The organism is Microbacterium sp. LjRoot205, assembly GCF_056175745.1.
On record NZ_JBGFFH010000001.1, the window covers coordinates 843508 to 955793 of the forward strand.

Genomic DNA, 112286 nt, shown 5'->3' on the forward strand with positions numbered 1-112286 from the left:
GCCGAGGGCGAGTACTCGATGTACTCCTCGGGCCTCGAGGACGTCACCTACCTCCGCGGAGTGCAGGTCGCGGATGCCGACGGCAAGGTCTCGTTCACGTCGATCTTCCCCGGATGCTACTCGGGCCGCTGGCCGCACATCCACTTCGAGGTCTATCCGGATGTCAACTCGATCACGGACTCGGCCAACGCCATCGCCACCTCCCAACTGGCGCTGCCGGAAGACGTCTGCGCCACCGTCTACGCCGACTCGCGGTACCCGGGGTCCTCGCAGAACCTCGCGCAGACGAGCCTCTCCTCCGACAACGTCTTCGGCGACGACTCCGGGGCCCTTCAACTGGCCACGGTCACCGGTGACGCCGGCAGCGGGTACTCCGCGTCGCTCGTGGTGGGCGTCGACACGACCACGACGCCGAGCGCGGGCTCCGCCCCGTCGGGCGGCGAGGGCGGCCCAGGCGGCGGTGGTGAGCCGCCGTCCGACTGATCACGAACCACGCACCTCATACGAGAAAGAAGGAAGACATGCTTCAGAACCTCACAGGGTGGCACGCCCTGATCATCCTCGCGATCGTCGTCCTCATCTTCGGCGCCGCGAAGCTCCCCGCCCTCGCCAGGAGCGTCGGCCAGTCCATGCGCATCCTCAAGTCGGAGGTCGCAGAGACCTCGAGTGACGCGCGGGCGGATCCGGCATCGGGCGTCGGTGACCCTGCGGATGCTCGCGATTCCGCCGACGTCGTCAGGCCTGCCCTGCGGGCCGCGGAGTAGAACGTGTCCGCGCTCGTCGCTGACGCCGTCGAGGCGAGCACGTCGTCCGCTCCGACCGGGATGCCGCTGTCGTCGCACCTGCGGGAGGCGCGCACGCGCTCGTACCGCGCGGCGGCAGCGCTCCTGGTCGGGGTGGCCGCCGGATATGTCCTGTCAGACCAGATCCTCGAGGTGGTGCGGGCACCCATCACTGCGCTCGCCGCGTCGCGCGATGCGAGCCTGAACTACGACAGCATCACCGGGGCGTTCGACCTCAAGCTCAAGATCGCACTCTTCGCGGGTGTGGCTCTGTCGAGTCCCGTGTGGATGTACGAGCTCTTCGCGTTCCTCGCCCCGGGCCTCACCACGAAGGAGAAGAGGTACACGTTCGGGTTCCTCGGAGCATCCGTCCCCCTGTTCGCCGGCGGCTGCCTGACGGGTCTCCTCCTGTTCCCTCACATGGTCGAACTGCTGGCGAGCTTCGCCTCGGCCGAGGACAGCACCCTGCTGCAGGCGTCGTACTACGTCGACTTCATCCTCAAGATCGTGCTCGCCACGGGCATCGCCTTCGTGCTTCCGGTGTTCCTCGTGATGCTCAATCTGCTGGGCGTCGTCTCGTCCGGCGCGATCGCGAGGAGCTGGCGCATCGTCGTCGTCGCCATCGTCCTGTTCAGCGCGGTCGTGACCCCGGCGGCCGATGTGCTGTCGATGTTCCTGATCGCCGTTCCCATGACCGCGCTGTTCCTGGTGGCGTTGCTCATCGCCTGGCTGCATGACCGCAGAGCGCGCCGCAGCGCGGCTGCGATGACCGCCGGCGCGACGGAGGGATGACGATGTTCGGACTCACGATCGAGAAGCTGTTCCTCGTCGCGCTGATCGCGGCGGTGATCATCGGTCCTCGACGGCTGCCCGAGTACGCGCGCCGTCTCGGGGCACTCGTCCGCCGTGTCACCCTGCTCGCAGGCGACGCGGCGCGGCGAGCCGAGCAGGAGTCCGGTGTGGCGAGCATCCGCCAGGACTGGACGGCGTTGGATCCTCGGCAGTACGACCCTCGGCGAATCATCCGCGACGCGTGGGCGGCGGGGGAGAGCGCGGAGCCGAGGGAGCAGGTGCCGATCGTCACGGAGAACACTGTCACGGAGAACGCTGTGACGGAGGACTCGGCGTCGGCGGATGCGGCCGATGACGCACGGCCCGAGCCCGAGGGGGCCTGGATCATGGCGGGGTCGTCGGGCCACCCGCGGCGTGTGTGGGTCCCGGCCGAAAGCTGAATCGAGCGTCGGCGACGCCGACCTGCTAGACTGATGGAGCACCGTGTGTTCTGGCCCTATCTAGGCCGTCCACGGAGCCACTGATCAGGGCCATTACGGACCACGTGCATCGATGCGCGCGGCATCCGCCCTTGATCTCACATCTTGCGGGTCGCGATATCGCGTGCCCGTCACACAGCAATGAGTATGACCATGAGCATGACCACTTTTCCTCCTTCTGACCCGTTGACCTGGAAACAGGCCGACGCAGACGTGCACGTCGCGACCCGATCAGGCGAATTCGCCGGTTTCATCGAGTTCGACGGCACCACACACCTCGCCCGTGATCAGCGCGGGACCGAGCTCGGCGCCTTCGATTCTCTCGACGACGCGCGCGAGGCACTCGAGGGCGCGTGCGCCCCGAAACGCCGCGCACGCACCTTCTCGTTCGCGCTCCCACGCGCGCTGAGAAGACGCCCTCGGCGAGCCCGCGCCTGACCGTTTCATTCACAGGACCTGTGAATCGTCAAGGGGTGCCGATGTATTCCCCACGGCGCATGTGCGGGGGGTTAGGTTGAGTTAAGCGTTGGGCGATCTGCCTTGGGCTTATCACAGCTCAAGGGCTCCAATCGACGGGAGAGCAACATCTCCATTTCACAGGTCGAAAAGACCGCGGCCACGCTCGGACCGGTACGCCAGACGTATTCCGGAAACGCAGACATCCCCCCGATGACGCACGCTTACAAGCAGGTGTCGCAGGTCGTCCGGGAGACGGGGCTTCTCCGGCGCGCCGGATGGTTCTACATCTTCGTCGCCGCCGGCCTCGCCGTCGCCCTCGGAGGACTCATCACCGGCTTCATCCTGCTCGGCGACAGCTGGTTCCAGCTGCTGATCGCCGCTGGCCTCGGCCTCGTCCTCACCCAGGTGGCGTTCCTCGCCCATGAGGCGGCGCACCGCCAGATCCTCACCTCGGGCCCGGCGAACTTCCGCCTCGCTCGCATCCTGGCCGCCGGCGTCGTCGGCATCAGCTACTCGTGGTGGGACTCCAAGCACACCAAGCACCACGGAAACCCGAACCAGGTCGGAAAGGACCCCGACATCGAGGTCGACACGATCTCGTTCCTCGAGACGGATGCGGCGCAGTCGCGCGGCATCGTCCGCCTGATCACGCGCAAGCAGGGATGGCTGTTCTTCCCGCTGCTGACGCTCGAGGGGCTCAACCTCCACTATCTCGGCGTCAAGCACCTGGTGACCAGCAAGAAGGCCAAGGGCCGTTGGATCGAGCTGGGGCTGATCGCCCTCCGGTTCGCGATCGTTCTGATCCCGGTCTTCCTGATGCTCCCGCTCGGCATGGCATTCGCCTTCATGGGCGTGCAGCTCGCCGTCTTCGGCGTCTACATGGGGGCGTCGTTCGCCCCGAACCACAAGGGCATGCCGATCATCGACCCGAACGCCCGCCTCGACTTCTTCTCGAAGCAGGTGCGCACCTCGCGCAACATCCGCGGCGGATGGTGGGCCACCTGGCTCATGGGCGGTCTCAACTATCAGGTGGAGCACCACCTGTTCCCGAACATGCCGCGTCCGCACCTCTCGAAGGCCCGCGAGATCGTCCGCGACTACTGCGTCTCGAACGACGTGCCCTACACCGAGACGAGCCTTCTGCGCTCGTACGCGATCGTCATCGAGTACCTCAACCGGGTCGGCCTCGCCGCCGGTGCTGATCCCTTCGACTGCCCCGCAGCCACGCAGTTCGTCCGCGCGTAGACAGTCCGCATCGCTGATTCGAACGGCCCTCATCCCTCGGGATGGGGGCCGTTCGCGTTCTCCGTCGTCGTCTAGATCAGGCCGAGTTCGAGCGCCCGCGTCACGGCACGCGTGCGGTCGGAGACCTCGAGCTTCTCGAAGACGTGGATCAGGTGAGTCTTCACCGTGGCCTCGCCGATGAACAGCTCTCGAGCGATCTCCGGGTTGCTGCGACCCGCCGCGACGAGGCGGAGCACTTCGCGTTCCCGCGGGCTCAGCTGAGGTCTGCCCGGTCGGTCGCCCCGCATGCGCGTGACGAGCGTGGCGGCGATCGTCGGGGCGAGGACCGTATGGCCGTCAGCGACGGCGCGGATCCCCGCGACGATCTCCTCCTGCGGGGCGGCCTTGAGGAGGTAACCGCTCGCCCCCGCCTCGATCGCACCGAGGATGTCGTCGTCGGTCTCGTACGTCGTCAGCACGAGAACGCGCACCTCGGGCAGCTCTGCAGCGATGCGCGACGTCGCCTCGATGCCGGAGGTCCCGGGCATCCGGAGATCCATCAGCACGACATCCGGGCGCAGACGAGCGGCCAGGTCGACCGCCTCCGCGCCGTTCGCCGCCTGCCCGACGACTTCGAGCCCCGGATCAAGGGCGATGAGTCCCACGATGCCGGACCGCACGATCGGATGGTCGTCGGCGACGATGACCCGGATCATGGCGTCGTCTCCTTCTCGGCCTCGGCCTCGGTCTCGGCCTCGGTCGTGGACTCGGCCACGGTCGCGGCCTCGGCGTGCAGCGGGATGCGCACGGTCAGGTCTGTGCCGGCCTGCGTTCCGTCTGCGACGGTCAACGTGCCGCCGACGAGGGAGACCCGCTCCCGCATCCCCGCAAGACCGAATCCGCGGTCATCGTCGATCGAGACTCCTCCGAGTCCGCGGCCGTCATCGCGGATGCGGAGCTCCGCGGAATCGGTGATCGCGAGGGTGACCCGAGTGGATGCGGCGCCGGAGTGCTTGCGCACGTTCACGAGGCCCTCTTGCGCGCAACGCAGCAGGACGACCTGCACGTCTCGCGCCAGCACAGCATCCGATGCCGACACATCCACGCGCATGCCGGTCTCCCTCGCGAAGCGGGCGCCGAGGCGGCGGAGCGCGTCTCCGAGCGAGCCGGCGGACGGCGCGGGCGAGGTCACGGCCACGAGAGCCCTGGCTTCGACGAGCGCCTCTCGTGCTGCGCTCTCGATCAGCTCGATCGCCGCGGGCGAGCCGTCGAGGCGCGCGCGCTCTGCGAGCATGACGATGCTCGCGAGGCTCTGGGCGATCGTGTCATGGACGTCGCGAGCGAGACGAGCGCGCTCCTCGATCGCGCCGGCTTCGCGGCTCGCCGTCTCGAGGCCCGCCTGTGCGTCGGTCAGATCCGCCAGGAGATTCTGGCGCTCGACGCCCCACTCGGCGATGCGCGTGATCCAGAGGCCGAGAGCGAGGCTGAACGCGGTCGACAGACCGGACGAGAGGAAACCGGTGCTGAGCGCATCGGCGGTGAAGTCGCCCCAGTAGCCGTAGGCGAGACCGAGCACGACGCCGTTGCCCACCGTGACCAGCACGGCCTGCAGGGTCGATCGTGACGTCATCCAGATGAGCGGCAGCACCAGGGTCTGCAGCAGCAGCATGTTCGGCTCGATCGCCACGCCCACCGCGAGAAGCGAGATCATCGCGACCTGCAGCAGTGCCGAGACAGCGGGCGCAGGATCCTCGACGCCCTCATGAATCCCGACATAGGCGCGGGCGCCGAACGCGTATACGAGGAAGACCCCGACGGTGATGGCGACGAGCACCCAGCGTGACCCGGGGAAGTTCTGCGGGAGGGTGAGGGAGAGGCCGGCCACCGCGAGCAGCAGCGCGGTCGCGGCGATGTCCCACCCCAGGCGCTCTCGGCGGATCACGCGGCTCATGCGCACCACTCTTCCACTGTTCGGCACGGCCCGACGCACAGCCCGACGCACGGCCCGACGCCGCGACGACGTCGAACCGTGTGCCGGGGCGACAGCGATGTCGGTGTCATCCGCTCTGTCGGATCCAGCGGAAGGTCGCGCGGCTGAGGATGAAGCCTGCGATGAGCCAGATCGCCAGCATGATCGCGACGAGACCGAGGTTCCATTCGCCTCCCGGTTCTGCGACTCTGAACGAGTCGGGCAGGATCGCCGCGCGCATCCCCTGAGCGATCCACTTGAGCGGGAACACGGCGGCGACGTTCTGCAGCCACTCGGGCAGGGCTGAGAAGGCGATGTAGACGCCCGAGATGAACTGCAGCAGCAGCACGACCGGGATCACCACGGCCGACGCGGTCTTGCCCGAACGGGGGAGCGCCGACAGAGCGATGCCGAGCAGCGTGCACGAGAGCAGACCGAGCACGAACACCCAGGCGAACAGGCCCCACGACTCTGCATCCGCGGGCAGCTGCACCTTGTAGAGCACGACCGCGACGGTGAGGAGCAGCGCCATCTGCAGGATCGCGGTCACGAACACCTCGCCGATCTTGCCGATGAAATACGTCGCGGGCGAGATCGGGGTGCTTCCGAGGCGCTTCAGCGTGCCGTCGCTCTTCTCGACTGCGATCTCGATCGACAGGCCCTGCACTCCCGAGAGGAAGATGCCGCCCGCGATGAGTCCGGGGAGGTAGTACGTAGCCATGCTCACCTTGTCAGCGCCCTCGCCGACGTCGCCGGTGAAGATGGTCGCGAAGATCAGATACATCACGGTGGGGAACAGGAACGTGAAGAAGACCTGATCTCCCGCACGGAAGTACTGTCGCAGCTCGAAGCCGATGCGACGCACGCCGAGTCGGATCGTGCGGGGGAGGCCGAAGCGCGTCGGTGCGGTCATGGTGCTCATGCCGGCTCCTTCAGGTCGGTGAGGCTGTCGTCTGCCGTGGGGTCCGCGGCGGATGCGGCATCGTGCTCTCGGATCAGGCCGAGGTAGATGTCCTCGAGGGTCGGGCGGACGACCTCCAGGGCGTCGGGTTCGCCGATCGTCGTCTGCAGCCCCGAGACGAACGCTCCAGGAGTCGGGGTGCGCTGCTCATGACGCGTGCCCGTCGCATCCCGCCAGCGCACCAGCGGTGTGCGTGCGTCCGGGCCGCCGATCTCGTCGATCGGCCCGATCGCGGCGATCCGCCCCCCTGTGATGACCGCGGCGCGGTCGCCGAGCTGAGCCGCTTCGTCGAGGTAATGGGTGGTCAGCAGGATGGTGGTTCCCTCCGCCTTGAGCGAGCGGATGAGATCCCAGAACTGGCGGCGCGCCTCTGGATCGAAACCCGTGGTCGGTTCGTCGAGGAATAGCATCTCGGGTCGACCGATGATCCCCAGTGCGACGTCGAGGCGGCGCTGCTGTCCGCCGGAGAGCTTCCCTGCGCGGGAGCGCTGCTTCTGCTCGAGGCCCACCGCGGCGATCACCTCGTCGATGTCGCGAGGGTGGGGGTAGTACCCGGCGAACTCGGTGAGCAGCTCACGGACGGTGAAGTTGCCCGCTTCGCCGGTGGATTGCAGCACGATGCCCAGGCGTGCCTTCCAGTCCAGCCCGCCGCGCTGCGGGTCGACGCCCAGCACACGCACCTCGCCGGACGTGCGGTGTCGATATCCCTCGAGGATCTCGATGGTCGTCGACTTTCCTGCACCGTTCGGGCCGAGCAGCGCGAACGTCTCGCCCCGGCCGATGTCGAAGCTGATGCCGTCGACGGCGGCGAACCCGCCATAGTCCTTGCGGAGGTCCCGCACCTCGATCACGCTGTCTGTCATGTTCCCAGCGTGCCCGCGGAAGAGCGCGAGCGGTAGCCGTGAAGCGACGGACTCGGGCATCCACCGATCGGTTGATGCCCGCTGAGGACGGAACAGGGGCGTGAGCGGAATGTCCGCTCACGCCCCTGTTCGTCAGGAGATCGAGGTCAGCGTGAGGCCTTCTCATCGGTCTCGACGACCTCGATGGTGATCTTTCCGTCGATGGTCTCGGCGTCGTCATCGAGGAGCTCATCGTCGAGGGCCTCGTCCCCGCGGAACTCCTCGACGGGCTCGACAATGTCGTCCTGGTCGTCTTCGAGGATCTCGGCATCGAGGGTGTCGACGTCGAGCACGTCGTCGTCAGCGTCGGCCGCCGGGGCGACGGCGTCCTCCTTCTGCTGGTCGCTGAAGATCCCCTCCGGGCGGATCAGCTCGCGCACCTCGGCCATGAAGCTGGCGAGCTGCTGCTGCTGCCAGCGCAGCTGGCGCGCCTGGTCTTCGGCATCCCGCAGCACTGCGGAGGTGTGACTCGTCACAGAGTCGACGATCTTCTGCGACTTCACACGCGCACGGTCGAGCGTGTCGCGGGCGCGCACCTGGGCATCCGCTTCGATGGTCTGCGCCTGCGAGCGCATCAGCCGCTCGTAGTCGTCGGCCTTCGCGGAGATGCGCTGTGCATGATCGAGCGACGCGGCGACCTGCTCGTTGGCATCGTTCGTGATGCGCTCGGCGTGGGCGACGGCCTGGTTGTGCAGCACGAGGAACTCCTGCTGGGCGTCGTCCTGGCGTCGGGTGAGCGTCTCCTCGAACTCGAGCACGCGCGCGTTCATCTCGCGCACCTCGCGCTCGGCCTCGGCACGCAGCTGGGTCGTCTCGCGAGTGACGAGCGAGCGAAGCGCCGCAGCGCCCTTCTCGGCCTCGGTGCGGATCGCCGTGGCTTCCTGCGTCGCCTGGTGCACCCGCTCGGCGGCGTGCGCGGCCTCGCGCTCGAGAGTCGCCTGGTGCGCGGTGTACTCGGTGTCGATCTTCAGGCGCACCTGGTCGGCATCGTGCTGAGCGTGGGCGATGATGCGGGTGACATCGGCATCCGCCTCGGCACGCTGCGTGGTGACCTCTTCGCGAGCTGCGGCCATCAGGCGGTCCGCCTGCACCGCGGCGTTCTGGATGAGCACGTTCGCCTGCTCTTCGGCGACACGGAGGATGGCCTCGAACTGCTCGCGCGACGGCGCCTCCTGGCCGTCCGCCCGCGGGGTGTCGACGAGCTCGTTGGTCAGGGTGGCGACCTGCTGCTCGGTCTCCGCGGCCTTCGCCTTGGTGGCGAGAAGCTCGGCCTCGAGTTCTTCGCGGGCGATGCGCTCTTCTTCACGGAGCGCCTCGACGGCGTCTTCGTGGCGCGCCTCGGTGGCGGCGAGGTCTGCCTTCGCCTGCTGCAGCTGATTGCGCAGCGCGCTCAGAGCCGAGTCGACCTCGGCCTTGTCGTAGCCGCGGAACGACGCTGTGAAGCCGGACTGCTCACGGGGCGTCTCTTCAATCAGCTTGTCGAAGAAGTCGGGAGTCCGGTCGTTATTGGGGGATTCACTCATTGGTCGGCCTTTCCGGCGCAGGTCACAGAGGGACTGAGGGCTGTGATGAGAAATGGTGCCGTCGCGAGGCCGGCTGTGGTGGGGCCGGTGCGTCATCAGCAATACCACAGCCTAGTTGCGGCGGCTGTGAGATGCACCCGGTGTTCCGGTACGCGACGTGCGGTCGGTCTAGACCGGCATCCATGTTCCCGTCGCCTCGTCGCGCCGGTGCTGGGTCGGCCGTCCCGGGGAGACATCGATGCCCCTCGCGTGCGCGGCCGCGGAGACGCCGGAGCGCAGGTCTGCCCAGAACTCCGAGGTGTTCGGCACGCCCAGGTGCTCGCGGACCCTCTCGACCTCCAGCCGGGTTCCGCGCTCATCGTCGACGAGCCGCACGATCGCGTCGTCGGGCTCGATGAATCGGATGCCGTAGCCCCCGCCCCCGAGCCGGGTGAACTTGCGCGGCTGCTGCAGCACGACACCGTCGACGACCTCGCGTGCTGTGGCTTCCGGCGCATGCAGCACCAGGGTCGTGTCCAGTTCGTCGAGGATCCCGGTGAGGCGGGTCGTCGCGTAGCGCCGCCCTTCTCTTCCTCCCGCCGCGTCGGTCGAGCGGCGCACCCAGCGGGGGAGGAAGATCGCCAGCACGAGGATCGCGGCGATCACCGCGACGTAGATGAGCGCGTTGTCCACGCATACAACCTACGGGAGGCGGATACGCCGACACCCTTGGAGTAATTTAGCTACAGTGCTAGATTCACAATATGAGGATCATTCGCGACGTACGGGCGCAGCTGCGCCGGCGACTTCTGATCAGCTACCGGGTGGACCCTGACGTCGCTGTCTCGCTGCTGCCTGCGGGGTTCCGCCCTCGAATCGTCGACGGCTCTGCGGTCGCCGGCGTGTGCGTGCTGGGTCTGGAATCGATCCGCCCGGGCTGGTCGAGCGGTCGATGGGGTCTCCGCTCCGAGAACGCCGCTCATCGGATCGCCGTCGAGTGGGACGGCCCCGACGGCGTCGAGCAGGGGGTCTTCATCTTCGAACGCCACAGTTCGGCATGGCATCCGGTGCTGTTCGGTGGACGACTGTTCCCCGGGGTGCATCGGAGGGCGCGATTCCGGATCGAGGAATCCGGCGATCGTTACGCGCTCGCGATGGAGGCGGCCGGGCACAGCCTCGACGCCGATGTCGAAGTGGGCGGCGAGTGGTCGAGTGCGCTGTTCGCGTCTGTCGACGAGGCCTCCGACTTCTACCGCTCCGGGCGCATCGGGTGGTCACTGGCGCGCGACCGACGCACCGTCGAACCGGTCGCGCTCACGTCCGATTCGTGGAAGGTCGAAGGTGCCCGTCTGCACCACCTTCGGTCGTCGTTCTTCGAGGCGCTTCCCGCCGGGGCTGCGGTCTTCGACAGCGTCGTCGTGATGCGCGATCTCCCGCTGACCCTCTCCGGCGTCGGCGGCCGGCGGGATGCTGCGGTGCTCACCCCAGCAGGAACATGATGAGGATCAGCACGGGCAGGCAGCCGAGCGTGGTGAGGAACACGGTGTCACGCGAGATGGTCTCGCCGATGTCGTATCGCTGCGAGTAGTTGAAGACGTTCTGGGCGGTCGGAAGCGCCGCGAGGATGACGACGATCAGCACCTCGGCCGAAGAGAGTCCGAAGACGAACTCCGCCACGACCCAGGCGATCAGAGGCATCGCGATGAGCTTGAGCGATGTGGCGACGATGATGTCTCGGCGGTGTCCGGGGGCTCCGAGGACGCGCTGGCCGTGCAGCGAGATGCCGTAGCTGATCAGCAGCACCGGCACGGCAGCATCGGCGATCAGCTGCGCGGGCTCCATGACGATGGGCGGAACAGTGATGCCCAGCACCGAGACGAGGGTTCCGAGGAGCGAGGCGATGATGATCGGGTTGGTCGCCGTGCGCACGAGGGTCTTGCGCAGCGAGACCCGGTCGCTCGTGACGGCATCGAGGATCGTCAGCGAGACCGGCGTGAAGACCAGCAGCTGCATGAGCACGACCGGCGCGGGGTAGGCGGCGCTGCCGAGCAGGTACAGAGACAGTGGGATGCCGATGTTGTTCGAGTTGACCTGCCCGGCCGACAGGGCGCCGATCAGCGTCTCTCCAACGGGGCGCTTCCACCAGAGTCGCGCCACCAGCGTGTAGATCGCGATGATCGCGACGGCCGCTATCGCCGAGACGGGGAGCAGCGAGGAGAAGAGCATCTTCGCATCGGCATGGGCGAGCACGGTGAAGAGCAGGAACGGCGACAGCACGAAGAAGATCAGGCGGCCGAGCACATGCCGGGCGTGCGGGCCGAGCAGATCGATCCGCCCGAGCAGGTACCCGAGGGCGATCGCCACCCCCACGACCGCGAATCCGGTGAACGTCTCGAGCATGGTTCGAGCGTATCCAGCCCGGACTCCCCCGTCGTCACCGGCGGCTCGGGCAGGGTGTCTCGGCATAGCAGTTCGAGCGTCTCGGCGTCAATGGTTGAGCCCCGATCAGCGTCAGTGCCCGTCTCGCCAATACGCTGGCAATACGACGAGCCGCAGTCTGCTGCTCTCCGTCGGTCGAACCAGACGTGCCCTCGAGTCTCTCGGTCTTGAGCGCCCACTGGGGGGTGGGTGCGCTTGCGGACCTTCTCATCGACTGATCCGGTCCCCCCGTTCGGGCGCGGGGGACCGGAACCAACTCCTCGGAGTGGATCCGCTACTTCAGGCGGAGCATCCTCTGCACGGCCTTGACGCCGGCGTTCGCGCTGCGAGCGCGCATCGCGGACTCGAGCTCCTCGAGAGACTCCCGCGTGTTCACTCGCGGCTCTCCGAGGTAGAGATCGCGGAACACGAGATACCAGAAGTCGCTCAGCATCAGTCGATAGAGATCGTTCAGCGCACGGTCGGTCAGGAATTCGAAGAGCTCGACATGGGCCTCGATCCAGCCCTTGCCGGACTCGACCGACTCGATCGCCTCGCCGATCAGCTCGCACGCGATGGCGAGGTCCGCCTCGGACAGCGCGAGTGCAGCCTCGCGGATGATCTCGCCGCCCTGAGACGCGGCGAACTCGCGGGTGATGCGTGAGCGTTCGTCGGTGATGTCGGTGACCATCGAATAGCGATTCGCGTGGACTTCCATCAGCCCGGCTCGCGCGAGTCGCTGCACTGCCTCTCGCACCGGGGTGCGGGTGACGCCGAGGTCGTCGGCGATCGCCTTGTCGCTCAGTTTCGCGCCCGGAGCATAAGTGCCGTCGGCGATCGACGTCGCCAGTCGACGGAAGAGCTCCTCAGCTCCGAGGTTCCGCTGCGCCCCAGGCACAACCGGCAGGTCAGGTCCCATATCGATATATTACTTCGCATACGTCGGGTGGGATATCGACCGCGAGAGACGACCTGCGTGTCTACTGTGCTGCAGCCGCACTCATGGACTGCATCCATGCGGTCGTCACTCTCGTGTGAACGAGGCCTCGCGGCTGACGCGCCGGTTGTGGAGGGTCAGCACGACGAGCGCTGCGACGGGACCGGCCAGAACCACCATGATCGTCCAGTGCCATCCCGCGGTGCTCACGAGCGCGGCGCCGAGCACGATGAGTCCGGCGCCCACGGCCCGCAGTGCGATCGAGCGCTCAGGCGTCGTCCGAGGCTTGCCGCCGAACGGAACTCGCGTGGTCGCGTTGGCTCGAAGAGTCATCCCGAGAGCGGTGTGGAAGATCGCGATCCCGACGACAGCGGCAGCGATTCCGAAGACGAACATGTCATCGACGGTATCAAGTGCGCTGTCCGGCGTTCAGATCGCCTCCGCCCGTGAAAAGCGGAAACCCCCGCCATGTAGAAGCTAGGCGAGGGTTCCTAAGGTGACTGTAATGATCACCCTGTGGCTCCGACGGGCGTCGATCCCGTGACCTCACGATTTTCAGTCGTGCGCTCTACCAACTGAGCTACAGAGCCGTGCGACGGGCTAGACCTGTCGCATCTAGACGAAAGGGCCCTTCTCGAAGAGAAAGGCCCGTCGCTTAGAGCGACCCTGACGGGACTTGAACCCGCGACCTCCGCCGTGACAGGGCGGCACGCTAACCAACTGCGCTACAGGGCCATACTTGTTTTCAATTATACCGGAAGGAGTGACCCCAACGGGATTCGAACCCGTGCTACCGCCGTGAAAGGGCGGCGTCCTAGGCCGCTAAACGATGGGGCCGAAGTCTGTCCCGGAGGACTTCCTTGCCGACGCTCAAGCATAAGGGAAGATCTGAGCAAAACGCGAATCGAGGGCGAGCCTGCTGTACCCCGGGCGTGTTCGGGAGGACGATGGACCCGTATCGCTGTGTCCTCTCGCGCTGTCCGCCTCCTGGTGCGGATGTGAAAGAAGTTGTTAGTGTGGCATTTGTGAAACCGGCGGAAGGGGCCGAGTGAACGACAAGGACTCGACGACGAATGCTGCTGCGGCGGCATCCGACGACTGCGGCTGCGCGCCGACGCCCGCGGAGAGCCGTGCGTTCTGGAAGGACCGCTCGGTCACCCGTCGCGGCGCCCTCACTCTCGGCGCGCTCAGCGTCGTCGCCCTCAGCGCCTTCGGCGTCTCCAACGGCGTGACCGCCGCGTACGCGGCGACGTATCCCAGCTGGGACGACGTCCAGAACGCGATGAACAACGAGGCCGCGAAGGCAGGCGAGGTCACGCGCATCGAGGGGCTCATCCAGTCGCTCAAGCAGCGGGTGGCAGACGCGCAGGCGAAGGCCGTCCTCGCCGGCGAGGAGTACAACGCCGCACAGCTGGCGTACTTCGACGCCATCGCCGTCGCAGATGAGCTCCAGTCGAAGGCCGACGAGCAGGCGCTCGTCGCCGACGACGCGACCAAGAAGGCCGCCCAGCTCGCCGCTCAGCTCTATCGCAACGGGGGCGATGACACCGCCCTCGAACTCTTCTTCGCCGGCTCGGCCGACAACGCCGACCAGCTGCTCTCTCGTCTCGGGACGATGGACAAGGTCTACCAGTACAACCAGACGGTGCACGACAACGCGGTCGCCGCACGCAACTCGGCCCAGGCGCTCACCGATCAGGCCGTCGTCGCCCGCACCGAGCGCGACCGTCTGCAGCAGATCGCCGAGCAGAAGATGATCGAGGCCCAGGCCGCAGCCGACGCCGCCCAGGCGGCGCTCGACGAGCAGTCGGCCAACCTCGCGACGATGCAGGCGCAGCTCGCCGCCCTGAAGGACGCCACGGCGACGACCGTGGCCGGCTACCAGGAGGGCGTGCGCGTCGCGGAGGAAGAACGCAAGCGTCGCGAAGCGGCCGAGGCCGCTGCTGCCGCCGCAGGCAATGGCGGCGGTGGCGGTGGCGGCGGAGGAGTCGGCGGGTCACCCGGATCGGGAGGCTGGGTCCGACCGCACGGCGGCCACCGCAGCGCGGGGTTCGGCCCTCGTCCCAAGCCCTGCGCGGCATGCTCCGGCTACCACTACGGCGTCGACCTCGCGAACGGCTGCGGAGCGGCGATCTACGCGGCGCAGTCCGGCACCGTCGACTACGCCGGCCCCCGGGGCAACTACGGCAACTACATCCGCATCCAGCACGGCGGCGGAGTCTCCTCCGGCTATGCGCACATCAGGGACGGTGGATTCGCGGTCCGCAGCGGCACCTGGGTGAACTCCGGTCAGGTCATCGCCTACGCCGGCAACACCGGAGCATCCGTCGGCTGCCACCTGCACTTCGAGGTCTACATCAACGGCGCGTACACCAACCCCATCACCTTCCTCGCGGATCGCGGCGTCTCGGTCTGAGTTCCGCGTCCACGACGAGGAAGACCCCCGACCGCTGTGCGGATCCGGGGGTCTTCCTCGTTGCAGCGAGGGGTCAGTGACCCTGCTCGCCGAAGCGGACGATCGCCTCGTCGAGGATGCGCTGCGCCTCTGCGGCGTCGCCCCACGCGTCGACCTTGACCCACTTGTTGGGCTCGAGGTCCTTATAGTGCTCGAAGAAGTGCTCGATCTCCTTCTTGGTGAACTCGGCGACGTCGCCGATGTCCTGGATGTGTGCCCAGCGGGGGTCCTTCGACAGCACGGCGACGAGCTTGTCGTCTCCGCCGGCCTCGTCGCTCATCTTGAGCACGGCGACGGGGCGCACCTCGACGACGACGCCGGGGTAGATCGCGTGGTCGAGAAGCACGAGCACGTCGAGCGGGTCGCCGTCCTCTCCGAGGGTGTTGTCGAAGTAGCCGTAGTCGGCGGGGTACCCGAAGGTCGTGTAGAGCACGCGGTCGAGGTGCACTCGTCCGGTCTCGTGGTCGACCTCGTACTTCACGCGGCTGCCGCGCGGGATCTCGATGACGGCGTCGTGTGCGCCCATGCGTGTGCTCCTCAGAAATGACGGTTGGATGCCGCGCACTAGCCTACCCGCGGCCGGTGGATGGCCTGGGCGCCTGCCGGGACGCCCGGCTCAGCAGCGTCGTCACGACCCCTGTCAGCAGCAGCACGAGGAGCCCGGCGTAGCCGAGCGACGGCACGAACACCGCGATCGCGAGGGCGATCAGGAACAGGATGATCGCGGCGAGGTCGCCGATCACGCCCGCTCGCAGAACCTCGACGGGCGTCGTCGTGAAGTCGGGATGACGCAGCAGATAGAGCCACCCCGCCAGGGTCGTGATCTGCGTGAGGATCAGCGTGCCGATGTAGACCACCGGCTGCAGAGAGTCGGTCTCCATCTGTCCGATCATCGCGGTCGGCACGGGCAGCCAGACGATCGTCGCCATCCAGGCGATGTTGATCCAGAGCAGCGGGCCCGTGACCCACTCGACGTCGCGGTACTGCCGATGGTGGCCCATCCAGAACGTCGCGATGAGGACGAAGCTCAGCCCGAAGCTCAGCAGCTGACCCGAATGCTCGACGAAGAACTCGGCCGTGCTGAGCGTGCCGGAGGCGGCCTCGGACACGGATTCCATGAGCGGAAGGATCAGCAGAGTCATCGCGATCGCGACGACGGCATCGACGAACGCCTTGAACCGCTCTGTCCTGAACCGCACTGCCCTGAAACGCACTGGGTGATCCGTCACGGCGCCAGGTTAGGACGCAGAGCCCGCAGAGCGCGAGACCTGCGCGGCGATCCATCCTCGTGATCTACCGTTGGTCTGTGCCGTCGCTATCACCCGCCATCGCCGAGATCCGCCTCGCCGTGCGCACCGCGCTCGCCGATCTGCCCGCGGGATCGACCGTCGTCGTCGCTCTCTCCGGGGGAGCGGACTCGCTCGCGCTCGCCGCGGCGACCGCGTTCGAAGCCCCCAAGCTCGGACTCCAAGCGGGGAGTCTCACGGTTGACCACGGTCTTCAGGACGGATCGGATGCTGTCGCCGCACGCGCCGCGCGAACGGCGGCGGCGCTGGGGCTCGACGCTCTCATCGTCCGGGTCGAGGTGGGCGAGGACGGCGGTCCGGAGGCCGCGGCCCGCGACGCGCGGTATCGGGTGCTGAAGGACGCTGCCGCGGATGCCGGCGCTTCAGCCGTGCTGCTCGGACACACGCTCGACGACCAGGCCGAGACGGTGCTGCTCGGTCTCGCTCGCGGATCCGGGGCGGCGAGCCTGCAGGGGATGGCGCCGGTGCGCGAAGACGACGACGGGCTGCGCTGGGTGCGGCCGTTGCTCGCGGTGCGGCGCGAGACCACACGAGCGTGCTGCACGGCATCCGACCTCGAGGTCTGGGACGACCCGCACAACGCAGACCAGCGATTCGCGCGGGTGCGTGTGCGCGACCGCGTGCTGCCGGTGCTCGAAGCGGAACTCGGCCCCGGCATCGCCGAGGCTCTGGCGCGCACGGCCGAACAGCTGCGGGAAGACGCCGAGGCGTTCGACGAGATGATCCACGAGACGATCGAGGACATCGTCGAGCATGCCGAGGCAGGGATCTCGGTCAGCGTCGCCGCTCTCGCCGCCAATCCGGCGGCTCTGCGCAATCGGATCATCCGACTGGTGGTCGACAGCGAGTTCGGGGTGAGCCTGACGCGCCTGCAGACTCTCGAGGTCGCGCGGCTCGCCACGGACTGGGCGGGTCAGGGACCCATCGACCTGCCGTCGTGCTCGGCGGCCCGGGTGGGCGGACGCATCGTCTTCACTGCGCGCTGAGTCGCAGCATCCCGCGACCCGCAGCGACGAGAGAACCCCTGCGGTCCCGTCCTCGGGGGCCGCAGGGGTTCTGGTCAGGCGGGGGCCGCTGCTACTTCTTGCCACCGAGCAGGCCCCCGAGCAGGTCTCCGATGCCGCCGCCACCCGAGGACTTTCCGCCGCCGAGGATGCCGCCGAGCAGGTCGCCGATGCCGCCGCCGCCCGACGAGCTGCCGCCGCCGAGGATCCCGCCGATCACATCGCCGATGCCGCCGCCACCCGACTGCGTCTCTGCAGCGTCGGGCTTCGCGGACTTGTCCTTCGTGGCGTTGGCGATCAGGCCCATCACGATCGGGGCGAGGATCGGGAGGAGCTTGCCGAAGTCGATGCCGGCGGTCTCCTTCGACTCCGTCAGCTTCTCGGTGACCTGCTTCTCGTCGTCGCCGAGGATGTGCGCGACGATCTTGCCACCATCGGCCTGATCGATGTCGTCGACCTTCGCCGCCCCGGCCTTGCCCTGGTGGCGCTTCAGAGCGTTCTCGATCGCCGCAGAGCCCTCCGCGGTGGACGCATTCTTGGCGAGGCCGCCGAGCAGCACCGCGCCGCCCTGTTCGACTGCCTCTTTGGCGACGTCGGGGGAGACTCCGAGCTTCGCGGCGATGTCGTCGATCGGGACCTGCGTGAGGATGTCGTCGAGTGCCATGTGTGAATCCTTCCGTCTGCGGGCCCACGCCCGTTCAAGCGTCACAGTAGTGCGGATGCCGAGCCTGTACCCGGAATTCTGGTGGAGGATCTGCGGATCCTGTGCGGGACCATGCCGGTGCGTCACCTAAAATCAATCCATGCGCGCCGCGGAGATCCAGGACGACCTTGCTCAGATCCTCGTCACAGAGGAGGAGATCATCGCCAAGCTCGATGAGCTCGCGACTCGGGTCGCGGCCGACTACGAGGGCAAGGAGATCATCCTCGTCGGCGTGCTCAAGGGCGCGGTCATGGTCATGGCCGACTTCGCACGTGCCCTCCCCTTCCACGCCCCGATGGACTGGATGGCGGTCTCGAGCTACGGCGCGAGCACCAAGTCGAGCGGCGTGGTGCAGATCCGCAAGGACCTCGACACCGACCTGAACGGCAAGCACGTGCTGATCGTCGAGGACATCATCGACTCGGGCCTCACCCTCAGCTGGCTGCTCGAGAACTTCGAGTCGCGCGGTGCGGAGTCGATCGAAGTGCTCGCACTGCTGCGCAAGCCGGAGGCCGCGAAGGTCGTCATCGACTGCAAGTACGTCGGCTTCGACATCCCCACCGACTTCGTCGTCGGCTACGGCCTCGACTACGACGAGCGTTACCGCAACCTGCGCGATGTCGCGGTGCTCGCTCCCCACGTCTACAGCTGATCGGCCGCTCGGGGCGCATCGCTACGCCGTGGGTGAACGCACAGCGGCCACCTAGGGCCCGCGCGATACGCTGATCCGACCATGGATGTCAAGAAGCTCACTCGGAATCCGCTGATCTACGTCGCTCTGATCGGTCTGCTGCTGTTCGGCGGCTTCCTGCTGATCTCGAACCTCGGCGCGCCGAAGCAGATCACGACCCAGGAGGGTCTGGAGCTGCTCTCCGGCAAGACGGTCACCGAGGTCGTGAACACCGACGGAGACCAGCGCGTCGACATGACCCTGTCGAAGGCGTTCGAGGGCTCGGAGAACGTTCAGTTCTACTACGTCGAGGCGCGCGCCGAAGAGGTCGTCTCGGCTATCAACGCCGCCGAACCGAAGGACGGCTTCAACGACGCCGTGCCGCGCGCGACGTGGTTCGACGGCATCCTCTCCCTTCTTCTTCCCCTCGTGCTGCTCGGCCTGCTGTTCTGGTGGCTGCTCTCGTCGATGCAGGGCGGCGGCAGCAAGGTCATGCAGTTCGGCAAGTCCAAGGCGAAGCTCGTCAACAAGGAGACGCCGACGGTCACCTTCGCCGACGTCGCCGGTGCAGACGAGGCGATCGAGGAGCTCCACGAGATCAAGGAGTTCCTCCAGGACCCGGCCAAGTTCCAGGCCATCGGCGCCCGCATCCCGAAGGGCGTGCTGCTGTACGGCCCTCCAGGAACCGGAAAGACGCTGCTCGCCCGCGCCGTCGCCGGAGAGGCCGGAGCCCCGTTCTACTCGATCTCGGGTTCTGACTTCGTCGAGATGTTCGTCGGTGTCGGCGCCTCCCGCGTCCGTGACCTGTTCAACCAGGCCAAGGAGAACGCGCCGGCGATCATCTTCATCGATGAGATCGACGCCGTCGGTCGCCACCGCGGCGCCGGCATGGGCGGCGGAAACGACGAGCGCGAGCAGACGCTCAACCAGATGCTCGTCGAGATGGACGGCTTCGACCCGAACGCGAACGTCATCGTGATCGCGGCGACCAACCGCCCCGACATCCTCGACCCGGCTCTCCTGCGCCCCGGCCGCTTCGACCGCCAGATCGGCGTCGACGCCCCCGACCTGCGCGGGCGTCAGAAGATCCTCGAGGTGCACAGCAAGGGCAAGCCGCTGTCGAAGAGCGTCGACCTCGAAGTCGTCGCCCGCAAGACCCCCGGCTTCACCGGAGCGGATCTCGCGAACGTCCTCAACGAGGCCGCACTGCTGACCGCTCGCTCGAACGCGCAGCTGGTCGACAATCGCGCCCTCGATGAGGCCATCGACCGCGTGATCGCCGGCCCCCAGCGTCGCACCCGCGTGATGAAGGACAAGGAGAAGCTCATCACCGCGTACCACGAGGGCGGTCACGCTCTCGCTGCGGCGGCGATGAACTACACCGACCCCGTCACGAAGATCACGATCCTGCCCCGAGGCAAGGCTCTCGGCTACACGATGGTGCTGCCGCTCGACGACAAGTACTCCATCACCCGCAACGAGCTGCAGGACCAGCTGACCTACGCCATGGGCGGTCGCGTCGCCGAGGAGATCGTGTTCCACGACCCGACCACCGGCGCCTCGAACGACATCGAGAAGGCGACGTCGATCGCTCGCAAGATGGTGCTCGAGTACGGCATGACCACCCAGGTCGGACCGGTCAAGCTCGGCAGCGAGGGCGGCGAGCCCTTCGCCGGTCGCGACATGGGCAGGGGACGCGAGTACTCCGAGAGGGTCGCCGAGCGGGTGGACGCAGAGGTGCGCGCGCTCATCGAGCAGGCTCACAACGAGGCCTACGAGGTCATCAGCGCCAACCGGGACATCCTCGATCGCCTCGCTCTGTCGCTGCTCGAGGAGGAGACCCTCGATCACAACCAGATCGCGGAGATCTTCACCGAGGTGAAGAAGCTCCCCGAGCGTCCGCTGTGGCTCTCGAGCGAGGACCGCCCCGTCTCGGAGCGGCCTCCGATCGAGGTCCCGAAGAAGGACGTCTCGCTGGTGGCTTCGGTCGAAGCGCCCACTTCGGCTCCCCGCACGCAGCCCGGATCGGCGGGAGCCGGCCAGGCTCGACCCGCGACGGCCTGACCCGTGTCTGTCGACCGCGCGCGTGTCGAACGGCTCACCAGGGAACTGCTCGAGGCGATCGGCGAAGACCCTGATCGTCCGGGACTGAAGCAGACACCGACCCGCTTGGGCGATCTCTATGCGGAGTTCTTCGCGGGCGTGGGAGAGGACCCGGCGGCTCCGCTCGCGCACACGATCAGCGTCGCTCGGGGTCCTGCTCCCGACACCCTCCCGTCGGGTGCCGTGCTGCTGAGAGACATCCGCTTCCGGTCGGTGTGCGAGCACCACCTGCTGCCGTTCGCCGGGCGTGCGCACATCGCCTATCTGCCGGGGGAGCAGGTCGTCGGACTCGGAGCGCTCGTGCGCGTGGTCGAGATCCTCGCCGGTCGCCCTCAGGTGCAGGAGCGCCTGGGCGAGCAGATCGCCGACACGATCGCCGAGCATCTCGACACCCGTGGCGTGCTCGTGGTGCTCGACGCGAGCCACGGCTGCGTGACCATGCGCGGTGGACGACAGCCGGAGGCCTCGACGCTCACGATCGCCGCCAGGGGCGAGTACACCGAGCCGATCGCACGGGCCGAGCTCGTCGCGCTGATCGGGGCGTCGGGCTCGGGGATGGCGCACGGATGACAGGCATCTGGGGCATCGTCAACGTCACGCCCGACTCGTTCAGCGACGGCGGCCGCTATCTCGACGTCGATCGGGCAGTCGAGCACGGCCTGCGGCTGCGGGCCGACGGAGCCACCGTGCTCGACGTCGGCGGCGAGTCGACCAGGCCCGGCGCCGAGCGGGTGGGAGTCGAGGTCGAGCAGGAGCGCGTGCTTCCGGTCATCGAGCGCCTCGTCGCGGCCGGAGCGCCCGTGAGCATCGACACCATCAACGCCTCCACCGCCGCGGCAGCCGTGCGTGCGGGGGCACGGATCGTCAACGATGTCTCCGGCGGACTGGCCGACCCCGAGATGCTCGCGGCGGTCGCAGAATCCGGCGCCGACTACGCGATCGGTCACTGGCGCGGCTTCCCATCCGACATGTATGCGCACGCCGAGTACCGTCGTGCCGCCCGCGAGGTCGCGGGGGAGCTGCACGAGCGCATGGGCGAGGCCGCGGCATCCGGCATCGCGCCGTCGCGACTGATCGTCGATCCGGGCATCGGGTTCTCGAAGAAGGGCGGCCAGAACTGGGGCGTGCTGCGCGGTCTCGACGAGATCGTCGCCCTCGGACCCCGCGTGCTCGTCGGCACCTCTCGGAAGAGGTTCCTCGCGGAGAGCATCGCCGCAGACCCGGCGACCGTCTCCGAAGCGCGACGGGACCTCGCGACGGCCGTCACGAGCGCGCTCGCCGCTCGCGCCGGAGTCTGGGCCGTCAGGGTGCACGATGTCGGCGCCACTCGCGATGCCCTGGCCATCGTGCATGCCTGGGAGGGGTAGACCATGGATGTCCTCGACGAGATCGTCCTGACAGGACTCACCGTGTTCGGTCGGCACGGCGTCTACGACCACGAGCGCGAGAACGGCCAGGAGTTCACGATCGACCTTCGCCTCAAGATGCCCCTGAACGACGCGGCGGCATCGGACGATGTGGCCGACACCGTGCACTACGGAGAGCTCGCAGAGAAGGTCGCCGAGGTCGTCGCGGGCGAGCCGGTGAACCTCATCGAGACGCTCGCGGAGCGCATCGCCGCCGTCGCGCTCACCGACCCTCGGGTGCACTCGGTCACCGTCACCGTGCACAAGCCGCACGCCCCGATCCCGCTCACGTTCTCCGATGTCGCCGTCACGGTGCACCGGGCGCGGCAGCGATCCGCCGAGGAGGCATCGCGATGAGTCGCAACCTGGCCAACCCGCCGAGCCTGCCTGGCCCCCGACCCGGGCGGGAGGAGGCCGTGGCCGTCGTCGCCTTCGGCGCGAACCTCGGCGATCGCGAAGACACGATCCGCGCCGCAGCCGAGCGCATCGCGCGGCTGCCGCTGGTCAGAGACGTGCGTCTGTCGTCGCTGTTCGAGACGGTGGCGCTGCGGCTCGACGGGCCTGATCCGGATGCCCCCGGATACGCGAACGCGGTCGCGCTGGTGACCACGCGCCTCGCCCCGTCGATCCTGCTCGGCATGCTGCACGCGATCGAGGACGAGCACGGACGTGAGCGCCATGAGCGCTGGGGCGATCGAACCCTCGACCTCGACCTGATCGCATACGGCGACGAGTCGGCCGACGGCGATGGTCTGCAGCTGCCGCACCCTCGTGCCTTCGAGCGGCTGTTCGTGCTCGAACCGTGGCTCGAGCTCGACAGTGACGCCGTGCTGCCAGGCAGAGGTCGCGTGGCCGAGCTCGTCGCCGGGCTGCGTCGCCGGGAGCGCTCATGAAGCGCACCTCGCTCGGACTCCTCGCGGTCCTCGCAGTGCTCGCCACGGCCGGGGGCTTCGTCCTCGACCACATGCTGACGGCGATGGGCCGCACGACCTTCACGCCGTCACTGCTCCTGCCCGTCTTGCTGCTGCTCATCGCGGGGGCCTCGCTGGGGGTCGCCTGGCCGGTGCGTGCGAGCGTTCGCAACGGCATCCGCATCGATCCGTTCCGCGCGACCCGTGCGGTGACGCTCGCCCGCGCATCGAGCCTGGTCGGGGCGATCATGGCCGGGTTCGGTGCGGGGCTGCTGGCGTTCCTTCTCTCCAGGCCGATCGATCCCCCGGTAGGGTCGACTGTGGCGATGGTGGCACTGATCGGAAGCGCGATCGTGCTCGCGGTCGTCGCGCTCATCGCCGAACAGTTCTGCACCCTGCCGAAGGATCCTGATGACTCAGAACCCAGAGATCGAGCCGGGGACCCCGGCACCGCTTAGTTCGACGGAGGTCACCGATCTCGCTGCCCTCGACCAGGGCACCTACTCGCAGCTGCGCACCGTGCGCAACGAGGCGAGGCTGGAGCTCGACGGAACCTGGCATCAGATCTCGCCGCGCTACGTGGTCTCGCAGGTCCTTCAGAATCTGATCTTCGTCGCGTTCGTGCTGGCGGCCGCCCTCGTGCTGGCGCTGGTGCTCGACCAGACCTGGGTGTGGATCCCGGCAGGCGTCATCGTGCTCATCACCCTGATCACGCTGGTGATCCTCCCCCGGCAGGCCAAGGCGATCGGGTACATGCTCCGCGACGACGACATCGTCTTCCGCAAGGGCATCCTCTGGCAGCGCATGATCGCGGTGCCGTACGGCCGCATGCAGCTCGTCGACATCACGCAGGGGCCCCTCGACCGGGCCTTCGGCGTCTCGCAGCTCAAGATGGTCACCGCCGCCGCGACGACAGGCGTGCAGATCCCCGGACTCGCCCAGGCTGCTGCCGAGGCGCTGCGCGACACCCTGATCGCCGTCGCCGAGACCCGCCGGACGGGCCTGTGAGCGATCAGTCCTTCCCATCGCCCCCGGCACCGGCCGAATCCCCGGAGCGGGACGCGACCCTCGCCGACGGCGAGTGGCACCGGATGCACCCGCTCACCCCGCTCTTCAAGGGCGGGCTGGCGCTCATCATCATCGCGGGTATCGCGATCGCCAACCTGCGTGATCGGCTCATCGCCTGGTTCGTCGAGTTCTTCACTCCCGATGAGGTGCATTACGACGACTACTCGGGCGGGGATCCCGTCGACTGGGTCTTCGAGAACAACCTGCTCATCGTGGTGCTGCTCAGCGTGCTGGCGCTCGTCGCCGTGCTCGTGCTCGTCTTCTGGTTCGTGTGGCGGTTCCAGCAGTTCCGGATCACCGGCGATCATGTCGAGGTGCGCAAGGGCATCGTCTTCCGCTCGCACCGGCGCGCACCGCTCGATCGGGTTCAGGGCGTCAACCTCACCCGCCCGTTCCCCGCGCGCATCATCGGACTCGCGAAGCTCGAGGTCGTCGGGGCGGGCACAGACTCCAACGTCGAGCTCGAGTACCTCGCGACGCCGCGCGCAGAGGCGGTGCGGACCGACATCCTGCGTCTCGCCTCGGGTGCGCGCGCCGCGCGACTCACGGCCGCGGATGCCGCGGCCGGACCACGGTCGTCCGCTGCCGGCTCCCCGCAGGAGACGCCCGGCTCGGCGCGAGCACAGCTCGTCGGCTCGATGAACGCCGGGGTCAACGATCTCATCAGCGGCGTCGACCTCGCTGATGTCGAACCCGAGAGCGTCGTCAAGATCCCCACGGGGCGCCTGGTCGGATCCCAGCTCGTCTCGAGTCTGCTCTGGGTCGTCTTCTTCGGAGTGATCTTCGGGGTGACCGTCGGAGGCATCGCGATCGGCTCCCTGATCGACGGCGATCCGATCGGCGGGTTCCTCGGCCTCGGCATCACGCTGGGCATCGGGATCCCCATGATCATCGCGATCGTCGGAATCACCTGGGCGCAGATCTCGAAGTCGCTGCGCTATTCGATCGCTCCGACGCCCGATGGCGTGCGGATCACCTACGGTCTGCTGACGACCGTGACCGAGACGCTGCCGCCGGGGCGCATCTTCGCCGTGGAGGTCACGCAGTCGCTGCTGTGGCGTCCGTTCGGCTGGTGGACCATCAGGATCAACCGCATGAGCGGCAAGAGCGCCGCGCAGCAGTCGTCGGGCTCCGCACAGCAGTTCAACGTCGTGCTTCCTGTCGGCAAGCGCGCCGATGTCGAACGGGTGCTCGCCCTGATCCTCCCGGATGCTCCGGTCGCCGACATCCCGCTCGTCTGGGAGCACGGCATCCTCGGTCCGGTCGAGGGCGATCCCTATCGGACGATGCCGCGGCGCGCATGGTGGCGCCGACCGGTGTCGTGGAAGCGGCACGGCTTCGCGCTGACCGAGTTCGGACTGCTGCTCAGGCGCGGAGTCGTCTGGCGCAAGCTGGCCATCTTCCCGCTGGCACGACTGCAGGGCGTGTCGCTCTCTCAGGGACCGATCGATCGCGCGCAGCGTGTCTCAGGTGCGCAGGTGCACTCCGTGCAGGGCCTCATCACGGGGTATCTGTCGGGTCTCGAGCGCGACGACGCTCTGTATCTCCTCGATGGCGTGAGCTCGGCAGCGGTCGCCGCCGCAGCGCGCGATCACACCCATCGATGGGGTGAGTACGTGACGGATGCCGAGGGGGCGCAGGTTCCCGGGTACCCGGGCGCCGGGGCGGACACCGCGGCTCCCGATCTCGCGGCTCCCGTTCCTCCGCCTCCCGCGCCGCCTGCTGCTCCGGTCGGTTCTCCGACCGGGCCTCCGGCACCTCCTGCGGCTCCGGCGCCTCCGGCACCTCCTGCGGCTCCGCAGGCGCCTCTTGCTCGGCCGGCCGTGGCTCCGGCACCGCCCGCGCCGCCGGTCTCGCCGCCTCCTGCGTCACCGGTCTCGCCGCCTCCTGCGCCGCCCGTCTCTCCGGCACCTCCGGCGCCGCCGGCTCCGAACGGTGAGTGATCCGCTGCGCCGTGACGGGCGCCTCGGGGTCGGCATCATCGGGGCCGGGCGCGTGGGGCCCGTCATCGGTGCGGCTCTCGCCGGAGCGGGACACGCGATCACGGGAATCACCAGCGGCTCGGACGATGACCGGGCATCAGCAGTGCTGCCGGACGTGCCGATCCTCGATGCTCTCGAGGTCGTGCGTCGCAGCGAGCTCGTCGTGGTGGCCGTGCCGCATGACCAGCTGCCCGCTCTGATCACCGGCATCGCCGAGGTCGGAGGATGGCAGCTCGGCCAGCTCGTGCTGCACACCGACCCCGGTCACGGCATCGAGGTGCTGCGGCCTGCTGCCGCGAGCGGAGCCATCCCGCTCGCTGTGCATCCGGCGATCGCCTTCACGGGCACCTCGGTCGATCTGCGGCAGCTGCAGGCGAGCTATGCGGCGGTCACCGCTCCCGCCGCAGTGCTGCCCATCGCGCAGGCCCTGGCCGTCGAGATGGGGTGCGAGCCGGTGGTGATATCGGAGGCGGATCGTGAGGCCTATGCCGACGCGATCCAGACCGTCACCGAGTTCTCGCGCTCGATCATCGCGCAGTCCACCTCGCGCCTCGGCGAACTCGGCATCGAGAACCCGGGCGGCTATCTCTCTGCACTCGTGCAGTCGACCGTCGAGCGGGCGCTCCGAGACGCGTCCGGCCCGCAGCCGCTCCTCTGAGGTCAGCGACCGCCCGAGAAGCCGCCGCCCCCGCCGCCGCCCGAGAAGCCGCCGCCGAACGATCCGCCTGCGCTCGACGAGCTGCTGGCGCTCGGCGCCGAGTACGTCGCGGAAGCCTGCGAAGAGGCGGCGAATGCGATGAGCTGGCCGTGGACGAACGGCGTGCTGGGGTCGCCGATCCACGTCGCCCCGCGCTGCTCGAAGGCGTACACCTGCTCGAGCAGGGCTCCCCATTCGTTCTCCATGCCGAACAGCATCGCGTAGGGGAGCAGGCGCTCGTAGACGACGATCACGTTCGCGCTGCCGTCCTGTCGCCGCTCGGCGCCGGAGTACGACTGGAGCATCTGCAGCCGATCGGCTTCAGCGACGCGGATGAACTCCCGCACGCCCATGAGGTACTCGTACTGCCGAGCCCCTTCGGCAGAGAGCACCGTGTGCCTCGAGAAGCTGTAGAAGGATGACAGGAAGACGAGGAACGCTCCGAAGGCGATCGCCACGAACGCGGGAATCGCCGAGACCCTCCCCGCGATTATTCCCGACATGCCCAGGGCGAAGCCGACCAGCACGATGCCGATCGCGCACCACTGCACGATCATCGCGCCCCTGCTGCGGGCCTTCGTGGTGAGCCCGCGTGAGACAGCCGCCTCGATGCCGTGCTGCGACAGGGTCTTCATGCGAGCGGCGAACTCCTCGCTCGCGTGGGGGAGTTCGGCGACCCCCGCGGAGTCCGCGCCGGCGAACAGCGCGTCCAGCGCCTCGACATCGAGCTGGTCGGGGATCCGGCCACCCGGAAGGCGCCGCAGCCGCGGCTGTTCGGCGTCCGTCCCCTCTTCGATGCGGAGCGTGCCGCGCACAGCGAGGTGGATGATCTCGGCCGGGATCGGATCCTTGGCTCCGGGCACGATCGCGGCGGCGAGCAGCGGCGGCAGGGAGTCCGGCACGTCGTACTGGGCCACGATGATGCCGCTGGCCTTGCGCCGGTTCCTCTTGAAGGCAGAGACGGTGAACCAGCTGGCGACCGAGAGCGCGAGTCCACCGAGCGCGGCGACAGCGGGCACTGTGTCGGTCACGGGGTTGGGCTGCCGAGCCGAGGGCTGCGCGGCGGTGTTCGACTCGAATCCGACGGCGATCGTGATGCCCTCGCCGGGGGAGAGCTCCTTCGCCTCGACACTGAGCTGCGAGCCGTCCGAGGATGCGATCAGATCGCACTCGTCTGTCGAGCCCTGGTAGCCGGCGTAGCAGCGCGCGTCGCCGGTCATCCGATCCGTCATCGCCTCGTCGAACGCGACCTCAGCATGGAAGGCCTCGATGCGCTGAGTGCTGTCGAGCGGCAGCAGGTCCCAGTAGAACTCGTCGACGCCGGAGTCGGCGGCGAGGATCACGTCGCGCATCTCGTATTCGATGACGTAGGTCGTGAGTCCGCGCACGTAGTCGTCGTCGCCGGTGAGGACCAGCAGCAGTCCGTCCTCGTTCTCGGTCTCGTACGGCACGTCGGCCCCGGTCTCGTCGGTCACGGACAGCACACGCGGATCGAGCCACGCATTCTCGTAGCTGGTAGGCAGTCCGCGGACGATCCCCTTGTTCTGGTCGATGTCGGGGAAGCGCGCCGTGAGGGTCTCGGTGACGTGCATGCGGGCGCGCCCGTCGTCGTCGAGCCCCACCTCGTAGCGCGCGTCCCACGACGCGTACGCGAAGTCGTCGACATCGGCGCGGACCGCCGTCGCACCGGACGCGGGGGCCGCGGGCGGCGCTGCTGCGGCAGCGGGAGCCGCTGACATGAGCAGCGCAGCGGCGGTGAGACCGGTCGTGACGAGAACGTGGGCGAGTTTGGTGGCTGCCATGCTTCGAGGCTACCCAGACTCGACCGCGGGGTGAGGGACGCGACCTCGGTAAACTGGACACGACTTTCAAGGAGCCCCGAATGACTGACGCGTCTGCCGCGCCCGACACGACCACCGCCGCCACCGAAGAAGACGTGCACGAGCAGAAGGCCGTGCGCCTGGCCAAGCGCGAGCGTCTGGTCGCGAACCGAGCGGACGCCGGCGGGGGAGCCTTCCCGGTCAGCGTGCCCGTGACCCACCAGATCCCCGCGCTGCGCGCCGAGTACGACGAGCTCGAAGCCGGTGCCGAGACGGGTGTCGTCGTCGGCGTCGCCGGTCGCGTGGTCTTCAGCCGCAACACCGGCAAGCTGTGCTTCGCGACGTTGCAGGCCGGCGACGGCTCGCGGATCCAGGCGATGATCTCGCTCGCGAACGTCGGGGAGGAGTCGCTCGCCGACTGGAAGGAGTACGTCGACCTCGGTGATCACGTGTTCGTGCACGGCGAGGTGATCTCCAGCCGCCGAGGCGAGTTGTCGATCATGGCCGATGCGTGGGCGATCGCCTCGAAGGCGATCCTGCCGCTGCCCAATGCCTACTCCGAGCTCAGCGAGGAAGGGCGTGTGCGCAGCCGCTACCTCGATCTGATCGTCCGCGAGCAGGCGCGTACGACCGTGCGCGCCCGCGCCGCGGTCAACGCGAGCCTCCGGGCGACGTTCGGCAGCCACGACTATCTCGAGGTCGAGACGCCCATGCTGCAGGTGCAGCACGGTGGAGCATCCGCTCGTCCGTTCGTCACGCACTCGAACGCCTTCGACACCGAGCTCTATCTGCGCATCGCGCCCGAGCTCTACCTGAAGCGCGCCGTCGTCGGGGGCATCGAGCGGGTGTACGAGATCAACCGCAACTTCCGCAACGAGGGCGCCGACTCGACGCACAGCCCGGAGTTCGCGATGCTCGAGGCCTACCAGGCCTACGGCGACTACAACCAGATGGCCGCCCTGACGCAGGAGCTCGTGCAGCAGGCGGCGATCGCGGTGGCCGGTTCGACCACGGTGACCTGGGCCGACGGCACCGAGTACGACCTCGGCGGCGAATGGGATCGCATCTCGATGTACGAGTCGCTGTCGGCGGCCTCCGGTCGCACGATCACGCCGAGCGACTCGGTCGAGGACCTGATCGCGTTCGCCGAGACGAACGGTGTGGACCTGCCCGCTCAGGCTACGCACGGCAAGCTGGTCGAAGAACTGTGGGAGCACTTCGTGAAGGGCGACCTCGTGCGGCCCACCTTCGTGATGGACTTCCCCGTCGACACCTCGCCGCTCGTGCGCGAGCACCGCTCGATCGAGGGCGTGGTGGAGAAGTGGGACCTGTACATCCGCGGCTTCGAGCTGGCGACCGGGTACTCCGAGCTCGTCGACCCCGTCATCCAGCGCGAGCGCTTCGTCGAACAGGCGAAGCTCGCCGCTCGGGGAGATGTCGAGGCGATGCCCGTCGACGAGGAGTTCCTGCGGGCACTCGAGCACGGCATGCCGCCGTCCGGGGGAATGGGCATGGGGATCGATCGCCTGCTGATGGCGATCACGGGGCTCGGCATTCGCGAGACCATCCTGTTCCCGCTGGTCAAGTAGCGGGCGTCGCGCCGCGTCTGAACGCCCACTCCGGAAGCATCGCCGCGTTGATCATCGTCTCGAGCAGGGCGGCGAGGCCGTATTCGGGGTCGATCGCCCGCACGAGATCGAGGTACTGCCCGGCGTGACTCGATCGGCCGAGCGCCCACGAGAGCCATGCCGCAGCGGTGAGCGGTGCGGGCCTGGTGTCTCGCGGCGCGAGCGCTGCGGCGGTCCGGACGAGTGAGAGGGCGACCCCGAGCCGCTCCGGATCGGGAGTGGGCCCTCGACCGAGGAAGACCTCGCCGAGGTCGTCCGGCACCGTGGAACCGGAGTCGGCGAAGGTGAGCTGCGCCTCGAGTGTGCGTTCGCCGCCGTGGACATCGGTCGCCCACTGCGTCAGTGCCACATCTCGGAACAGCGGGCGTTCGAGGCACCAGAGGAGTGCGGCGGTGGCGAACGGCGGCAGATCATCGGGTGACGCGAGCACGGCTTCGAAGAATGCCGGGATGTCTTCGAGGAGCACGAGCGCAGCGATCGCCTGAGGGTTCTCGGCGCCCGTCGGCCCGGCCTCTCCGCCCCGCGCGAGGAGGTCGGTGACGTCACGCAGCGCTCGCCCCACCCTCTCTCTGTCGGCGAAGCCTGCCGTCGGCAGAACAGCGCCGGCACGCTGGTCGCCTGAGACGTCGCCGACGCCGGGCACCTCGGGGGCCGTGCGATCGAGAGCGCGGAGCTGCGGGTCGTCGACGAGATAGCTCGACCAGCCGCCGGGGGTCACGCAGAGCGCGTCCACGATTCGCAGTCCCGCGTCCTCCGCGCGCCCGAGGAGTTCGTCGACCTCCACGGCGAAAGGAAGGACGAGCCCATCGCGCGTCTTCTGCGCAGCCTCGTCCGTGTAGACGACGAGGGCGACCGCATCCGTTCGCTCGACTCGTGAGACCAGACCGACCGCGGCATCCGCGTAGTCCTCGAGCTCGACGTCGTCGCGGGGGAGGTCGAGTCTCATCGCACCGTAGGTGCGTGTGCCTCGGAACGGCAGCAGGACGAGGCTCTCGGTCGGGGTGAAGCCTGCGAGGGAGGGGACGATGCTGAGGAACTCAGCGGAGCCGGAAGCACGGAGCAGTGTTGTCATCCGGCGAGTCTCATCGCACCGCTGTCGTGACGGTCCGATTCCACAGCGCCGATCGTCGATCAGCTGCAGGCCCCCGAGTGTGGAGGAGCAGTGGGTCGCGTACCATGGAGCCATGGAGAACTTCTGGCTCGCAGCCGCATGGTCGATCATCCCGACCATCGGGGTGAGCGTCGTGTTCTTCTTCGTGCTCCGCGGAATCCTGCGGTTCGATCGCACCGAACGCAAGGTGCACGCACGGATCGAGGCCGAGGAGCGGGCCGCGCGCGGTCTGCCGCCGCGCTCCTGAGCGGCGTCGGCACCATCGGCTACTGTGTAGCCAGCGCACCGTCCGCGGTGCCCACTGACGCGCCCGGCGTCGCAGTGCCGACCGGCCGAGAGGACGAGGGATGACGCCCGAGATCTGGGCTTGGTGGACCGCGGCGTTCCTGATCGCCCTCGACCTGACGATCCGCATCACGGCGATCATCGTGATCCCGCGCAACCGGCGACCCACTGCGGCGATGGCGTGGCTGCTCGCGGTCTTCTTCATCCCGTTCATCGGCGTCTTCCTCTTCCTGCTCATCGGGAACCCGCGCCTGCCGCGCGCCCGCCGCCGCAAGCAGGATCAGATCAACGAGTACATCGCCGAGACGAGCGAGCACCTGCACTTCGGCACCCTGCGACCGGATGCGCCGAGCTGGTTCCCCCCGCTCGTCGAGATGAACCACAGGCTCGGAGCGCTGCCGATCTCGGGGGACAACGGCGCGCATCTGATCGCGGACTATCAGGAGTCGCTGGACGCGATGGCCGACGAGATCCGCAAGGCCGAGGACTACGTCCACATCGAGTTCTACATCCTCCAGGCCGACGCCTCGACAGACAACTTCTTCCGCGCGATGGAAGAGGTCGCAGAGCGCGGCGTGCACGTCCGCGTGCTCCTCGACCACTGGGCGAACAGATGGAAGCCGAAGTATCGGCAGACCGTCAGGCGGCTCGATCGCATGGGCGCGAACTGGCATCTGATGCTTCCGGTGCAGCCGCTGAAGGGGCGCATGCAGCGGCCCGACCTGCGCAACCACCGCAAGCTCCTCGTCGTCGACGGCAAAGTAGCCTTCCTCGGCTCGCAGAACGTCACGGACTCGACCTACAACCTGCCCAAGAACATCAAGCGCGGTCTGCACTGGGTCGACCTCATGGTCCGCATCGACGGCCCCGTCGTGCTGAGTGTGAACGCCATCTTCCTCAGCGACTGGTACAGCGAGACCGACGAGGTCCTGCAGGAGATCGACATCTCGCACGCCGAGACCGGGTCGGGAGATCTCGACTGCCAGGTCGTGCCGTCGGGGCCCGGGTTCGAGGTCGAGAACAACCTGCGTCTCTTCCTCGGGCTGCTCTACGCGGCCAAAGAGAAGATCATGATCGTCAGCCCGTACTTCGTGCCGGATGAAGCGCTGCTGCTCGCCGTCACCGCCGCGGTCGACCGTGGAGTCGCGGTCGAGCTGTTCGTCTCCGAAGAGGGAGACCAGGCGATGGTCTATCACGCGCAGCGCAGCTACTACGAGGCGCTGCTCAAGGCCGGGGTGCGGATCTGGATGTACCGCAAGCCCTACATCCTGCACACGAAGAGCCTCACCATCGACGACCAGGTCGCCGTGATCGGCTCGAGCAACATGGACATGCGTTCGTTCGGTCTGAACCTCGAGGTGTCGATGCTGGTGCGGGGCGAGGAGTTCGTCTCCGAGATGCGCGCCGTCGAAGACGTCTACCGCTCCCTCAGCAGGGAGCTGACTCTCGAGGAGTGGATGCAGCAGCCTCTGCGCTCGACCGTCCTCGACAACCTTGCGCGCCTCACCTCGGCGCTGCAGTAGGGCGGCAAGGCGGGGGTGCCCTCCGCAGACCGCGGCCGGTACCCTGTGTGCATGGAATCCCCATCGCGTGTCATCGCCGCACTCTCGTCCTTGGCCGCCGTGCTGCTCGTCGCAGGGTGCACGATCGGTCCTGGGGCCACCGGGTCGCAGGCGACCTCGAACCCCTCGAGCGGGCCCGGCCAGAGCACGGACGACTCGGATGACGTCGAAGGCACGCTGCTCGACGACGGCCGGATGTTCGCCGTCGTCACCTGGGGATCCTCCACCTGCGTTCCGCAGGTCGACACGGTGACGGCCGAAGGGCAGACCGTCTCGGTGACTCTCGTCGAGCCGGAGTCCGAGGGAGACGGCGAGAAGGCATGCACGGCCGACCTGGCGTCGCGTGCGAGCGTCGGTGCGCTGCCGGAAGGTGTCGACCCGACGAAGGAGATCACCCTGCAGGTGACCTACGGCGACGTCGTCGACGACGTCGATCTCGACGGCGACCCCTCGTTCACCGGCACTCCCGGCTCGTCGACCGAGTACGCGCCCACCGCCGGCTGGTTCGACGACGGCTCGCTGGTCCTGCTCACCTGGGGCTCGTCGAGCTGCGCCCCCGTGGTCGAGGATCTCGAGGGCTCTGGCGCCTCGGGCACGGCGACTTTCGCGACCGACGACGACCAGGTGTGCACCATGGACATGGCGCCGCGTGCGACGATCCTGGAGTTCGGCGAAGATGCCGTCGATGACGACGCCTTCACTCTCACGCTCCTCGGCGGCGGCCTCGACGGCACGGTCGAGGTACGGGGCTGACGCAGCAGTCGGACGCCCGAGCCGCAGCGATCAGAACGACGCGACCGGATGGTCGGCGGGAAGGGCCAGCAGGAGCGCCCCGGGGTCGACGCGGCAGGTGATGCGCACCGCGGTCCCGAACTCATCGCCGTCGAGTTCGATCGGGGTGGGAGAGGTCACGGCCGCTTCGGCGGCGGCTCCGCGGAAGTAGTGCACCGAGGCATCCCGGCCCCGACGTTCGAGCACCCGGCGACCGGCGCGTGAGCGCCGCAGCACCGAGTTGTCCCACCAGATCTTGCGCCAGACCCCGAGCCAGCCCCACATGCCGGTGGGCTGGATCACGGCGACGTCGAGCACGCCGTCGGTGATCGACGCGTCGGGGATCAGAGAGATGCCCGCCGGCAGAGTGCCGCAGTTGGCGAACAGGATGCTGTGCACCTTGGTCGAGTGCAGGCGGCCGTCGTCGATCTGGAACACGGAGCGGAACGGCTCGGCGGTCACGAGCGACCTCGCGGCTCCGTCGACGTAGGCGATCCATCCCACCGACTTCTTCAGGTCTGGGCGGGTGTTGGCGATCATGTCGGCATCCAGCCCGACGCCCGCGAGAACGACGTAGGCGTGCTCCTCGTGCTCGCCGTTCTCCCGCGTCAGGCGCGCCCAGCCGATGTCGATCGCGTGGCGGAACTCGCCCAGCGCCGCGCGGATCATCTCGTCCGGGTCGGCCAGCGGGAGCCCCAGGTTGCGCGCCAGCAGATTTCCGGTGCCGCTCGGCAGGATCGCGAGTGGCACCCCGGTGTTCGCGATGGCTTCGGAGACCGCGCGCACCGTGCCGTCTCCGCCGGCCACGAGCACGACATCCACGGCGCGGGCGAGGGCTTGGGCCGTCGCAGCCTGGCCGGGGTCTTCGATCGTTGTCGGATAGAAGGCCGGGTGCTCCCACCCTGCCTCGCTCGAGAGCGCGCGGACTCTGGCCCGCAGATGCTTCTCGTCGACTTTGATCGGGTTGTAGATGAGCGCCGCCTGGCGTCGGCCGGTGGCGCTCGTGGTCATGGCGCTACTCTAACCCGGGCGTCGACCCACCCGGTCGCGGCGGACGCGCCCGGGCCGCACCATAGACTTGGTGGATGATCGACCTCGCACTCCTCCGCGAAAATCCGGAGATCGTCCGCCGTTCTCAGGCCGCCCGTGGCAACGACCAGGGCACCGTCGACATCGCGCTCGAGGCCGACCGATCGCGCCGCGCGGCGCTCGCCGCGTTCGAGGAGCTGAGGGCCGAGCAGAACGCGTTCGGCAAGCAGGTCGCGAAGGCGCCGAAAGACGAGAAGGCGGCGCTCGTGGCGCAGGCCAAGGATCTCGCCGAGCGCGTCAAGCAGGCGCAGCAGGCGGCGAACGAGGCCGCCGAGGCCCTGGCCGCTGCTCTCGCACGCATCGAGAACGTGGTCATCGACGGCGTCCCGGCCGGGGGCGAGGCCGATTTCGTCGAGCTGCGCCGAGTCGGTGAGGTGCCCGCATTCGACTTCGAACCCCGTGATCACCTCGAGCTCGGTGAGATCCTCGGCGCGATCGACATGGAGCGCGGCGCGAAGGTGTCTGGCGCTCGGTTCTACTTCCTGCGCGGCATCGGGGCTCGTCTCGAGATCGCGCTCATGAACCTCGCGCTCGACAAGGCGCTGCAGAACGACTTCGTGCCGCTGATCACACCCACCCTGGTGCGGCCGGAGATCATGCAGGGCACCGGATTCCTCGGCGAGCACGCAGACGAGGTCTACCACCTCGACAAGGACGACGACCTGTACCTCGTGGGCACCAGCGAGGTCGCGCTCGCCGGATACCACAAGGACGAGATCCTCGATCTGGGCAAGGGCGCGCTGCGGTACGCCGGCTGGTCGACCTGCTATCGCCGCGAGGCGGGCTCGCACGGCAAGGACACCCGCGGCATCATCCGGGTGCACCAGTTCAACAAGCTCGAGATGTTCGTCTACACGAACCCGGAGGATGCGGAAGCTGAGCACCTGCGTCTCGTCGCGCTGCAGGAGGAGATGCTGACCTCGCTCGGCCTCGCCTATCGCGTGATCGACGTCGCAGCAGGCGACCTCGGCTCCAGCGCAGCGCGCAAGTACGACATCGAGGCGTGGGTGCCGACGCAGGGTGCTTTCCGCGAGCTCACCTCCACCTCGAACTGCACGACGTATCAGGCCCGCCGCCTCGACATCCGACACCGGCCCGAGGCTCACGAGGGCCAGACCGCGAAGACGCAGCCCGTGGCGACCCTCAACGGCACGCTCGCGACGACCCGCTGGATCGTCGCACTGCTCGAGACGCATCAGCAGGCCGACGGTTCTGTGCGCGTGCCGGAGGTGCTTCGGCCGTACCTCGGCGGGCTCGAGGTTCTGGAGCCGACCGCGTGACGGCCCCCTGGCTCGTCGGGCTCGACGTCGACGGCACGATCATCCTGCAGGACGAGACGATGAGCCCCGGCGTGCCCGAGGCCGTCGCGCGGCTGCGGGATGCCGGTCATGAGGTGACGATCGCCACCGGACGCAGCTGGATGGCCACGCGTCGCTGGGTCGAGCAGCTCGAGCTGACCCCGCAGTTCGTGGTGTGCTCGAACGGAGCGGTGACCATGCGTCGGGTGGGCGACGAGTGGGAGCGGTGGCACATCGAGACGTTCGATCCGTCTCCCGTGCTCGCTCTCCTGCGCGACCGCCTGCCGGAGGCCCGGTACATGGTCGAGCTCGGCTCGGGGCTCAGGCTGTACACCGAGCACCTGGACGACTGGACGCTCGACGGCGGACGACAGGTCGGCTTCGAAGAGCTGGTCGCCGAGCCGGTCTCCCGTGTCGTCGTCGTGTCGCCGGGGCACGATGAGGAGGACTTCCACCGCCTCGTCGCGGACGCAGGACTCAACGAGGTCTCGTACGCGATCGGCTGGACGGCGTGGCTCGACATCGCGCCGCAGGGCGTCGACAAGGGCACGGCGCTCGAGCGCGTGCGCACCGAGCTCGGCTTCGAGCGCGGGCAGGTCTTCGTGGCCGGCGACGGACGCAACGACATCGGCATGTTCGGGTGGGCGCTGGGGCTCGACGGCCGTGCCGTCGCCATGGGGCAGGCGCCCGCAGAGGTCAAGGATGCCGCGGGCGAGGTGACCGGCGACGTCGAGGACGGCGGGCTCGCAATGGCACTGAACACGCTTCCAGCGGCCGCCCAGGTCAGCGCGAGAGAATAGAACTCGGCTAGACTCACGGCTTGTCGGCAGATTCGTCTGTCGGGAGGGTTGTCCGAGTGGCCGATGGAGCTGGTCTTGAAAACCAGTGGGCAGAGATGTCTCGTGGGTTCGAATCCCACACCCTCCGCATTCCAGGGAACGGTGTCCCCCCGCACCGCACGCTGAAACCGAAAGGCACCGAGTGAGTCCTCACACCCGACGCCGTCGTACCATCGCGCGACACGGACAGCTCCACTCGCCGGGCCCCGTCAGCCAGCTTCTGACGTTCATCGCGATCGGTCTCGCCGTCGTCCTGGTGAGCGGCTTCGGCGTCGTCTCGTACATCGTCTACGACCTCTCGAGCACGGTCTCGGCCAACGCGGTCGAGCTGGACAGCACCGAGGAGCTGCCGCCGGACATCAGCGAGTACGAGGGCGGATTCAACATGCTCCTCACCGGTGTCGACACGTGCGAAGAGGCCTATGCGCAGTACTTCGGCGAACGCTGCACCGGCGCCGACTCCGAAGGCACGCTCAATGACGTGAATCTCCTCCTGCACGTGTCGGAGGAGCCCCGCCGCATCACCGTCGTCAGCCTGCCCCGAGACATGATGGTGCCGATCCCCGAGTGCGAAGACGCCGAGGGCGACGTGCACTCCGCGATGAGCAAGCAGCAGATCAACACCGCCTACACCGACGGCGGACTCAACTGCGTCGCGAAGACCGTCTCCGACCTCACCGGTCAGGAGATCCAGTTCGCGGCATCGGTCACGTTCGGCGGTGTGATCGAGATCACGAATGCGATCGGCGGCGTCGAGGTGTGCCTCGCCTCTCCGATCAAGGACCGCTACACGGGCCTCGATCTGGCAGCCGGAAACCACGTGATCGAGGGCATCACCGCTCTGCAGTTCCTCCGCACCCGCCACGGCGTCGGAGACGGCAGCGACCTCGGACGCATCGGCAACCAGCAGCAGTACATGTCGAGCCTGGCGCGCACGCTGATCAGCGGCGAGACGCTCGGCAACGTCCCCATGATGTTGAAGCTCGCGACCACCGGTCTCGACAACGTCGAGGCGAGCACCTCGCTCGCCGACCCGATGAAGATCGTGCAGATCGCGCTCGCGGTGAAGTCCGTGCCGTTCGAGGACATCGTCTTCCTGCAGTACCCGACGTTCGCGGACCCGGCCGACCCCAACCGCGTCGTGCCGGACAAGGAGTCCGCCGAGGCCATGTGGAACGCGATCAACGAGAACGCCCAGCTGCAGGTCACGCATCAGAACACCGAGAACGACGGAGTCGTCGTGACGGATCCGGCCACGCAGACGCCCGCCGACGCGGGTGCCGAGGCGGCGACGCCTGACCCTGCGGCGACACCTGAGAACGTCGTGGCGCTGCCTGACACGATCAAGGGCAACTCGGCCGCGCAGCAGACCTGCTCGAACGGAAACGTCCGCTGACGTCCACGCCGACCGCACGGACCATCCCGAAGAACCGCCCCTCCTGCCTGTCAGGGTGTGGGCGGTTCTCCGCGTTCAGCGCGTAGGCGTCTCCGGCTGATCGGTCGGCGGGTAGAGCACGTCCATGAGGGCTCCGATGATGCCCGGCATGTCGACGGAGCGGTCGATCATCCACTGCAGCTGCAGCCCGTCGGCGACCGCCTGGATCACCCGTGCCATGGTGTCCGGGTCGAGCGTCGCCCGGTGGGCGGCGTCGTGGACGAAGCTGTCGGTGATGCTCTCGCGGAGCTTCTCGCTGCGCTCGAGGAAGTACTGATGGGCCGGATGCGCGGGGTCGACGGCGTCGACCGAGAGGCGTGAGAACAGTTCGACGACTCCGGGGACCTCGGTGTTGTGGCGGATGACATCGATGAACGCGGACTTGCCGTCGACCGGATTCAGCGTCTGCGGCATCATGCCGTCGTGCTCGTCGCGCTTGCGCAGCACCTCGGTGAAGAGCTCCTCCTTGCTGCCGAAGTAGTGCAGGAGCGCGGCGGGGGTGACGCCGACCAGCTCGGCGATCTGCTTGAGCGAGGCGTTCTGGTAGCCCTTGCGGCCGATCACATCGAGAGCGCTCTCGAGGATCTCCTCGCGTCTGGCGACGCCCTTCGCGTATGAACCTCGTCGTGCCATCCCTCGAGAGTAATCCTGAACAACGTTTGAGATCCAATACTTACTGGCATATAGTTTTCGCAGGACACCGCCGTCGCCGCGAAAGGAACATCATGACCGATACATCGGCATCCGATCTCACCCTCGAGGAGAAGGCATCGCTCACCAGCGGTGCGGACTTCTGGACGACGAAGGCCATCGAGCGCGTCGGTCTGCCGTCGATCATGATGACCGACGGCCCGCACGGCCTGCGCAAGCAAGCAGGCGGCACCGATCACCTCGGTCTCTCGAGCAGTGTGCCGGCGACCTGCTTCCCTCCCGCTGTCGGCATCGGCTCGTCGTTCGATCCCGAGATCGTCGAGCGCGTCGGCGCGGCCATCGGCGTCGAGGCGGCGATCGAAGACGTCGCCATCGTGCTCGGCCCCGGCATCAACATCAAGCGGTCGCCCCTGTGCGGTCGCAACTTCGAGTACTTCTCGGAGGACCCGATCGTCTCGGGGATCCTCGGTGCGGCCTCGGTGCGTGGAGTGCAGTCGCAGGGCGTCGGCACCTCGCTCAAGCACTTCGCGGCCAACAACCAGGAGTTCGATCGCATGCGCGCGAGCTCCGACGTGGACCCGCGTCCGTTGCACGAGATCTACCTCCGCGGCTTCGAGCGTGTGGTCAAGGATGCCGAGCCGTGGACCGTCATGTGCTCGTACAACCGCATCAACGGGGTCTACGCCTCGGAGGACCCGTGGCTGCTCACACAGGTGCTGCGCGATGACTGGGGCTTCGACGGTGTGGTCGTCTCGGACTGGGGTGCTGTGAACGACCGCGTGGCCGGCGTCGCCGCCGGTCTCGACCTCGAGATGCCGTCGTCGGGCGGGCGGACGGATGCTCAGCTCGTGGCCGCGGTGCGCGCCGGCGAGCTCGACGAGAGCGTGCTCGACACCGCAGCCGACCGTGCGATCGATCTCGTGCGCAAGGCGCAGCGGCGCCCGGCCGTCGCAGGTCCTCTCGACGTCGACGCGCACCATGCGCTCGCGAGGGAAGCGGCCGGACGCTCGATCGTGCTGTTGAAGAACGACGGCGACGTGCTGCCGCTCGCCGCCGAGCGGAGGATCGCCGTCATCGGAGCCTTCGCGACCGAGCCGCGCTTCCAGGGAGCCGGATCCTCGCTCATCAACCCCACCCGCGTCGACGCCGCGTGGGACGAGCTCCGTGCCGTGGGCGGAGAGAACGTCACGTACGCTGCCGGCTTCGCTGTCGAGGGCGGCGACATCGCGGCATCCGGCCGTTCGGCCGACGACCTGCGCGCCGAGGCCGTCGCCGTCGCATCCGCAGCCGACGTCGCCGTCGTGTTCCTCGGCCTTCCCGCTGCCGAGGAATCCGAGGGCTTCGATCGCGAGCACATCGATCTGCCCGCTGCGCAGCTGGAGGTGCTCGACGCCGTGATCGCGGCGAACCCCACCACGGTGGTCGTGCTCTCGAACGGCGGCGTCGTCGCGCTGCCCTTCGCCGAGCGGGTGCCGGCGATCGTCGAGACGTGGCTGCTCGGCCAGGCCGGCGGCGGCGCTGTCGCCGACGTGCTCTACGGAGCGGTGAACCCCTCGGGAAAGCTCACCGAGACCGTTCCGGTGCGGCTGGAGGACAACCCCTCGTTCGGCAACTTCCCCGGTGAGTTCGGTCACGTCCGCTACGGCGAGGGCGTGCTGGTCGGCTACCGCTGGTACGACGCGAAGGGCCTCGACGTCACCTTCCCCTTCGGGTACGGCCTCTCGTACACGACGTTCTCGTATGGCGAGGCGTCGGTTGCGGCGAGCGAGAGCGGCGACATCGTCGTGCGGGTCGATGTGACCAACACCGGAGACCGCGACGGCCGCGAGATCGTGCAGGTCTATGCGGCCCCGGTCGCCTCCGTCGTGCAGCGCGCGCCGCGCGAGCTCAAGGCCTTCGCATCGGTGGCGCTCGCTGCGGGTGAGACCCGTACCGTCGAGCTCGTCGTGCGCCGAGAGGACCTCGCCTATTGGGACGTGCGCGTCGACCGCTGGATCGTCGAGAGCGGCGAGTACACGGTCGAGGTCGCCGCGTCGAGCCGCGACATCCGTTCCTCCACGACCGTGCAGGTCGAGGGCGATGCCGTCTCGCTTCCCCTCACGATGAACTCGTCGATCGGCGATGTCCTCGCGCACCCCGTAGCTGGCCCCGCCGTCATGGGCGCCCTCGGCGGATTCCTGGGAGAGCTGACCGGTGCGGACTCGTCGGCCGCCTCGATGATGCCGAACGACGAGGCGATGCAGAAGATGATGGCGTCGTTCCCGATCGGCCGACTGATCGGATTCCCCGGTGTCGACGTCACGCACGAGCAGGTCGAGCAGCTGCTCGAGGGCGCGAACGCGGGAGTGCTGACGCCGGCCTGATCTCAGACCGTCCGAACGACGAAGCGCCCTCTCCGTCCTGCGACGGGGAGGGCGCTGTCGTGTGCGGGGCTGTGCGTCAGGTCGTCAGGTCGCGTCCAGCCTCGTCTCCGAGAACGGGGGAGAAGCGGATGCCGAGGCCGTGATGCTCGTTCTCGGTGAGGAAGCCGCCGGCGACGGTCACGGGCGAGGGATCGGCCAGAGCGCCGAGCGCACCGAATCCGGCATCCTCCACATCCTCGACCAGTGGTTCGAACGCGGTGTCGGGCAGCGTCAGGGCGAGCTGGCCCGAGAGCTCTGGCAGCAGGTGGGGATGCAGGGCGACGCCATGCGAGGCGGCGAGCCCGGCGATGCGGAGCAACGGGGTGATTCCGCCGACGCGCACGATGTTGGGCTGCACGATCTGCGCGGCGCCTGCCCGGAGGAAGTCTGCGAAGCGGTGCACCGTGTGCAGGTTCTCGCCGACGGCGATGGGCACGTCGATGCGACGGGCGAGCTCGGTGTGGCCGATGAGGTCGTCGGCCCGCAGCGGCTCCTCGATCCAGGCGAGATCGAAGCGCGACAGTGCGTCGATCGACGTCGTCGCGCGGTCGAGATCCCAGCGTTGGTTCGCGTCGATCATCAGCGCGCGATCGGGTCCGAGCAGCGCGCGCACGGCGGCGACGCGCTCGATGTCCTCCGAGAGGTCGGGCTTTCCGACCTTGATCTTCACGGCATCGAACCCCGCATCGATCCAGCGCTGCACCTGGGCGAGCAGCTCGTCGAGCGGGTAATGCAGGTTCACGCCCGATCCGTAGGCGCGCACGCGCTCACGGCGGCAGCCGATCAGGCGCGACACCGAGGTGTCGGCAACGCGCGCCTCGGCATCCTACAGCGCGAGGTCGAGCCCTGCCAGCGCGATCGTCGTGATGCCACCGCCGCCCGCTTCGTGCAGGTGCTCCCACAGGCTCTGCCAGGCCTCGCCGGGAACAGCGGATCGGCCCACGGAGGCGGGAGCGATGTCCTGCTGCAGCAGCGACTGGACTGCGGGTGCGCCGATCTGCGGGCTCCACGAGAAACCCCATCCTTCGCCGCCGTCTGAGCGAACGACGTGGGTCGCGATGATACCGACCGACGTCACGTCTGCAGCCCACGGACGCGTCAGCGGCACCCGCTGGAGACGCGACGTCAGACTCCGGATGGTGGTCACAGCAGCGCGCGTCCTGCCGCGAGCTCCGTGCGCCAGGTGCGCGCGGCGCGCCAGCCGAGCAGGCGAGCGGCTTTGGCGGAGGAGAACGCGGGCGCAGTGCCGGTGAGCTCGGCCGCCGCCCGCGCGGTGCCGGGGTGGAACTGCGGCAGCAGCTCGCTCAGCGGGCGGCGGGCGAGCGCGTCATCGGCGCCGACGAAGAACCGCTCGCCGTTCGGGATGTCGTCGAGGGCGTCGAGCAGGGCGTCGGCGAAGGCTGCGACGTCGCGGGCATCGATGTAGTTGAAGAGCGCCGGTGCCGACAGTGCGGGGTCATCGAGGCGTTCGAGCACGGTGTGCCCCTGCTGGGTCGGAGCGCCGGCCCATTCCTCGGGGGCGATCACGTAGCAGGGGCGGAAGGATGCGAACCGCACGTCGTCGCCCGCCTGGCGCCGCAGCATGTCGATCGTCTGCTCGATCAGCAGCTTCGACAGGGCGTAGGCGTTCCACGGTTCGGTGGGCGATGTCTCGTCGAGGGGGAGGCGCTCGGGAGTCCAGCCGCGGGGTGCGCCGTAGCCGATCACCGTCGGGCTCGACGCTGCGACCACTCGGCGGATGCCTGCACGCACGGCTCCGCCGAGCACCGACTGCGCGAGGGCGGCGTTCGTGCGCAGGATCACGTCTTCGGGTGCGCTGAAGGGCACCGCGATCGCCGCGAGGTGGATCACCGCGTCAGCTCGTGTGCCCGCGAGTGCCGACGCCGTGGCATCCGCGTCGGTCAGATCGAGGGAGAACTGAGTGATCCCGGCGCGGTCGAGGTGTGCGATCGGCTCTCTGTCGACGGAGATGAGCTCGTGTCCGGCATCCGCGAGTCCTGTCACGAGCGTGCGCCCGAGTCGCCCGGACCCGCCGGTGACGACGATCCTCATCGGCGTGCGAGCAGGGCGATCCCGAGCTCGTCGACCCTCACGGGGAGTCCGGTCTCGAGCGAGCGGTTGCCCGCGATGCCGACGGCGATGGAGCGGATGCCGTCTGTCCAGTCCGCCGGCCGCGCGAGCGGGTCATCGCCCGGACCTTCGAAGACATCGGACAGGAGCAGGGCGTCGCCGCCGCCGTGTCCGCCGTCGCCGCCGTCGATGGGCACCTCGTAGGCCGCTTCCCAGTGCCGCTGCACGAGTATGCGCTCGCCTTCAGGGCGCAGTGCGGTGGTGCCGTCGCCGCCCGAGAGACTCGGGTCGATGTGGGGATGCAGGCCCTCACCTGCCAGCACGGCTCCGCGTTCGACGACCTCGAGCTCGACGCGGCCGAGCGTGCCGTTGACGGCGACGCGATAGCCCTCCCACGGCGAGTGCGCGTTCAGCGAGTACGACATGGTCGCGCCCGAGACGTAGTCGACGACGAGCGCGAGGTTGTCCTCGATCGTGATGCCCTCGCTGAACACGTCGAGGTCGCGCACGTAGCCGTCGTGCTGCTCGGCGTCGAGGTAGAGCGCGGTCAGGCGTTCGTCGGTGCGGAGGTCGAGTTCGAAGAGGTCGCCCCCGTCGTGGGTTCCTCGCGCCGGCCGCTCGCCGAGGCCGCGGCCGGCCGCATTCTCGGCGCCGTAGAAGCGCAGACCGCCCGACGCGTAGACACGGGTCGGCTGCGAGCGGATCCACCAGTTGACGAGGTCGAAGTGATGGCTCGACTTGTGCACGAGAAGACCGCCCGAGTTCTTCTTGTCCCGGTGCCAGCGGCGGAAGTAGTCGGCGCCGTGGTTGGTGTCGAGCATCCACTGGAAGTCGACGGAGGTGACCTGCCCGATCGTGCCGTCCTGGATGATCCGGCGCAGCGCGCTGTTGCGGGGGGAGTACCGGTAGTTGAACGTCAGCACCACCTGTCGGCCGGTGCGTTCGACGACCTCTTCGATGCGGGCCGCGCTCGCCGCGTCGATCGTCAGCGGCTTCTCGACCACGACATCGGCACCGGCCTCGAGCGAGCGGACGATCAGCTCGGCATGCAGATCGTCGCGCGAGCAGATGATGACCCGGTCGACGCGTTCGTCGCGGATCACCTGTTCGAGCTCGTCGGGGGTCGCAAGGCGGGGAGCGGAGGCGCCTGCGTCGACCGCGCGTTCTGAATGGAAGGCGGCGCGCACGGGGTTGGGCTCGACGATCGCGACCAGTTCGGCGCGGTCCCGGTGCGCTCCGGTGATCGCATCGACATACATCTGCGCGCGGACTCCGGCACCGGCCAGGGCATAACGGGTCTTCGTCATCGTGATCCTTCTGTGATCTCGAACTCAGGAAACGTTTTCTCGACGATAGCACAGGGCGGAAGCCGAGCACTCGGACGGAGGCGGCTCAGTCCTCGCGCGGGGCGGAGGTGCTTCCGCGCACGACCAGGGTCGGCGTCATCGTGAGCTCCGGAGTGGAATCGCCGCCGGTGAGTTGGGCGTGCATGGCGGTCCAGGCTGCTGCGCCCAGATCGACAGCCGGCACCGCCGCGGTCGTGAGCGGCGGCGACGTGTAGGCGGCGAACGGGATGTCGTCGAAGCCGGTGATCGACAGCTGGCCCGGTACCTCGACGCGGCGCACGGTCAGCGCCGAGAGGAGGCCCATCGCGACGAGGTCGTTGTAGGCGATCACGGCGGTCGCACCGCTCGCGAGCACCTGATCGGCGACGGCCGTGCCGCTGTCGAAGTCGACCCCCGCGGTGATCTCCTCGACCTCGAGCCGGTCGAGCCGGTCGAACCCGGAGACCGCTGCGGCGATCGCCTCCTGTCGCGCCTTGTGCGTCACGCTGCGCGTCGCTCCGGCGAGATAGACCAGCCGGCGGTGGCCGAGAGACGTCAGATGGTCGACGATCTCGCGCATGCCCAAGCCGTAGTCGGCGCCGACGACGGGAGCGCTGATCTGCGGTCCGCGGTTGATCACGACGGCGGGGGAGAGCGCGGGCAGCAGCGTCGCGAGCTCCTCTTCGGGCATTCGAGGAGCGCACAGGATCACGCCGTCTGTGCGCAGTCGTGTCGCCCTGGCGAGCGCGTGCTCCTCGTCGAGATCTTCGCGGGAATCGGCGACGAGCACGTGGTATCCATCGGCAGTCGCTGCACGGCTGAGCCCACGGAGGATCGCCTGGAAGGTCGGGTTCTCGAGATCCGGGATGACGACCGCGACCGCCTGGGTGCGGCCGAGCACCAGACTCCGAGCCACCGGGTTCGCGGTGTAGCCGAGTTCGGCGGCGGCGGCCCGCACGCGCTCCGCGAGAGCGGGGTCGACCGTGGGGTTCCCGTTCATCGCCCGTGACACGGTCGACAGCGAGACGCCGGCGAGCTTCGCGACGTCGGTGATGCCGGGGCGAGAGGATTCGCGTGCCATCAGCATCCCTCCATTCCGCGATCGGTCACGGCTGTCGTCATACTACGAGAAAACGTTCTACGAGGAGGGTCGCGTGGCCGGAGCATCCGAAGACCGCATCGAGAAGCAGGATCGTCTCGCGCGAGTGCGGCGCGACGTCGATGGTGCGACGCTCGTGCTCACGTCGCACGAGGCGGTGTCGTGGTACCTCGAGGGAGCGCGCACGCATGTGTCGCTCGCGGGTCCGCCGGTGCTCGCGGTGCGCGCGGAGACGCACGGAGATGTGCTGTTCGTCGCCGCGAACGAGGCGGATCGACTGATCGCCGAAGAGCTGCTGCCGGAGGATGCCGAGCGCGTGGTGCGGGTGCCGTGGTGGATCCCTCCGTCGATCGCGGCGGCCGAGCGGTCGGGCGTTCCGGAGTCGCAGGTGGCGGCCGGGCTCCGCGCAGCGCGAGCGCGGATGCTGCCCGCCGAGACCGAGAGGTACCGAGTCCTCGGGCGCGAGACGGCCGAGACCTTGACCGATGTGCTGGGCCGCGTCGAGTCGGATCAGACCGAGCGCGCGGTCGCGGCGATGGTCGCCGCGGAGCTCATCGCCCGGGGGATCGATCTGCTCGTCGTGCTCGTCGCCGGCGCTGATCGCGGTGCGTTCCGGCATCCGCTTCCGACCGCGGGCGTGCTCGGAGATCGGGCCATGGTCGTGGTGTGCGGTCGCCGTGACGGGCTGATCGCCAACGCCACCCGCTGGATCGGAGCACCTGTCGACGAGGAACCGCTGCTCGGCGTGGAGCGTGCTTTCCTCGACGCATCGGTGCCGGGCGCTCGCCTCGACGAGGCGTTCGCCGCGGGCACGGCGGCGTACGCCCGCTTCGGCTTCGACGCCGACGAGTGGCAGCGGCACCACCAGGGTGGGCCGAGCGGCTATGCCGGACGCGACCCCCGCGCTGCGGCGTCCACGGTCGATCGTCTCGTCGAGAATCAGGCGTTCGCGTGGAATCCGACCGCACCGGGGCTCAAGGTCGAGGACACCATGCTGCGCACGGCGGAGGGCTGGGACGTGCTGACGGTCGACGACCGCTGGCCGTCCGTCGAATATGAGGGACTGCGGCGTCCGGTCGCGAGGGCGTACGGGCCTCGCTGAGGGCGGCTCCTGCGGGACGGGCGGCTGCTCGGACCATGGCTGCTGATCATCCGCGTGTCAGGCGGCAGCCAACCGGGAATCGGTCAGCCATCCGTCCCGCAACGCTGCGCCGCGGACGGACCGTCAGCCGCTGGTCGAGCTGCGCACGATCAGCTCGGGCGGGAACACGGTCTGCCGGGGGATGCTCTCAGGGTCGGCCGCCTCTTCGAGCACGATCCGCAGCGCGGTGCGCCCGATCATGCGGCTGGGCTGGCGGATCGATGACAGCGGGACTGCGGCGGCCGCGGCGAACGGGTTGTCGTCGAAGCCGATCAGAGCGATCTCCTGCGGCACGAGCAGGCGTCCGTCGGCCACGAGCGACTGCAGCAGGCCGAGGGCGAGCAGGTCGTTCGCGGCGAAGAGAGCATCCGGCCACTCGCGGCGCGGGCGGGTGAGCAGGCGCGCGCCTGCGGCGACGCCCTCCTCGACGGTCATCGCCGCGGTCGGCACGACCTCGAGCTCGACGTGCACGGCCGCGTTCTCGGCCGCGGCACGAGCGCCGGCGAGACGGTCGGTGACCTGGCGCATGTCGAAGGGGCCGCCGACGAAGGCGATGCGCCGCCGACCTCCCTCGATCAGATGCTCGACCGCGAGTCGTCCGCCCGCGACGCTGTCGACCGAGACCGACGAGAACCCGCTGTCGGCGCTGAACCGGTCGACGAGCACCGTCGCGATGCCGCTCGCGCGGAACCTGCGCAGCTGCGTCATGACGTCGCCGTAGGGGGCGATGAGCATACCGCGCACCTGCTGCTCGCGGAACAGATCGAGGTAGACCTTCTCCCGCGAGGGGTCGTCGTCGGTGTTGCCGTAGAGGATCGCGATGCCGTGGCTCGATGCCTCGTCCTCCGCCCCGCGCACGACGTCGTTGTAGAAGGGGTTCTGGCCGTCGAGCACCACGAATCCCACGGTCGTGCTGACACCGGCTCGCAGCTTGCGTGCCGCGTCATTGCGCACATAGCCGAGTTCTTCGATCGCCTGCGTGACGCGTTCGACCGAGTCGCTGGAGACCTCGTCCGGCCGATTCAACACGTTCGAGACCGTGCCGACGGAGACGCCCGCACGGACGGCGACATCGCGGATGCTGATCGGCATTCGGCTGTCCTCTCGTCGTCGGGCGGATCACGCTTCGGCATCGGGGGTTGACCTGAGACCGGCATCACATACACTAGCCTGAAACGAGCTTGAATCGATTCAGGTAAAGTTCATTCCGATCATCATCCCCCTCAACGGAGAGGAAAGCCAGTGGTAGACGCAGCCTCCGCCCGCAGCGCTCCCCCCACCGCGCTCGAGCTGCATCGGGTCGTGAAGTCCTTCGGCCCCGTCGTCGCGCTCCGCTCCGGCAGCCTGACGCTCCGCCCCGGTTCCATCCACGCCCTCATCGGCGAGAACGGAGCGGGAAAGTCCACGCTCGTGAAGATCATGGCCGGTCTCTACCGCCGTGACTCGGGGGACTTCCGCCTGCACGGCGAAGACGTCGACTTCACCAGCACGGCCCAGTCGAAGGCCGCAGGCATCGCGGTCATCTACCAGGAGCCGACGCTGTTCCCCGATCTCTCGGTGACCGAGAACATCTTCATGGGGCGTCAGCCCACCGGACTCCTCGGACGCATCGACCGCAAAGCCATGCGCACCGAGGTCGACCAGATCTTCCGTCGCCTGGGAGTGACGCTCGACCCCGACCGCATCACCGAGGGTCTCTCGATCGCCGACCAGCAGATCATTGAGATCGCCAAGGCCATCTCGCTCGACGCGAGCGTGCTGATCATGGACGAGCCGACCGCGGCGCTCAGCGGCGTCGAGGTCGACCGTCTGTTCGCCGTCGCGCGGAGCCTCCGCGACGAGGGCCGTGCGATCCTCTTCATCTCGCACCGCTTCGACGAGGTGTTCGACCTGTGCGACACGGTGACCGTGATGCGCGACGGCGCCTACATCGACACGACCCCGATCGCCGAGACCACGGTCGACGACCTGGTCAGGCAGATGGTCGGTCGCGACGTCACCGAGCTCTTCCCCAAGCAGGAGGCCGCGATCGGCGAACCGCTGCTCGAGGTCACCGGCCTCACCCGCCCGGGTGTCTTCCACGACATCTCCTTCACCGTTCGCGCGGGCGAGATCGTCGCCCTGGCCGGCCTCGTCGGGGCAGGGCGCTCCGAAGTCGCCCGTGCCGTCTTCGGCGTCGATCCGTACAGCGACGGAGAGGTGCGGATGCTCGGCGCAGGCGTCGCACGCCGCAACCCCACCGCGGCGATGCGCAGCGGCCTCGCGCTCGTGCCCGAGGACCGCCGCAAGCAGGGGCTCGTCATCGATGCGGGTGTCGGCGGCAACATCACTCTCGCGATCCGTCGGCGCCTGTCGAAGTGGGGTCTGATCACCAGCGGCATCGAGAACCGTGCGGCGAAGGAGTGGGCATCGCGCCTCGAGGTCAAGACGCACGCGCTCGACACCGTCGCCGCCACCCTCTCGGGCGGAAACCAGCAGAAGGTCGTGCTGGCCAAGTGGCTGGCAACCGACCCCCGGGTGCTGATCATCGACGAGCCGACACGAGGCATCGATGTCGGCACGAAGTCCGAGGTGCACCGCCTGCTCTCGCAGCTCGCGGGCGAGGGTCTCGGGATCCTGATGATCTCGTCGGAGCTCCCCGAAGTCCTCGGCATGGCAGACCGCGTGCTCGTGATGCGCGAAGGGCGCATCACCGCCGAGATCTCCCGCGACGACGCCACCAGCGAGAACGTCATGTTCGCCGCCACCCACTCATCGGAGCTGCAGTCATGAGCCTCACCACCGCGCCGGCGGCCGCCGCTCCGGCGATCGCCAAGAAGCCGGGCGGCATCGGCCGTGCACGGGAGTTCGGCATCCTCGCCGCCCTCGTGCTCGTCGTGATCGCCGCCACGGTGAAGAACCCCAACTTCCTGTTCAGCGCCGACGGCTGGCGCGATCTGCTGCTGACGCCGTCGATCCTCATGCTCGTCGCGGTCGGCCAGGCCATCGTGATCATCACCCGCAACGTCGACCTCTCGGTCGGCTCGGTCATGGGCCTGACGGCATATCTCACCGGACGCCTCTTCGTCGACGTGCCCGGCATCCCGATCGTCCTCGTCGTGATCGCAGCCGTGCTGCTCGGAGCCTTCCTCGGTCTCGTGAACGGCGCCTTGGTCGCATTCGCCAAGGTGCCGGCGATGGTGATCACACTCGGCACGCTCTATGCCTACCGCGGCATCAACGTGCTGTGGACCGGCAGCGACCGCATCAACGCCTCCGACATGCCGAAGGACTTCCTCGCGCTCGGCACCCAGCAGATCCTCTTCATCCCGGTGCTGTCGATCGTCGCGGTGATCGTGCTCGCACTGGCCGCCTGGTATCTGCGCAACACCAGGGGCGGCCGCGAGTACTACGCGATCGGATCCGACCCCTCGGCCGCCGAGCTCTACGGCCTCAAGGTCACCCGCCGGGTGCTCTCCGCGTTCGTCCTCTCCGGCGCGCTCGCCGGGCTGGCCGGCGTCTTCTACGCCGCGCGCTACGGATCGATCAGCTCACAGGCCGGCAGCGGCTGGGAGTTGGATGCGGTCGGCGCGGCCGTGATCGGCGGCATCGCGATCACCGGCGGTGTCGGCACGGTCTGGGGTGCGGCCATCGGCGCCATGCTCCTGATGACCATCAACCGCGCACTGCCGATTCTCGGCATCCCCGACTTCTGGCAGCGCGCCGTGGTCGGTGTGCTCATCATCGGGGCCATCGTGCTCGACCGGGTGCTCGCGGTCAGACAGAGACGCCAGCTCATCGAAGCGAGGGACGAATCATGACCACGGCAACGACGACCACGTCGACGCGCGTCATCCGCGACTACGACCGGCCCCTGTGGCGTCGCATCTTCGTCAACCGCGAGTTCGCGATCATCGCGCTGCTCGTGCTGGTGGCGATCGTCGCGGCCGTCACGATCCGCGGCTTCGCGCAGCCGATCACGGCGAACTACCTCCTGCTCGATGTCGCGCCCATTCTGCTGATCGCGCTGCCGATGACGCTCGTGATGATCACCGGCGAGATCGACCTGTCGGTCGGCTCCATGGTCGGACTCGCCAGCGTCGTGACCGGTGTGCTCACCGAGTCGGGTGCGCCGTTCGAGGTCGCAGCCCTGGCGGCGCTGCTGGTCGGAGTCGTGGGAGGGGCCCTCAACGGCTTCCTCGTCACGGTCGTCGGCCTGCCCTCGCTCGCCGTCACGATCGGCACGCTCGCGCTCTTCCGCGGCCTCGCGGTCGGCCTGCTCGGCACCACCGCGGTCACCGACTTCCCGGAGACGTGGACGGCGCTGGCGAAGGCGAAGATCGCCGGCACGACGATCCCGTACATCGTCATCCCGTTCCTGATCCTGCTGGTGCTGTTCGCGGTGCTGCTGCACTTCACCCCCTTCGGTCGGGGCATCTTCGCGATCGGACTCTCGAAGGACGCAGCGCGCTTCTCGGGCGTCGATGTCGAACGCACGAAGTTCATCCTGTTCGTGCTCTCGGGTGTCGTCGCCGCGTTCGCCGGCATCTTCTACACGCTGCGGTTCGGCAGCGCCCGCGGAGACAACGCCACCGGCCTCGAACTGCAGGTGATCGCGGCCGTCGTGCTCGGCGGAGTCTCGGTCTTCGGCGGACGGGGTCACCTGCACGGCGTCGTCGCCGCGGTGCTCCTGATCGGGGTGCTCGGCAGCAGCCTGCGCCTCGCCGGCGTCACCTCCGACGTCATCAACATCATCACCGGCGGTCTGCTGATCTTCTCGGTCGTCGCAGCCAGCGTCCTCGCCTGGGCGCAGCGCGTCAGGTCGAAGGCCGGCCCGCCCCTCCGCGTAGCGGCCTCTCCCGCACCATGAGGCAGCCTCTCATCGTCGGCACCCGCCAGCGGTGATCATCACGAAAGGAAGAACAATGACGTTTGCACGCAAGAAGATCGCGGGGTTCGCGGCGGTCGCCGTGGCCGCAGCGCTCGTGCTGAGCGGCTGCGCCGACACCAGCGGCGGCACCGGCGGCTCGGGTTCGGGCGAGGGCGAAGGCGGCGGGTCCGACAACCTGTCGATCACGTTCCTGCCTAAGAACCTCGGAAACCCCTACTTCGACACCTCGAGCGAGGGCGGTAAGACGGCCGTCGACGAGTTCGGCGGCACGTTCGCCGAGGTCGGCCCGGCCGAGGCCACGCCCGACGCGCAGGTCAGCTACATCAACACCGCGACGCAGCAGGCCGTCGGTGCGCTGGTCGTCTCGGCCAACGACCCCAAGGCGATCTGCGATGCGCTGAACGAGGCTCGCGACGCCGGCGTCAAGGTCGTCACCTTCGACTCCGACACGAACCCCGAGTGCCGTGACCTGTTCATCAACCAGGCCGACTCCGAGGGCATCGCCAAGGTGCAGGTCGACCTGATCGCCGACCAGATCGGTGGAGCGGGCGAAGTCGCGATCCTGTCGGCATCCGCCAACGCGACCAACCAGAACGCGTGGATCGAACTCATGGAGGAGTACGTCGCCAGCGAGTACCCCGACATCACCATCGTCGAGACCGTCTACGGCGACGACGACGACCAGACGTCGTTCGACAAGACTGCGGCCCTGCTGCAGAGCCACCCGAACCTGAAGGGCATCATCTCGCCCACCACGGTCGGCATCGCGGCTGCCGCGCGCTACGTCTCGACCTCGGACTACAAGGGCAAGGTCGCGATCACCGGTCTCGGCACCCCGAACCAGATGCGCGAGTACGTCGAAGACGGCACCGTCACCGCGTTCGCGCTGTGGAACCCGGCCGACCTCGGCTACCTGGCGGCCTTCGCGTCCAAGGCGCTGATCGAGGGCGAGATCACCGGCGAAGAGGGCGACACCTTCGAAGCCGGCGAGCTCGGCGAGTACACGGTCGGCGCTGACGGCGTCGTGCTGCTCGGCGACCCGTTCGAGTTCAACGCAGAGAACATCGGCGAGTTCGACTTCTGAGTCGGGTTCGTCGGGGGCGTCGGGCTTCGGCCCGGCGCCCTTTTCGTGTGTCCGGGGGTAGGACGCAGCTCTCCGCCCGTCCTGCGAGTGTCCCGCGCGACACACGTGCGCGCCGAAGCACGGATGGATGCCGAGAAAGGGTGTTCTCGGCATCCATCCGTGATCCGGGCAGCCGACTGCGCACAGTGGCGTCAGCCGCCCGAGAGGTGCGAGAGGGTCAGCGCGGGTCGAAGCGCTCGGGCTCGTGGGTCGCGGCGACGAGTGCTCGCAGCTCCTCGAGGGAGTCGGGAGCGGCGCCCAGAGCGCGCGCCTGCACGAGCACGTTGCCGAGAGCGGTCGCCTCGACGGGGCCCGCGAGCACGGGAAGACCGGTGCGATCGGCCGTCGCCTGGCACAGCAGGCGGTTCAGCGAGCCGCCTCCGACCAGGTGGATGCTGTCGAGCTCGCGCCCTGACAGATCGGATGCCGTCTGCACGGCACCCGCGAATGCTGTGGCGATCGACTCGACGATCGACCGTGCGAACGCGGGCCTCGATGACGGCGCTTCTGACCCGAGCAGCGCCGTGATGCGCGCGGGCATGTCTCCCGGTGCGCTGAGCGATGAGTCGTTGGCGTCGAAGATCGGCACGTCGCCCGTGACCGCGGATGCCGCAGTCAGCAGCTCGGACAGGTCGATCGACGTTCCGTCTTCCGTCTCCCACGCGCGCACGGTCTCGCTGAGCAGCCAGAGCCCGGTGACGTTGTGCAGGAACCGGTAGCGTCCGTCGACGCCGAGCTCGTGCGTGAAGTTGGCCCCGCGCGCAGCATCCGTCAGCACCGGTTCGGTCAGCTCGACGCCGACCAATCCCCAGGTGCCGCACGAGATGTACGCGGAGTGCGGGGTCGACAGCGGAGCGGCGACGACGGCGGATGCCGTGTCGTGCGAGCCGACCGCGATCACGGGCAGCTCCTTGCCGACGCGTTCAGCGAGCTCGGGTCGCAGGGTGCCGATCGTCTCGCCCGGATCGACGAGCGTCGGCAGGATGCTCGACGGGATGCCGAGGCGCTCGGCCAGCTCGCTGTCCCACTCGCCCGATTCGACGCCGAGCAGTCCGGTGGTCGAGGCATTCGTGCGTTCGGCGACGGACGTTCCGGTGAGCAGGAAGGCGATGAGGTCGGGGATCAGCAGCGCCGCGTCGGCGTCGGCGAGACGCGCGTCGACGCGGTACTGATAGAGCGTGTTGAACGGCAGGAACTGCAGCCCGTTGCGCTGATACAGCTCGGCGAAAGGCGCCTCGGCGTGCACCTCCGCGACGCCGCGCACGGTGCGGTCGTCGCGATAGTGGAACGGCTCAGCGAGAAGCTCGCCGTCCTTCACGAGGCCGTAGTCGACGGCCCACGAATCGATGCCGATGCTCTCGATGCCCGGTTCGCGACGAACGGCCTCGGCGAGGCCCTCGATGACGTGCTCGTAGAGAGCGCCGAAGTCCCAGTGCAGTCCGTCCTCGCGCTCGACGGGCCCGTTCGGGAACCGTGAGACGAGCTCGAGGTCGAGCCGGCCGTCGCCGATCCGCCCGATCATGACGCGACCGCTGGTCGCCCCGAGGTCGACGGCGGCGACGGCGCGGACAGTCATCGCAGGAACGCCGCGGCGACGCCGGAGTCGACCGGGATGTGCAGACCGGTCGTGCGGCTGAGCTCGGGGCCCGTCAGCACATAGACGGCATCCGCGACGTTCTCGGGAACGACCTCGCGCTTGAGGATCGTGCGGTTGGCGTAGAACTGACCGAGGTCCTCCTCGGCGACGCCGTAGGTCGCGGCGCGGTTCGCACCCCAGCCCGAGGCGAAGATGCCAGAGCCGCGCACGACGCCGTCGGGGTTGATGCCGTTGACGCGGATGCCGAACTCGCCGAGCTCGACGGCCAGCAGTCGCACCTGGTGGGCCTGGTCGGCCTTGGTCGCCGAGTACGCGATGTTGTTCGGGCCGGCGAAGACGGAGTTCTTCGACGAGATGTAGATGATGTCTCCGCCGAGCTTCTGGTCGATCAGCACGCGGGCTGCCGCCTTCGACACGAGGAACGAGCCCTTGGCCATGACGTCGTGCTGCAGGTCCCAGTCCTTCTCGGTGGTCTCGAGCAGCGGCTTCGAGAGCGAGAGTCCGGCGTTGTTGACGACGAGGTCGACGCCGCCGAACGCGAGCACGGCGTCGTTCAGCGCGGCCTGGATCGCATCGGCGTCGGCGACGTTCGCCGCGACGCCGATAGCGACGTCGGTGTTGCCGAGCTCGGCCGCGGCGGCCTGGGCCTTCTCGAGGTCGAGGTCGGCGATGACGACGCAGGCGCCCTCGGCCGCGAGGCGGGTGGCGATGGCCTTGCCGATGCCGCTGGCAGCCCCGGTGACGAACGCGATGCGGCCCTGGTGCGACTTAGGCTTCGGCATGCGCTGCAGCTTCGCCTCTTCGAGCGCCCAGTACTCGATGTCGAACTTCTCGGCGTCGGAGATGGGGGAGTAGGTCGACAGCGCCTCGGCCCCGCGCATGACGTTGATCGCGTTGACGTAGAACTCGCCGGCGACGCGGGCGGTCTGCTTGTTCGCCCCGTACGAGAACATGCCGATACCGGGAACGAGCACGATGAGCGGGTCGGCGCCGCGGATCGCCGGAGACTCAGCCGTCGCGTGCGCGTCGTAGTAGGCCTGATAGTCGGCGCGGTACTCGGTGTGCAGCTCGTGCAGGCGGGCGATCTGCTCGTCGAGGGATGCGGTGACGGGCAGGTCGAGGATCAGAGGCTTGACCTTGGTGCGCAGGAAGTGGTCGGGGCAGCTGGTGCCGAGAGCGGCGAGCTCGGGGGCCCGGTCGGAGGCGAGGAAGTCGAGCACGACGTCGGAGTCGGTGAAGTGGCCGACCATCGGCTTGTCGGTCGACGCGATGCCGCGGATGGTGCCGGCGAGGGCGGCGGCGCGCTCACGGCGCTCAGCTTCGGGGAGGGCCTCGAAGCCGGCACGGACACCGCCGAACGGGTCGGCCTTGCCGTTGGCCTCGATGTAGGCGGCGGCGGTGTCGATGATCCACAGCGAGTTGGCCTCGGCCTCCTCCGACGTGTCACCCCAGGCCGTGATGCCGTGTCCACCGAGGATCGTGCCGATCGCCTGCGGGTTCTTCTCCTTGATCGCGGCGATGTCGAGTCCGAGCTGGAAGCCCGGGCGACGCCACGGCACCCACACGACCTTGTCGCCGAAGATCTTCGCGGTCAGCTCTTCGCCGTCGGCGGCGGTGGCGATCGCGATGCCCGAGTCGGGGTGCAGGTGGTCGACGTGTGCGGCATCGACGAGGCCGTGCATCGCGGTGTCGATCGACGGGGCGGCGCCGCCCTTGCCGTGCAGGCAGTAGTCGAACGCGGCGAACATCTCGTCTTCTCGGTCGAGGCCGGGGTAGACGTCGACGAGCGCGCGCATGCGGTCGAGGCGCAGCACAGCCAGGCCCTGCTCCGTGAGGGTCCCCAGGTCTCCGCCCGATCCCTTGACCCACATCAGCTCGACCGGCTGGCCCGTGACCGGGTCGGTCTCGGTGCCCTTGGCCGACGTGTTGCCGCCCGCGTAGTTGGTGTTCTTGGGGTCGGCGCCCAGGCGGTTCGACCGCTCGATGAGGGCGGCGGCGGTGGGGTTGGTCATGGCTGTTCCTTGTGCTCGGGAGACGTGGCGAGGATGCGGGCGGCGAAGCGATCGATCGATGCGGTCGCCGCCGCGAGTTCTGGCTGGTTGAGGTGGCCGTGGCGGGTGCCGGGCTCGGTGGAGATGTCGAGGGCGATGCCGGCGTCGCGCAGCAAGGCGCCGAACGCCTCGCCCGAGACGCGGAGCTCGTCGACCTCGCCGTTGATCATGATCGTGGCGGGGAAGTGCGAGAGCTGAGCGGGGGATGCCGTTCCCGGAACGGCGTAGACCTCGGCAGCCGAGACCGGGCCTCCGAGATAGTTCTCATACATTCCACGCACGGCCTCGGGGCCGAAGGTGTCTGCCTCGGGGTCGGCATCGAGTGCGGCGCGATGTGCAGCATCCGGTGCGCCCTGCACGGCATGCAGCGTCGGGTAGGCGAGCACTGCGAGTGCCGCGAAAGGGCCTGCGCCATGGCTGAGACGGAGTGCCGCACCGGTCGCGAGGTTGCCGCCGGCACTCGCACCGCCGATCGACCACGGGCCTTCCGCGAGATCGGAGGCGACTGCCCATCGGAACGCGTGCTCCACTTCGTCGGAGGCGACGGGGTAGTGCACGCCTTCGCGTTCGGGTGCGTCCGCCGCAGCGGCCCAGACACGAGGGAACGGAGCGAGGGCGTAGTCCACCGAGACCACGACGATGCCGCGATCGGCGAAGCTCCGTGCGACCCAGTCGGCTTCGGGCATGTCGATCTCGCCCGCGGCGAATCCGCCGCCGTGCACCCAGACCAGCCCGGGCCCCGCGGGGTTCTCCGGCTCGTACACGCGCACGCGCAACGGTCCATGCGGACCGTCGAGCACCTGGTCTCTCACAGCGTCATCCGTTCTGTCGATGGGACGTCGGGGCGCGGGGATCGGCTCCCGCACCCCGACGAGTCAGGATGCGCGCTCAGGCGCCCCAGCCGGCCTGCACGCCGCCGACGCGGTCGGCAGCGATCTTCTGCTGGTAGCCCGACTCGGCGTAGGCCTTCATCGGGTCGGCGGCGAGTCCGCGCGACTCGCGCCACTCGGCCAGGGCCGGGCGCACATCGGTGTAGAACGCGTCCATGAACACGGCGTTGGCGGCCAGCACGTCGCCCGACTTCTGCGCGGCGGTCAGCGCATCGCGGTCGACGATCAGTGCGCGGGCCGTCATCTCCTGCACGTTGAGCACCGAGCGGATCTGACCGGGGATCTTGTCTTCGACGTTGTGGCACTGATCGAGCATGAACGCCACGTCGGGGTTGTTCAGGCCGCCGCCGCGGACGACCTCGAACAGGATGCGGAACAGCTGGAACGGGTCGGCCGCGCCGACGATGAGGTCGTCGTCGGCGTAGAAGCGCGAGTTGAAGTCGAACGAGCCGAGCTTGCCCAGGCGCAGCAGCTGCATGACGATGAACTCGATGTTCGTGCCGGGGGCGTGGTGGCCGGTGTCGAGGCACACCATGGCCTTGTCGCCGAGCGACGAGACCTGGGCGTACGACGTGCCCCAGTCGGGAACATCGGTGTGGTAGAAAGCCGGCTCGAAGAACTTGTACTCGAGCACGAGGCGCTGGTCGTCGCCGAGGCGCGCGTAGATCTGCTGGAGCGACTCCTGGAGGCGGTCCTGACGGCCGCGCAGGTCTGCCTGGCCCGGGTAGTTCGAGCCCTCGGCGAGCCAGATCTTCAGGTCGCGGCTGCCTGTGGCATCCATCACATCGATGCAGGCGAGGTGGTGGTCGATCGCCTTCTGACGGATCGTCGGGTCCTCATGGGTCAGGGCTCCGAACTTGTAGTCGTCGTCCTGGAATGTGTTCGAGTTGACCGTGCCGAGGGTGACGCCGAGGTCTTCGGCGTGCTTGCGGAGGTCGGAGAACGAGTCGACGAGGTCCCACGGGATGTGCAGAGCCACCGAGGGGGCGAGCGCGGTGTACTTGTTGACCTGCGCGGCATCCGCGATCTTCTCCCACGGGTCGCGCGGCGTGCCGGGCGTGCCGAACACCTTGAACCGGGTGCCGGAGTTGCCGAACGCCCAGCTGGGGAGTTCGATGCCCTGCTGCTCGAGAGCGGCGAGGTTGTCGGACGAGAGGATGCTCATGAGGCGCTGCCTTCGGTGTCGTTGCGGTTGTCGGTGTCGGGTTCGGGGGAGCCGCCGGCGTGGGCGAGCTGGTCTTCGAGGTGGAACACCTCGGTGAGCGCGGTGGCTGCCTGGTCGGGGCGGCCCTCGAGATCGACGAAGAAGCGCCCCATCTCGGCCTCCCAGCGCGCGGCGACGGAGGATGCGGCGAGGTAGGCCTGCGCTGCGGCATCGTCGTCGGTCTCGTAGTAGCCGACGAGCGTGCCGCCCTCCGCCAGGAACAGCGAGTAGTTGCGTCGGCCTGCGGCCGCGATCTCGGCCAGCATCTCGGGCCAGACGGGGGAGTGACGGGCGAGGTATTCGTCGAGCAGTTCAGGACGCACCTGCAACTGGAACGCGACGCGGGTCATGGGCGTTCTCTCTTCATCGAGGTTTTGAATCGTTTCATTCAGTGTCTCAACACTAGTCAGAGCCGATGGCCGTGTCAAGTGAAGGTCGGCGGCTACAGGGCCGCGACGATCGCGTTGTCGAGCTCGTCGGCGTCGACGCCGGGGCGCACCGCCGCGTTCGTGAGCAGCACCCAGCAGATCCCTGCGCCGGGGTGCACCCAGAACTCGGTGCCGGCCCAGCCGCCGTGGCCGTAGACGTCGCGGTCGACGAGCCCGGGCGCCCGCGAGCGCAGGTTGAACGTGAACCCCCAGTCCTGCCCGCGCCCGTCGGGGTAAGGGTCGAGGCGGGGGATGTCGCCGGTCAGCGGGCGCAGCATCATCGCCAGGCCGGCGGGAGACAGGATGCCGTCGCGCTCGCCGCGGCCGATGCGCAGCAGTTCGGCGCCGAGATGGAGCAGGTCCTCTGCGCGACCCAGCATCCCCGCGCCGGGCGCTCGCGTCGCGTGGAACCGGTCGAGGTCGAGCCCGCCCGCCGCGGCATCGGGGACGCCGACCGACTGCGCGGTGTCGAGGGTCAGTCCGATCGCGCCGATGCGGTGGGCCCACTCGAGAGTCCCGGCATCCCAGGTCGTGTCGGTCGCGTGTTCGATCAGCGCGGCGATGCCCTCGAAAGCGATCGTCGAGTAGCGCGAAGCCGTTCCCGCAGCGAAGTCCCGCCCTCTCGTGAGCAGCTCCTGGCGCAGCGGCAGAGCCGTGTCGAGGGCGGGCTCGGAGATCCCGGAGGTGTGCGATGCGAGGTGCCGGAGTCGCACGATGTCATCGCGGGACGATCCGAAATCGGGCAGCGCATCAGTGAGGGGAGTGTTCGGTGTGAGCAGACCGCGCTCGATGGCTCTCGTCGCGGTGATGCCGGTGAGCACCTTGGTGATCGAGAACAGCGGGTACACGGCATCGGTCGCTGCCCCGAATCCCTCGAGGTCGACGATCCCGTCGGCGGTCGCCATGCCGAGCACCGCTGTCGGCAGGTGTTCCGCCTGCACGTGACGGCGCGCCCAGTCGAATGCTGCGTCGAAGGTCATGTGTGCTCCTGCCGATTCGGGGGTCGCGCTTCCGTGAGAGGTGCGGTGACTCTACGATAGGACCATGGCACAGAAAGCGCTTTCCCACCCGACCGCGCTCATCGATGGGAATCACCCGACTCGCTCTGTGCTGCGCCTCATCGCCCGCCGGCCCTGGCGGCTGACCTTCGCGATCACCGCGTTCGCGATCAAGGAGATTCCGCTCTGGTTCCTGCCGGTGATCACCGCGGCGATCATCGACGTGGTGGCGAGCGACGGCGAGGTGACCGAGGTGCTGTGGTGGTTCGCGCTCGCCGCGGTGCTCCTGCTGCAGAACTACCCCAACCACATCATCTACACGCGCAACTTCATGACCGTGGTGCGAGACCTCGGCGCCGACCTGCGCAACGCCCTCACTGCCCGACTGCAGAGTCTCTCGATCGGATATCACACGCGGATGAGCTCGTCGATCGTGCAGACGAAGGTCGTGCGCGACGTCGAGAACGTCGAGCTGATGCTGCAGCAGGTCACGCATCCGCTGCTGTCATCGACGATGGTGATGCTCGGTGCACTCGGGATGACGGCGATCACGGTGCCGCAGTTCCTTCCCGTCTACGCCCTCGCCGTGCCGATCGCCATCGGCATCCGCTATGGCATGCGCAATCGCTCGCAGAGTCGCAACGAGGTCTTCCGTCGCGAGATCGAGACGCTGTCTGCCCGGGTCGGCGAGATGGCGTCGCTGATCCCGGTTACCCGCGCTCACGGACTCGAGGAGACGGCGATCAGCCGTGTCGCGGGCGGTGCAGACGGAGTCCGCAAAGCGGGCCTCGACCTCGACCTGCTGAACGGCAGAGTGGCGTCGATCTCGTGGGTGGCGATGCAGCTGCTCGGTGTCGCCTGCCTCATGCTCGCGGCCGTGTGCGCGCTCACCGGCTTCCTGCCGATCACGCCCGGCGAGGTCGTGATGCTCTCGAGCTACTTCACCCTGTTGACCGGTGGGCTCACCCAGCTGCTGATGCTCATTCCGGTCGGAGCGCGCGGCCTCGAGTCGGTGCGCTCGATCGCCGAGGTGCTGCAGGAGCCCGACGTCGAGCAGAACTCCGGCAAGCGCATGGTCTCGACGGTGGCGGGCGAGATCGTGCTGGATGCGGCGAGCCACCGGTATGCGGATGCCGACGATGACGCCCTGTTCGAGATCGATCTGCGCATCGCTCCCGGCGAGACGGTCGCGTTCGTCGGCTCGTCGGGATCGGGGAAGTCGACGCTCCTCAACCTCGTGCTCGGGTTCGTCCGACCCACGAGCGGTCGCATCAGGCTCGACGGTCAGGACATGCAGGAGCTCGACCTGCGGACAGTGCGCCGATCGATCTCGGTCGTCCCTCAGGAGTCGGTGCTGTTCGAGGGTTCGGTCTTCGACAACATCGCCTACGGCATGCCGGATGTCACGCCGGATCGGGTGGAACGGGCTCTGCGAGACGCCAACGCGTGGGAGTTCGTGAACGAGCAGCCGCAGGGGTGGCACACCGTCGTCGGCGAGCGAGGCGCGCGCCTCTCGGGTGGTCAGCGGCAGCGGCTGGCGATCGCCCGCGCCCTCGTGCGCGACCCGCGGATCCTGCTGCTCGATGAGGCGACGAGCGCCCTCGACCCCGAGTCCGAAGGGCTCGTCAAGGAGGCGCTCGAAAGGCTCATGCGCGGTCGCACGACGCTCGTGGTCGCGCACCGCCTGTCGACGATCCGCCAGGCCGACCGCATCGTCGTGCTCGAACGCGGACGCATCGTCGAGCAGGGTTCGCACGACGAGCTGCTCGCCGCAGACGGGCGATACGCTCGGTTGCACCTGGTGCAGAACGGCATGAGATGACCCCGACTCTCCGTCCTGAGGAGGACCCATGACGTCAGACAAGAGACTTCGCGCTGCCCTGGTGGGCACCGGAGCCGTGGCCAACTCGCACGCCCGCGCCGTCGCCGCGTACCCGCGCGCAGAGCTCGTCGCCGTCGCCGATCTCAGCCTCGGGAAGGCCCAGGAGTTCGCCGGCAGATACGGCATCGCTGCCGCCTACGGTGACCTCGACGAGATGCTCGCCGCCGAGCAGCCCGACGTCGTGCTCATCTGCACGCCGCCGGCTCCACACCGTGAGCAGTCGCTCGCCGCTTTCGCATCGGGTGCGCACGTGGTCGTCGAGAAGCCGCCGGCGCCGTCGCTCGATGAGCTCGACGACATGCGGGCCGCCGCCGATGCCGCGGGCAGACAGCTTGCGGTCGTCTTCCAGCAGCGCACCGGAACGGCCGCCGCACACGTGCGCTCGCTGCTGCAGAGCGGCGCGCTCGGACGCCCCCTGGTCGCCGTGTGTCAGACGCTCTGGTTCCGCGACGCCGACTACTTCGCGGTGCCGTGGCGCGGCAAATGGGCGACCGAGGGCGGTGGCACGACGCTCGGTCACGGCATCCATCAGATCGACCTGCTCGCGCACCTGCTGGGCGACTGGTCGTCGGTGCAGGGCAGGCTCTGGCGCCTCGACCGCGAGACCGAAACCGAGGACGTCTCGACCGCGACGATCGTGTTCGACCGGGGCGTGGTCGCTCAGCTGATCACCAGCGCGGTGTCGCCCCGAGAGACGAGCTCGATCCGCATCGACACGCAGAAGGCCACGATCACGGTCGATCATGTCTACGGGCACGGCCACGAGAACTGGCGGATCACCGCGGCGCCGGGCTTCGAATCCGAGGCCGAGGGGTGGGGATTCCCGGATGCCGAGGAGCGCAGCGATCACGAACCGCTGCTGCGTGACGTCTTCGACGCTCTGCTCGACGGCGGGCCGCTGCCGGCGACCGCGGACGCGCCTGCTCGTTCGCTCGAGATCGTGGCGGGGATCTACGCTTCGGCCGCGGCTGACGGCGCCGTGATCACTCCCGAGATCCTGGCCGCACACCCCACCCACCGCGCCGGTTTCGCGAGCCCGGTCACCGATCTGCGCCGATGAGAGAGCTCTATCGCGACCCCGTCTACGACGGCGTCACCGACCCGAGAGTCGTGATCGACGCGGACGGACTGTGGTGGATGTTCTACACACAGCGCCGGGCGAGCCTCGAGGACGCCGGGCCGGGGGTCTCGTGGATCCACGGAAGTCGCATCGGCGTCGCGACCTCGGAAGACGGAGTGGACTGGCGCTACGACGGCACTCTGGAGCCGGCGGCATCCGGCCTCGGTCTCGTGCCCGGGCCACCGCCCCGCGAGGTCGACCGCACCCACTGGGCGCCCGAGGTCGTCTGGGACGGTGAGCGCTGGCGCATGTACCTCACCGAGATCGACGGCATCCCCGATCGCTGGCCCGGTTTCGCGCGCTCGATCGTCGAGTACCTCTCAGATGACCTCCGTCGTTGGGAACGACGCGGTCCGCTCGCGTTGAGCAGCGATCGGGTCATCGACGCAGCGGTCGCGCGCACCCCCGACGGACGGTGGCGCCTCTGGTACAAGGACGAGGCGGCGGACTCGGTCACGATGGTCGCGTCATCCGTCGACCTCGACGACTGGCGTCTCGACGGCGTCGCGATCGGCGGACGTCCCCATGAGGGGCCGACGGTCTTCGACCTCGGCGGATTCTGGTGGATGATCGTCGACGAATGGCGCGGGATGGGCGTGTACCGCTCCGAAGACGGCATCCGGTGGGCCCGTCAGGGTGGTGAGGATGCCGTCATCCTCGCCCATGCTCCCGGGGGAGGGCACGGCAATCACGGCGCTCAGGTGCACCGCGGAGACGACCTCTGGTTCTACTTCTTCGCCACCGCGGAGGCAGCACCGGTGCACGCCGCGACGGGTGAGCGGAGGCGCGCGGCGGTATATCGGTTGGGTCTCGAGGTCGAGGCCGGGAACCTCGTCGTGAAAGACTGGAAGATCCCGCGGTAATCGATGTAATCGTCGTCGCGAATTGCCGGTTGCGAAACGTTTCAATCTGGATTAGCGTGCAGGTAAGCGTTTTCCCCGCACTATGGAGATCGCTCCCCGCACCACATGGACACAGGCGTTCCGCGGCATTGCCGAACGAGGACGTTCACCAGAGAGGACAACGATGTTCAGCAAGAAGCGTCTGGCGGCCGCAGCGGCCGTCGCCACCAGCGCAGCGCTGGTACTCGCCGGCTGCGCCGGCGGCGGCAGCCCTGAGGGCGAGCCCACCTACGACCCCGACGAGAAGGTCACCCTCGACCTCGCCTTCTGGGGCAACGACGTCCGCGCCGACCTCTACAACCAGGCGATCGAGGCGTTCAACGAGGAGTACCCGAACATCACGGTCAACGCGACCTTCCTCGGATTCCCGGAGTTCTGGGAGAAGCGTCAGACCGAGGCGGCCGGTGGCGGTCTCCCCGACGTCATGCAGTTCGACTACTCCTACCTTCGTCAGTACTCCGAGAACGGACTGCTGCTCGACCTCGAGCCCTACCTCGGATCCGTCATCGAGACCGACCCGCTGCCCGAGAACATCCTCAGCATCGGCGTGGTCGACGACACGACCTACGGCATCGCCACGTCGACCAACGCCTGGGGTGTCTTCACGAACCCGACGCTGCTCGAGACCGCGGGTGTCGAGGAGTTCGCCGGAGGCGACTGGGAGGACTACGACGACTGGATGGATGAGGTCACCGAGGCGGGCGCAGGCGAGTTCTGGGGCGGGTCCGACTGGACCGGCCGCATCCAGAACTTCGAGCTGCAGCTGCGCAGCGAGGGCAAGAACCTGTTCGACGAAGACGGCACCCCCGGCTTCGACGAGGACCGCCTCAAGGAGTTCTGGGAGTCCGGCGATGACATCCGCGACGGCGTCGTGGTGCCGCAGCAGGTCGTCGAGGAGCTCAACCCGCTCACGGCATTCGACGCGGCGAAGAACGCCAGCGAGATGACGTGGGACAACTTCGGTGCGGGCTACCTCGCCAACCTCGGCGAGAGCTACACCGAGCTGGGCCTCGTCGCCCCGCCCGTGACGAAGGAGGGCGAGAAGGACCTCTACCTGAAGCCGTCGATGCTGCACACGATCTCGGCCAAGACCGAGCACCCGGAGGCGGCCGCGACGCTCGTCAACTTCCTGGTCAACTCGCCCGAGTCCGGCGAGATCTTCGGAACCAACCGTGGTCTCCCCGCCTCCGAGACCGCTCTCGAGGCAGCTGAGCTCGACCCGATGAGCCAGATCGTCAAGGACTACGAGGAGTCGATCGCCGACCGCCTCGGCGACGCCCCGCCCGTGCCGATCGTCGGCTACGGCACCCTCGAGGAGAAGTTCCGCGTGCTGGGCACCGAGCTCAACTTCGGCACGACGACGGTCGACGAGGCCGTGACGCAGTTCTTCTCCGAGATGGACGTCGTCCTCAACCAGTGATTCCGTCGGTGGGCCGGGGGATATCCACCCGGCCCACCGCACCCCCCACACTTCGGAAGGAGCTGTCATGAGCACGACGGCGACGAGGACGATCGTCACGGACGAGAAGTCCGGACGAGGACGAACGCTGCGCAGCGGCCGACGCCCCGAGAAGGAACTGGCACGACCGGGTCAGCGCGCACGTCTGCGCCGCGAGACCGCGACGGGGTATGCGTTCCTCACCCCCTGGCTCATCGGCTTCTTCGGCCTGACCGCCGTGCCGATGATCTACTCTCTGTACCTCTCCTTCACGAAGTACAACATCTTCCAGCCGCCCAAGTGGATCGGGCTGGACAACTACATCCGTCTCTTCACGAGCGACCCGAACTTCATCCAGTCGGCGCAGATCACCCTGGTCTACGTGTTCATCGGCACCCCGATCACCCTCGCCGCGGCGCTCGGCGTCGCGATGCTCCTGAACTATCGCGACAAGGGCGCCGGCTTCTTCCGCTCGGCCTTCTACGCTCCGTCGCTCATCGGCGGCTCCGTGTCGGTCGCGATCGTGTGGCGCGCGATGTTCTCGTCCGACGGTCCGGTCGACAGCGGTCTGCAGGTCTTCGGCGTCGACCTCGGAGGGTGGATCGGAAACCCGAGCCTCGTGCTCCCGATGATGATCCTGCTCGCCGTCTGGCAGTTCGGGGCCACGATGGTGATCTTCCTCGCCGGTCTCAAGCAGATTCCGAAGGAGCTGTACGAGGCGGCCGAGATGGACGGGGCCAACGCCTACCGCCGCTTCCGCGCCGTCACCATCCCGATGCTCTCCCCGGTGATGTTCTTCAACCTGCTGCTGGGTCTGATCGGCGCCTTCCAGGTGTTCGCCTCGGCGTACATCATCTCCAACGGCACCGGCGGACCCGCCGGCATGACGAACTTCATCACCGTGTACCTGTACAAGCGAGGATTCTCCGACGGACAGATGGGCTACGCGGCAGCGATCGCGTGGGTCCTGCTGATCGTCGTCGCGATCATCGCCTTCATCCTGTTCCGCACCCAGCGGTCGTGGGTGCACTACTCGGGAGACGACAAATGAGCATCACAGAAGCCGTCGTCACGGCATCCGCCCCCTCGCCTCGCCGGCGCGTGAAGCGCAAGACCTGGCAGACCGTCATCTGGTTCGTCGGCCTTCTCGTGCTGACCGCGGTCGTGCTCTACCCGCTGCTGTGGCTGTTCCTGTCGACGTTCAAGCCGAACTCCGAGTTCGGTCAGAACCCCGGTCTGTTCCCGCAGGCGCCGACGATCGAGAACTACGGCAAGGTCATGGAGGGCATCGCCGGAGTGCCGATGTGGCGCTTCTTCCTGAACTCGCTGATCCTCGCGGCATCCGCCGTGGTCGGCACCGTGCTCTCGTCGGCTCTCGCCGCCTACGCGTTCGCCCGGGTGCAGTTCAAGGGGCTCGGGGTGCTGTTCGCCGCGATGATCGGCACACTGCTGCTGCCGTTCCACGTCGTGATCATCCCGCAGTACATCATCTTCAATCAGCTCGGATGGGTCGACACCTTCATCCCGCTGATCCTGCCGAAGTTCCTGGCCACCGAGGCGTTCTTCGTCTTCCTGCTCGTGCAGTTCATCCGCCAGATGCCGCGCGACATGGACGAAGCGGCACGCATCGACGGCGCCGGTCACTTCCGGATCTTCTGGGCGATCATCCTGCCGCTGATCAAGCCCGCCCTGATCACCTGCGCGATCTTCTCGTTCATCTGGGCGTGGAACGACTTCCTCGGGCCGCTGCTCTACCTGACGAGCCCCGAGAACTATCCGCTGCCCATCGCGCTGCGTCTGTACAACGACCAGTCGTCGACGTCGGACTACGGGGCCACGGTCACGGCCTCGTTCGTGGCGCTGTTGCCGGTGCTGCTCTTCTTCGTGGTGTTCCAGCGCTTCCTCGTCGACGGTGTGGCGACGCAGGGTCTGAAGGGATAGCCATGTCGGTCATCAGCGGAGACCGCCGGGAGCACCGTGCGGCGAAGCGCGAGGCGCGCTCGGGCGCCGGCCCGACGGTCTCCGGCATCGAACCGGGCGTCAACCCCGGGGCGACCGCCAAGTTCGGTCTGTTCGGCGAGGTGCTCACGATCGGTCTGATGATGACCGTCGTGGCCCTCGGCGTCGTCACCCTGCCGATCGCGCTCGCCGCCGGCATCCGTCATCTGCGTCGCTTCGTCGCCGCGGAGGATTCGAGGGCAGGTCTCTTCTGGGATGACGTGCGTGCCGGCATCCTGCCCTCGCTCGTGGTCGGTGTTGCGGCGGCGCTGATCGCGGGAGTGCTCACGCTCGACGTCGTGCTGGCCGGGTCTGGTGCGTTGCCCGGGGGCGAGGTCATCGCGGTCGTCGGCTGGGCCGGGCTTCTCGTTCTCGCCGTCGCGATCCTGATGGCCGCGGGTGCCTGGTCTCCTCAGCAGGGGTGGCGCGCAGCGGTCCGCGAGGTGCCGGCAGCCATCCGAGCGGATGCCGCAGGCGCCGCCTACATCGCGGCCGCCGCGGTCTTCACCGGCGTCGTGACCTGGGCGCTCGCGCCGCTGTTCATCGCCGGGATCGGCTGTGCGGCGCTCGCCGTCGTCGCCGTGCCCGCGCGTCGCAGGCGCGGAGTGCACCGCACGGAATGAGAAGGTAGTCGTTGGCGCACGCGCGAACAGACGGAGGCAGGCGATGGCGGTAGGGGTGAAGGACGTCGCGGCTGCGGCCGGCGTCTCGGTCGGCACCGTCTCGAATGTCCTCAATCAGCCGGAGCGCGTGTCAGCCAAGACGGTCGAACGCGTGCAGCGGGCGATCCAGGAGCTCGGCTTCGTGCGCAACGACGCTGCCAGGCAGTTGCGCGCCGGTCGCAGCCGCAGCATCGGCCTCGTGGTGCCCGACATCGGCAACCCGTTCTTCGCCGAGGTGGTCAGGGGAGCGGAAGACAGAGCAGCGGATGCCGGGATGACCGTGCTGCTCGGCAACAGCGATGAACGAGACGAGCGTCAGCTGGCGCATCTCGAGCTCTTCCAGGAACAGCGGGTCAACGGCGTGCTGCTGACCCCCGCCTCCGAGGATCTCTCGGCCGTGCATCGTTTCGCCGCCGGGGGGATGCCGGTGATCCTCGTCGACCGTGAGGTCGAGGAGGGGCTTCTGCCGTCGGTCTCGGTCGACGACGTCGAGGGTGGCCGTCTCGCGGCCGAGCACCTGCTCGCATCCGGGCGTCGTCGTCTGGCCTTCGTCGGCGGGCCGCAATCGGTGCAGCAGGTCGCCGATCGTCTTCGCGGAGTGCAGGCGGCGGTCGCGGCCCACCCCGATGTGACGCTCGAGATCGTCGAGCAGTCCGCTCTCTCCGTTCTCCAGGGGCGGGCGGCGGGCGAAGCGATCGCGGCGCGTCCGGCAGAGTCGCGTCCGGATGCCGTCTTCGCCGCGAACGACCTGCTCGCCGTCGGGCTGCTGCAGGCTTTCAGCTTCGGCTCCGGCATCCGCGTGCCCCACGACATCGCGATGGTCGGATATGACGACATCGACTTCGCCTCCGCCACCGTCGTGCCGCTGAGCTCGGTGCGCCAGCCGGCCAGGCTGCTCGGCTGGACCGGGGTCGACCTGCTGTTGAAAGAGCTCGACGGGGTCGAGCACGACCGCCGCGTGCGGTTCCAGCCCGAACTCGTGGTGCGGGAGTCGAGCTCCGGCGCAGCCTGACGCGACCCCGGTCGTTGAGCGAAGACGACGCAGTCGACTGAGACGAAACGTCGCGACCCGTTCTGCGGAACCTGCCACGTTTCGTCTCGGGCCGCTTCGCGGGCCTCGCTCAACGATCGGTACGGCGATTCGTGACTGCCGCGGTAACCCGTTATGCTTGCAAGGTGCATCCGATCTTCACGGAGCGGATGCCTGGAGACGTCGCATAGTCCGGCCGAGTGCACCACCCTGCTAAGGTGGAGTCCCCTCACGGGGACCAGGGGTTCAAATCCCCTCGTCTCCGCAGTAGAAATCCCTGCTCACGCGGGGATTTTCTGTCTCAGGCACGTGGTCCGGAATCACCGTGCTGCGAGGGCGGCCGCAAGGTACGACGCCGTCGTGCTCCCGCTCGCCGAGGCGATCGAGCCCGGGGTCCCCTGCGCCACGACCGTGCCTCCGAGGTCTCCTGCGCCGGGGCCCATGTCGATCACCCAGTCGGCCTGCGCCACCACGCGCATGTCGTGCTCGACCATGACGACCGTGTTGCCGGCGTCCACCAGATGCTGAAGGTGCACGAGCAGCCGATCGGTGTCCGACGGATGCAGTCCCGAGGTGGGCTCGTCGAGCAGGTAGAGGGTGTCGCCGTGCTGGGCGCGCCGCAGCTCGGACGCCAGCTTCACTCGCTGCGCCTCGCCGCCGGAGAGTTCGGTCGCCGACTGACCCAGCGGCAGATACCCCAGTCCCACGTCGAGAAGCGCGTCGAGGTGTCGAGCGACGTCGGCATCGTCGGCGAAGAGATCACGCGCGTCGTTCACGCTCAGGGCGAGCACGTCGGCGATGGTGTGCCCGTGGAGTTCGATCTCGAGGGTGTCCGGGTTGTAGCGGGTGCCGCCGCACGTGCTGCAGGGAGCATGGACGGTGGGGAGGAAGAGCAGCTCCACCTCCACCGTGCCCTCGCCCTTGCAGGTGGGGCATCGTCCGCTCGGCAGATTGAACGAGAACCGGCTCGCGGCGTATCGCCGCCGGCGTGCTTCCGGAGTCGCGGCGAACAGAGCCCGGACGCGGTCGAAGAGCCCCGTGTACGTCGCCACGTTCGATCGTGACGTGCGGCCGATCGGCTTCTGGCTGACCTGCACGACCCGGCGCACGCGGCCGGCGGGACCGGACGCGCGCCCCGCCGTCTCCGCCGTCGGCGAGGAGAACAGCGGATCAGCTGTCGCTACGCTCCGCTCGTCTCCCGACGTGTCGATCGTCGAGCCGTCCACCTCGCTGGAGAGGCTCTTCTGCAGCAGATCGGGCAGGGCCTGAGTGACGAGAGACGTCTTGCCCGATCCGGAGACGCCGGTGACGGCGGTGAGACAGCCCAGGGGGATCGACACCGAGACGCTGCGGAGGTTGTTCCGTGAGACGTCGGTGAGCACGAGTTCGCCGTCGGGCTCGCGAGGGCCCGCCTTCGGCGTCTGCTGTTCGGCGCGCGGGGCATCGGCGAACAGGTAGCGCCGGGTCTGGGAGTCCTCGGCCTCGCGGAGCCCGTCGATCGGACCCGAGTAGACGATCTCGCCCCCCGTGGCTCCCGCGCCGGGGCCGATGTCGACGATCCAGTCCGCATGCCGGATCACGTCGAGTGAGTGCTCGACGAAGAAGACCGTGTTGCCCGAGTCCCTGAGCGAGCGGAGGATGCGCACGAGCGCTTCGCCGTCGGCGGGATGCAGCCCGGCAGACGGCTCGTCGAGCACGAACATGACCCCGAACAGCTGCGAGAGCACCTGGGTCGCGAGGCGCATGCGCTGCAGCTCCCCGGAGGAGAGGGTGGGAGTCGACCGATCCAGCGAGAGGTATCCCAGACCGAGCTCGATGATCGGAGAGACCCGATCGCGCAGCTCGTCGACCAGACGCTGCGCGGCGAGCTGCCTCTCGGGCGCGAGCGCTTCGCTGTCGGACCCGGCGCCCGATCCGCCGTCGGACGGGTTGAGGGCCGTCTCGAGGAGAGCCGAGAGGTCGGCCAGCGGCAGCGCGGCCATCTGTGTGATGTCGAGACCGGCGAACGTCACGGCGAGCGCCTCGGGCTTCAGTCGGCGTCCCTCGCACATCGGACAGCGGACGCTGACCATGAAGCCCGCCGCCTTCTCGCGCATCTTCGCGCTCTTCGAGTGGGCGAACGTGTTGAGCACGTACTGCTTCACCCCGACGAATGTGCTCATGTACGACGGCTCGATGCCGGCGGCGACGGCCTTGCGCACCTGCGCCGGGCCGCGGTCGGTGAACACCGGCACCTGCGGGGACTCCTCCGTGTACAGCACCCACTCACGCTGCTCCTCCGGCAGATCGCGCCACGGGATGTCGATGTCGTAGCCGAGGGAGATCAGGCTGTCGATGAGCTGCTTGCCGTGCCACGCCCGGGGCCAGGCATCGAGAGCACGGTCGCGGATCGTCAGCGACTCGTCGGGCACCATGAGGTGCAGGGGCACGTCATACACCTGCCCGATCCCGTGGCACCGCGGGCAGGCGCCCTGCACGGTGTTCGCGGAGAAGTCCTCGGCGAACAGCGGGTCGGCGCCAGGCGGGTAGGTCCCGACGCGCGAGTACAGCATGCGCACGACGTTGCCGATGGACGTGGCGCTGCCGACGGTCGATCGGGCGCTGCCCGCGGTGCGCTGCTGGGGGAGGGCGACGGCAGGGGGCAGCCCCTCGATGGCATCGACGTCGGGGATGTCGACCTGGCTCATCAGGCGCCGCGCATAGGGCGCCACCGATTCGAAGTACCGACGCTGGGCTTCGGCGTACAGCGTGCCGAACGCGAGCGAGCTCTTGCCCGAGCCCGAGACGCCCGTGAAGGCGACGAGGGCGTCACGAGGGATCGCGACGTCGACATCGCGAAGGTTGTGCACACGTGCGCCGGTCACGACGATGGAGTTCGACGTGCCCGAGCGCTTCGACGGTGGGGTCCTGCCCATCATGGACCTCTTCTCGTCTCCCGCGAAGAGCGGGGGTGGATGCGGCGATCGCCGTCTCTGCGCCACGCTACCCCGCCCGTCGACTTCGCGGGGGTGCTTGACAGCGGTCGGTCGATCGGGAAGGCGGGCCGATCAGCCGAGTCCCACGGAGGCATCCCGGATGGCGCTGGCGACCGCAGTCCATGCCCGGGGTCGGAAGCCAGAAAACGCTATCCTGGAGACCTTCCCCCGCCTGCAGAGGAGCATCGTCCATGCCCATCGCCGCTGATGACCCCCGCCTGACGCACGCCTACGAGGCCGCGTCCACCCGCTACACCGACGTGCCGTTCCAGCGCGCGGGCGCGAGCGGCATCCAGCTGCCCAAGGTCTCGCTGGGCCTCTGGCAGAACTTCGGACGCGATCGCTCGTTCGACAGCCAGCGCGAGATCGTCCTGCACGCCTTCGACCGCGGGGTCGTGCACATCGACCTCGCCAACAACTACGGTCCGCCCTACGGATCGGCCGAGTCGACGTTCGGCGCCGTGCTCGACAGCGGCCTGGGCCGCTATCGCGACGAGCTGTTCGTCACGACCAAGGCGGGGTACGACATGTGGCCGGGCCCGTTCGGCGACGGCGGCTCGCGCAAATACCTCACGCGCTCCCTCGAGCAGAGCCTGCAGCGCATGAACACCGACTATGTCGACGTGTTCTACTCGCACCGCCCCGACTCCGAGACGCCGCTCGAGGAGACGGTGACGGCGCTCGTCGACATCGTGCGCAGCGGGAAGGCGCTCTATGTCGGCATCTCGAACTACCCGGCGGATCTCGCTCGGCAGGCCTATGAGCTGCTGGCGGACCAGGGAGTGAAGCTGCTGCTGCACCAGCCCCGGTACTCGCTGTTCGACCGCACTCCCGAGGCCGAGCTGTTCCCGGCGTTGCGTGGGCTGAAGGTCGGCAGCGCGGTCTTCTCACCGCTCGCTCAGGGCCTGCTCACCGGCAAGTACATCGACGGCGACGTCCCCGCCGACTCGCGCGCGGCGAACAGCCACTTCCTCGACGGATCGGCCCTCACCGACGGCTACCTCGAGCGCATCCGCGGCATCGACGGCGTCGCGAAGGAGGCGGGTCTGTCGATCCCGCAGCTCGCCGTCGCCTGGGTGCTGCGCGACCCCGTGGTGACGACCGCGATCATCGGAGCCTCGCGCACCGGCCAGATCGACGACGCGGTGGCTGCGAGCCAGGTCGAGCTGTCGGATGACGTCATCGCCGCTCTCGAGGAGTTCGCCGCAGAACCCGGCACCAGCGTGGTCTGAACAGTGCAGCGATCGGGATTCCGTGGTGGCGTGCTGTCCCGCACGCGCTGTCAGACGGGGCTTCTCGGACCTTTCTGACGCCGTCGCGTAATATTCCGTGCGCCAGCGGGTCTGGTTAGTGGACGCCCCTGCGAACGGGGGCGTCCGCAACGGATCCCGAGGAGCCTCAGATGACCATCGCCCACGTCGAGCTACGGACGCACCAGTGGAGTCATCGCAGCCCTGTTCCGCTGCCCGAACTCGCTTTCCAGCACATCCTCGCGGCGATTCTCCGGGGCGAGTACGTGTCCGGTGACCGGCTCGACACCGCACGCTTCGCTCAGGAGCTGCACATGTCGCTGAACCCGATCCGCGAAGCGATCATCCGGCTCCGCGACATCGGATTGGTCGAGGTCACTCCCGCCCGCTACACCAAGGTCGCCGATTTCTCCGCGGCCGATTCCTGCGCCGCCCTCAGCTATGCCGGGGTGCTCGCCGGCACAGCGCTCAAGAAGGCACTGCCGACCACCGCCGAGGGCGTGCGCTCAGAACTCGCGGTCCACGTCGAAGTGATCGGCGGCGCCGTCGGGGACACCAGCCGCCACGCGGCAGTCATCGGGTTCCTCACTGCCGTGACCGACCTCATCGAGCATCCGCGCCAGGCGATCCATCTCGTCGAGGCAACGATCCTGGCCCAGTGCGCCCTGCAGTTCTCCGGGATCACCCGCGGTGACGGTGTGGCTCAGGCGCGATCCGTCGCGGCCGAAGCCGCCGCGCACGCGATGCGCGCGGGCGACCCGGATGCCGTCGAGACAGCCGTTCGCGCCCTCTTCGAGCACCTCGTCTGATCCGCGGCTCGTTGCGGAGATCAAGGGAGCATGACCTCAGCGGTTCGGAGCCCCCTGCCTGACCCGTCGATAGAGTCGATGCATGGCTGCGACGAAGGTGCTGTTCATCGGTGGAACCGGAATCATCTCCTCGGCGGCGAGTGCGCTCGCCGCATCCCGAGGCATGGAGGTGACGCTGCTGAATCGCGGGCAGTCGCGCCGGGAGCCCGCGGAGGGCGTCGAGGTGCTGACGGCTGACATCACGGATGCCGCCGCGGTCGACGCCGCGCTCGCCGGGCGCGAGTTCGACGTCGTCGCCGACATGATCGCGTTCACGCCTGACCAGGTGCAGCGCGACATCGACCGCTTCGAGGGTCGCACGGGGCAGTACGTCTTCATCAGCTCGGCATCCGCCTATCAGAAGCCCGTCGCCCGCCTGCCGATCACCGAGTCGACGCCGCTGCGAAACCCGTACTGGCAGTACTCGCGAGACAAGATCGCGTGTGAAGACCTGCTCACCGCCGCCTATCGCGACCGCGGCTTCCCTGTCACGGTGCTGCGCCCCTCGCACACCTACGACAAGTGGACGATCCCGGCCTTCGGCGGATGGACGGCGATCGATCGCATCCGCCGTGGCCAGGAGATCATCGTGCACGGCGATGGCACGTCGCTGTGGACCCTCACCCACTCGAGCGACTTCGCCGTCGGATTCGCCGGGCTGCTCGGCAACCCGCTCGCCTACGGCGACACTTTCCAGATCACCAGCGACTTCGTCTACACATGGAACGAGATCTACTCGATCCTCGGACGCGCGGCCGGGGCCGAGCCGAAGATCCGCTATGCCACAAGCGCGGCGATCGAGGATGCCGCACCGGATCGCGCCGGTCAGCTCTCGGGCGACATGGCGCACTCGGTCGTCTTCGACAACACGAAGATCCGCCGGGTCGTGCCCGACTTCACCCCCGTCATACCTCTGCACACGGCGGCGCGAGAGATCATCGACTGGCACGACGCGCACCCCGACCTGCAGCGGGTCGATCCTGCCGTGAACGCCCTGTTCGACGGCCTGCTCGGCTGACGCAGGATCAGCCGGCGGCGAGCACGGCGAGCACGTTGCCTGCGGGGTCCTTGAACCAGGCGATGTCGGGTCCGCGGTCCGGGCCGCCCCGAAGGATGCCCTTGTCGTCGGTGTCGAACTCCGAGTCGTCGTAGATCTTCGTCACGACCCCGCGGCCGTTGAGCTCGTCGACGGCGGCCTCGACGTCATCCACCGGGAAGTTGAGGATCGTGAAGCTCGCGGGCTCGTGGTTCGGTTTGGCGTAGACGAGGATCGACCCGCCCTCGGGCAGGCTGATGTCGAGGAACCCCATGGCGTTGGTGGTGACGTCCATGCCGAGGGTGTCGCCGTAGAAGGAGCGGGCGGCACCGATGTCGTCGACGCTGAATCCGCTGAACGCGTGTGCTGTCTGAAAGGCGGTCATGGGTTCAGCATGCGCCGCTCCCGGCGAGGTGTCCAGACCCTATGGCAGCACCTGGTTCACGAGACCGTCGCCGGCGAGCAGGCGGGTGACGTTGTCGTCGACGAGTCGGGCGGCACCCACCGGCCGGTTACCGGCGATGTGCGGTGTGATGAGCAGGTTCGGCGCGTCCCAGAGCGGATCGGATGCCGGGAGCGGCTCCGACTTCGCGACGTCGATCGCTGCGGCGCGCAGCTGCCCTGACTCGAGTGCCGCGATCAAGGCGCCCTCGTCGACGGTGGCACCCCGACCCACGTTCACGAACACGGCACCGGGCTTGAGTGCGGCGAACACCTCGGCGTCGAACAGATCGGCGGTCTCGTCGGTGGCGGGCAGGATCGACACCAGCACGTCGGTGTCTGCCAGCACATCGGTCGCATCGGCATCCGCGTGCACGTCGAAGCCCGACCGCTCGCCGGCGGTGCGGGCGATGCCCTGCACCTCGGCCCCGAGTGCGGTGAGCGACGGAGCGAGCGTCGAAGCGATCGATCCGAAGCCCCAGATGGTCACCCGAGCACCGGAGAGCGTGTGCAGCGCCCGGGTCTCGACAGCACTCTGCTCGTCGATGAACTCGTCGTCCCAGCGGTGCTCGCGCTGGGCGTCGCGCAGGCGGTCGAGTCGGCGCACCGCGCTCAGGATCAGCGCCAGGGCGTGCTCGGCGACCGGACCGTCGTGCAGCGAGCGACCTGAGCAGATGCGCACGTCCGCCGCGAACCCGGCGTTCAGCACCGCGTCGGCTCCCGAGGCCAGAGCCTGCACGAGCTGCAGCCGGGGGAGCACGCGAGCTGCGTGCTGCAGCCACGACGAGGAGTTGTGCCAGACCACCAGCACCTCCGCGTCGCGGTGCTCATCGGGGACGTCCGCGTCGATGTCGTAGACGACGGTCTCGACGTCTGCTGTCAGCGGCAGCTCGATGGTGTTCGGGATCAGGATCTTCATGTGCGTCTCCGGTTCACGGCGGTCAGCGGGGGGATTCGGTCGACTCGCGCCAGATCACGGTGAGCAGACCGTCGGGTTTCGTCGGCGGCTCTCCACCGCGCACGGCGGCGATGAGGCGATGCATCGAGTAGGCCCCCAGTCTCTCGCGGTCCTGCGAGACGCTCGTCAGCGAGGGCACGAGGAACGCGCTCTGGGGGTGGTCGTCCCACCCGGTGACGGCGACGTCGTCGGGCAGCGTCCATCCGCGCCTGGTCGCCGCGCGGATGGCGCCCGTCGCGATGACGTCGTTCGCCGCGATCACGGCCAGGGGCGGTGCATCCGCCGGCAGGGCGTCGACGGCGGCCTCACCGGCGCTGCCGCTCCACTCGTCGCCGAACACCCCCAGTGACTCGAGTCCGAGTCGGGCGATCGTGTCGAGATAGGCGGCGCGGCGGGCTCGCGCCGACGGGAAGTCGTCGGGGCCGGCCAGGTGCACGAATCTCCTGTGGCCCTGCGCGGCGAGTCGCTCGATCATCTCGGCGATCGGACGGGAATCGGTGAACTCGCCGGTCATGTGCATGGCGTCGTCGAACTCGCCCACCGACAGCACGACGGGCCCGCCGCCCCCGTTCGTGTCAGCGAAGGGGAGCGGGGTGAATGCGAGCACCCCCTCGTACTGACCGGAGTCGACGAGCTCGGAGAGGCGCTCGTCGCGGGCCGTCGGGTCCTCGGGCAAACTCACGACCTCGACGACGTAGCCCTCCTCGCGGGCGGCGGAGATCGCTCCCGACAGCAGGGTGAGCGGGTTCATGGTGGCGATCGGCACGACGACCGCGAGTCGCCCGGTGCGGTGCGTGCGCATGGAGCGGGCGGCGAGGTTCGGCCGGTAGTTCAGCTCGGATGCCGCTCGCAGCACCCGGTCTCGGGTGGCCTCCGAGATTCCGGCGCGCCCGGTGAAGACGAAGGACACGGTCGACTGCGACACCCCGGCGAGGTGTGCGACGTCATGGCTCGTCGGCCTCTTGTCCACGGCATCCGTCCTTTCCGGGCTTGACGTGACGGGTGTGCCTCTCGATAGTATCTACTACGTCTTAGTAATACGTAGTAACACCTCATCGAGGAGGCAGCGAATGCTCAGGATCGGCATCATCGGCACCGGCGGGATCGCCGACGCGCACATCCGCGGATACCTCGCGTTCCGCGACGAGTGCGAGGTGGTCGCGCTCGCCGACGTGATCCCGGGCAGGGCGGCGCAGAAGGCCGGGGCCTTCGGACTCGCGGATGCGGCGACGTTCGACGATCCGCTCGAGATGATCGCCCACGCGGGCCTCGACGTCGTGAGCATCGCGACTCCGCCGTCGACGCACGCGTCGCTGGCGATCGCCGCCCTCGACGCGGGGATCCACGTGCTCGTCTAGAAGCCGATGGCCCCCTCGCTCGAAGAGTGCGACGCGATGCTCGCGGCACAGGAGCGCTCGGGCAGAGTGCTGTCTGTCGTCGCGCAGAACCGGTTCCGTGACGACCTCGCCGCGTTGAAAGACGTCGTCGACTCCGGTCTGCTCGGCTCGATCTCGCACGTGCGCGTCGACTCGGCCTGGTGGCGAGGGCTGCCCTACTACGACCTCTGGTGGCGCGGTACGTGGGAGAAAGAGGGTGGCGGATGCACGCTGAACCACGCCATCCACCACATCGACCTGCTGCTGTGGCTGCTGGGGACTCCGACCGAGATCACCGCCATGCTCGCCAACGCGCAGCACGACAACGCCGAGGTCGAGGATCTCTCGGTCGCGATCTTCCGGTACGACCGCGGCCTCGCCCAGCTGACCAGCTCGGTGGTGCACCACGGCGAGGAGCAGGCGATCGTGATCCAGGGTGCGGATGCGCGGGTGTCGCAGCCGTTCTCCGTCGTCGCAGAGCAGTCCCGGCGCGACGGATTCCCCGAAGACGGCGGGGCTCCCGACGTCGTGGCGCGCATCGAGGCTCTCGTCGCCGGCCGCACACCGCTCGCGCATCTCGGCCACGAGGGTCAGATCGGCGATCTGATCGCCGCGATCCGCGACAGCCGGCCGCCGATCGCCGGGGGTCAGGACGGCCGCAACGCGGTCGAGGTGGTCACCGCCATCTACAAGGCGGGGTTCGAACGCCAGTTCGTGTCGCTGCCGATCGCCGCGTCCGACCCCTACTACCGAGCCGGGCAGCTGGTCGCGCACGCTCCCCACTTCTTCGAGAAGACCTCGTCGCTGGTGGAGGCGGCATCGTGACCGCATCCTCGTTCCCGGGTGGCACCTCGCTGTCTCATCTCGACGTGTATGCCGATGCCGCGCCCGACGGCATCTGCGGAGGGAGCCCCCACATGCACCTCGTCTCGACCGAGGCCTATGTCGTGATCTCGGGTGAGGGCGCGCTGCAGACGATCGACGCCGACGGAGTCCGTGAGACGACCCTGACTGCCGGGTCGGTCGTGTGGTTCACCCCCGGCACGATCCACCGCGCCGTGAACCGCGGAGACCTGCGCGTGGTCGTGCTCATGAGCAATGCCGGGCTGCCCGAGGCAGGCGATGCCGTGCTGACCTTTCCGTCCGACGTCGTCGGCGACCCCGACGCGTATGCCGCAGCGGTGTCGCTCGGGGACGACGACGGCGAACGCGCAGTACGAGCCGGACGACGACGCGACCTCGCGGTGACGGGGTTCGAGACGCTGCGGGACGCCGTCGCCGCCGGCGACCGCACCGCTCTCACCGCCTTCCACGATGCTGCTGCGGCGCTCGTGCTCGACCGTGCCCGGACATGGCCCGACCTGGTGCGAGAGGGCCCACTGGGTCAGGCCGAGCACTCGCTCGCGCTCGCCGAGGCGGTGGCATCGGGCTCTGTGGCGCATCTGGCCGACGCCCGCGTGCACCGGGCCGCACCCTCGGTGGGAGAGCGCGCATTCGGCATGTGCGGACGCCTGCGCACCTATAGCGTGAACGATGGTGGCGTGAACGATGAGGAGACCCTGCGATGACCCGCACCTACACCTTCGATCCGCTGCCGGAGCCGGTCGTCGGCCCCGGTGAGTTCGTGTTCGCCGCCGTGGGGCTCGACCACGGCCACATCTTCGGCATGGTCGAGCAGCTTCTCGAGGCTGGTGCCACGCTGTCGCTCGTCTACGACGCCGACCCCGCGAAGCTCGCCGACTTCGTCGAGCGGTTCCCGCAGGCGCGGGCGGCCGCCAGCGAGCAGGAGGTGCTCGACGACCCGCACGTGCGACTCGTCGCGAGCGCGTCGATCGCCAATCAGCGGGCTCGGCTCGGTGTCCGCGTCCTCGACGCCGGCAAGGACTTCTTCGCCGACAAGCCCGCGATCACGACGATGGACGACCTCGCCGCGGCCCGCGAGGCCGTCGAGCGCACCGGGCAGAAGTTCGCCGTCTACTACGGCGAGCGGGTGCACTCCGAGGCGGCGATCCTCGCCGGCCAGCTGATCGATCAGGGAGCGATCGGAACCGTGCTCCAGGTCGCGTCGTTCGGCCCTCATCGCATCGGCACCGGGCGCCCCGACTGGTTCTACGACCCCGAGCAGTACGGCGGGATCATCTGCGACATCGGCAGCCACAACTTCGAGCAGATGCTCCACTACACCGGTGCGACGGGCGGGGAGGTGGTCAGCTCGACGGTCGCCAACTACGCGCATCGCGAGACCCCGGGGCTGCAGGACTTCGGCGATGCACACGTGGTGCTCGACAACGGCACGACCGGCTATGTGCGCGTGGACTGGTTCACCCCGGCAGGACTGGACGTCTTCGGCGATGGGCGCACCGTGCTGCTCGGCACCGACGGGTACATCGAGCTGCGCAAGTACGCCGACATCACGACCGACAACGGCGGCGGTCAGGTGCTGCTCGTCAATCAGGACGGGCAGTTCCGGTTCGATGCGACGGGCAGGACGGGGTTCCCGTTCTTCGGCCGGCTGATCCGCGACTGCCTCGACCGCACCGAGCATGCGATGACGCAGCAGCACGCCTTCGCCGCTGCCGAGCTGAGCATCATCGCCCAGCGCGACGCTCGGGTGCTCGCCGGCTGACCGCATCCGCCTTCGGCATCCGCCTTCGGCATCCGCTGCCGGCATCCGCCTCAGCATCCGCTGCCTCGCACGTGGTTCGCAGTGCGCGTCCGACGCAGTCGCCACCGGTTCGGGAGGAGTACTGCGCCTCGGGAGGACGGATGCCGTTCACGGCTCCTCCCGAAGCGCAGATCTCCTCCCGAGGCGCACATCTCCTCCCGAGGGGCTGTCCTCCCGAGGGGCAGGTGCGCAGGATCAGTCGACGATCAGAGCAGCCTGGCGCGCAGCGCCGAGCGCCACGTACTCACCGGGTTCCGGCACCTCGACAGGGAGACCCAGGATCTCCGGCGCGACGCGGCGCACGGCCTCCGACTGCGCGCCGCCGCCGATCAGCAGGGCGCGCTCGAGAGGGATGCCGAGGTCGCGCAGCGCGTCGAGGCCCGCGCCCAGTCCGCGCAGCATCCCCTCGACCGCAGCGCGTGCCAGGTTCTGCCTCGTCGTGGATGCCAGTGTCATGCCCGAGAGGGATGCCGTGGCATCCGGCAGGTTGGGTGTGCGCTCGCCCTCGAAGTAGGGGAGCAGCGTGAGTCCGTCCGCGCCCGGCGTGGCCTGCAGAGCGAGATCGCTGAACTCGTGGTGCGTCACACCGAGCAGTGCTGCCGTCACGTCGACGACCCGGGCCGCGTTGAGCGTGGCGACGAGAGGGAGGAAGTTGCCCGAGGCATCGGCGAACCCTGCCACAGTTCCGGTCGCATCGCTCAGCGGGGTGGTGCTGATCGCACACACAGTGCCGGATGTGCCGATCGACACGACCACATCCCCGGGCACGGCGCCGAGTCCGAGTGCGGCAGCGGCGTTGTCTCCGGCTCCGGCGCCGACGCGCCGACCATCGGCATCCGTCGTCCACTCGTCGTGTGCGAGCACCCGGGGCAGGATCGCATCGTGCCCCAGAGCGGCGACCAGCAGCTCACGGTCGTACTCGCCCGTCGACGGATTCCAGTAGCCGGTGCCCGACGCATCCGACCGATCGGTCACGAGCTCGTCGAGCACCGGGTTCTCGGGGCCGAAGCCGCGCAGGCGCCACGTCAGCCAGTCGTGCGGAAGAGCGACCGCGGCCACCCGTGCCGCGTTCTCGGGCTCGTGATCGCGCAGCCAGCGCAGCTTCGTGATCGTGAACGAGGCCACGGGAACGAGCCCGGTGCGCGCGGCCAGCTCGGTTGCCCCGTACTCGGCGATCAGATCCGTCGCCGCGCCGGCGGAGCGCGTGTCGTTCCACAGCAGTGCATCGCGGATGACACGGCCGGATTCGTCGAGCGCCACCAGGCCGTGCTGCTGCCCGCCGATCGACCAGGCCTCGATCTCGTCGAGAGAGCCGGCCTCCGTGATCGCGGCGTTCAGGGCACGCCACCAGGCCTCGGGGTCGACCGACGTCCCGTCAGGGTGCGTCGCTCGACCGGCGCGGACGACCGCTCCGGTCGCCGTGTCGACGACGACGGCCTTGCAGGACTGGGTCGACGAGTCGACCCCGAGAACCAGCGGCATGTCGATCAGCGAGCGCCGAGCAGGTGCTCGGTCGCGAGCTGCTGCAGTCGGACGAAGCCGAAGCCCTTGTCGCCGAAGTAGGAGTTCGCGTCGAAGTCCTCGTATGCCGAGCGGTCGGCGAGGAAGTCGTCGTAGCTCTCTCCGGGGCTGAGGGTCGGCGTCGAGAGCTCGTCGACGCGAGCCGCCGCGAGTGCCTCCTGCACCTCGGGGTCGGCGCGGAACGCCGCAGCGCGCTCCTTCAGGAGCAGGTAGGTGCGCATGTTCGCGGCCGCAGAGTCCCAGACGCCCTTCTCGTCTTCGGTGCGGCTCGGCTTGTAGTCGAAGTGGCGAGGGCCGTCGTAGGCGGGCACTCCGCCGGGGCCGCCGTTCTCGAGCAGGTCGACGAGCGAGAAGGCGTTGTGCAGGTCGCCGTGACCGAAGACGAGGTCCTGGTCGTACTTGATGCCGCGCTGACCGTTGAGATCGATGTGGAAGAGCTTGCCGTGGAAGAGCGCCTGCGCGATGCCGGCGGTGAAGTTGAGTCCGGCCATCTGCTCGTGACCCACCTCGGGGTTCACGCCGACGAGCTCGGGGCGCTCGAGCGAATCGATGAAGGCGATCGCGTGTCCGAGGGTCGGCAGCAGGATGTCGCCGCGCGGCTCGTTGGGCTTCGGCTCGATCGCGAACCGGATGTCGTAGCCCTTGTCGGTGACGTAGTCGCCGAGCAGGTTCACGGCCTCGCGGTAGCGCTCGAGTGCCTGGCGGATGTCCTTCGCGGAGTCGTACTCGGCACCCTCGCGCCCACCCCACATGACGAACGTCTTGGCGCCGAGCTCCGCGCCGAGGTCGAGCTGGCGGAACACCTTGCGCAGGGCGTACCGGCGCACATCGCGGTCGTTCGACGTGAAGCCGCCGTCCTTGAAGATGGGTGCGCTGAACAGGTTGGTGGTGACCATCGGCACGACGAGGCCCGTGTCGTCGAGGGCGCCCTTGAGCCGGTCGATCTGCGTCTGGCGCTCGGCGTCGGTCGATCCGAAGGCGAACAGGTCGTCGTCGTGGAAGGTCAGACCGTAGGCGCCGAGCTCGGCGAGCTTCTCGACGGCGTGCACCACGTCGAGCGCGGGCCGGGTGGGGCCGCCGAAGGGGTCTGCGCCGTTGTAGCCGACGGTCCACAGGCCGAAGGAGAACTTGTCATCGCGGGTGGGGGTGCTCATGGCTGCTCCTGTGCAGGTCATCGAATAAGTTGTGCTTGACAACATATCTCATGACAGGGGGCGCGTCCACCCCCTACAGTGAAGGGATGCCGTCGCAGTCGAGCCCCGCGCTGGGCACCCGCCCCCACAATCTCTCCCTCATCCTGCGGCTCGTGCACGAGAACGGCGCCCAGTCGAGAGCAGCTCTCACCGAGCAGACGGGGCTCAACCGCTCGACGATCGCCGACCTCGTCGCAGAGCTCGTCAGACGGGGGCTCGTCGACGAGCGGGTCCCGGACGTCGCCGGTCGCGTGGGTCGACCGTCGCCGGTCGTGACTGCCTCTGCTCGCATCGTCGCCATCGCGGTGAACCCGGAGGTCGATGCGATCGAGATCGCTGCGGTCGGCCTCGACCGCAGCATCCTCGTGCGCGAACGCCTGCCGAACGAGACGGTGCCGACACCCGGAGTCGTCGCGGCGACGATCGCCGAGCGCATCGCCGCATGGCGCGAGGGGCCGCTCGCCGATACGCGGATCGCGGCCATCGGCGTCGCCGTGCCCGGTCTCGTGCGCGCCTCCGACGGGGTCGTGCGCAACGCGCCGCATCTGGGCTGGACCGACGTGCCGCTCGCCGACCTCGTCTCCGCGGCCACGTCGTCTGCCGCCTTCGTCGACAATGATGCGACGCTCGGGGCCATCGCCGAGCACCGCTACGGCGCCGGCCGCGGCATCGACGACGTCGTCTACCTGAACGGAGGTGCGTCGGGCATCGGCGGCGGCCTGATCGTCAACGGCAAGCCGGTCGCCGGCGCGGGCGGATACGCGGGGGAGTTCGGCCAGAACAGGCCGCGGATCTCTGCAGACGCGGATCGCCGCACCGCCGATGGCGTGCTCGAGGCCGAGGTGAGTCGCCGTCTGCTGCTCGACGCGGTGGGCCTCGATACGGCGGATGACGAGACGCTCGACGCCGAGCTCTCGGAATCCGGATCGGCGGTGGTGGCTGATGAGATCACGCGTCAGGCGCGTGTGCTCGCGGGGGCGCTGGCCAACGCCGTCAACGTGCTCAACCCCGCTCTCGTCGTGCTCGGAGGGTTCCTCGCGACGATCGCCGATCTGAGGGCGACGCAGATCGCGGACGACGTGCGAGCGCTGGCGATGCCGGAGAGCGCGGAGACGCTCGAGATCCGTCCTGCCGCTCTCGGCGCCGACAGGCTGCTGATCGGCGCGGCCGAACTGGCCCTCGCCGACCTGCTCGCGGATCCGGGGGAGCGCAGCTGACCTCGCGAGGCGACTGATCGGATCCGACGCGGAAAGTCGGGTCGCGGCACACCCTCGGATCGCACGATGGTGAGGAAAGGAGGACCTCATGATCGGAACGCTCAACGCACTGGTCGATCTCGTCGAGGCCGACGCCGCAGACGAGATCGACGTCGCCGGGTTCGCTCGTGTCCACGGGACGACGGAGTACCACCTGCGGCGGATGTTCTCGGCTCTGGCCGGGATGCCGCTGTCGGAGTATGTCCGCCGCCGCCGGATGACGCTCGCCGGAGCAGAACTCGCCGCCGGCGCCCCGAACGTGCTCGATGTCGCGGTGAGACACGGCTACGGCTCGAACGAGGCGTTCGGCCGCGCGTTCCGCGCCGTGCACGGGATCAGTCCGGTCGACGCGCGCCGCGACGGGGGTCCTCTCCGCACACAACCCACGCTCCGGTTCCGCCTGAGCGTCGAAGGGAGCACCCAGATGGACGTCACCATCACCACCACCCCCGAGCTCGTGCTCGTCGGCCACGCCGCGCGAGTGCCGCTCATCCACGAGGGCGCGAATCCGCACATCCAGGCGCACATCGCCTCGATCGCACCCGAAGAGCATCTCAGGCTGAAGGCGATGAGCGACGCGGAGCCCGGCGGAATCCTCGCCGTCACCGGTGATGTCGCACCGGACGCGCCGGAGGGGACGGAGCTCACCTATCTGCATGGCGTCTCCGTGTCTGCATCCACCGTGGTTCCCGACGACCTCGACGCCATCCGGGTCGAGGCGGGCGCGTGGGCGGTCTTCTCCGCGTCAGGTCCGTTCCCTGAGACCCTGCAGACCCTCTGGGCGGCCACGGCGACCGAGTGGTTCCCGTCGAACCCCTGGCGGCTGCGCCCTGGTCCGTCGATCGTGCGGTACCTCGAGTTCACCGGCTCGCACGCGTCGTGCGAGCTCTGGCTGGCGGTCGAGCCGGCGTGACGCGACTCGGGTGGGCGGCACGTACTGTCGCGCCGCCCACCCGATGTCTGCGGCCCGTGCGACACTGTGGCGACGGTCGGATGCCGATGCCGCCGTGAGAGGACCCGCGATGGCGCTCGATCCCAAGAAGACCCTCGACGCCTATCGGGCGAAGCGCGGTGAGTTCCGCATCCTCGAGGTGCCCCCGATGCAGTACCTGATGGTCGACGGCGCGGGCGACCCGAACAGCGCCCAGGCGTATCAGGATGCGGTGTCCGCCCTCTTCCCCGTCGCCTACACGCTCAAGTTCGCGAGCAGGGAACAGCTCGGGATCGACACGGTCGTGATGCCTCTCGAGGGGCAGTGGCACGCACCCGACATGGAGTCGTTCACATCGCGCCGCGACAAGTCGGCGTGGGAATGGACGCTCATGATCATGGTGTCGGAGCACGTCACCCGCGAGATGTTCGATCGCGCGGTCGACACGGTCGAGGAGAAGCTCGCGAGGAAGAAGCAGGCATCTCCCGCGCTGCGGTCCGTGCGGCTCGAGACGCTCGACGAGGGACTGTGCGTGCAGACCCTTCACGTCGGCTCATACGACGATGAGGCCCCGGTGCTCGACGAGCTGCACCACCGGTTCATCCCCGAGAACGGTCTGGCCATGACGGGGCTGCACCACGAGGTCTACCTCAGCGATGTCAGGCGCGTCGATCCGTCGAAGCTCCGGACGATCCTGCGCCAGCCCGTGGAGCGCACCGGCTGACGAGTGTCGAGCGCGCTCCGCGCAACCCCTCCGGCGTTCTTCGTGGCGGGGGATATCCTGCTCGGATGACCTCAGCGAAGGGTGCCGCGCGCACCGCGCAGCGATCCGATGCCTTCCGACGGGTGGCGCGGGCAGGTTTCGTCGTGGTCGGTCTCGTGCACATCATCATCGGGGCGATCGCCGTCTCCATCGCCACAGGCGGCGGCGGCGACGCCGACCAGGACGGAGCGATGGAGCAGATCCGCTCGACCCCCGTCGGCGGGCTGGTTCTCGGGCTGGTCGCGGTGGCGCTGGTCGCCCTTGCCGTGTGGCAGATCGCCAGCGGGCTCCTCGCCCGCGGCAAGGAGCCCCGCAAGTGGGGGATGAGGATCAAGCTGATCGGCATCGCGGGCGCGTACCTCGTGATCGCCGGCCTTGCGCTGATCTTCGCCTTCGGAGGGCACGTCGAGTCCGAGACGACGCTGCGCGCCCTCAGCGCGGTGATCCTCGGTGCTCCCGGCGGGATCGTGCTGCTCATCATCATCGGGCTCACCGTGGCGGGTGTGGGTGTCGGGTTCATCGTCATCGGCTTCACCAGGGGCTTCGAGAAGACGATGGATGTTCCGGAGGGGCCCTCGCGGCCCGGGATCATCGCCCTCGGCATCGCGGGCTACATCGCCAAGGGCATCGCGATCACCGTGACTGGCTTGCTGTTCGTCGTCGCGGCGTGGACGCAGGACCCCGAGAAGGCTGCCGGCCTGGATGGAGCCCTGCGGAGTCTGATCGACCTGCCCCAGGGCCGCGCGATCCTCTGGCTCGTCGGGGTCGGACTCGCGATCTACGGCATCTTCTCGATGGTCCGCGCGCGCTTCGCACGGATGTGACGCTGCGCCTCAGCCGTTAGCGGGCTTCTCGCTCCACAGCAGCAGGAACGCGCCGAGGCCGATCATGAGCCCACCTCCGGTGGCGCCCATGGCCTCGACGCGGCGAGGAGATCGACCGAACCACTCACGGGCGCCGCTGGCGAGCAGCACCCAGATCGCATCACAGGCGACACCGATCGCGACGACGATCGCGCCGAGCACGAACAGCTGCATCGGCACCGACCCCGCGTGCAGGTCGACGAACTGCGGGAGGATCGCCAGGAAGAAGGCGATCGACTTGGGGTTGGTGACGCCGACGACGAAACCCTCGACGAGCAGCCGCACGCCTGATCGCCTCGCCACCGGCCCGGTCATCGTGGCCGCGGAGTCCTTGCGATGCCTGATGGCCTGGATGCCGAGGAACACCAGGTAGCCGGCGCCGAGCACCTTCACGATCGTGAAGAGCACGATCGACTGCGCCACCACCGTGCCCACCCCCAGCGCGACGCCGACGACCAGCACGATCGACCCGAGCGCCGTGCCCAGGATGCTGAGGAACCCGCCGAGCCGCCCCAGGGCCATCGCTCTGCCGATCGTGAAGAGCACCGTCGGCCCGGGGATCACGACCATCACGAACGCGGCCACGACGAAGGTCGCAAGGGTCTCGGCGCTGAACATGCTGCGAGCTTAGGGCAGGCCCGCGGAGACCCTCGAAAAGTTTTTTCTCGCGCCCGTCATAAAAACTCCGCATCCAGGTCTGGGTATGTGACAGGCAGCTTCTGCTTCCTGTTCGCACTGGGGACACACACGACTTTTCGGGGACAAGGCATGCGCCTCTCCTGCTCGCCGTACGTGGCGGACGGGATCGGCGCGCCGGGATTGGGACATTCATGAGCATTCGCTCGCACCACCGCACGACGGAGCGGTCATCACGCTCCGGAGTCGCGCCTCGCCGACGGGCGATGACGCGGCTGCTCGGCGTGCTCGCCATCGCCGGCGTGCTCGTCGCCGGCGCGACTCTCGCCCCCAACAGCGGCATCACGGCCGCGGCGACGGTGCCTGGCACTCCTGGCACCCCGCAGCCGGGCACGCCCGTGTACACCGAGAACTTCTCGAACCAGAACGCGTCGCTCCTGCCGATCAGCATCCTGAACTACACGGGTGGCGCGGCCGCGGCCAACTCGACGTACACCGCCTCGACTCAGTACACGCCCGCCGGCAACCAGTGCAACGGATGGGTCATGAGCAGCGTGACCCCGACGGCGCCCGTCACCGATCTCGGCTGCCTCAACAACCCGACCACGACCTGGCCCACGCTTCAGCAGATGGCGGCGGCACTGGGCACAGCGCAAGGGCAGACGGCGGCTCAGGCCGCGACGAACCAGGTGCTCACCTCGTACACCAACGCGACGAACGGCGTCATCGCCGCCGGTACGCAGTTCCGCACGGTCAACACCATCCCCGCGGTCGCCGGACACTACTACGCCGTGTCGGCGTACTTCGCCGCGGTCAACTGCCCCGCCGCCGGTGGTGCGAACCAGCCCAAGGAGACGTTCAGCCTGATCGTCAACGGCAACCCGATCGTGCTCAGCACGGGTCTGAACCCCTGCACGAACAACACCTTCTGGGGCACGCAGACCGCGAAGCTGCAGTCTGCTGCCTATCAGGTGCCCGTCGGAACCACGGCCAACCTCGGCCTGACGCTGTTCAACGCGACCGCCACGGGTTCGGGCAACGACGTCGCCTTCGACCTGCCGCAGATCGTCGATGTGACTCCTCAGCTCGACAAGGCGTTCAGCCCGACGGTGATCACGAACGGCTCGACCTCGAAGATGACGCTCACGGTCACGAACACGAGCGACCTCATGGCCAAGAACGACTGGTTCATCACCGACGCGCTGCCGGTGAACCTCAAGATCGCGGCGGCGCCGAACGTCGGCGGAACCTGCGTCCAGCGCGCCGGTGCGGCCTATGCGGTCACGGCACCCGCAGGCGGAACCTCGGTGTCGGTCACCGGCGGCGACCTCGCCTTGGGCCAGGCCTCGTGCACGATCACGGTCGACGTCACCTCGACGGTCAACGGCACCTACATCAACGGCCCGGCCAACATCACGACGAACCTGAACCCGCCGGCCGACGCCTCGCTCGAGGTCATCCAGCCGTCGATCGACATCGTCAAGAGCATCACCGCCGTGAACGGGGTCGCCGTGACCAGCGACACCGACCCCGACAAGGTGTACACCAAGGTCGGCGACGTCATCACCTACTCCTTCGTGGCGACCAACACGACTCCCAAGGCACCGACCAACACGACACTCAACACCAACCTGACGAATGTGCGCATCACCGAGGACGCGTTCTCCGGTGTCGGTGACATGAGCGCCCTGACCTGCGTTCCGCCGCAGGGCTCCACGCTCGCCAGCGGCGCCAAGATGACCTGCACGGCCACCTACGTGGTGCAGCAGGGCGACATCGACAACGCACCGCTGACGAACGTCGCACGCGCCACCGGAACTCCGGCCGTCGGCCCCACCGTGACCGACACGGACGACGAGATCATCCCGGCCACATGGACGCCCGAGATCGTGCTCGACAAGACGGCCTCGGTCGTCGACGTCGACCAGGACGGCGTGACCGGGCTCGGCGATCACATCATGTACGCGTTCGACGTCACCAACACCGGCAACGTCACGGTCGCGAACATCACGGTGGTCGACGACCGGCTGACGCAGCGCAACATCACCGTGACGTGCACGCCCACGACCATCGCGCCCACTCAGGTCTCGCACTGCATCGCGAATGCGCCGTACGTCATCGGACAGGCCGATGTCGACGCGAAGAAGGTCATCAACACGGCCTACTCCACGGGAACCGACCCCAAGGGCGGCCCGGTGCGCTCGAACAACGACAGCACCGAGACGCCGATCGAGCCGTTCCGCATCCCGTTGCAGATCGAGAAGGTCGGCGAGGCATCCGCGAACACGTGGGTGCGCATGGACGGCTCCTCGTTCGCCGTGCTCGCCGACGCGAACGGCGAGCCGGGCACCGCGCTGCCGTTCACGATCGACGGCATCGAGACGGGACTGTTCCAGATCGACAGCATCCCCGCCGGCACGTACTGGCTGAGCGAGCTGACGGCACCAGACGGATTCAGCCTGCTCGCAGCGCCGGTGAAGTTCACCATCAACCCCGACCGCACCGTGAGCATCACGGCAGGCGGCGACGCGGCGGTGACCGCCACAGGCCAGATCATCACGGTGCGCGATGTTCCGGCGATGAGCCTTCCGACCACCGGGGGGACGGGCGCGCTGCCCTACATCCTCGCCGGTTCCCTGACCGTGTTCGGCGCGGGCGCGCTGGCCCTCTGGGTCCGCAGACGTAGTGCACGTGCCGACGCCGATGACCCGCAGATCTGATCTGCACTTCTCACCGACCACCATCTGTACACCACCAGGGCGACCTGGCCACCGAGAGAGAGACACAGTGAACACTCCCAACAACGGACGCGGATCCCGCGTCGCGGCAGGTCTGCTCGTCGCAGGCGTCGCCGCGCTGACCCTCGCAGCACCCGCAAGCGCTGCGACACCGAACCTCGTCGACCCGGATGCTGTCGGTTCGCTGACGATCCACAAGTTCGAGGCGCCTGAGACGCCGACCGGCCTGCCGAACGACGGCACCGAGCAGAACGTCGCACTGGCACCGCTGCCCGGCGTGGGCTTCACGGTCTACAAGGTCGACACGATCGATCTGACGAGCAACCAGGGCTGGATCGACGCGAACGATCTCGCCGACCTCGACCCCGACAGCGTCGCCGACATCACCGCTGCCGGCTACACGGCCAGCGCGGTCGGCGGTCAGACGCTGACCGACGCGAACGGCGAGATCGCTCTGGCGAACCTCGACCTGGGTCTGTACTTCGTGGTGGAGACCGCACCGCTGGCGGGCTCGACCGGTGTGGCGCCGTTCCTCGTGACCGTGCCGTTGACCGATCCGGCCGATGACAGCAGCTGGCTGTACGACGTGCACGTCTACCCTAAGAACGCCCTGACCGAGGCGACCAAGACCGTCGAGGACTCGGAAGACGTCAAGCTCGGCGACGAGATCGACTTCACCATCACGGGTGACATCCCCAATGTCGCCGTCATCGACGGCTACAAGATCGTCGACACGCTCGACGACAAGCTCGACTACGTCAGCGCCGCTGTCTCGCTCGTCGACGGAACCCCGCTCGCCGCGGGCGACTACACGATCGTGCACGACGCCGCGACCAACGCGGTCACGGTCGAGTTCACCGCGTCGGGCCTCGCAGTGCTCGCTGCTCACCCCGCGACGCAGGTGCAGGTCGTCGTCACGACCGAGGTCAACACGGTCGGCGAGATCGCCAACACGGCAGTGCTCTACCCGAACGCCGGTTCGTACACGGTTCTGCCCGGTGAGCCCGGCGGACCCACGGTCACCCCTGAGGTCATCACCAAGTGGGGCGACATCACGGTCGAGAAGACGGACAAGGCCGGCGCACCGCTCACCGGCGCCGTGTTCTCGGTGTACCCGACCGAGCAGGACGCGATCGACGGCACCAACGCCATCGCCCTCGCCGGCTCGACGGAGTTCGCGGTCGCCGCTGACGGCACCGTGACCATCTCGGGTCTGCGCTACTCCGACTGGGCGGACAACGCCACGGTGGCAGTGGGCGAAGACGGCTACCAGTCGTACTGGCTCGCCGAGATCGTCGCACCCGACGGATTCGAGCTGCTCGCGGCTCCGATCGAGTTCACCGTCACCGCAGCCACCACGGCCGTGGGCGTCGACCTCGAGGTCGTCAACGTTCCCTCTAACGCCGGCTTCACCCTGCCGCTGACCGGTGGCACCGGCACGACCCTGTTCCTCGCCGGTGGCGTCATGCTGCTCGGTGGAGCGGTCCTCCTAGCCATCCGCAGCCGCCGCAAGGCCGCAGCACAGGCGTAACCCGAAGACCGGCCGTGCGGGGGAGGTGAAGACATTCCTTCCCCCGCACGGCCCACTCGTCTTCACCTTCTTCTTCCCCTTCTTCGATCAGAGAGCGCAGCATGACCCTCATCGACGCGTCCACACCGGATTCTCCGACGCGACCCTCCACGCGTGCCACCGCGCACAAGGCGCGGTGGGGATGGAGCCAGTCGATCGTCATGCTCATCGCGACCATCGGCATCGTGGTGCTCGTCTATCCGACCGCAGCCTCGTGGTTCTCCGCGTGGAGTCACGACACCGATGTCGACGGCTACGTGCAGTCCGTCGAGCAGATTCCCGATGCGGCCGTCGACGAGATGCTCGCCGCGGCCGACGAGTACAACGAGAACCTGCCGACCGGACCGCTGCGTGACCCCTATGCACTCGGCGCTGACGGTCAGCAGACAGCGATCGGGGAGGGCGCGTCGGCATACTTCGACACCCTGAGCGCCGACGGAACAGACACGATGGCACGGATCCGCATTCCGAGCATCCACGTCGACCTGCCGATCTTCCATGGCACCGACGAAGAGACACTGTCGCGCGGGATCGGGCACCTTTACGGATCGTCCCTCCCCGTGGGCGGCTCGGGCACCCACTCGGTGCTCACCGGGCACAACGGCTTCGTGCAGGCAACCCTCTTCGACGACATCGACGAACTCGTCGAGGGCGACATCATCGTCGTCAGCACCCTGGGCCGAGACCTCTACTACGAGGTCGACCAGACGAAGACCGTTCTTCCGAACGATGCCGAGGATCTGCGCCAGGTCGTCGGCAAGGACTACCTGACGCTCGTCACCTGCACGCCCACGGGCGTCAACACCCACCGTCTTCTGGTGCGCGCCGAGCGCATCGACGCTCCCACCGAGGAATCCTCCGTCACCACGATCGCGGATACGACCGACCCGGCGGGATTCCCGTGGTGGGCACTGCTCGTCGTCGGGGTCCCGGTGCTCACTTTCATCGTCGTCATGCCCCGGCGCGGGCGCAAGAACCGCAGCGGCCGACGAGCCACGCATCGTGCCGCTGAATCCGACTCATGACAGTCGACATGACAGTGGACCGCACCGACTCGAACCGAGGAGCTTCCGGTGGGACTGTTCCGAGTCGCCGGCCGCGGCGACGATTCGGTCTGTTGTTCGCGAGCATCGTGCTCGTCGGACTCGGGATGTCCTTCCTCTCGGCATCCGTGTTCGCCCCCGATCTCGTGGACAAGGTGACCGGTGACGTCAAGGTCTCGGTGCTCAAGCAGTTCCATCAGATCTTCGCCCCCGACGAGCTGCCGACGATCCGGCTCGGGGGTGAGGGCGGGATGGTCGAACTCGACCACTGCGACGGCACGTTCACCGAGATGGTCAGCTATCGGATAGACGACGTGCTTCCGCTCTTCGCCGCCCACAACAACTGCGGAGGCGACGTGATTCTCGGGTGGGATCTCGGTCAGCGCGTCATGGTCGAGGGCTCTGACGTCGTCTACGAGGTCGTCGAGGAGAGGCACACTCCGAAGTGGTCGAACGTCGAGGCGCTCGTCGGCATGACGGGCGAGTTCATGGTGCAGACCTGCTTCTACGGCGAGAACAGGATGCGCTTTCTGTCGCTCGCACCCGTGGGCCCGGCGGGGAGCGTCGACTGATGTGCCTTTCGTCGAAGAACTCCGGTGGGCCCCGTCATGTTTTCCGGTCATATCGGTCTTGTAGGTATGGCCATCGGCCGCGCGTCGGGTTCCCGGCCGACGCCCGCACGGCAGAGATCGACCGCTCCCCGGCCGAACCCTCTCCCCGCGGAATCGACCCCTACGAGGGTCCGAGGGACGAGGCATCCCCACTGCCTCGTCCCTCATTCGTCTCCGGCGCTCCCCGTGAGGCGCCGGTCCTGACAGCATCCGGAGCAGCATGAATCTCGGCACGCACATCGATGGTGAAGACGACATCCCGGGTGAACCATCCGATGCTCAGATCATCGAGGCCGTGCGCGGTGGGGACATCGGTGACTTCGCGCTTCTCTGGCGCAGGCACGTCGAATCGGCTCGGCGTGCAGCCAGGGCGATCTCGCCGTCGTCGGATCCCGACGATCTCGTGAGCGAGGCCTTCGCGTCGATCCTCCGGGTGACGAAGGCGGGCGGTGGACCGAGCGACGCCTTCCGGCCCTATCTTCTCGCCACGTTGCGCAACACCGCCGCCCGCTGGGCTCGGAACGGGACCGCGCTCTCGATCGACCTGGTGTCAGAGCGCGACCTGTCAGCGGAGGACGGCGACGCCTTCGAGCGCATCGCCGAGCGGTCCAGCATCGCCGCGGTGTTCGGCACGCTGTCGGCGAGGCACCGGACCCTGCTCTGGTATCTCGAGGTCGAGGGGATGAAGCCGAGAGAACTCGCGCCCCTGATGGGAATGACCTCGAACGCGGTCTCCGCCCTGGCCGCACGGGCACGCGACAGCTTCCGTCGAGCCTGGCTGGAGGCGCACATCCACGACCCCTCCCGGTCGGAGGAGTGCCGGTGGTTCTGCGAGCGCGTGGTGGCCAGGCGAGAGCGCTCGATGGGTGCCGGCGACGCGGACCGCTTCAGCGAGCACATGAACACGTGCGGCGGATGCCGGATCGTCGCTGCGGAGATCGACACCGTGTCGCAGCGGCTGCGTTCGATCCTGCCCGCGGCACTGCTCGGCGGCGCGGCGGCGGCGATCTACACAGGCGATGGGACGGCAGAGGCCCACGTCATGGGGGCGGCCTCGTCGGTCGGGTCAGCCGGGGCGTTCGGGACGGACGGTGGGGCATCGTTCGGCGCCGGCACTCCTGCCGCCGCGCACGGAGCAGCATCGGCGGTTCCGGCCGGAGGCCTCGCGGCGCTGGCGGCCACCGCTGTCGTCGTCGTCGGCGCTGTCATCTTCACCGGCAGCGTGCTGACTCTGTCCGCCGGGGATTCCGACCGCACCGAACTCCCTTCGTCATCGTCTGAGGTGACGATCGGGGGTGAGGCCGGTCCGGTTCTCGAAGAGCTGCCCCACCCTGTGGTCCTGCCGCCTGCGGCCGAACCGACGCCCGAGGCGCAGCCGGCACCGGAGCACGAGCCGGCGCCCGCATCGGAGTCGATGTCGGATTCGACGGAGAGCGATCCGCGTGAGAGCTCGGCACGAGTCACGGAGGAAGGCCACCCGCTGGTTCCGGGCAGCGATGGCACTCCGGTTCCGTCGACGGTCGCGCCCGAGACGACGGGGCCGACCGAGGGCAGCGCGGAGGCATCACCTCCCGTCGACGCACCGGAGTTTCGCATCACGCAGCCGATCGCGCAGAACTCCTTGATCCCGGATCTGCTGGAGGGGATCGGCACTCCCGGCGCGATCATCACGGCCGTCGACGAGAACGGTGTGGTGCTGCATAAGGCGATCGTCGATGAGTTCGGCGCGTTCGTGCTCGACGTCTCGGGCGAAGAGACTCACCAGGGCATGACGCTCAGTGTGGGGCAGCAGGACGCCGTGACCGGAGTCACCGAGTGGGCGGAGGACATCGGGCCGCTGACCTTCGCGACACCGACCATCGCGCCCGCCGACCCAGACACCTGCCCCGGGGTCTCTCTCGGCGCTGTGAGCTGCCTGCATCTGCGCGCCGAGCCGGATACGTGGGTCGAGCTGCTCGATGGTCAGGGGCGGTCGCGCATGGTGTGGCTTCCGGCCGCAGCTCGCGACGGGATCGTCATCCGCTCCGGGGCCGATGAGCCGTTCGTCGCCGCCCGATACGTCGACCCGACGACGAAGCGCGCCGGCGTGACCATCCTGCTGCCGGCGGCCATCGAATGAGCGCTCAGTCCGTTGTGCGCGAGTCGGCTGACAGACGGAGCCAGAGCCAGAGCCGAGTGTCGGGCGAATCGAGATCGATCCCCAGCTCGGTGCGCACGACATCGAGCCGGTACCGTACGGTGTTCTGGTGAACGTGCAGCGCATTCGCCGTCTCGCGGACGCTGCCGAGCTGGTCGAGGTAGACGCGCACGGTGCGCGTCAGATCGGTGCCCTGCGCCGCGTCATGTGCGGCGAGGATGCTCGCCGCATCGCCGACCGCGGCGTCGAGGCCCTCGATGAGATCGCCGACCTGCAGGATGGCGAGGCGATTGCGCATCTCGTCGAAGGTCGCGACAAGGGCGTGACGGTCTCTGTCATGGCGCGGCGAACTCATGAGCGCGCCGGCGACGGCTCCGGCCTCGCGGTACGAACGAGCGATGCCGTTGATGTCGTTCGCACGCCTGCCGATGCCTGCGATCAGCGCGTTGTCGACGCGGACCATCGCCTGGGTGAAGGTCTCGGCCGCTGCCTGGTGAGGGCCGGGGATGAGCGTCACGACCTGGGAGCCCACGATCGCGCTGTGCGAACCCGGGAACGCGGCGCTGGACACGCTGATCGCCAGATGGAGCACGCGGTGCAATCCACGCACAGCCTCGACCTCGTCGAAGGTGTTCACCCGCAGGCACACGACGGTGCAACCGGCCTCGGGTCGGAGGAGCAGCTGCGAGGCCGCGCCGCGGGCATGCCGACGGTCCTCGAGAAGCGTTCGGAGAAGCCCGGAGGTGCGCTGGTCGCGGTCGCCCGCGTCCTCGCGTGCGCGCAGCAGATGCTGGGCGACGATCGGCTCCATCTCCTGCAGCAGATCTCGGGTGTGGGCGGCGTGCGACGGGTCGACCTGGATCACCCAGAGAGAGCCGAGCAGTTCTCCCGACGCTCTGACGGCGATCCCGACCCGGCCGAACAGGTCGGTGCTCGAGGGGAAGTGCCGCGCCTCGGTGACACGGAGCAGCGATCGGTAGCGGGAGTCGGACGTGATCGAGATGTCCTCCTGCAGCAGGAGAGTGGTGCGTCGTCGTGCGTCGTCGATCGGCTGCTCGCTGTGCGTGGAGTACCCCACGACCTGGCCCGCGGAGTCGACGATGCTGACCGCTCCGCCTGCCAGGGTGGCGACCGCGTCGGCAAGACCGAAGAGATCACCCAGCCGCACGCCGGTGACCTGCCCGATCGAGTGAGCACCCAGCAGCGACCGCAGGACGTTCGCGAGCTGCGCCCAGTCTCCTTCGCCGTGGCGGAGCACGGCGAGGGCGGGGTGCTGATCGGTCGACGTCCAGTCCCGAGGATCGTCGTCCATGGGGGCACGCAGCACGAGAGCGGCCGCCCCGGCGTCGGCCAGCTCGGCTATGAGCGCCGTCACGTGACTCGATGCGACGCCGGCACCGAGCACGATCCGGTCGATGTACGCGGGGGCCGGTGTCGACGGATCGTAGAACTCCACTCCGGCGAACGTCCTCGAGTCGAAGCGGGCGCTTCGGGCAGCCGTGAAGAGCCGCCCGCCACTGACCCGCAGAGCGTCTCGCAACGTCGGATCTGCGGGGTGAACCTCGGAGGCTGCCATGGAACCTTCTCTACTCGACGCGGAGAACCTTCATACGAATCTACATACCGGTCAGATCGCTGGATCGCAAGGCTGGTAGTGAGAAATCGAAAGGGAACCCAGTGAACAACCCGCCCGTTGCTCCTGACTCGATGCGCGCCCCCGGGGCCACGCCGTGAGCGCCTCGACTGTGCGCGAGCGACGCATGCGGACCGCCTCCGAGGTGAGCGACGACGAGCTCGTGCTCGCCACCCGCGCGGGGGACAGCAGGGCGTTCGGCGTGCTCTGGGATCGTCATTCGCCGGCCGCACTTCGCGCCGCGCGTTCGATCACGAGCTCCATCGATCCGGAGGACCTCGTCAGCGAGGCATTCGCCAAGACTTTCAGCGCGATCCGCAACGGCGGCGGTCCGACCGACGCCTTCCGGCCCTACATCTTCGCTGCCGTGCGCAGTGCCGCGGCCACCTGGGGAGGCAAGCAGAAGGACGTCGTCGCGCTCGAGTACATCGACGAGCTGCCGGTCGAGCACACCGACGACTCGCTCGACCTGCTGTCAGACAAGGCGCTGCTGACAGCGGCGTTCAAGGATCTCCCCGAGCGATGGCGCACCCTGCTCTGGTACCTCGAGGTCGAGGGCATGAAGCCGCGAGAGATCGCACCGCTCATGGGCATGACCCCGAACGCCGTCTCGGTGCTGGCAGCGCGGGCGAGGGAGGGGTTCAAGCTCGCATGGCTGCAGGCGCACATCGCAGAATCCGGACGCGACCCCGAATGTCGGTGGACGTGTGAGCGCATCGTGGCGCAGGGTCGCAAGCGCCATGTGGCGCGCGCCGACCGCGCGCGCTTCGACGCGCACCTCGAACGCTGCACACGATGCACGATGGCCAGTGCCGAGATCGAGCGGGCTTCGTCGAAGCTGCGGGCCGTGCTGCTGCCCGTGGTCATCGGCGGACCTGCAGCGGCGGCCTATTCGGCCGGATCGCCGGCGCCCGCCATGGCGGCTTCGATGACGGGCTGGATGCCCCGAGGAACGTCGCAGTGGCTCGTGGTCGGCGGATCTGTCGCCGCGGCGACGGCGGTCGTCGCGGTCGCGGCGGTCGCCACGCAGCTGGCGCCGGTCGGATCCCCGGATGCCGACGAGTCGTCCGCACTCGTCGTCGCGTCGCCGGCTCCGATCGAATCGCCCGCATCGGCTGTGGCTCCGGCACCGGTCGATTCCCCGGCACCGGTCGAATCTCCGGCACCGACCGAACCTCCGATCGAGGCGGAGCCTCCTGTCGAACCGCAGCCGCCCGCGTCGGTCCCTGAGCCGCAGCCCGATCGCGAGGCCGTCGAGGACCCGATCGCCGTGCCCCCGGCGCCCGCGGACACCACCGAGCCTTCGACACCGGGGGACGTGCGCACCCCACCCCCGGTACGACCGCCGTCGGCCCCCGCGCAACACCCTCCGGTCGTCGAGCCTCCCGTCGTGGACCCGCCGGTGGTGGAGCCTCCGGTGGTGGACCCTCCCGTCGATCCGCCCGTGACGATCTCCTGGAGCATCCTGCCGACCACGGCCGTTCCGCCGGTGATCACCGGCACCGGGACGCCGGGTGCAGCCGTCGAGATCGTCGATGAGACGGGCCGCGTGATCGCCACGACGGTCGTCACTGCGGACGGAACGTTCTCGGTTCGTCCCGACATCGAGTTCCTTCATCAGGGCATCTCGATCTCGATGCGGCAGACCTCGCCGACCACGGGCGAGCAGACGGCGAGCGAGCCGACCGGACCGGTGTACTTCCCCGTCCCGGGACTGGGTGAGGACTCGGACGGGGTCATCTCGCGCACGGATTCCGACGGCGACGGGAGGCGCGATGACCTCGCGCTCGATGTTCGGGGCAACGCCGGGTCGACGGCATCCGTATCCGTCGACGGGGGTCCTGCGTCGACCGTGGTGCTCACGGGCGCGTCGACCATCGTGTCGTTCGTCGATATCCGGCCGGGACTCCATCGGGTCACGCTGCGCTATGTCGACCCGGCGACGGGGACGTTCGGGTTCGCAGATACCGACCACATCCTCGTGGTGCCCTGACCGACTCCTCTGCGCGAAGGGGCGCCCCGCAGGGTGCGCCAGATGAGAAGCTAGAAGGATGAGCCTTTCCCGCGAATCCGACGTGATCGCCCCATCGGGAGGTGGCGCTCTGACCGATGCGGAGGTGCGGCGCCTCCGTGAGGACTTCCCGATCCTGCGCGCCGAGGTCAACGGACATCCCCTGACGTATCTGGATTCGGGTGCCACCTCGCAGCGTCCCCTCGCCGTGCTCGACGCCGAACGCGAGTTCGCCTCGACGCTGAACGCCGCCGTGCATCGCGGTGCACACACCCTCGCCGCCGAGGCGACGGAGGTTTTCGAGGATGCCCGCGCGACCGTGGCGCGGTTCGTGGGCGCCGACGAGGGCGAGATCGTCTGGACGTCGAACGCCACCGAGGCGCTCAACCTCGTCGCCTATTCGATCTCGAACGCGTCGCTGGGACGCGGGGGAGCGGCTGCAGAGCGTCTTCGGCTGCGTGCGGGCGACGAGATCGTCACCACCGAGATGGAGCACCACGCGAATCTCATCCCGTGGCAGGAGCTCGCGGCACGTGCGGGCGCAACCCTGCGGGTGATCCCGCTCGATGACGACGGGGCCCTCCGACTCGATGCCGCCGCCGACCTCATCACCGGACGCACGAAGCTCGTCGCGTTCACACACGTGTCGAACGTGCTCGGCGTGATCAACCCCGTCGAGCAGCTCGTCGCCATGGCCCGCGCGGTCGGCGCGATGGTCGTGCTCGACGCCTGCCAGTCGGCTCCTCATCTGCCGCTCGACGTGCGCGCGCTCGATGTCGACTTCGCCGTGCTGTCGGGTCACAAGATGCTCGGCCCCACCGGTATCGGCGCGCTCTACGGTCGGCGCGAGCTGCTCGAAGCCATGCCGCCGTTCCTCACGGGCGGTTCGATGATCACGACGGTCACCACCGCGGAGGCCGCCTATCTGCCGCCGCCCCAGCGCTTCGAGGCCGGCACCCAGCGGGTCTCGCAGGCGGTCGCGCTCGCCGCGGCGATCGACTACCTGACCGCGGTGGGCATGCCGCGCATCGCCGCGCACGAGGCCGCCTTCGGCAGACGACTCGTCGAGGGGCTCACAGCTATAGACGGGGTGCGCGTGCTCGGCGCCGGCATCGACCTGCCGCGCGTCGGGCTCGCGAGCTTCGACGTGGACGGCATCCACTCGCACGACGTGGGCCAATTCCTCGACGATCGCGGCATCGCCGTGCGGGTGGGGCACCACTGCGCGCAGCCGCTGCATCGTCGTCTCGGCATCACCTCGTCGACGAGGGCCAGCACCTATCTGTACACGACCCAGGCCGAGATCGATGCAGTGCTCGACGGCGTCCAGGGCGCGATCGACTTCTTCCGGAGGGGCGCATGAGCGACCTGCAGAACCTGTATCAGGAACTCATCCTCGACCACTCCCGCACCCCGCACGGGTTCGGGCTGCGCGGCGAGATCGCCGCGCAGTCGCACCAGGTGAATCCGACCTGCGGTGACGAGGTCACCCTGCAGGTGCATCGCGCCGACGACGGCAGCATCGAGGCGCTCGCGTGGGAGGGCCACGGTTGCGCCATCTCGCAGGCCTCCGCGTCCCTGCTCGCCGAACTCGCCGAGGGGCTCACGGTCGACGAGCTCGAGATCCGCATCGCCGCGTTCCGCGAGGCGATGCGCTCGCGAGGCAAGATCGAACCGGATGAGGAGCTGCTCGGCGACGCCGCCGCCCTCGGGGGCGTCTCGCGCTATGTGGCGCGAGTGAAATGCGCCATGCTGGCGTGGGTCGCCGTGGAGGACGCACTCCACAAGGCATGAGCCTCGGCGGCCATGCGGTGCAGGATGGAATCATGCCTCTTGACCTGACCCCGCTCAGCGCAGACCACTTCGACGACTGGCTCGAGGCCACCAGAGCGCGGCTCGTGACGCTTCGGCAGGAGTCGGGGATGTCCGTCGGCGAGGATGCCGGCTCGCACGTCGATGCCGTCCTGGGTGACCTGCTCTCGGCCGGCCACGAGACCGAGACCTCGCTCATCCTCACGATCGATGAAGAGGGCACCCGCATCGGCACGGTGTGGCTCGCCGCGAACAGCGGGGTGCTGATCATCGTCGATCTCGCGTTCGCGATCGATCCGACCGCGCGACAGCTCGACGAGCTGCTCGACGAGCTCCGGTCTTTGGCACGCAGGCAGCACGTCGGTCGCCTCAGCATCGCGTTGCACTCCTCCGACACCGCGGGCAGAGCCTTCGTCGAGGGACGAGGTTTCGAGGTCGCGTCGATCCAGATGCTTCTCGAACCTCTCCCGTCTCGCGCGCCTCGCGCGCCCGGTGGCCTTGTCGTGACACCGATGACGCCCGAGCGATTCACGAGCTTCGCCGCGGCATCCGAAGCGGCCTTCGCCGAGGATCTGGTGTCTTCCGGCCGGTATTCGGCGGAGGATGCGGTGGTCGAGTCGCACCGGCAGATGGAGCTCGAACTTCCCGAGGGCATCGATTCGGAGGGGCAGGAGCTCTTCACGGCCCACGTCGACGGCGCCGAGGTCGGGGTGCTGTGGATCGGGGTGCGCCGCCGGGGTGGGCGTCCGCATGCGTTCATCCTCGACATCGAGATCGCGTCCGAGCAACGTCGCAAGGGCTACGGTCGCGACCTCATGCTCGCGGCTGAGCATGAGGCGGCACGGCTGGGAGCAGACTCGATCGGGCTGCATGTCTTCGGCTTCAACACCTCGGCGATCACGCTCTACGAGAGCCTCGGCTACCGCCGGATCGAGGAGCGGTTCCTGCTCACGGTGTGATCGGCGACACGCGGCGTCATGGGGGAATAGCAGGGCCGCGCACACGTTGGCCCGAGCATGACTACTCTCGGAATCATCGGTGCAGGACACATCGGCAGCCAGGTCGCACGCGTCGCCGTGGCCCACGGCTATGACGTCGTGATCGCGAACTCGCGCGGACCGGAGACCCTCGCGGGCCTCGTCGCGGAGCTGGGCGATCGGGCGACGGCCGCGACTGCTGCCGACGCCGCCGCCGCGGGCGACGTCGTGGTCGTCACGGTGCCGCTCGGCAAGATCGACCAGCTGCCCGTCGAGCAGCTCGCCGGCAAGATCGTGCTCGACACGAACAACTACTACTTCGAGCGCGACGGGCACATCGACGCCCTCGACCGGGGCGAGACGACCACGTCGGAGCTTCTGCAGGCGCAGCTGCCGACCTCGCGCATCGCGAAGGCGTTCAACCACATCCTCGCGGCCGACATCACGACCGACGGGTCGCCGGCGGGCACGCCCGATCGACGCGCGCTCGCCACGGCCGGTGATGATGCCGAGGCCGTCGCCTTCGTCACCCGCTTCTACGATGAGGCCGGCTTCGACACGGTCAACGTCGGATCCCTCAGCGAGTCCTGGCGCGTGGAGCGCGGCCGGCCGGCGTACGTCGTGCGACAGAACGCCGACGAGCTGACGGCGAACCTCGCGATCGCCAACCGTCTGCCCTGACGTGAGGGGAGAGGGGAGGGATGCCGGCGGCATCTGCTCCCCTCTCATGTCAGCCGTCCGACGAGGCACGGAACGGTAACATATGCGTTCCGTTGGGATACCAAACTTGTCGGACGGATCGGCGAGTGCGATAATTCCGGCATGGTGGGGGTGGGGACTACCGGCGAACTCGAGTCGGTGAGGGTGACGCGCGTTCTGCGCGACGACATCGTGCTCGGTCGACGCGCCCCCGGATCCCGGCTCATCGAACGCGACATCGCTGCGGAGCTCAACGTGTCGAGGCTGCCCGTGCGCGAGGCGATCCGCACGCTCGTCGGCGAGGGAGTGGTCGTCGCCCGACCACGCAGTTGGGCAGTGGTGCGGGAGTTCACGCATGATGACATCCGGGACTTCGGAGAGGTCCGAGAGGCGATCGAGACGCTGATCTTCGTCTTCGCCGCTGAGCGCCACACCGACGAGGGGATCGCGCGGCTTCGGGCGGCCTACGAGCGCGAGTTCGCCGCCGCATCCGCCGACGAGGTCGAAGCCGCCCGCATAGCGGCGGGCGAGTTCCACGAGATCGCCGCCGAGCTCGCCGGCAACGAGATGCTCGGCGAACTCATCGCCGTCTTCGTCACGCGCCTGCGCTGGCTGTTCGGACAGCACGACGATCTGCTCGGAATGGCCGAGGAGCACCGCCTCATTCTCGACGCTGTCGCAGCGCGTGACACCGACACCCTCCGCTGGATGATCCCCCGGCACCTCGCCAGCGGTCAGGAAGCCGCAGAACGGCGCCTGAGCGATCAGGCGTACTCGATCTGAGCGTCCGGTCTGTCCCGCCCCGCGCTGAGCGCGCAGTGGTCTGGAGAGTGCTTCCCGGCGAGGATATATTGGCCGTACGGAATCGTTCCGGAAGTCGTCGTGTCCTGGGGAGCGATATGAGAGGCGTCGCCGTCGTCGCCGGTGGGCTGCTGCTCCTCGGTGGAACGGTGCTCATCGCGGTTGCCGATCAGCAGCGCGTGGATGCACTCGCCGAGGCGAGGGCTGCCGTCGTGCAGGCCGAAGAGCGGCTCGACGCCGCTCACGAGGTGAACTTGCGCCTCGCAGGGCAGCTGACCACGCTGCGCACGGCCATCGCCGAACAGGAGACGCTGCTCTCCGACACCTCGGGTCTGCTGCCATGAGGGGAACTCTGTGATCCGACGGGTCCTCTCTGTCGCCATGGTCGCCGCGCTGATGCTGGGTGCGGGCGTCGTCGCTCGCGCCGTCGCTCTCGACGAGGACAGGGCGACCGTGATCGCCGAGCTGCAGTCGCTTGCAGAGTCGACTCGCACGGCGCAGATGCGCACCGACCATCTCGAAGGGTCGATCGCGATCGCCGAGAAGGACACCGCTGCGCGCGCCGCCGTGCTCGAGGTACGGCCGGCGTTCGTCACTGAGATCACCGCGCTGAGAGTGGCGATGGAGGGAGCAGACGGCAAGATCGACACCTCGGCGCACCGGGCGGCCGCGATGTCAGCGCAGGAGTCCGTCCTCGCCGAGCGGAAGAACCCGGCCACGGTCATCGCCGCCACCGCCACCGTGCATGCGCTCATCGACAGGGTGGGGCAGGACATCGGCAGCTGGGAGGCGGCGCAGTACGCGGCGCCGTCGGGCCCGGCCTGGTCGTCGAGCGGGCCGGATGGATTCGCGCGGGTGCGCGCCGCCCTCGACCGGGTCGGAGGAGGAGGCGTCGGCCTCTACGAATCGGCCTCATGTGCGGGAGGCACCGCGCCGGCGTGCGCGAACAGCAGTGGCTACATCAAGTACCGCGCCGACATCGTGGACTGGAGCGTCGACCGGCTGAACTGGGCGATGGCGCACGAGCTGGCCCACATCTATCAGTTCCGGGTCTGGGGCGCCCTGACCTCGTCGGACGTCTACTACTCGTCCTTCGGCGGAGACCCCGAGTTCCTCGCCAACTGCATGGCGGTCGTGCGCGGCTACCCCGGGTCCATCGGGTGCGACAGCGAGCAGCAGTCGTGGGCGTCGGGGATCTGGGTCGGCGCGATCCGCTGAGTCAGGCGATCGGGGTGGTCGTGTCGATGGCCTCGCGCAGAGGGCCGCGCATGACCCGCCAGTAGCCCGTCGGTGCGAGGCGTGCGAGAACATCGATCAGCCGCGCCTCCCTGCCGACCATCGTCCGCGCGCGGCGACGCTCTGTCGCCTGCACGATCAGCGCGGCGGCATCCGTCGGCTCGGTGTGATACATCGCTGCCTGCGCCGCTGCGGCGCGCGCGGCGACCGCCGGATCGATCGCGGCCGCATATCTTCCGTGCAGGATGATGCCCGTGCGCACGCCGGCGGGGTAGACCGCACCGACCGTCACCGAGGTGCCCTCGAGTTCGTGTCGCAGCGCCTCGGAGAACCCGCGCACCGCGAACTTGCTCAGGGAGTACGGGATGCGTCCGGCGGGCGCGGCCAGCGCGTACACGCTCGCAAGGTGCGAGATGTGCGCAGCGGGTGCCGCACGCAGGGCGGGCAGCAGCGCCTTCGTGATCGACACCGTTCCCCAGAGGTTCACATCGGTCAGCCAGCGCATCTCCTCCATGGTCAGCTGTTCGAGATCTCCGAGCATCGACGAGCCCGCGCATGTGATCAGAGCGTTCACGCGCGGATGCGCTGCGGTGATCTCGTCGGCCGCGGCGAAGACGGCGTCGTCGTCGCGCAGATCGACGACGTGCGTGGTGACGGTGGAACCCCCGAGTTCGGCGGCGAGGGCCGCGAGCCCCTCGGCGTTGTGGTCGATGAGCGCCAGATGCACGCGCCGGCGCGCGAGCAGGCGGGCGATGGCGGCGCCCATCCCACTCGCAGCGCCGGTGATGACCGTCGTGCTTCCGGTGAGCGTGAGACGCTTCATTGCACCCCTCCTGGCGGCGATCGGAGGAGCAGCCGGTCGCGGAGCAGGTCGCGGAGACCCGATTCCGATCCATTCTGGCCCACTGCAACCGAGAGCGATACCGGTACGCTCGAAGCAAGGAGGTAGCGGTGGGACGAACTGCAGATGCCATCGCAGAAGGCGTCGCGATCGCGACCGCTGCGGCGCGCCTCGCCGTGAAGAATCACATCCTCATCGGCACGATCGCCGAGAACGGCGTCTTCGACACGGACAAGTACATCGCCGATGCGCGCGAAGCGCTGCGGGCGATGGCTGAGGAGTCCGAAGAGGTCGAGCGCAACATGACCGAGTTGCGCAAGCGCGCTCGCGGGCGTCACTCCGACCCCTCGGGCACCCATGACTACCGGGACCGCGACGTGCGCAACCTGCGTCGGCGGGCCAAGCAGTCGCACGGGGTCGCGACCAAGCTGCGCGACATGATGGAAGACGAGGCCGCGTTGCGCGTCATCGTCGAAGAGGCCCGCGAGGGCGCCTGGGCCGATGTGCGGCACAACCTCGATCGTCGACTGCGTGTCGAGGGCATGAGGCCCGATCAGGATCCCGATTACGAACGGATGCGCGAGGCGCGGATGCAGGCGCTGCGCCTCGTCGATCTGCAGGCTCTGTCGTCTCTGCAGCGCGCGAAGGCCAAGCGCAAGAAGAAGCAGAACACGCCCGACAGTGACGAGTGAGCCCTCGTTTCGCTTTCGTGTCGCGTCTGTTGTAGGCTGTTCTACGGCCCGCTGAGCGGTCCAGGAGCGCCCGTAGCTCAATGGATAGAGCATCTGACTACGGATCAGAAGGTTAGGGGTTCGAGTCCCTTCGGGCGCACATCACAGAAACCCCCGTCGCGAAAGCGGCGGGGGTTTTGCGTTGCGTGCCGGGCGAGAGCGCTCGGGTCAGTCCCGACGCCACATCTCGCCGAGGGTGGACGTGCGGGGGAGAAGGCGCGGTTCCAGGGTCACGCTCCGTGCCCGAGCCCCCGGGTGTGCGATGCGCTCCAGCAGAAGGTCGGCGGCGACGGCACCCATCTCCTCACCGGGCTGGCTCACGGTGCTGATCGGGATCGCGCTCTCGGATGCGAAGTGGTTGTTGTCGTAGCCCGTGATCGCGATGTCGCCCGGCACCGAGAATCCGGGCACCTCGTTGAGGATCTGGATCAGTCCGATCGCCACGAGGTCGGATGCCGCGACGATGGCGTCATAGGTGCCCGCACCGCGTGCGAGGATCTGCCGCCCGGCATCCCGGCCGTGTCGGATGTTGACGCCCCGGGTCTCGAGGATCTCGATGGTCGCCTCGGGGTGGGCGGCCGTGGCCTGCTCCGCCCCTTCCCAGCGCTGGTTGACCGCTGTCAGGAACCTCGGTCCGCCGACGAACAGCAGCCGCCGGCGGCCCAGGGCGATCAGGTGCGACGCGGCCAGTGCGCCTCCGTGGCGCTCGTCCACGGTGACTCCGGGGTAGGCGAGCGAGGGTGACTCGAAGTTGACCAGGACGGTCGGGGTGGTGCGGTTCTCCGGATGCGGCGACTTCGCGAGCGCCGTGTCGAGAGGGGCGAGGATGATGCCGGCCACCCGCGAACGATCGAGGAGCTCGAGGTTGTGCACCTCGCGGTCGGGGTCGACGTCCGAGTTGACGATCAGGACGTCCATCTTGTGGCGGCGCAGCGCACGCTCGGCTCCACGGGCGATGTCGACGAAGAACGAGTTGCCGAGGTCGGCGAGCACCAGGCCGACCGACGTGCTGTTGCCCGCGGCGAGCGAACGTGCGGCGTCGTTGCGGACGAACCCGAGCTCGGCGATGGAGGAGAGCACCTTGCGCCGCGTGGCTTCGCGCACCTTCTCGGGGTTGTTGAGGGTGTTCGAGACCGTGCCGAGCGCGACACCGGCGTGGGCCGCGACGTCCGCCATGCTGGGCTTCGATCGCCCGGAAGGGGGAGTGTCGGTCACGTCTTCCTCCTCGGCATCCTCGCCATGACCTGGCTTATCAACTCTAGAGCATGTCAATTCATGAAGCGCTTCATTTCTGATCGGTAACGTTCTTGACAGTCTCTTTTTCTGTATGGCATGGTGTGAATGAAGCGCTTCAAAAGAGGCGTCGCTCTTCAAGGAGGAACAGTGACCACAGCAACGAGGCGCGCCCGTCGCCTTGCCCCCGCAATCGCGCTCATCGGTGTCGGTGCACTCGCGCTCTCGGCCTGCTCGGGCAGCTCCGGAGGATCCGGATCGGAATCCGGCGCCGGAGACGGAGAGTTCACCTACCTCGGCCAGACCGAGAACACCACGATCATCACCACGCTGGAGACCCTCGCGGGCGACCAGTGCAAGGCCGCAGCCGACGCCGCTCCGCTGAAGTCCGACGACATCTCGGGCACCCAGTGGGACCAGCAGCTCCAGCTGCTCGCCAGCCAGGATGGTCTGTCCGACATGCAGATGGCCGCGGGAACTCCTGCGCTCATGTCGGAGTTCATCGACGGCGGCAAGGTGCTCGACCTCTCGAAGGCTCTCGACGATCTGGGCGTCTCGGATCGTCTGGTTCCCGCGGCCGAGTCGACCGTCAAGGCGCTCTACGGCGATGGTGCGCTCTATGCGCTGCCGACGGAGTTCAACATCGAGGGCTTCTGGTACAACAAGGAGCTCCTCGAGGCGAATGACGTCGAGGTGCCCGAGACCTGGGACGACCTCGTCGAGGCTGCGTCCACGCTCAGCGACGCGGGCGTGCAGCCGTTCGCCACCGCCGGGAAGGACGGCTGGCCGGTCACCCGACTGGTCGGCGACTACATCTTCCGCACGCTCGGCCCCGATGCCCTGCAGAAGGTCGCCGACGGCGACGCCAAGCTGACCGACCCCGAGTACGTCGAAGCTGCCGACGCGGTAGCCGAGCTCGGCAAGGCCGGATACTTCGGCGACGCGGTCGGCTCGATCGACTACAACGCCTCGATGAACCTGTTCCTGTCGGGCAAGGCTGCGTTCTACTACATGGGCAGCTGGGTCCTCGCGAACTTCAACGATGAGGCGCAGAACCAGATCGGCGCCGACAACATCGGCTTCGCGCGGTTCCCCGAGGTCGAGGGCGGCGCAGGCAGCATCGACCAGATCCCGGCCAATGTCGGCATCCCGGTGATGCTCGCCGAGAAGAACTATGACGACGAGTCGGCCGCCTGGCTGAAGTGCATCGCCGAGGGCTACGGCGACACCGCGCTCAACGACAGCGGAGTGGTCTCGGGCTTCGTGGTCGACAACCCGCCGTCCGACCTGCCCCCGACGACCCAGATGGTGCAGGAGGAGATCGCGAACGCTCCGTCCAGCGTGCTCTGGTTCGAGGCGCTCTTCACGCCCAAGGCCACCGGCATCAGCCAGAACAACGGTGCAGGCCTCGCCAACGGCAGCCTCTCCGGCGAAGAGTTCATGAAGCTCGTCCAGGCAGCCAACGACGAAGGCTGACCCACTCCCGGGGCGGGCGCCGCTCGCCCCGGGACCGTCGTCGTCGCATCAGGAGATCCACCATGCACAAAGTCCTCGGTGACAAGCGCGCCATCTTCGTCCTTCTCGGACCCGCGCTGCTCGTCTACTCGCTCGTCATGCTCGTCCCGATCGTGTGGTCGCTGTTCTACACGGTGCAGGACGGCAACCCCATCACCGGCTTCACCTTCAACGGGTTCGCCAACTTCACGAAGTTCTTCCAGGACCCGGCCGCCTGGGACGCGATCTTCTTCACGCTGAAGTACGCCCTCATCCTCACGGCGCTGCAGGTGATCGTGGGGTACCTGCTCTCCCTGATGTACGTGTTCTGGCTCCGCAAGGGGTCGGGCATCATCCGCACGATCGTGTTCTTCCCCGTGGTGCTGCCCACGGTGGCGGTCGCACTGCTGTTCCAGCGCCTGTTCGAGGCGGCGCCGACCGTCGGTCCGGTGAACTCGTTCCTCGGCATCCTCGGCGTGCAGAACCTCGACTGGTTCGGCACCCCCGACGCATCGTTCTGGGTCATCATCGCGATGGACCTCTGGAGGTCCATGGGCTTCTATGCCGTGCTTCTCTACGCCGGCCTCGTCGACATCCCCGATGAGCTCATCGAATCGGCGCGCATCGACGGCGCATCCGGATGGAAGCTCATCCGCACGATCATCCTTCCGCTGTCGCTGCCCGTGCTGCTGTCGTCGATCATCTTCAGCATCAACGGCACGCTCAAGGTGTTCGACACCGTCGTCGCCTTGACCAACGGCGGGCCGGGCAACGCGACCACACCGCTGACCCTGTACATGTTCCGCACCTCGTTCGCCTACGGCGACTACGGGTACGGCAGCACCATCGCCCTCATGCTGACGATCCTGTGCCTGCTGTTCACGGTCTTCATCTTCCGCTCCACCCGCCGCGATCTGACGAAGGACTGAACCAGTGAGTGCGACAACCGCCATCGTCACGGGCACGCCGCTGCCCACCCGCCGCGACGTCGACCCGAACCGCCGGGGAGCCCGCGACTTCTTGCGCCGCCTTCCGATCCGGCTGCTCATCGCCGTGCTGCTCATCGTCGAGATCTACCCGATCCTGTGGATGATCCTCGGGTCGTTCAAGACGCAGAACGAGTTCCTCAACGAGCCGTTCTGGGCCCTGCCGCAGTCGTGGGACATCGTGAACTACATCGAGGTGTTCACCACGGGTGAGTTCGGCAAGTACATCGTCAACAGCGTGATCGCGGTGTTCCCGTCGCTGGCGATCATCCTCGTCTTCGGCACGGCCGCCGGCTTCGCGCTCGAGGTGATGGTGTGGAAGGGCCGCGGCACCGTCCTGCTCCTGTTCCTCGCGGGCATCATGGTGCCCGCGCAGATGATCCTCCTGCCGCTGTTCACCATCTACTTCCGCACGAACATGACCGGCACGCTCTGGCCGCTCATCATCACGTATGTGGCGTTGGGGATGCCGTTGACGGTGTTCATGATGGCGACGTTCTTCCGTTCGGTGCCGCGGGAGATCTTCGAGGCGTCGACCCTCGACGGAGCCTCGATCTTCCGCTCCTTCTTCTCCATCGGGCTCCCGCTGGTCAAGAACGCCCTCTTCACGATCGGTCTGGTGCAGTTCTTCTTCCTCTGGAACGACCTGCTGATCGCCCTGACGTTCACCAACAGCAGCGACCTGCGCACGATCCAGGTCGGGCTGCTCAACTTCACCGGAGAGTACGGAGCGGTGCAGTACGGACCGACCTTCGCCGCGATCTCGGTCAACGTGCTCGGAACACTGCTGATCTACGTGTTCCTCAACCAGCAGGTCATGAAGGGCCTGACCGCAGGATCGGTGAAGGGCTGACATGACGAACATCATCGAGATCTGGTTGGAGAATCGACGCGGCGGCAAGACCGTCGGGATCGGAGAGGTCGAGCCGCGGATCTCCTTCTTGGCGGATGCCGCGGCCCCGGCGTTCGAGCTGGAGTTCACCCCCGACGCCGGCGCCCCCCGCGTCGTGCAGGCGACCACGACGCAGCGCGTGGCGTGGCCGTTCGCGCCGCTCGCTCCGCGCGACGGAGGCGAGCTCCGTATCCGCGCCGTCGATTCGGAGGTGTGGAGTGAGCCCGTCAGGATCGAGGCGGGACTCGGCGATGACTGGGCGGTCGACTTCGTGTCGCCCTCCGTTGAAGCCGCCCGCGATGCGCCCCGCCCGGCCTACCTGATGCGTGCGGTGATCGCAGAAGGCGCCCTGCCCGATGGCATCGTCAGAGCGCGGGTCTACTCGACCGCCCACGGCGTCTACGAGCTCGAGGTCAACGGCGAACGCGTCGGTGACGACGTGCTCGCCCCCGGGTGGACGAGCTACAGCCACCGCCTCCGCTATCAGACGCACGATGTGACGGCGGCGCTGCGCAGCGGCGAGAACGTGATCGGCGCCTGGCTGGCCGACGGCTGGTACCGCGGTCACATCGGATTCGACGGCGGGGTGTGGGACATCTACGGATCGGACGTCGCGCTGCTCGCGCAGCTCGAGGTCACCACGGCTGACGGCTCCCACCACCGGGTGCCCCTCGAGTGG

At 68.4% G+C, this 112286-nt stretch carries 107 protein-coding genes and 6 tRNA genes (2 of these 113 only partly in view); 72 read left to right on the forward strand and 41 right to left on the reverse strand.

Going from position 1 to position 112286, the window contains the following annotated elements:
• From AC04ME_RS04075 to AC04ME_RS04100, 6 genes are all read left to right on the forward strand, one after another.
• Positions 1 to 483, forward strand: the 3' end of a protein-coding gene (locus tag AC04ME_RS04075; protein WP_475433685.1) for an intradiol ring-cleavage dioxygenase. 501 nt of this gene lie to the left of the window's left edge; 483 of the gene's 984 nt are visible here — the last part of the coding sequence; the start codon falls outside the window, past its left edge; the stop codon is at positions 481 to 483.
• Between the two features lie 38 nt (positions 484 to 521).
• Positions 522 to 764 (forward strand): twin-arginine translocase TatA/TatE family subunit, encoded by a 243-nt coding sequence (gene tatA / locus AC04ME_RS04080; RefSeq protein WP_367822498.1) that lies wholly within the window; start codon positions 522 to 524, stop codon positions 762 to 764.
• A 3-nt stretch (positions 765 to 767) separates the two neighbouring features.
• Positions 768 to 1574 carry a twin-arginine translocase subunit TatC gene (gene tatC, locus AC04ME_RS04085; protein WP_475433686.1) on the forward strand — a complete coding sequence of 269 codons (807 nt, stop codon included), beginning with the start codon at positions 768 to 770 and terminating at the stop codon, positions 1572 to 1574.
• A 2-nt stretch (positions 1575 to 1576) separates the two neighbouring features.
• Positions 1577 to 2014 (forward strand): Sec-independent protein translocase subunit TatA/TatB, encoded by a 438-nt coding sequence (locus AC04ME_RS04090; RefSeq protein WP_475433687.1) that lies wholly within the window; start codon positions 1577 to 1579, stop codon positions 2012 to 2014.
• A 192-nt stretch (positions 2015 to 2206) separates the two neighbouring features.
• Complete coding sequence (locus AC04ME_RS04095) at positions 2207 to 2491, forward strand: hypothetical protein (protein ID WP_311879854.1); 285 nt, start codon at positions 2207 to 2209, stop codon at positions 2489 to 2491.
• Between the two features lie 147 nt (positions 2492 to 2638).
• Entirely contained in the window at positions 2639 to 3757 is a 1119-nt protein-coding gene (locus AC04ME_RS04100) for a fatty acid desaturase family protein (protein WP_042537176.1), read from the forward strand.
• Between the two features lie 71 nt (positions 3758 to 3828).
• On the opposite strand, the gene AC04ME_RS04105 is transcribed toward AC04ME_RS04100, so the two are convergent.
• From AC04ME_RS04105 to AC04ME_RS04130, 6 genes are all read right to left on the reverse strand, one after another.
• On the reverse strand, positions 3829 to 4452 hold the full coding sequence (locus AC04ME_RS04105) for a response regulator (RefSeq protein WP_309693734.1): 624 nt from the start codon (positions 4450 to 4452) through the stop codon (positions 3829 to 3831).
• Positions 4449 to 5687, reverse strand: coding sequence for a sensor histidine kinase (locus AC04ME_RS04110; protein WP_475433688.1), 1239 nt, complete (start codon positions 5685 to 5687; stop codon positions 4449 to 4451). The genes AC04ME_RS04105 and AC04ME_RS04110 overlap by 4 nt, the downstream gene beginning before the upstream one ends.
• Before the next feature lie 106 nt (positions 5688 to 5793).
• On the reverse strand, positions 5794 to 6627 hold the full coding sequence (locus tag AC04ME_RS04115) for an ABC transporter permease (RefSeq protein ID WP_309693743.1): 834 nt from the start codon (positions 6625 to 6627) through the stop codon (positions 5794 to 5796).
• Positions 6624 to 7529, reverse strand: coding sequence for an ABC transporter ATP-binding protein (locus AC04ME_RS04120; RefSeq protein ID WP_475433689.1), 906 nt, complete (start codon positions 7527 to 7529; stop codon positions 6624 to 6626). The genes AC04ME_RS04115 and AC04ME_RS04120 overlap by 4 nt, the downstream gene beginning before the upstream one ends.
• Positions 7530 to 7675: 146 nt before the next feature.
• The gene (locus AC04ME_RS04125; protein WP_309693748.1) at positions 7676 to 9091 is read right to left on the reverse strand and encodes a coiled-coil domain-containing protein; all 1416 of its coding nucleotides are present in this window, start codon (positions 9089 to 9091) and stop codon (positions 7676 to 7678) included.
• 168 nt (positions 9092 to 9259) lie between these two features.
• Complete coding sequence (locus tag AC04ME_RS04130; RefSeq protein ID WP_475433690.1) at positions 9260 to 9763, reverse strand: hypothetical protein; 504 nt, start codon at positions 9761 to 9763, stop codon at positions 9260 to 9262.
• A 71-nt stretch (positions 9764 to 9834) separates the two neighbouring features.
• Here AC04ME_RS04130 and AC04ME_RS04135 point away from each other — a divergent pair, with 71 nt between their 5' ends.
• Positions 9835 to 10569, forward strand: coding sequence for a DUF2071 domain-containing protein (locus tag AC04ME_RS04135; protein WP_475123413.1), 735 nt, complete (start codon positions 9835 to 9837; stop codon positions 10567 to 10569).
• Here the strand turns inward: AC04ME_RS04135 and AC04ME_RS04140 are convergent.
• The 6 genes from AC04ME_RS04140 to AC04ME_RS04165 form a co-directional block, all read right to left on the reverse strand.
• The gene (locus tag AC04ME_RS04140; RefSeq protein ID WP_042536962.1) at positions 10550 to 11470 is read right to left on the reverse strand and encodes an AEC family transporter; all 921 of its coding nucleotides are present in this window, start codon (positions 11468 to 11470) and stop codon (positions 10550 to 10552) included. The genes AC04ME_RS04135 and AC04ME_RS04140 overlap by 20 nt on opposite strands.
• 313 nt (positions 11471 to 11783) lie before the next feature.
• Entirely contained in the window at positions 11784 to 12407 is a 624-nt protein-coding gene (locus AC04ME_RS04145) for a GntR family transcriptional regulator (protein WP_056375555.1), read from the reverse strand.
• A gap of 105 nt (positions 12408 to 12512) precedes the next feature.
• The gene (locus AC04ME_RS04150) at positions 12513 to 12821 is read right to left on the reverse strand and encodes a hypothetical protein (protein ID WP_311879846.1); all 309 of its coding nucleotides are present in this window, start codon (positions 12819 to 12821) and stop codon (positions 12513 to 12515) included.
• A 121-nt stretch (positions 12822 to 12942) separates the two neighbouring features.
• Positions 12943 to 13015: transfer RNA gene (locus AC04ME_RS04155), tRNA-Phe, on the reverse strand.
• A gap of 71 nt (positions 13016 to 13086) precedes the next feature.
• Positions 13087 to 13160, reverse strand: a tRNA-Asp gene (locus tag AC04ME_RS04160).
• A gap of 29 nt (positions 13161 to 13189) precedes the next feature.
• Positions 13190 to 13262 (reverse strand) — tRNA-Glu (locus AC04ME_RS04165).
• A gap of 211 nt (positions 13263 to 13473) precedes the next feature.
• Between AC04ME_RS04165 and AC04ME_RS04170 the strand changes: the two genes are divergently transcribed.
• On the forward strand, positions 13474 to 14841 hold the full coding sequence (locus AC04ME_RS04170; protein ID WP_042536966.1) for a peptidoglycan DD-metalloendopeptidase family protein: 1368 nt from the start codon (positions 13474 to 13476) through the stop codon (positions 14839 to 14841).
• Positions 14842 to 14914: 73 nt separating this feature from the next.
• Here the strand turns inward: AC04ME_RS04170 and AC04ME_RS04175 are convergent, their stop codons facing one another.
• Positions 14915 to 15406: an inorganic diphosphatase gene (locus tag AC04ME_RS04175; RefSeq protein WP_042536967.1), complete on the reverse strand. Its 492-nt coding sequence runs from the start codon at positions 15404 to 15406 to the stop codon at positions 14915 to 14917.
• Positions 15407 to 15449: 43 nt separating this feature from the next.
• Positions 15450 to 16109, reverse strand: coding sequence for a TMEM175 family protein (locus AC04ME_RS04180; protein ID WP_475433691.1), 660 nt, complete (start codon positions 16107 to 16109; stop codon positions 15450 to 15452).
• Positions 16110 to 16186: 77 nt separating this feature from the next.
• On the opposite strand from AC04ME_RS04180, the gene tilS reads away from it, so the two are divergent.
• Entirely contained in the window at positions 16187 to 17173 is a 987-nt protein-coding gene (gene tilS / locus AC04ME_RS04185) for a tRNA lysidine(34) synthetase TilS (RefSeq protein WP_475433693.1), read from the forward strand.
• A gap of 91 nt (positions 17174 to 17264) precedes the next feature.
• Here the strand turns inward: tilS and AC04ME_RS04190 are convergent, their stop codons facing one another.
• The gene (locus AC04ME_RS04190; RefSeq protein WP_042536972.1) at positions 17265 to 17855 is read right to left on the reverse strand and encodes a DUF937 domain-containing protein; all 591 of its coding nucleotides are present in this window, start codon (positions 17853 to 17855) and stop codon (positions 17265 to 17267) included.
• Positions 17856 to 17994: 139 nt separating this feature from the next.
• Here AC04ME_RS04190 and hpt point away from each other — a divergent pair, with 139 nt between their 5' ends.
• The 10 genes from hpt (at position 17995) to AC04ME_RS04240 (ending at position 26692) form a co-directional block, all read left to right on the forward strand.
• The gene (gene hpt / locus AC04ME_RS04195; protein WP_042536974.1) at positions 17995 to 18546 is read left to right on the forward strand and encodes a hypoxanthine phosphoribosyltransferase; all 552 of its coding nucleotides are present in this window, start codon (positions 17995 to 17997) and stop codon (positions 18544 to 18546) included.
• Positions 18547 to 18627: 81 nt separating this feature from the next.
• Entirely contained in the window at positions 18628 to 20628 is a 2001-nt protein-coding gene (gene ftsH, locus AC04ME_RS04200; RefSeq protein ID WP_042536976.1) for an ATP-dependent zinc metalloprotease FtsH, read from the forward strand.
• Positions 20629 to 20631: 3 nt separating this feature from the next.
• Positions 20632 to 21237: a GTP cyclohydrolase I gene (folE, locus tag AC04ME_RS04205; protein WP_475433694.1), complete on the forward strand. Its 606-nt coding sequence runs from the start codon at positions 20632 to 20634 to the stop codon at positions 21235 to 21237.
• Positions 21234 to 22034 (forward strand): dihydropteroate synthase, encoded by an 801-nt coding sequence (gene folP, locus AC04ME_RS04210; RefSeq protein ID WP_475433696.1) that lies wholly within the window; start codon positions 21234 to 21236, stop codon positions 22032 to 22034. Before folE ends, folP begins: the two co-directional genes overlap by 4 nt.
• Positions 22035 to 22037: 3 nt before the next feature.
• Positions 22038 to 22430 carry a dihydroneopterin aldolase gene (gene folB, locus AC04ME_RS04215; protein WP_475433697.1) on the forward strand — a complete coding sequence of 131 codons (393 nt, stop codon included), beginning with the start codon at positions 22038 to 22040 and terminating at the stop codon, positions 22428 to 22430.
• Positions 22427 to 22966, forward strand: a complete 540-nt coding sequence (gene folK, locus AC04ME_RS04220) for a 2-amino-4-hydroxy-6-hydroxymethyldihydropteridine diphosphokinase (protein WP_475433698.1) — start codon at positions 22427 to 22429, stop codon at positions 22964 to 22966. The genes folB and folK overlap by 4 nt, the downstream gene beginning before the upstream one ends.
• The gene (locus AC04ME_RS04225) at positions 22963 to 23442 is read left to right on the forward strand and encodes a DUF3180 domain-containing protein (protein WP_042536985.1); all 480 of its coding nucleotides are present in this window, start codon (positions 22963 to 22965) and stop codon (positions 23440 to 23442) included. Before folK ends, AC04ME_RS04225 begins: the two co-directional genes overlap by 4 nt.
• Positions 23396 to 23992, forward strand: a complete 597-nt coding sequence (locus AC04ME_RS04230; RefSeq protein WP_079112210.1) for a PH domain-containing protein — start codon at positions 23396 to 23398, stop codon at positions 23990 to 23992. Before AC04ME_RS04225 ends, AC04ME_RS04230 begins: the two co-directional genes overlap by 47 nt.
• Positions 23989 to 25995, forward strand: coding sequence for a PH domain-containing protein (locus AC04ME_RS04235; RefSeq protein WP_475433699.1), 2007 nt, complete (start codon positions 23989 to 23991; stop codon positions 25993 to 25995). The genes AC04ME_RS04230 and AC04ME_RS04235 overlap by 4 nt, the downstream gene beginning before the upstream one ends.
• Entirely contained in the window at positions 25988 to 26692 is a 705-nt protein-coding gene (locus AC04ME_RS04240; protein ID WP_042536992.1) for a DUF2520 domain-containing protein, read from the forward strand. The genes AC04ME_RS04235 and AC04ME_RS04240 overlap by 8 nt, the downstream gene beginning before the upstream one ends.
• Before the next feature lie 2 nt (positions 26693 to 26694).
• On the opposite strand, the gene AC04ME_RS04245 is transcribed toward AC04ME_RS04240, so the two are convergent.
• Positions 26695 to 28533 carry a DUF2207 domain-containing protein gene (locus AC04ME_RS04245; protein WP_475433700.1) on the reverse strand — a complete coding sequence of 613 codons (1839 nt, stop codon included), beginning with the start codon at positions 28531 to 28533 and terminating at the stop codon, positions 26695 to 26697.
• An 80-nt stretch (positions 28534 to 28613) separates the two neighbouring features.
• Between AC04ME_RS04245 and lysS the strand changes: the two genes are divergently transcribed.
• Complete coding sequence (gene lysS / locus AC04ME_RS04250; protein WP_079112213.1) at positions 28614 to 30140, forward strand: lysine--tRNA ligase; 1527 nt, start codon at positions 28614 to 28616, stop codon at positions 30138 to 30140.
• Here the strand turns inward: lysS and AC04ME_RS04255 are convergent.
• A complete protein-coding gene (locus AC04ME_RS04255; RefSeq protein ID WP_079112214.1) occupies positions 30133 to 31251 on the reverse strand; it encodes a DUF4192 family protein in 1119 nt (372 codons plus the stop codon). The genes lysS and AC04ME_RS04255 overlap by 8 nt on opposite strands.
• 112 nt (positions 31252 to 31363) lie before the next feature.
• On the opposite strand from AC04ME_RS04255, the gene AC04ME_RS04260 reads away from it, so the two are divergent.
• The 3 genes from AC04ME_RS04260 (at position 31364) to AC04ME_RS04270 (ending at position 33890) form a co-directional block, all read left to right on the forward strand.
• The gene (locus tag AC04ME_RS04260) at positions 31364 to 31537 is read left to right on the forward strand and encodes a hypothetical protein (protein ID WP_164481682.1); all 174 of its coding nucleotides are present in this window, start codon (positions 31364 to 31366) and stop codon (positions 31535 to 31537) included.
• Positions 31538 to 31637: 100 nt separating this feature from the next.
• Positions 31638 to 33098 (forward strand): cardiolipin synthase, encoded by a 1461-nt coding sequence (gene cls / locus AC04ME_RS04265; RefSeq protein WP_042536999.1) that lies wholly within the window; start codon positions 31638 to 31640, stop codon positions 33096 to 33098.
• A gap of 51 nt (positions 33099 to 33149) precedes the next feature.
• On the forward strand, positions 33150 to 33890 hold the full coding sequence (locus tag AC04ME_RS04270) for a hypothetical protein (RefSeq protein WP_475433701.1): 741 nt from the start codon (positions 33150 to 33152) through the stop codon (positions 33888 to 33890).
• Positions 33891 to 33920: 30 nt separating this feature from the next.
• Here AC04ME_RS04270 and AC04ME_RS04275 read toward each other — a convergent pair whose 3' ends face one another.
• Positions 33921 to 34919 (reverse strand): diacylglycerol/lipid kinase family protein, encoded by a 999-nt coding sequence (locus AC04ME_RS04275; RefSeq protein ID WP_079112216.1) that lies wholly within the window; start codon positions 34917 to 34919, stop codon positions 33921 to 33923.
• A 74-nt stretch (positions 34920 to 34993) separates the two neighbouring features.
• On the opposite strand from AC04ME_RS04275, the gene serS reads away from it, so the two are divergent.
• The 4 genes from serS (at position 34994) to AC04ME_RS04295 (ending at position 38530) form a co-directional block, all read left to right on the forward strand.
• Positions 34994 to 36277, forward strand: a complete 1284-nt coding sequence (gene serS, locus AC04ME_RS04280; RefSeq protein WP_079112217.1) for a serine--tRNA ligase — start codon at positions 34994 to 34996, stop codon at positions 36275 to 36277.
• The gene (locus AC04ME_RS04285) at positions 36274 to 37095 is read left to right on the forward strand and encodes an HAD family hydrolase (RefSeq protein ID WP_042537005.1); all 822 of its coding nucleotides are present in this window, start codon (positions 36274 to 36276) and stop codon (positions 37093 to 37095) included. The genes serS and AC04ME_RS04285 overlap by 4 nt, the downstream gene beginning before the upstream one ends.
• Positions 37096 to 37137: 42 nt before the next feature.
• Positions 37138 to 37222 (forward strand) — tRNA-Ser (locus AC04ME_RS04290).
• A 54-nt stretch (positions 37223 to 37276) separates the two neighbouring features.
• On the forward strand, positions 37277 to 38530 hold the full coding sequence (locus AC04ME_RS04295) for an LCP family protein (RefSeq protein ID WP_052492826.1): 1254 nt from the start codon (positions 37277 to 37279) through the stop codon (positions 38528 to 38530).
• Between the two features lie 75 nt (positions 38531 to 38605).
• Here AC04ME_RS04295 and AC04ME_RS04300 read toward each other — a convergent pair whose 3' ends face one another.
• Positions 38606 to 39202 (reverse strand): TetR/AcrR family transcriptional regulator, encoded by a 597-nt coding sequence (locus AC04ME_RS04300; RefSeq protein WP_042537007.1) that lies wholly within the window; start codon positions 39200 to 39202, stop codon positions 38606 to 38608.
• Positions 39203 to 39294: 92 nt separating this feature from the next.
• Here AC04ME_RS04300 and AC04ME_RS04305 point away from each other — a divergent pair, with 92 nt between their 5' ends.
• Positions 39295 to 41583, forward strand: a complete 2289-nt coding sequence (locus AC04ME_RS04305; RefSeq protein ID WP_475433702.1) for a glycoside hydrolase family 3 C-terminal domain-containing protein — start codon at positions 39295 to 39297, stop codon at positions 41581 to 41583.
• Positions 41584 to 41659: 76 nt separating this feature from the next.
• On the opposite strand, the gene AC04ME_RS04310 is transcribed toward AC04ME_RS04305, so the two are convergent.
• From AC04ME_RS04310 to AC04ME_RS04330, 5 genes are all read right to left on the reverse strand, one after another.
• Positions 41660 to 42364, reverse strand: a complete 705-nt coding sequence (locus AC04ME_RS04310) for a mandelate racemase/muconate lactonizing enzyme family protein (protein WP_475433704.1) — start codon at positions 42362 to 42364, stop codon at positions 41660 to 41662.
• 84 nt (positions 42365 to 42448) lie between these two features.
• Positions 42449 to 42700 carry a hypothetical protein gene (locus AC04ME_RS04315; protein ID WP_475433706.1) on the reverse strand — a complete coding sequence of 84 codons (252 nt, stop codon included), beginning with the start codon at positions 42698 to 42700 and terminating at the stop codon, positions 42449 to 42451.
• Positions 42701 to 42765: 65 nt separating this feature from the next.
• A complete protein-coding gene (locus AC04ME_RS04320) occupies positions 42766 to 43674 on the reverse strand; it encodes an NAD-dependent epimerase/dehydratase family protein (protein WP_455904258.1) in 909 nt (302 codons plus the stop codon).
• The gene (locus tag AC04ME_RS04325; RefSeq protein WP_475433709.1) at positions 43671 to 44999 is read right to left on the reverse strand and encodes a Gfo/Idh/MocA family protein; all 1329 of its coding nucleotides are present in this window, start codon (positions 44997 to 44999) and stop codon (positions 43671 to 43673) included. Before AC04ME_RS04325 ends, AC04ME_RS04320 begins: the two co-directional genes overlap by 4 nt.
• 85 nt (positions 45000 to 45084) lie before the next feature.
• Positions 45085 to 46098 carry a LacI family DNA-binding transcriptional regulator gene (locus tag AC04ME_RS04330; RefSeq protein ID WP_475433710.1) on the reverse strand — a complete coding sequence of 338 codons (1014 nt, stop codon included), beginning with the start codon at positions 46096 to 46098 and terminating at the stop codon, positions 45085 to 45087.
• A gap of 73 nt (positions 46099 to 46171) precedes the next feature.
• On the opposite strand from AC04ME_RS04330, the gene AC04ME_RS04335 reads away from it, so the two are divergent.
• Positions 46172 to 47218, forward strand: a complete 1047-nt coding sequence (locus tag AC04ME_RS04335) for a M24 family metallopeptidase (RefSeq protein ID WP_475433712.1) — start codon at positions 46172 to 46174, stop codon at positions 47216 to 47218.
• Positions 47219 to 47341: 123 nt separating this feature from the next.
• On the opposite strand, the gene AC04ME_RS04340 is transcribed toward AC04ME_RS04335, so the two are convergent.
• Entirely contained in the window at positions 47342 to 48349 is a 1008-nt protein-coding gene (locus AC04ME_RS04340) for a LacI family DNA-binding transcriptional regulator (RefSeq protein WP_475433713.1), read from the reverse strand.
• Positions 48350 to 48499: 150 nt separating this feature from the next.
• On the opposite strand from AC04ME_RS04340, the gene AC04ME_RS04345 reads away from it, so the two are divergent.
• From AC04ME_RS04345 to rhaS, 4 genes are read left to right on the forward strand one after another with little or no spacing between them, the layout of a single operon-like run.
• Positions 48500 to 50029 carry a sugar ABC transporter ATP-binding protein gene (locus AC04ME_RS04345; protein ID WP_042537021.1) on the forward strand — a complete coding sequence of 510 codons (1530 nt, stop codon included), beginning with the start codon at positions 48500 to 48502 and terminating at the stop codon, positions 50027 to 50029.
• On the forward strand, positions 50026 to 51057 hold the full coding sequence (locus AC04ME_RS04350) for an ABC transporter permease (RefSeq protein ID WP_079112224.1): 1032 nt from the start codon (positions 50026 to 50028) through the stop codon (positions 51055 to 51057). Before AC04ME_RS04345 ends, AC04ME_RS04350 begins: the two co-directional genes overlap by 4 nt.
• The gene (locus AC04ME_RS04355) at positions 51054 to 52106 is read left to right on the forward strand and encodes an ABC transporter permease (protein ID WP_079112225.1); all 1053 of its coding nucleotides are present in this window, start codon (positions 51054 to 51056) and stop codon (positions 52104 to 52106) included. The genes AC04ME_RS04350 and AC04ME_RS04355 overlap by 4 nt, the downstream gene beginning before the upstream one ends.
• Before the next feature lie 55 nt (positions 52107 to 52161).
• Positions 52162 to 53211: a rhamnose ABC transporter substrate-binding protein gene (rhaS, locus tag AC04ME_RS04360; protein ID WP_042537028.1), complete on the forward strand. Its 1050-nt coding sequence runs from the start codon at positions 52162 to 52164 to the stop codon at positions 53209 to 53211.
• A gap of 217 nt (positions 53212 to 53428) precedes the next feature.
• On the opposite strand, the gene AC04ME_RS04365 is transcribed toward rhaS, so the two are convergent.
• The 6 genes from AC04ME_RS04365 to AC04ME_RS04390 all read right to left on the reverse strand — a co-directional run bounded on the left by AC04ME_RS04365 (position 53429) and on the right by AC04ME_RS04390 (position 60400).
• A complete protein-coding gene (locus AC04ME_RS04365; RefSeq protein ID WP_475433716.1) occupies positions 53429 to 54826 on the reverse strand; it encodes a rhamnulokinase in 1398 nt (465 codons plus the stop codon).
• Positions 54823 to 56859, reverse strand: a complete 2037-nt coding sequence (locus AC04ME_RS04370; RefSeq protein ID WP_475433718.1) for a bifunctional aldolase/short-chain dehydrogenase — start codon at positions 56857 to 56859, stop codon at positions 54823 to 54825. The genes AC04ME_RS04365 and AC04ME_RS04370 overlap by 4 nt, the downstream gene beginning before the upstream one ends.
• Positions 56856 to 57710, reverse strand: a complete 855-nt coding sequence (locus AC04ME_RS04375; RefSeq protein WP_475433720.1) for an alpha/beta hydrolase — start codon at positions 57708 to 57710, stop codon at positions 56856 to 56858. The genes AC04ME_RS04370 and AC04ME_RS04375 overlap by 4 nt, the downstream gene beginning before the upstream one ends.
• A gap of 76 nt (positions 57711 to 57786) precedes the next feature.
• On the reverse strand, positions 57787 to 58953 hold the full coding sequence (rhaI, locus tag AC04ME_RS04380; RefSeq protein WP_042537037.1) for an L-rhamnose isomerase: 1167 nt from the start codon (positions 58951 to 58953) through the stop codon (positions 57787 to 57789).
• Complete coding sequence (locus AC04ME_RS04385) at positions 58950 to 59342, reverse strand: L-rhamnose mutarotase (RefSeq protein WP_475123422.1); 393 nt, start codon at positions 59340 to 59342, stop codon at positions 58950 to 58952. Before AC04ME_RS04385 ends, rhaI begins: the two co-directional genes overlap by 4 nt.
• 92 nt (positions 59343 to 59434) lie before the next feature.
• On the reverse strand, positions 59435 to 60400 hold the full coding sequence (locus AC04ME_RS04390; protein ID WP_475123423.1) for a serine hydrolase domain-containing protein: 966 nt from the start codon (positions 60398 to 60400) through the stop codon (positions 59435 to 59437).
• A 64-nt stretch (positions 60401 to 60464) separates the two neighbouring features.
• On the opposite strand from AC04ME_RS04390, the gene AC04ME_RS04395 reads away from it, so the two are divergent.
• The 9 genes from AC04ME_RS04395 (at position 60465) to AC04ME_RS04435 (ending at position 69715) form a co-directional block, all read left to right on the forward strand.
• Entirely contained in the window at positions 60465 to 62240 is a 1776-nt protein-coding gene (locus AC04ME_RS04395; RefSeq protein WP_367822579.1) for an ABC transporter ATP-binding protein, read from the forward strand.
• A gap of 28 nt (positions 62241 to 62268) precedes the next feature.
• Positions 62269 to 63360, forward strand: coding sequence for a Gfo/Idh/MocA family protein (locus tag AC04ME_RS04400; protein WP_311879824.1), 1092 nt, complete (start codon positions 62269 to 62271; stop codon positions 63358 to 63360).
• Positions 63357 to 64283, forward strand: coding sequence for a glycoside hydrolase family protein (locus tag AC04ME_RS04405; RefSeq protein WP_042537048.1), 927 nt, complete (start codon positions 63357 to 63359; stop codon positions 64281 to 64283). The genes AC04ME_RS04400 and AC04ME_RS04405 overlap by 4 nt, the downstream gene beginning before the upstream one ends.
• A 163-nt stretch (positions 64284 to 64446) precedes the next feature.
• On the forward strand, positions 64447 to 65742 hold the full coding sequence (locus AC04ME_RS04410) for an ABC transporter substrate-binding protein (protein ID WP_309694119.1): 1296 nt from the start codon (positions 64447 to 64449) through the stop codon (positions 65740 to 65742).
• A 67-nt stretch (positions 65743 to 65809) separates the two neighbouring features.
• A complete protein-coding gene (locus AC04ME_RS04415) occupies positions 65810 to 66811 on the forward strand; it encodes a carbohydrate ABC transporter permease (protein WP_042537052.1) in 1002 nt (333 codons plus the stop codon).
• Positions 66808 to 67701 (forward strand): carbohydrate ABC transporter permease, encoded by an 894-nt coding sequence (locus AC04ME_RS04420; protein ID WP_042537055.1) that lies wholly within the window; start codon positions 66808 to 66810, stop codon positions 67699 to 67701. Before AC04ME_RS04415 ends, AC04ME_RS04420 begins: the two co-directional genes overlap by 4 nt.
• Positions 67702 to 67703: 2 nt before the next feature.
• Positions 67704 to 68381: a hypothetical protein gene (locus AC04ME_RS04425; protein ID WP_311879821.1), complete on the forward strand. Its 678-nt coding sequence runs from the start codon at positions 67704 to 67706 to the stop codon at positions 68379 to 68381.
• 43 nt (positions 68382 to 68424) lie between these two features.
• The gene (locus tag AC04ME_RS04430; RefSeq protein ID WP_309694128.1) at positions 68425 to 69432 is read left to right on the forward strand and encodes a LacI family DNA-binding transcriptional regulator; all 1008 of its coding nucleotides are present in this window, start codon (positions 68425 to 68427) and stop codon (positions 69430 to 69432) included.
• A gap of 194 nt (positions 69433 to 69626) precedes the next feature.
• A tRNA-Ser gene (locus AC04ME_RS04435) sits at positions 69627 to 69715 on the forward strand.
• A 55-nt stretch (positions 69716 to 69770) separates the two neighbouring features.
• Here AC04ME_RS04435 and AC04ME_RS04440 read toward each other — a convergent pair.
• Positions 69771 to 72368: an excinuclease ABC subunit UvrA gene (locus tag AC04ME_RS04440; RefSeq protein WP_311879817.1), complete on the reverse strand. Its 2598-nt coding sequence runs from the start codon at positions 72366 to 72368 to the stop codon at positions 69771 to 69773.
• A gap of 248 nt (positions 72369 to 72616) precedes the next feature.
• On the opposite strand from AC04ME_RS04440, the gene AC04ME_RS04445 reads away from it, so the two are divergent.
• The 3 genes from AC04ME_RS04445 (at position 72617) to AC04ME_RS04455 (ending at position 75541) form a co-directional block, all read left to right on the forward strand.
• Entirely contained in the window at positions 72617 to 73657 is a 1041-nt protein-coding gene (locus AC04ME_RS04445; protein WP_475433726.1) for an aldo/keto reductase, read from the forward strand.
• 170 nt (positions 73658 to 73827) lie between these two features.
• Complete coding sequence (locus tag AC04ME_RS04450) at positions 73828 to 74484, forward strand: GntR family transcriptional regulator (protein ID WP_475433728.1); 657 nt, start codon at positions 73828 to 73830, stop codon at positions 74482 to 74484.
• Positions 74485 to 74566: 82 nt separating this feature from the next.
• Positions 74567 to 75541 (forward strand): NAD-dependent epimerase/dehydratase family protein, encoded by a 975-nt coding sequence (locus AC04ME_RS04455; RefSeq protein ID WP_455904276.1) that lies wholly within the window; start codon positions 74567 to 74569, stop codon positions 75539 to 75541.
• A 7-nt stretch (positions 75542 to 75548) separates the two neighbouring features.
• On the opposite strand, the gene AC04ME_RS04460 is transcribed toward AC04ME_RS04455, so the two are convergent.
• From AC04ME_RS04460 to AC04ME_RS04470, 3 genes are read right to left on the reverse strand one after another with little or no spacing between them, the layout of a single operon-like run.
• Positions 75549 to 75944 carry a VOC family protein gene (locus tag AC04ME_RS04460; protein WP_475433730.1) on the reverse strand — a complete coding sequence of 132 codons (396 nt, stop codon included), beginning with the start codon at positions 75942 to 75944 and terminating at the stop codon, positions 75549 to 75551.
• A gap of 39 nt (positions 75945 to 75983) precedes the next feature.
• On the reverse strand, positions 75984 to 76919 hold the full coding sequence (locus AC04ME_RS04465; RefSeq protein ID WP_475433732.1) for an NAD(P)-dependent oxidoreductase: 936 nt from the start codon (positions 76917 to 76919) through the stop codon (positions 75984 to 75986).
• Between the two features lie 22 nt (positions 76920 to 76941).
• Positions 76942 to 77928 (reverse strand): LacI family DNA-binding transcriptional regulator, encoded by a 987-nt coding sequence (locus AC04ME_RS04470; RefSeq protein WP_475433734.1) that lies wholly within the window; start codon positions 77926 to 77928, stop codon positions 76942 to 76944.
• A gap of 100 nt (positions 77929 to 78028) precedes the next feature.
• Here AC04ME_RS04470 and AC04ME_RS04475 point away from each other — a divergent pair, with 100 nt between their 5' ends.
• Genes AC04ME_RS04475 through AC04ME_RS04490 form a run of 4 tightly spaced genes read left to right on the forward strand, consistent with a single transcriptional unit; the run spans position 78029 to position 80960 of the window.
• Positions 78029 to 78316, forward strand: a complete 288-nt coding sequence (locus AC04ME_RS04475; protein ID WP_475433736.1) for a Gfo/Idh/MocA family protein — start codon at positions 78029 to 78031, stop codon at positions 78314 to 78316.
• Between the two features lie 6 nt (positions 78317 to 78322).
• Complete coding sequence (locus AC04ME_RS04480) at positions 78323 to 79159, forward strand: Gfo/Idh/MocA family protein (protein WP_475433738.1); 837 nt, start codon at positions 78323 to 78325, stop codon at positions 79157 to 79159.
• Positions 79156 to 79902 carry a cupin domain-containing protein gene (locus AC04ME_RS04485; RefSeq protein ID WP_475433740.1) on the forward strand — a complete coding sequence of 249 codons (747 nt, stop codon included), beginning with the start codon at positions 79156 to 79158 and terminating at the stop codon, positions 79900 to 79902. The genes AC04ME_RS04480 and AC04ME_RS04485 overlap by 4 nt, the downstream gene beginning before the upstream one ends.
• Positions 79899 to 80960 carry a Gfo/Idh/MocA family protein gene (locus tag AC04ME_RS04490; protein WP_475433742.1) on the forward strand — a complete coding sequence of 354 codons (1062 nt, stop codon included), beginning with the start codon at positions 79899 to 79901 and terminating at the stop codon, positions 80958 to 80960. Before AC04ME_RS04485 ends, AC04ME_RS04490 begins: the two co-directional genes overlap by 4 nt.
• 234 nt (positions 80961 to 81194) lie before the next feature.
• Here the strand turns inward: AC04ME_RS04490 and xylB are convergent, their stop codons facing one another.
• Positions 81195 to 82481 (reverse strand): xylulokinase, encoded by a 1287-nt coding sequence (gene xylB, locus AC04ME_RS04495; RefSeq protein ID WP_475433744.1) that lies wholly within the window; start codon positions 82479 to 82481, stop codon positions 81195 to 81197.
• Positions 82482 to 82486: 5 nt separating this feature from the next.
• Positions 82487 to 83674 carry a xylose isomerase gene (gene xylA / locus AC04ME_RS04500; protein ID WP_475433746.1) on the reverse strand — a complete coding sequence of 396 codons (1188 nt, stop codon included), beginning with the start codon at positions 83672 to 83674 and terminating at the stop codon, positions 82487 to 82489.
• A gap of 86 nt (positions 83675 to 83760) precedes the next feature.
• Between xylA and AC04ME_RS04505 the strand changes: the two genes are divergently transcribed.
• The 4 genes from AC04ME_RS04505 to AC04ME_RS04520 all read left to right on the forward strand — a co-directional run bounded on the left by AC04ME_RS04505 (position 83761) and on the right by AC04ME_RS04520 (position 87487).
• Complete coding sequence (locus tag AC04ME_RS04505; RefSeq protein ID WP_042537082.1) at positions 83761 to 84930, forward strand: ROK family transcriptional regulator; 1170 nt, start codon at positions 83761 to 83763, stop codon at positions 84928 to 84930.
• Positions 84931 to 85018: 88 nt separating this feature from the next.
• Positions 85019 to 85882: an AraC family transcriptional regulator gene (locus AC04ME_RS04510; protein ID WP_475433748.1), complete on the forward strand. Its 864-nt coding sequence runs from the start codon at positions 85019 to 85021 to the stop codon at positions 85880 to 85882.
• A gap of 109 nt (positions 85883 to 85991) precedes the next feature.
• Positions 85992 to 86624 (forward strand): GyrI-like domain-containing protein, encoded by a 633-nt coding sequence (locus AC04ME_RS04515; protein WP_475123433.1) that lies wholly within the window; start codon positions 85992 to 85994, stop codon positions 86622 to 86624.
• Positions 86625 to 86689: 65 nt separating this feature from the next.
• Positions 86690 to 87487 (forward strand): DUF1206 domain-containing protein, encoded by a 798-nt coding sequence (locus tag AC04ME_RS04520; RefSeq protein WP_042537090.1) that lies wholly within the window; start codon positions 86690 to 86692, stop codon positions 87485 to 87487.
• A gap of 9 nt (positions 87488 to 87496) precedes the next feature.
• Here the strand turns inward: AC04ME_RS04520 and AC04ME_RS04525 are convergent, their stop codons facing one another.
• Positions 87497 to 88144, reverse strand: coding sequence for a LysE family translocator (locus tag AC04ME_RS04525; RefSeq protein WP_475433751.1), 648 nt, complete (start codon positions 88142 to 88144; stop codon positions 87497 to 87499).
• 212 nt (positions 88145 to 88356) lie between these two features.
• Between AC04ME_RS04525 and AC04ME_RS04530 the strand changes: the two genes are divergently transcribed.
• From AC04ME_RS04530 to AC04ME_RS04550, 5 genes are all read left to right on the forward strand, one after another.
• Positions 88357 to 90882, forward strand: coding sequence for a prealbumin-like fold domain-containing protein (locus AC04ME_RS04530; RefSeq protein ID WP_475433753.1), 2526 nt, complete (start codon positions 88357 to 88359; stop codon positions 90880 to 90882).
• Positions 90883 to 90949: 67 nt separating this feature from the next.
• Positions 90950 to 92431 carry a SpaH/EbpB family LPXTG-anchored major pilin gene (locus tag AC04ME_RS04535; RefSeq protein ID WP_228385647.1) on the forward strand — a complete coding sequence of 494 codons (1482 nt, stop codon included), beginning with the start codon at positions 90950 to 90952 and terminating at the stop codon, positions 92429 to 92431.
• 101 nt (positions 92432 to 92532) lie between these two features.
• On the forward strand, positions 92533 to 93495 hold the full coding sequence (locus AC04ME_RS04540; protein WP_475433755.1) for a class C sortase: 963 nt from the start codon (positions 92533 to 92535) through the stop codon (positions 93493 to 93495).
• 92 nt (positions 93496 to 93587) lie between these two features.
• Positions 93588 to 94085 (forward strand): hypothetical protein, encoded by a 498-nt coding sequence (locus AC04ME_RS04545; RefSeq protein WP_042537097.1) that lies wholly within the window; start codon positions 93588 to 93590, stop codon positions 94083 to 94085.
• 259 nt (positions 94086 to 94344) lie between these two features.
• Complete coding sequence (locus AC04ME_RS04550; protein WP_475433757.1) at positions 94345 to 96243, forward strand: sigma-70 family RNA polymerase sigma factor; 1899 nt, start codon at positions 94345 to 94347, stop codon at positions 96241 to 96243.
• Between the two features lie 4 nt (positions 96244 to 96247).
• On the opposite strand, the gene AC04ME_RS04555 is transcribed toward AC04ME_RS04550, so the two are convergent.
• Positions 96248 to 97837, reverse strand: a complete 1590-nt coding sequence (locus tag AC04ME_RS04555; RefSeq protein ID WP_475433759.1) for a PucR family transcriptional regulator — start codon at positions 97835 to 97837, stop codon at positions 96248 to 96250.
• A 154-nt stretch (positions 97838 to 97991) separates the two neighbouring features.
• On the opposite strand from AC04ME_RS04555, the gene AC04ME_RS04560 reads away from it, so the two are divergent.
• The 8 genes from AC04ME_RS04560 (at position 97992) to AC04ME_RS04595 (ending at position 105412) form a co-directional block, all read left to right on the forward strand.
• On the forward strand, positions 97992 to 99887 hold the full coding sequence (locus tag AC04ME_RS04560) for a sigma-70 family RNA polymerase sigma factor (protein WP_475433761.1): 1896 nt from the start codon (positions 97992 to 97994) through the stop codon (positions 99885 to 99887).
• A 58-nt stretch (positions 99888 to 99945) separates the two neighbouring features.
• The gene (locus tag AC04ME_RS04565) at positions 99946 to 101268 is read left to right on the forward strand and encodes an aminotransferase class V-fold PLP-dependent enzyme (protein WP_475433763.1); all 1323 of its coding nucleotides are present in this window, start codon (positions 99946 to 99948) and stop codon (positions 101266 to 101268) included.
• Positions 101265 to 101699 (forward strand): Fe-S cluster assembly sulfur transfer protein SufU, encoded by a 435-nt coding sequence (gene sufU, locus AC04ME_RS04570; RefSeq protein ID WP_042537106.1) that lies wholly within the window; start codon positions 101265 to 101267, stop codon positions 101697 to 101699. Before AC04ME_RS04565 ends, sufU begins: the two co-directional genes overlap by 4 nt.
• 32 nt (positions 101700 to 101731) lie before the next feature.
• Positions 101732 to 102676 carry a GNAT family N-acetyltransferase gene (locus tag AC04ME_RS04575; RefSeq protein WP_475433766.1) on the forward strand — a complete coding sequence of 315 codons (945 nt, stop codon included), beginning with the start codon at positions 101732 to 101734 and terminating at the stop codon, positions 102674 to 102676.
• A gap of 57 nt (positions 102677 to 102733) precedes the next feature.
• Positions 102734 to 103375, forward strand: coding sequence for an NADPH-dependent F420 reductase (locus tag AC04ME_RS04580; protein WP_475433768.1), 642 nt, complete (start codon positions 102734 to 102736; stop codon positions 103373 to 103375).
• Between the two features lie 183 nt (positions 103376 to 103558).
• Positions 103559 to 104176 carry a GntR family transcriptional regulator gene (locus tag AC04ME_RS04585; protein WP_237049535.1) on the forward strand — a complete coding sequence of 206 codons (618 nt, stop codon included), beginning with the start codon at positions 103559 to 103561 and terminating at the stop codon, positions 104174 to 104176.
• A 116-nt stretch (positions 104177 to 104292) separates the two neighbouring features.
• Positions 104293 to 104538: a hypothetical protein gene (locus AC04ME_RS04590; RefSeq protein ID WP_475433770.1), complete on the forward strand. Its 246-nt coding sequence runs from the start codon at positions 104293 to 104295 to the stop codon at positions 104536 to 104538.
• Between the two features lie 10 nt (positions 104539 to 104548).
• Positions 104549 to 105412: a hypothetical protein gene (locus AC04ME_RS04595; protein WP_475433772.1), complete on the forward strand. Its 864-nt coding sequence runs from the start codon at positions 104549 to 104551 to the stop codon at positions 105410 to 105412.
• A gap of 1 nt (position 105413) precedes the next feature.
• On the opposite strand, the gene AC04ME_RS04600 is transcribed toward AC04ME_RS04595, so the two are convergent.
• On the reverse strand, positions 105414 to 106253 hold the full coding sequence (locus AC04ME_RS04600) for an SDR family NAD(P)-dependent oxidoreductase (RefSeq protein WP_475433774.1): 840 nt from the start codon (positions 106251 to 106253) through the stop codon (positions 105414 to 105416).
• 128 nt (positions 106254 to 106381) lie between these two features.
• Between AC04ME_RS04600 and AC04ME_RS04605 the strand changes: the two genes are divergently transcribed.
• On the forward strand, positions 106382 to 106963 hold the full coding sequence (locus AC04ME_RS04605; protein WP_079112258.1) for an asparagine synthase: 582 nt from the start codon (positions 106382 to 106384) through the stop codon (positions 106961 to 106963).
• Between the two features lie 66 nt (positions 106964 to 107029).
• Positions 107030 to 107102 (forward strand) — tRNA-Arg (locus tag AC04ME_RS04610).
• Positions 107103 to 107170: 68 nt separating this feature from the next.
• Here the strand turns inward: AC04ME_RS04610 and AC04ME_RS04615 are convergent.
• The gene (locus tag AC04ME_RS04615) at positions 107171 to 108217 is read right to left on the reverse strand and encodes a LacI family DNA-binding transcriptional regulator (RefSeq protein ID WP_228385649.1); all 1047 of its coding nucleotides are present in this window, start codon (positions 108215 to 108217) and stop codon (positions 107171 to 107173) included.
• A gap of 168 nt (positions 108218 to 108385) precedes the next feature.
• Here AC04ME_RS04615 and AC04ME_RS04620 point away from each other — a divergent pair, with 168 nt between their 5' ends.
• The 4 genes from AC04ME_RS04620 to AC04ME_RS04635 all read left to right on the forward strand — a co-directional run.
• Complete coding sequence (locus tag AC04ME_RS04620) at positions 108386 to 109711, forward strand: extracellular solute-binding protein (protein WP_309694222.1); 1326 nt, start codon at positions 108386 to 108388, stop codon at positions 109709 to 109711.
• A gap of 62 nt (positions 109712 to 109773) precedes the next feature.
• Positions 109774 to 110658 (forward strand): carbohydrate ABC transporter permease, encoded by an 885-nt coding sequence (locus AC04ME_RS04625; RefSeq protein WP_056375625.1) that lies wholly within the window; start codon positions 109774 to 109776, stop codon positions 110656 to 110658.
• 4 nt (positions 110659 to 110662) lie between these two features.
• Positions 110663 to 111568 (forward strand): carbohydrate ABC transporter permease, encoded by a 906-nt coding sequence (locus tag AC04ME_RS04630; RefSeq protein WP_311879799.1) that lies wholly within the window; start codon positions 110663 to 110665, stop codon positions 111566 to 111568.
• A 1-nt stretch (position 111569) separates the two neighbouring features.
• Positions 111570 to 112286: the 5' end (the start) of a family 78 glycoside hydrolase catalytic domain gene (locus AC04ME_RS04635; RefSeq protein WP_475433778.1), read on the forward strand. It continues 1908 nt past the right edge of the window; only the first 717 of its 2625 coding nucleotides appear in the window; it begins with the start codon at positions 111570 to 111572; the stop codon falls past the right edge of the window.

What these genes read in the sequence shown, in the direction of transcription:
- AC04ME_RS04540 (WP_475433755.1), top strand. Translation starts at nt 92,533, where the DNA reads ATGACCCTCATCGACGCGTCCACACCGGATTCTCCGACGCGACCCTCC.
- AC04ME_RS04420 (WP_042537055.1), top strand. Translation starts at nt 66,808, where the DNA reads ATGAGCATCACAGAAGCCGTCGTCACGGCATCCGCCCCCTCGCCTCGC.
- AC04ME_RS04245 (WP_475433700.1), bottom strand. Translation starts at nt 28,533, where the DNA reads ATGGCAGCCACCAAACTCGCCCACGTTCTCGTCACGACCGGTCTCACC.
- AC04ME_RS04325 (WP_475433709.1), bottom strand. Translation starts at nt 44,999, where the DNA reads ATGACGAAGACCCGTTATGCCCTGGCCGGTGCCGGAGTCCGCGCGCAG.
- AC04ME_RS04340 (WP_475433713.1), bottom strand. Translation starts at nt 48,349, where the DNA reads ATGCCGATCAGCATCCGCGATGTCGCCGTCCGTGCGGGCGTCTCCGTC.
- AC04ME_RS04590 (WP_475433770.1), top strand. Translation starts at nt 104,293, where the DNA reads ATGAGAGGCGTCGCCGTCGTCGCCGGTGGGCTGCTGCTCCTCGGTGGA.
- AC04ME_RS04600 (WP_475433774.1), bottom strand. Translation starts at nt 106,253, where the DNA reads ATGAAGCGTCTCACGCTCACCGGAAGCACGACGGTCATCACCGGCGCT.
- tatA (WP_367822498.1), top strand. Translation starts at nt 522, where the DNA reads ATGCTTCAGAACCTCACAGGGTGGCACGCCCTGATCATCCTCGCGATC.
- AC04ME_RS04270 (WP_475433701.1), top strand. Translation starts at nt 33,150, where the DNA reads ATGGAATCCCCATCGCGTGTCATCGCCGCACTCTCGTCCTTGGCCGCC.
- AC04ME_RS04300 (WP_042537007.1), bottom strand. Translation starts at nt 39,202, where the DNA reads ATGGCACGACGAGGTTCATACGCGAAGGGCGTCGCCAGACGCGAGGAG.
- lysS (WP_079112213.1), top strand. Translation starts at nt 28,614, where the DNA reads ATGACTGACGCGTCTGCCGCGCCCGACACGACCACCGCCGCCACCGAA.
- AC04ME_RS04450 (WP_475433728.1), top strand. Translation starts at nt 73,828, where the DNA reads ATGACCATCGCCCACGTCGAGCTACGGACGCACCAGTGGAGTCATCGC.
- AC04ME_RS04400 (WP_311879824.1), top strand. Translation starts at nt 62,269, where the DNA reads ATGACGTCAGACAAGAGACTTCGCGCTGCCCTGGTGGGCACCGGAGCC.
- AC04ME_RS04480 (WP_475433738.1), top strand. Translation starts at nt 78,323, where the DNA reads ATGGCCCCCTCGCTCGAAGAGTGCGACGCGATGCTCGCGGCACAGGAG.
- AC04ME_RS04275 (WP_079112216.1), bottom strand. Translation starts at nt 34,919, where the DNA reads ATGACCACGAGCGCCACCGGCCGACGCCAGGCGGCGCTCATCTACAAC.
- AC04ME_RS04305 (WP_475433702.1), top strand. Translation starts at nt 39,295, where the DNA reads ATGACCGATACATCGGCATCCGATCTCACCCTCGAGGAGAAGGCATCG.
- AC04ME_RS04425 (WP_311879821.1), top strand. Translation starts at nt 67,704, where the DNA reads ATGTCGGTCATCAGCGGAGACCGCCGGGAGCACCGTGCGGCGAAGCGC.
- AC04ME_RS04430 (WP_309694128.1), top strand. Translation starts at nt 68,425, where the DNA reads ATGGCGGTAGGGGTGAAGGACGTCGCGGCTGCGGCCGGCGTCTCGGTC.
- AC04ME_RS04260 (WP_164481682.1), top strand. Translation starts at nt 31,364, where the DNA reads ATGGAGAACTTCTGGCTCGCAGCCGCATGGTCGATCATCCCGACCATC.
- AC04ME_RS04175 (WP_042536967.1), bottom strand. Translation starts at nt 15,406, where the DNA reads ATGGGCGCACACGACGCCGTCATCGAGATCCCGCGCGGCAGCCGCGTG.
- AC04ME_RS04445 (WP_475433726.1), top strand. Translation starts at nt 72,617, where the DNA reads ATGCCCATCGCCGCTGATGACCCCCGCCTGACGCACGCCTACGAGGCC.
- ftsH (WP_042536976.1), top strand. Translation starts at nt 18,628, where the DNA reads ATGGATGTCAAGAAGCTCACTCGGAATCCGCTGATCTACGTCGCTCTG.
- AC04ME_RS04580 (WP_475433768.1), top strand. Translation starts at nt 102,734, where the DNA reads ATGACTACTCTCGGAATCATCGGTGCAGGACACATCGGCAGCCAGGTC.
- AC04ME_RS04120 (WP_475433689.1), bottom strand. Translation starts at nt 7,529, where the DNA reads ATGACAGACAGCGTGATCGAGGTGCGGGACCTCCGCAAGGACTATGGC.
- rhaI (WP_042537037.1), bottom strand. Translation starts at nt 58,953, where the DNA reads ATGAGCATCCTCTCGTCCGACAACCTCGCCGCTCTCGAGCAGCAGGGC.
- AC04ME_RS04565 (WP_475433763.1), top strand. Translation starts at nt 99,946, where the DNA reads ATGAGCCTTTCCCGCGAATCCGACGTGATCGCCCCATCGGGAGGTGGC.
- AC04ME_RS04530 (WP_475433753.1), top strand. Translation starts at nt 88,357, where the DNA reads ATGAGCATTCGCTCGCACCACCGCACGACGGAGCGGTCATCACGCTCC.
- AC04ME_RS04555 (WP_475433759.1), bottom strand. Translation starts at nt 97,837, where the DNA reads ATGGCAGCCTCCGAGGTTCACCCCGCAGATCCGACGTTGCGAGACGCT.
- AC04ME_RS04410 (WP_309694119.1), top strand. Translation starts at nt 64,447, where the DNA reads ATGTTCAGCAAGAAGCGTCTGGCGGCCGCAGCGGCCGTCGCCACCAGC.
- AC04ME_RS04455 (WP_455904276.1), top strand. Translation starts at nt 74,567, where the DNA reads ATGGCTGCGACGAAGGTGCTGTTCATCGGTGGAACCGGAATCATCTCC.
- AC04ME_RS04330 (WP_475433710.1), bottom strand. Translation starts at nt 46,098, where the DNA reads ATGGCACGCGAATCCTCTCGCCCCGGCATCACCGACGTCGCGAAGCTC.
- AC04ME_RS04350 (WP_079112224.1), top strand. Translation starts at nt 50,026, where the DNA reads ATGAGCCTCACCACCGCGCCGGCGGCCGCCGCTCCGGCGATCGCCAAG.
- cls (WP_042536999.1), top strand. Translation starts at nt 31,638, where the DNA reads ATGACGCCCGAGATCTGGGCTTGGTGGACCGCGGCGTTCCTGATCGCC.
- AC04ME_RS04105 (WP_309693734.1), bottom strand. Translation starts at nt 4,452, where the DNA reads ATGATCCGGGTCATCGTCGCCGACGACCATCCGATCGTGCGGTCCGGC.
- AC04ME_RS04390 (WP_475123423.1), bottom strand. Translation starts at nt 60,400, where the DNA reads ATGACCTTCGACGCAGCATTCGACTGGGCGCGCCGTCACGTGCAGGCG.
- AC04ME_RS04230 (WP_079112210.1), top strand. Translation starts at nt 23,396, where the DNA reads ATGACTCAGAACCCAGAGATCGAGCCGGGGACCCCGGCACCGCTTAGT.
- AC04ME_RS04145 (WP_056375555.1), bottom strand. Translation starts at nt 12,407, where the DNA reads ATGGGACCTGACCTGCCGGTTGTGCCTGGGGCGCAGCGGAACCTCGGA.
- xylA (WP_475433746.1), bottom strand. Translation starts at nt 83,674, where the DNA reads ATGAGCACCCCCACCCGCGATGACAAGTTCTCCTTCGGCCTGTGGACC.
- rhaS (WP_042537028.1), top strand. Translation starts at nt 52,162, where the DNA reads ATGACGTTTGCACGCAAGAAGATCGCGGGGTTCGCGGCGGTCGCCGTG.
- AC04ME_RS04095 (WP_311879854.1), top strand. Translation starts at nt 2,207, where the DNA reads ATGAGCATGACCACTTTTCCTCCTTCTGACCCGTTGACCTGGAAACAG.
- AC04ME_RS04460 (WP_475433730.1), bottom strand. Translation starts at nt 75,944, where the DNA reads ATGACCGCCTTTCAGACAGCACACGCGTTCAGCGGATTCAGCGTCGAC.
- AC04ME_RS04520 (WP_042537090.1), top strand. Translation starts at nt 86,690, where the DNA reads ATGACCTCAGCGAAGGGTGCCGCGCGCACCGCGCAGCGATCCGATGCC.
- AC04ME_RS04110 (WP_475433688.1), bottom strand. Translation starts at nt 5,687, where the DNA reads ATGAGCCGCGTGATCCGCCGAGAGCGCCTGGGGTGGGACATCGCCGCG.
- AC04ME_RS04385 (WP_475123422.1), bottom strand. Translation starts at nt 59,342, where the DNA reads ATGACCCGCGTCGCGTTCCAGTTGCAGGTGCGTCCTGAACTGCTCGAC.
- AC04ME_RS04320 (WP_455904258.1), bottom strand. Translation starts at nt 43,674, where the DNA reads ATGAGGATCGTCGTCACCGGCGGGTCCGGGCGACTCGGGCGCACGCTC.
- AC04ME_RS04190 (WP_042536972.1), bottom strand. Translation starts at nt 17,855, where the DNA reads ATGGCACTCGACGACATCCTCACGCAGGTCCCGATCGACGACATCGCC.
- AC04ME_RS04115 (WP_309693743.1), bottom strand. Translation starts at nt 6,627, where the DNA reads ATGAGCACCATGACCGCACCGACGCGCTTCGGCCTCCCCCGCACGATC.
- AC04ME_RS04135 (WP_475123413.1), top strand. Translation starts at nt 9,835, where the DNA reads ATGAGGATCATTCGCGACGTACGGGCGCAGCTGCGCCGGCGACTTCTG.
- sufU (WP_042537106.1), top strand. Translation starts at nt 101,265, where the DNA reads ATGAGCGACCTGCAGAACCTGTATCAGGAACTCATCCTCGACCACTCC.
- AC04ME_RS04510 (WP_475433748.1), top strand. Translation starts at nt 85,019, where the DNA reads ATGATCGGAACGCTCAACGCACTGGTCGATCTCGTCGAGGCCGACGCC.
- AC04ME_RS04490 (WP_475433742.1), top strand. Translation starts at nt 79,899, where the DNA reads ATGACCCGCACCTACACCTTCGATCCGCTGCCGGAGCCGGTCGTCGGC.
- AC04ME_RS04440 (WP_311879817.1), bottom strand. Translation starts at nt 72,368, where the DNA reads ATGATGGGCAGGACCCCACCGTCGAAGCGCTCGGGCACGTCGAACTCC.
- AC04ME_RS04625 (WP_056375625.1), top strand. Translation starts at nt 109,774, where the DNA reads ATGCACAAAGTCCTCGGTGACAAGCGCGCCATCTTCGTCCTTCTCGGA.
- AC04ME_RS04525 (WP_475433751.1), bottom strand. Translation starts at nt 88,144, where the DNA reads ATGTTCAGCGCCGAGACCCTTGCGACCTTCGTCGTGGCCGCGTTCGTG.
- AC04ME_RS04090 (WP_475433687.1), top strand. Translation starts at nt 1,577, where the DNA reads ATGTTCGGACTCACGATCGAGAAGCTGTTCCTCGTCGCGCTGATCGCG.
- AC04ME_RS04150 (WP_311879846.1), bottom strand. Translation starts at nt 12,821, where the DNA reads ATGTTCGTCTTCGGAATCGCTGCCGCTGTCGTCGGGATCGCGATCTTC.
- AC04ME_RS04365 (WP_475433716.1), bottom strand. Translation starts at nt 54,826, where the DNA reads ATGACTGTCCGCGCCGTCGCCGCCGTCGACCTCGGGGCGACCAGCGGT.
- xylB (WP_475433744.1), bottom strand. Translation starts at nt 82,481, where the DNA reads ATGCCGCTGGTTCTCGGGGTCGACTCGTCGACCCAGTCCTGCAAGGCC.
- AC04ME_RS04395 (WP_367822579.1), top strand. Translation starts at nt 60,465, where the DNA reads ATGGCACAGAAAGCGCTTTCCCACCCGACCGCGCTCATCGATGGGAAT.
- AC04ME_RS04550 (WP_475433757.1), top strand. Translation starts at nt 94,345, where the DNA reads ATGAATCTCGGCACGCACATCGATGGTGAAGACGACATCCCGGGTGAA.
- AC04ME_RS04225 (WP_042536985.1), top strand. Translation starts at nt 22,963, where the DNA reads ATGAAGCGCACCTCGCTCGGACTCCTCGCGGTCCTCGCAGTGCTCGCC.
- folK (WP_475433698.1), top strand. Translation starts at nt 22,427, where the DNA reads ATGAGTCGCAACCTGGCCAACCCGCCGAGCCTGCCTGGCCCCCGACCC.
- serS (WP_079112217.1), top strand. Translation starts at nt 34,994, where the DNA reads ATGATCGACCTCGCACTCCTCCGCGAAAATCCGGAGATCGTCCGCCGT.
- AC04ME_RS04465 (WP_475433732.1), bottom strand. Translation starts at nt 76,919, where the DNA reads ATGAAGATCCTGATCCCGAACACCATCGAGCTGCCGCTGACAGCAGAC.
- folP (WP_475433696.1), top strand. Translation starts at nt 21,234, where the DNA reads ATGACAGGCATCTGGGGCATCGTCAACGTCACGCCCGACTCGTTCAGC.
- AC04ME_RS04475 (WP_475433736.1), top strand. Translation starts at nt 78,029, where the DNA reads ATGCTCAGGATCGGCATCATCGGCACCGGCGGGATCGCCGACGCGCAC.
- hpt (WP_042536974.1), top strand. Translation starts at nt 17,995, where the DNA reads ATGCGCGCCGCGGAGATCCAGGACGACCTTGCTCAGATCCTCGTCACA.
- AC04ME_RS04255 (WP_079112214.1), bottom strand. Translation starts at nt 31,251, where the DNA reads ATGACAACACTGCTCCGTGCTTCCGGCTCCGCTGAGTTCCTCAGCATC.
- folB (WP_475433697.1), top strand. Translation starts at nt 22,038, where the DNA reads ATGGATGTCCTCGACGAGATCGTCCTGACAGGACTCACCGTGTTCGGT.
- AC04ME_RS04505 (WP_042537082.1), top strand. Translation starts at nt 83,761, where the DNA reads ATGCCGTCGCAGTCGAGCCCCGCGCTGGGCACCCGCCCCCACAATCTC.
- AC04ME_RS04370 (WP_475433718.1), bottom strand. Translation starts at nt 56,859, where the DNA reads ATGACCAACCCCACCGCCGCCGCCCTCATCGAGCGGTCGAACCGCCTG.
- AC04ME_RS04125 (WP_309693748.1), bottom strand. Translation starts at nt 9,091, where the DNA reads ATGAGTGAATCCCCCAATAACGACCGGACTCCCGACTTCTTCGACAAG.
- AC04ME_RS04140 (WP_042536962.1), bottom strand. Translation starts at nt 11,470, where the DNA reads ATGCTCGAGACGTTCACCGGATTCGCGGTCGTGGGGGTGGCGATCGCC.
- AC04ME_RS04575 (WP_475433766.1), top strand. Translation starts at nt 101,732, where the DNA reads ATGCCTCTTGACCTGACCCCGCTCAGCGCAGACCACTTCGACGACTGG.
- AC04ME_RS04355 (WP_079112225.1), top strand. Translation starts at nt 51,054, where the DNA reads ATGACCACGGCAACGACGACCACGTCGACGCGCGTCATCCGCGACTAC.
- AC04ME_RS04415 (WP_042537052.1), top strand. Translation starts at nt 65,810, where the DNA reads ATGAGCACGACGGCGACGAGGACGATCGTCACGGACGAGAAGTCCGGA.
- AC04ME_RS04405 (WP_042537048.1), top strand. Translation starts at nt 63,357, where the DNA reads ATGAGAGAGCTCTATCGCGACCCCGTCTACGACGGCGTCACCGACCCG.
- AC04ME_RS04515 (WP_475123433.1), top strand. Translation starts at nt 85,992, where the DNA reads ATGGCGCTCGATCCCAAGAAGACCCTCGACGCCTATCGGGCGAAGCGC.